Genomic DNA, 112,112 nt, shown 5'->3' with positions numbered 1-112,112 from the left:
GTAGACCGGGCCGATGCCCATCTCGTCGGCATTGCAACCGGCCACTGCCAGGCCGCGATAGATGCCCAGCGGCGCCAGGCCGCGCTGCTCGGCGAGCTTGGCGCTCATCAATACCGAGGCCGAAGCGCCGTCAGACAGCTGCGAGGCGTTACCGGCGGTGATGAAACGTCCGGCCTCGGTCCACTGCCCGCCCTGCCACACCGGCTCCAGTGCAGCGAGGCTGGCCAGGCTGGTGTCGGCGCGATTGCATTCGTCGTGCAGCAGGGTCACGGTCTCGTAACGGGTCTCGCCGCTGGCCTTGTCGATGATCGCCTTGCGCGTGCTCAGCGGCGCCAGCTCCAGGTCGAACAGGCCCGCGGCTTGCGCCTGGGCAGTGCGCAACTGGCTTTGCAGGGCATAGGCATCCTGCTCGTGGCGCGTCACGCCATAGCGCTGGGCGACGATCTCGCCGGTTTCGATCATCGGGATATAGGCCTGCGGGTCGCGCTCAAGCACGGCGCCGGACTGGTTGCGGTAGAGGTTCTTGTGCTTGTTCTGCACCAGCGAGATCGACTCCAGGCCGCCGGCGACGGCGATGTCGATTTCGTTGCAGATAATGCCCTTGGCCGCCAGGGCAATGCTCATCAGGCCCGAGGCGCATTGGCGCTCCACGGCCATCCCGGCTACCGACGGCGGCAGGCCGCCGGCAATCGCACACAAGCGCCCGAGGTTGTAGGCCTGGGTGCCCTGCTGGGCGGCGGCGCCGATGATCACATCGTCGACCTGCCCGGCCTCGATCCCCGCGCGCCGCACGGCCTCGCGCACCACATGGCCGCCGAGGGCCGGCGCTTCGGTGTCGTTGAAGGCACCGCGAAAAGCCTTGCCGATCGGCGTGCGCGCGGTTGAAACAATAACGGCTTCATTCATGTTCACATGCTCCGATGCCTGGACTCAGGCGGGGTAATAACGGCTGATGGTGTCGACCACACAACCCGGGCGCTGCTGGCCCTCGATCTCGACGCTGACGCGGATCAGCGCCTGCACACCGCCTTTGACCTGCTCGGCGCTGATCAGCTGGGCGTGGCCGCGCACCCGCGAACCCACCGGCACCACGCTGGGAAACCGCACGCGCTCGCAGCCGTAGTTGACGCCCATGGCGATGCCGCGCACCTCGACGATCTGCGGCAGGAACAGGTTGACCAGCGCCAGGCTCAGGTAACCGTGGGCGATGCAGGCCCCAAACGGGCCGCTGGCGGCGCGTTGCGGGTCGACATGAATCCACTGGTGATCGCCACTGGCCTCGGCGAACAGGTCGATGCGCGCCTGGTCGATGAGCAGCCAGTCGCTGACCCCCAGGACTTCACCGACGGCGTCTTGCAGCGCGTGCGGGGTGTCGAATAGGCGCGTCATGCTCAGGCCCTCTGGCTGGAAACCGACAGCACTTCGCCGGTCATGTACGAGCTGTAGTCGCTGGCCAGGAACATCATCACGTTGGCCACCTCCCAGACTTCGGCGGCGCGGCCGAAGGCTTCGTTGGCCGCCAGTTGCTCGAGCACTGCCTGGGGCGCCGAGCGGGCGAGAAAATCATGCAGGGCAATGCTCGGGCTGACCGCATTGATGCGGATGCCGTGACTGGCCGCCTCGACCGCCGCACAACGGGTCAGGGCCATGACCCCGGCCTTGGCTGCGGCGTAGTGCGACTGCTCCTTCTGGGCCCGCCAGCCAAGCACCGAGGCGTTGTTGACGATCACCCCGGCGCGCCGGGCCATCATCTTCGGCAGCATGGCACGAGTCATACGCATGGTGCCGGTGAGGGTAACGTCGAGGACCCGCTGCCATTCTTCGTCGGGCATTTCCACCAGCGCCCGCGAGCCACCGAGGCCGGCGTTGTTGATCAGCACGTCGACGCCGTGCAGGTCGCGCTCGGCGCAGCTCACCAGGTGCTGCACCTGGGCTTCGTCGGTGACGTTGCAGAGCACGCCGAAGACCTCGGCAAGCCCGGTGGCCTCGCGAATCTTTGCCACGGCTTCAAACAGCCGGCCTTGGTGGATATCACTGATCATCAGGGCCCGGCAGCCCTCTTCGGCGGCGCGCAAGGCGGCGGAAAAACCGATCCCGGAACCTGCCGCCGCAGTGATCAGCACGGACTTGCCGCGCAACAGGCCATGGCCCGCTACATAGTTGGGGGTGGACATCGACTAACTCCTTGGGTCAGGGACGCAGGCGCGGTTCTTTGGGCATGCCCAGGGCGCGCTCGGCGATGATGTTGCGCTGGATCTCGTTGCTGCCGCCGTACAGGGTGTCGGCGCGGCTGAACAGGTACAGCGATTGCAGTCGGGTCAGCTGATAGGGCGCGGCCTCGAGCAGTTCGGCGTCGGGGCCGAGCACGTCCATGGCCAGCTTGCCGAGGTTGGCGTGCCAGCTGGACCAGAACAGCTTGTAGATGGTCGCCTCCTTGCGCAGCGCGCCGTCCTGGGCGCCGGAGAGCATGCGCAGCGAGTTGAAGCGCATGATCCGCAAGCCGCACCAGGCTTCGGCCAGGCGCTGGCGCAGCAGCGGGTCGCGGGCTGCGCCGTTGGCCTTGGCGATGGCGATGATCTCGTTCAGTTCGTTGGCAAACTGCATCTGCTGGCCGAGGGTCGAAACCCCGCGCTCAAAACCGAGCAAGGCCATGGCGATCTTCCAGCCGTCGCCAGGCGACCCGATGAGGTTGGCGGCGTCGGTGCGGGCGTTGTCGAAGAACACTTCGTTGAATTCCGAAGTGCCGGTCATCTGCTCGATCGGCCGCACGCTGATGCCGGCCTGGGCCATCGGCACCAGCAGGAACGACAGGCCGCGATGGCCGACGCTGCCAGGCTCGGTACGGGCGATCACAAAGCACCAGTCCGACTCATGGGCCAGCGAAGTCCAGACCTTCTGGCCGTTGATCACCCAGCTGCCGCCCTCAAGGCTGGCGCGGGTCTTGACGTTGGCAAGGTCAGAGCCTGCGCCCGGTTCCGAGTAGCCCTGGCACCAGAACTGCGTGCCGCTGACGATACCGGGCAGCAGGCGGCGCTTTTGCTCGTCGTTGCCGAAGGCGGCGATGGTCGGCCCGGCCAGGCCTTCGCCGATATGGCCCATGCGCCCGGGGCCGCCAGCACGGGCGTATTCTTCGTGGAAGATCACCTGCTGGCTGATCGACAGGCCCCGGCCACCATGCTCCGGCGCCCAGCCGACGCAAGTCCAGCGGCCCTCGGCCAGCTTGCGCTCCCAGGCTTTGCGCTGCTGCGGGAACATGTGCTCATCACCCGGGCCGCCGCGAAAACGCAGGGGCTCGAACTCGCCGCAGAGGTTGGCGGCCAGCCAGCCGGCGACCTCCTGGCGAAACTGCTCGTCCTGTTCACTGAAACTGAGCTTCATGGTTGCTCTCCGATGATCAGCGTGGCGATCTGCTGCAGATGCCAGGCCGGCGCGCCGAGGTAGCTCTCGCTGGCGCGGGCACGCTTGAAATACAGGTGCGGGTCGTATTCCCAGGTAAAGCCGACGCCGCCATGCAGCTGGATCGACTCCGCCGCACAGTGAAAATAGCTGTGCGAGCACTGCGCCTTGGCCAGGGCGGCGGCCAGCGGCAGCTCGGCGGCCACCTGCGGGTCGCCGTCGGGGTCGAGCACTTCCTGGGCGACACAGGCGGCGTAGTAACTGGCCGAGCGCGCGCATTCGACCTGCAGCATCATGTCGGCGGCGCGGTGCTTTAGCGCCTGGAAGCTGGCGATCGGGCGGCCGAACTGCTGGCGCTCCTGCATGTAGGCAACGCTCAGGTCGAGCACCTGCTGGGCGCCGCCGACCTGCTCGGCGGCAAGCCCGATGCAGGCCAGTTGCAGCACCTTGTGCAAGGTCGGCCAGGCGTTGCCGACCTCGCCCAGCAGCGCCTCGGGGCCCAGGTACACGCGGTTGAACTCAAGACGCGCCAAGCGTCGGGTCTGGTCCATGGTCGGCAGCCACTGGCGCTCGATACCGTCACGGTCGGCCTCGACGGCGAACAGGCTGATGCCAGATTCACCGCTGCTGCCGGGCGTGCGCGCGGCGACGATCAACAGCCCGGCGCTGTCGCCATCGATCACCTGGCCGAACAGGCCATCGACGACAAAACCCTGGCCTTCGGCGCTGGCGCTGGCCTGGATATCCTCCGCGGCCCAGCCGCTGCCGCGGGTGAAGGCCAGGGTGGCGGTAAGACGGCCCTCGGCGATAGGCGCAAGCCAGGTGCTTTTCTGCGCCTGGTTGCCGGCCAGCAGCAAAGCGGGTGTGGCCAGGCAGGCGGTGGCGAAAAACGGCGAACAGAACAGCCGCCGGCCCATCTGTTCGAGCAGGATGTTCAGCTCGACAAAGCCCAGGCCCAGGCCGCCGTAGGCTTCGGGGATGTGGATCGCCGGCCAGTACATCTCGGTGCACAGGCGCTGCCAGAGTGCCGGGTCATAGCCTTTGTCGCTGACCATGGCTGCGCGCACGGCGGCGCAATGGGAGACATCGGCGAGAAAGCCCTCGGCCGAAGTACGGATCATTTCCTGCTCGTCGCTGAATGCAAATTCCATCGCGGCGCCTTTTACTCGTCTGGCGGAAGTACCGGCGAGTGTGGCCAGATGCGCGGGCGGCAGAATCGTTTGCCTCGCCTAGTCCGGATGGCCGATGCGCCTGGGGTGCGGCCGATCGCGGGTCAAGTCGGGTCGCCGTACCGCCGCTCCCACAGGATTGGCAGTGCCTTCAAGACGGGTAACGCAAAAAAGCCGCGCCACCCTCACGGATGGCGCGGCCCGCCTAAGCGGCGCACAACCTCAATCAACTGCCATAGACTTTCTGCGCCGGCAGCGCCTCGGCCAGCAGTTGCTGCACCGCCGCACCCACCTCAGCCAGCGCCCAGCGGCCCTGGTTGTCCACCTGGGGCCCGCGCCGCCAGCCATCGGCAATCGACAGCTTGCCACCCTCGACTTCGAACATCTGCCCGGTCACCGCCTGGGACGCCACCGACCCCAACCACACCACCAGCGGCGCGACGTTCTCCGGAGCAAAGTAGTCAAAGCCCTGCTCCGGGCGCTTCATCACCTCGGCAAACACCGCTTCGGTCATGCCGGTACGCGCCGCCGGGGCCAGGGCGTTGGCGGTAATGCCGTAGCGCCCAAGCTCCGCCGCCTGCACCAGGGTCAGCGAGGCGATCCCGCCCTTGGCCGCGGCATAGTTGGCCTGGCCAATCGAGCCCTGCAAACCGGCGCCGGAGCTGGTGTTGATGATCCGCGCAGTGAGCCTGGCGCCGCCCTTGGCCTGCTCGCGCCAATAGCGCACGGCATGGCTGGCCAGGCAGAAGTGGCCCTTGAGGTGCACGGCCATCACCGCATCCCAGTCGGCCTCGGTGAGGCTGGCGAACATGCGGTCGCGGCAGATGCCGGCGTTGTTGACCAGCACATCCAGGCCGCCAAAAGTCTCGATGGCCTGGCGCACGATCAGCCCGGCGTCGTCATAGCGGGTGATGTCGTCGCTGTTGGCCACGGCCACGCCGCCTGCCGCCTGGATCTGTTCGACCACGGCCTGGGCCGCATCGCGGTTGATGTCGTTGACCAGCACTTTCGCGCCTTCGCTGGCAAAAGCCTGGGCATAGGCGCGGCCGAGCCCGCCGCCGGCGCCGGTGATGATCACTACGCGGTTCTCGCAGCTGTGCATTGTCGCTCTCCCCTGTGTGGTTGCTGGCGCCTAAAGGCGCTCGATAATGGTCACGTTGGCCTGGCCGCCGCCTTCGCACATGGTCTGCAGGCCATAGCGCCCGCCACTGCGCTCCAGCTCATGGAGCAGGCTGCACATCAGCCGCGTGCCGGTGGCGCCCAGCGGGTGGCCAAGGGCAATGGCGCCGCCGTTGACGTTGGTCTGCGCATGGGGGTAGCCGGTCTCCTTGAGCCAGGCCATGGCCACCGAAGCAAAGGCTTCGTTGATTTCCACCCGGTCGATGTCAGCCAGGGTCATGCCGGCACGCTTGAGCGCATGGGCAGTGGCCGGGATCGGTGCGGTGAGCATCCATACCGGGTCGTCGCCGCGCACGCTGAGGTGATGGATGCGCGCCCGCGGCGTCAGGCCGTAGCGCTTCAAGGCCGCCTCCGAGACGATCAACAGCGCACTGGCGGCGTCGCAGGTCTGGCTCGACACCGCCGCCGTGACCCGCTCGCAGCCAAACAGGTATTCCAGCTCGGCCATTTTCGCCAGGCTGGTGTGGCGCGGGGTTTCGTCGTGCTCGACCCCTGCCAGCGGCACGATCTCGCGCTCGAAGTACCCCTGTTCGATGGCATGCAGGGCCCGCCGATGGGACTCCAGCGCATAGGCTTCCAGCTCGGCGCGGCTCAGCCGCCAGTGTTCGGCAATCATCTGCGCCGCGCGAAACTGGGTCGGTGGCTGCGCGCCGTAACGCCGCACCCAGCCTGTCGAGCCGCTGAACGGGTCGCTAAAGCCCAGGGGTTCGGCGGCGGTCATGGCCGAGGAAATCGGGATCTGGGTCATGGTTTGCACGCCACCGGCGATCACCACGTCCTGGGTGCCGCTCATCACCGCCTGCGCGGCAAAGTGCACGGCCTGCTGGGACGAGCCGCACTGGCGGTCGATGGTGGTGCCGGGCACCACTTGCGAAAGGCCCGCCGCCAGCCAGCTGGTACGGGCGATGTCGCCGGCCAGCGGGCCGATGGTGTCGACGCAGCCGAAGATCACGTCGTCGTAGTCGTCTTCGGGAATGCCGTTGCGCTCGACCAGCGCGCGCAGCACATGGGCGCCCAGGTCGGCGGCGTGGATCTGGCTCAGGCCGCCCTTGCGCCGCCCGGTGGGGGTGCGCAGGGCGTCGACGATATAGGCTTCAGGCATGCTCTACCTCAACAGGAAACAGGATCAGAAGGTGCTGCCGGCGCCAATCGCCAGGCCGCTTTCGAACAGCGCGGTACGCACCCGCGCCTTGTGCAGGCCGCGGTCGCCCCAGCATTTGTCCAGGGCCCAGGCACGCTTCATGAACAGCTGCAGGTCGACCTCCCAGGTGTAACCCATGGCGCCATGCACCTGAATGGCGTTCTTCGCCGCCAGCGCCGCTGCTTCGGCGCAGGCAAGCTTGGCGTGCGACACTTGCACGGCCTGGCCCGGCAGGTTGTGGGCGACGGCATGGGCGGCGCGGTACAGCGGGCCCTTGGCGAATTCGATGTGCACCGCGACGTTGGCCATCAGGTGCTTGACCGCCTGGAACGAGCCCACCGGCTTGCCGAACTGCTTGCGCTCGAAGCTGTAGTCCACCGCCAGATCCACCATGCGCTTGGCCAGCCCCAGCAGTTGCGCAGCATTGCCCAGGGCGCCGCGGTTGAAGGCATCAGCCCACAGCTGCCGCCCTTGCTCAGCGCTGGCAACACAAGTAGACGCACTCGGCGTCCACTGCACCTGGAACAACTGGCGGCTGGGGTCGACCGACACATTGCGGGTCAGGCTGACTGCGCTGCGCTCCACGGCATGCACCTCGTCGCCATGGGCCAGCAACAGCAGCCCGGCCACATGCGCATCGCTGACCAGCGGGTTGCCCGGCTCGGCCACCGCCAGGCGCGCCTGGCCCTCGGCAACCTGCGCCAGCCAATGCTGGCGGCGCGGCGCGTCGACACCCGCGAGCAGCGGCACGCCCACCAGCATGGTCTCGACCAGCGGTTCGGGCAGCCCGGCGTAACCGCACTCCTGGGCCAGGAGGATGAAATCCAGCGCGTTCATGCCCATGCCACCGCAGGTTTGCGGCACGGTGATGGCGCTCAGGCCCAGGTCTACCAGTTGCCCCCACAGCGCATCACAGCGCCCGCTGTCGCTTTGGCACAGTTCACGCAGGCGTTCCGGGGGCACTTCGTTGAGCAAAAAACTGCGCACGTTGTCCTGGAACAGCAATTGATCGCTGCTGAAACTAAAGTCCATGGTCTGCTCCTCAGGCGCGGGGCATGCCGAGCATGCGCTCGGCGATGATGTTGCGCTGGATCTCGTTGGTGCCGGCATAGATCGGCCCGGCCTGGGCAAACAGGAAGCCATCCAGCCACTGGCCGACATCGCCGGCGGCTGGTGCCTCGGGCAGCAGTTCGGCGCGCAGGCCAAGGATGCTCAGGGCGGTTTCGTGCATGCGCTGGTCGAGCTCCGACCAGAAGATCTTGTTGGTCGAGGATTCCGGGCCGATCTTGCCGCCCTTGCCCAGTTTCGAGGCGCTCATGTAGGTCGCCAGGGTGTAGGCCTCGGCGTCCAGCCAGGCGCGCATCACCGCCTCGGCAATCGCCGGGTCGCGGTCGGCAGCTTCACGGTTGTCCAGGTACAACTGCACCAGGCGCCGGGCGGTTTCCTGGAAGCGCGCCGGCGAGCGCAGCATCAATCCGCGCTCGAAACCTGCGGTGGACATCGCCACGTGCCAGCCCATGCCCTCGCCGCCCAGGGCGTTCTCTACCGGCACCTTGACGTCGTCGAAGAAGATCTCGGCAAAGCCCGGCAAGCCATTGAGCTGCGCAATCGGCCGCACGCTGATGCCGGGGCTGTCGAGCGGCAACAGGATGAAGGTCAGGCCGTGGTGGCGCTGGGATTCGGGGTCGGTACGAAAGATGCCGAACAGCCAGTCGGCCCAGACCGCGCGGGTCGACCAGGTTTTCTGGCCGTTGATCACATAGTGGTCGCCAACCCGCTCGGCGCGGGAGCGGATCGCCGCCATGTCGGAACCTGCGCCCGGCTCCGACCAGCCCTGGGCCCAGATGTCCTGGCCGGTGGCCATGCGCGGCAGAAAGCGCGCTTTCTGCGCTTCGCTGCCGTATTCCATCAGGGTCGGGCCGAGCAGAAAGATGCCGTTCTGGTTGACCCGTGCCGGCGCCCCGGCGCGGTAGTACTCTTCTTCGAAAATCAGCCATTCGATCAGGTCGCAACCGCGCCCGCCGAGTTCGGTCGGCCAGGTGACCATGCCCCAGCGGCCTTCATTGAGGCGGGCCTCCCAGGCCCGGTGCTGGGCAAAACCGAGCTCGGTGTCGAACGATTGCAACGCTTGCGCCGGTACGTTGGCCGCGAGCCAGGCCCGGGCCTCGGCACGCAAGGCCTGTTGCGCCGGTGTGTAAGTCAGGTCCATCGCAGTACCTTCAGCCGTTGAAGTGGGCATCGCGTTTCTCGACGAACGAGTCACGCGCTTCCTGGGAATCCTGGGTGCGGTAGGCTTCGAGGGTGAAGCCCTGCTCCCAGCGGTATTTGTCTTCGAGATTGCCGTCCTCGATGCCGTTAAGCGCCTCCTTGGCCAGGGCGATCATCGCCGGGCTCTTGGCGGCAATGCTGCGGGCGATCTGTAGCGCGGTGTCGCGCAACGCCTCACGCTTGACCACCCGCTCGACGGCGCCCAGGCGGTAGGCTTCGGCGGCGTCGATCATCTCGCCGGTGAAGTACATGTGACGGACCTTCTGCACCGGGAACAGGCGCTGCAGGTGGGCACCGCCACCCATGGCGCCACGGTCCACCTCGGGCACGCCAAAGCGTGCGCAGTCGGCGGCGACAACGATGTCGGCGGCGCCGCAGATACCGATGCCGCCACCAAGGACAAAGCCGTGCACGGCGACGATCACCGGTTTCGGGTTGCGGTGGATGGCCTTGAAGCTGTCGTAGTTGCCCTTGTTGACCGCGACGATCAGGTTGCCGTCGGCGGCCAGTTCCTTGATATCGACCCCGGCGCAAAAACCACGGCCTTCGGCGCGGATGACGATCACCCGCACCTGCGCATCGCTGCCCAGCGCTTCAATGGCGCTGGCGATTGCCGCCCAGCCCCGACAGTCGAAAGCATTTACCGGTGGCCGGTCGAAGACCAGCTCGGCAATGCCGTTGTCGATACTGACGCTAAATGTGCTCATGCCCTTCCCCTTCATGAAATACGGCGGCTCAGTTCGCCCAGGCGCGCTTGCGCGTCACCGACGATCTGCGCGATCAGTTCGGCGCAGCTGGGCAGGCTGTGAATGTTCGCTGCCACTTGCCCGGCCGGCAGTACGCCCTCGGCCGGCAGGCCGTCGACCATGGCCTTCTGGATCACCATCGGCGCGTTGGCGGCCATCAGTGCCTGCGCCGCGCTCAGCTCGCCGCTGCCGCGCATCTTCAGCGCGCTGGCGAGCAACTGCGCCAGGCTGGTGCCGCTATGGCGGCGGTAGGCCAGGCCACTTTTGAGCGCCAGTAACCAGCGCTTGAGGCCGCCGCTGGCTTCCAGCGCATCGAGCAGTTCGTTGCGGATCATCCGTTGCGGCATGCCGTCGATGGCGCGGCTGACGATCACTGCCGCCGGGTCGTTGACTGCCAGGTAGCGGGCCAGGGTCGCACTCGGCACCGGGCTTTCGGCGCTCATCAAAAAGCGTGTGCCCATGGCAATGCCGGCGGCGCCATAGGCCAGGGCGGCGACCAGGCCCTGACCGTCCTTGAAGCCGCCAGCGGCGACCACCGGCACCTTGAGCGCCTCGACCACCTGGCCGAGCAGCAGCGAAGTCGGCACCGCGCCGGTATGGCCGCCGCCCTCGCCGCCCTGGATGGTCACCGCGTCGGCGCCCATTTCCACCGCCTTTTGCGCATGCTTGAGGGCGCCAACGGTGGGGATGCAGACCACGCCGGCATCTTTCAGCCGGGCGATCATCTGCTTGCCCGGCGAACGGCTGTAGCTGACCGCCTTGACCTTGTGCCGAAGCACCAGCTCGACGATGTCGGCGGCATTGGCCTGGTACATGTGAAAATTGACCCCGAACGGCTGGTCGCTAAGGCGCCGGGTCTCGACGATCGCCGCTTCCATGCGTGCCGGCTCGATGGTCGCGCCGGCAAGAAAACCGAAGCCGCCGGCGTTACCGGTGGCCGCCACCAGGCGCGGTTCGGCGACCCAGCCCATGGCGGTCTGGATGATCGGGTAGCGACAGCCCAACAGTTCGGTGAGCGGCGTTTGCAAGCAGACCGTCATGCTTACACCCCCTCCGGCTTGCGCTGGGCACTGGCCATGGCGCGGGCGTCATAACCGCCCAGGCGGTCGCCGGACACCAGCTCGTTGTGGGCGTGAGCGAAGTGATGCAGGCCGAAGACCATGTCCATGGTCGCGCGCTTGCCCATCAAATCCTCGGCGTTGTTCACCGCCTGCTTGCTCAGCTGCAGGCCCAGGCGCGGCATTTGCGCGATGCGCTCGGCGATGGCCAGGGTTTCCGGCTCCAGGGCCTCGCGCGCCACCACGCGGTTGACCATGCCCATCTGGTAGGCCCGCGGCGCCGGCATCGGCGTGCCCATGAACAGGAATTCCTTGGCGATCCGCGGGTTGAGCTCATGCACGTGGGCAAAGTATTCGACCCCGGGGATGCCCATGCGCACCACCGGATCAGTGAAGTAGGCATCCTCGCTGGCGACGATCAGGTCACAGACCCAGGCCAGCATCAGGCCGCCGGCAATGCACGCGCCCTGGACCATGGCGATGGTCGGCTTGGGCATCTCGCGCCAGCGCCGGCACATGCCCAGGTACACCTCTTGCTCGCGGGCATAGAGAAACTCGCCGCCCGGTTTGTCGACGTGGTCGTACCACAGGCTGACGCGCTCGAAGCTCTGGTTGACGTCGCGCTCCGGGGTGCCGATGTCGTGACCGGCGGAAAAATGCCGGCCGGCCCCGCACAGCACGATGACCTTGACCGCGTCGTCGGCGCAGGCCCGGCGAAACGCCGCGTCCAGCGCGTAGGTCATGCGCGAGTTCTGCGCATTGTGGTACTGCGGGCGGTTCATGGTGACCATGGCCACCGCGCCACGGACCTCGTACAGCACCACCTCGGCCTGGTTGTTATTGTTCTGTTCGCTCATCGATTGCTACTCCGGCAAGGCGTACTGCCCGGGCCTGGCTCAACGCAGGTTGCGCTGGCCGGCGGGGTTGTCTTTCAACTGGCTGGCCCGCAGGTTGTGCGGGTCGAGGCGCCTGATCAGCTGCAACTGCGCCTCGCTGGGCGCGGCAGTAACCGGGCAATCGGCGTCCACCTGCAAGGCGAAGCCGGTGTTGTCCTGCACCTCATCGACACTCACCCCCGGGTGCAGCGAGCGGATCCGTACCTGGTGCTGCGGGCCGTGGAGATCGAGGACGCACAGGTCAGTGACGATCAGACGGATATCCACCTCATCCAGCGCCCAGCCTCGGGCCAGGCGCGCCGGGTTGTAGCCGATCGAGGAGACCATATCGACCTCGCCGTCGACGAACACCCGGCGATTGTGGCTGGGCACGAAGAACGAGTTGGCATGGCTGATCGAGTTGCCCGGCAGGCCGCGTACCCCGAGCATCTGCGCCTTGGGCCGGGCGTAGTCGCCGATGCACGAGAGGTTGGCCTGGCCGAAGCGGTCGATCTGGATCGGGCCGACCAGGGCATGGCGCTTGCCGCCCCAGACGTTGTCGAAAATCCGTGCAAAACCCATCCAGCTGTCGCGCTTGGGTTGATAGCCGTTGCGTGCGCCGAGAGGCACAGGTTCCGCGACCATGTAGGCTTCGGAATCGGTCATCAGCAACTGCGGGTTGCTGGTCAGCATGCTCAGGGAGGCGGCCAGGCGCGGGATCACCCCGATGCCGGTGGCCAGGACTTCACCGTCGTCGCGCCAGGCCTCGGAGGCGGCGCAGATCATCAGTTCGGCGAGGCTGTACGTCGTAGCTGGCGTGGTCATAGAAAACTCGCTTAGAAAACCGGCAGGGGAAGCTGGCGGATGGCGCCCAGGCCACCGACCTGTTCCAGGTACTGCTCGTGGGAGCAGGCGACAAATTGCTCGACATAGGCCTGCCAGCCCTCCTCGGCCTGGGCCGAGGCGGTGTAGGCCTTGAAATGCGGCACATCGAAACCGTACAGCGGCGCGCATGACGAGGGGTGCGCACCGCCCGGCACATGGGCCACGGCGGTGGTCAGGTTGCGCTCCCAGAACACCTGGTGCGCGCGCTCCGGCGCACTGTGGAAGTAGTCGCTGTCGACCAGCTGATCGCAGGTCACGTAGCTGTGGCGGGCGGCGCGCACGAACAGGTCGTCCATGTAGTGGTCGGGGCCGCTGATCTGGCAGACCCCGCGGGCATCGGCACGGTCGACGTGGATCAGCGCCGCGTCGAGGTCAAGCGCCGGCATCGCCACCCAGTCCTTGCCGTCGGCATAGGGCGAGGCCACCAGTTTGATTTGCGGGTTGTGGCGCAGCACATCGGTGCCCAGGCCGACCGCCGTGGGAATGAACGGCACGCCCATGGCCGCCGCGCGCAGGCCAAGCAGGAGCATGCCTTCGTCGATCTCCATGACCTCGATGGCGGCGTCCTGGCGGGCCTTGCGAAAGTACGGCTCGAGCGGAATGAAATCCAGCGAGACGAAGGCGAATACCAGCTTCTTCACCTTGCCCGCGGCGCAAAGCATGCCGACATCGGCACCGCCGTAGGCGACCACGGTCAGGTCCTTGAGGTCGGAACGCAGGATCTCGCGGATCAGCGCCATAGGCTTGCGCCGCGGGCCCCAGCCACCGATGCCGAGGGTCATGCCGTCGCGCAGCTGGCCGACCATCTGCGCCGTGGTCATTTGTTTGTCCATCATCGTTGTCCTCATGGGCGGCCGACACTGAAGTCGTGGCCCCAGTGGCTGACCACCGTGCTTTCGAAGGGGGTGTGCTGATTCCAGTCGACCACCAGGCCGTCACAGCCGTACTCCAGGTCAAAGCCTGAAGGGGTTTTCATGTAGAACGAGACCATCTGGTCGTTGGTGTGCTGGCCAAGGGTGGCCGAGAGCTTGACGCCGTGGGCGTGCATGCGGTCCAGGGCGCGGCCGACCTCGTCGAGGCCGTCGACCTCGACCATCATGTGCACACAGCCATGGGGCACCGGGCATTCGAAGATCGCCAGGGAGTGGTGACGGCCATTGTTGCAGTGCAAAAAATGAATGCGTTTTTCCGCCTCGGCCGGGTCAGGGGTGAAGCGCACTTTCATCAGGTCCGAAAGGCCAAAGCCCATGACCCGCTGATAAAAATCGCGGCAGCGCTCAAAGGTTGGCGCCGGCAGCACCACGTGGCCCATGCCCAGCTCATGGGTGACAAAGCCCTTGACTGCCACCGGCGAGACAAAGCGGGCGAAATCCTGGCGCGGGCCCCAGAACAGTTCGTGGCGGTTGCCGTCCGGGTCGCAGAACTGCGCCACGGCCTGGACCTTGCGCAGCTCGGCCTGGGCGGCATTGCCGCGCTCGACGGCGATATCGGCCTGCTGCAGCTCGGCGATTGCCTGCTCGAAGGCGGCCTCGCCGGCCAGCTCCCAGCCACAGGCGCCAAAGCTGTCCTGATCGCTGTGCAGCACCAGGAGGCGGTATGGGCGATCGTCCATTTTCAGGTACAGCCGGGCGCTGTCAGCGCCCTCACTGGCCACCATCATGCCCAGCACCTGGGTTGCGTAATGACGCCATTGCGCCAGGTCGGTGGACAGCAGGGTGACGTAACCCAGGCCGCGGATATCCATGCTTGTTGTCCTCGCGTTGATCGACGTGTTGAGCGCTATTCAAGCCCGCTGCACAAGGCCGGGCATCGTCTGTTGGGACTAGCGCTATCGGGTGAATTTCGCGGGTCTGTGGGAGCAGGCTTGACCCGCGATGCTTTCACCTCACTGCTTGCGAAAATGCGGAATCACCTTCTCGCCGATGTTGCGCAGGGTCTCCAGCTGCGCCCATTGCGGCACCGTGCCCATCTGGCAGATGAACAGGATCTCGTCGGCGCCGGCATCAATCAGGCGTTGCACGTAACCGATGCAGTCCTCGACCGTGCCGTAGGCATGGTTGGGGTTCATCATCGCCATGGTCGGGTCGGAGAAGTCGACGCTGACTTCCTCGGAGGCAAAGCGCGACTTGATCACTGCCTGGCCGTTGCCGTCGACGTAGGTGTCGTCTTTCCACTTTTGCGGGTCTGGCCGCTCGCCGCCGCCGTACCAGTAGCCCAGCGACTCCATGAAGTAGCGCTGGCCACGGATGCCGATGCGCCGCGCCAGTTCGTTGTCGTCGAGGACGATGGCCGGGCACAGCGCGGCGATGTGGCGGTTGGGGCGAAAGCCGACCTGCTGCTTGGCGTCACGGTTGTCCCAGGCCTGGTGGTACACCTCGACCTTCTTGGCGATTTCCTCCGGGCCGCCGAAACCCAGCACCAGCGCGCCCATGCCACGCCCGCCGGCGTTCTTCAGCGATTCGGTGTTGGTGCAGGCCAGGTACATCGGCGGGTGCGGGTCCTGGTACGGCTTGGGGTGGATCGGCCGCTTGGGGATCTGCACGAAGTCGCCATGGTGCTCGATCTCGTCCTGGACGAAGATTTTCGGGATCAGGTACATGGCTTCATCGATCTGCGGCTGCAGGGTCGCCAGGTCGTAGCCGAAGGTACCGGCCTCCTGCTGGGTACCGCCCTTGCCCACGCCGAAATGCACCCGGCCCTTGGACAGCAGGTCGAGGGTAGCGATGCGCTCGGCGACCTTGACCGGGTGGTTCATCGCCGGCGGCAGGCACACCACGCCATGGCCGATGCCGATGCGCTCGGTCTTGCCGGCGACAAAGGCGAGCATGGTTTCTGGCGCCGACATGTGCGAGTAGTTGCTCAGGGCGGTGTGTTCCACGCACCAGAAGGTGTCGAAACCGAGCTGGTCGGCCAGTACTGCCTGCTCGACGGTGTCATCGAAGATCTTGCGGTCGCCTTCGCGGCTGGAGTCCACCGTCTGTGCTTCGTAAATCAATGAGAATTTCATGCTTGATCCTTGTTCTTGTTAACGGCTCGGTCGGCGCCAGGGACCCGCGCCTTGCCACCATGCTCGGGGATCGCCGCGCCGCTCGAATCCCGCAAACGGACTAGCCGGTTTCTGTGATCTGGCGCTTCAGAGGAAGAAGTCGCTGCTGTCCTGGCCCATGCTCACGCCGCCCAGGTTCCAGGCGTACTTGGCCGGGTTGTTGGCAACGTGGGCGCGGCCGGTATGAATGTCGCGAAAGGCGCGGTTGATGGCGTGGCTGCGAAAGATCGTCGAGGCGCCGCTGTTGAACATCAGCTCGGCCACCGCCTTGGCGCACTTGTCGGCGACCAGCGCCGAGTCGTAGCGCATCTTCACCCGCGTCTGCATGGCCAGGGCGTCGCCGGCCTCGGCGGCCTTGAGCATGAAATCGAAGTTGCGCAGCAGCACCGTGCGGCACTCGTCGACGCAGACCATGGCATTGGCCAGGGCGGTTTGCGCCGCCGGGTCCTGGAGCATCTTGCGCCCGTCATTGACCCCGACCCGGCTGCGGTTGTGCTCGACGAACAAATCGATCGCGCCCTGCAGGGCGCCAATGGCCGACGACGACACCGCGCGCACGAAGATCTGCCCGAACGGCAGGCGGAACAACGGCGCACTGTTGACCGCGTTGCCCGGGCTGTACTGCATGAAACCGTCAGCAGCGCGGTGGGTGCGGTACTCCGGGACGAAGGCATCGCTCACCTGGATGTCGTGGGAGCCGGTCGCCTCCAGGCCCATGACATTCCAGTTGTCGATGATCTGGTAGTCGCTGCGCGGCACCAGGAAGGTCCGGTAGTCCGGCGCCCCGCCCGCCTCTTGCGGCGGCACCAGGGCGCCAAGGAAGGCCCACTGGCAATGCTTGCTGCCCGACGAAAAGCCCCAGCGGCCGCTGAGCTTGAAGCCGCCCTCGACCCGCTCGACCTTGCCCACCGGCATATAGGACGACGAAATCAGCACGCTGGAATCCTCGCCCCAGACATCCTCGGCGGCGCGGTCGTCGAACAGCGCCAGTTGCCAGTTGTGGATGGCCACCACCCCCAGCACCCAGGCCGAGGACATGCAGCCTTCGGCGAGGGTCATCTGCACCTCGAAAAAGTCCCGCGGCTGCAGCTCGTAGCCTTGCCAGCGCGCCGGCTGAAGGATGCGGAAAAACCCGGCGTCGTGGAAATCGCGCAGGGTTTCTTCCGGTAGCTGGCCACGTTGCGCGGCATGGGCGGCACGTTCACGCAGGATCGGCACCAGCTCGCGGGCGCGCTGGGCCAGACGCTGGCGTATCAGGTCGTGATTGAGCATGTTGTTGTTCTCCTCTGATCACCCCGTCCGCCGGGGCGCGCGTGCAGCAGAGGCGCAACCGGCCTCTGCCCCGGCATTCAAGCAAGGCGCCCGACGGCCAACATCCCTCAAACGGACCATGCCGCGACGGCGTGGCTCGACTAGTCCCCTCGGACGATGTTGGGCCTTGCACCGATTGCAAGAATTCATCGCACTCCAAGCCAACCAGAGGCCGTGCGATGAACAACAACACTCTCAAAGCCGACATGCTCCAGGCCATGCGCCGCCTGGCCAAGTCCGTGACCATCATCAGTACCAGCAACGGCACCCAGCGCTTCGCCATGGCCGCCACTGCGGTCGACTCGCTGAGCACCGAGCCGCCGTCGCTGCTGATCTGCGTCAACACCAGCGCCTCACCGCATGCCGCCCTGGCGGACGGCGCCGACTTCTGCGTGAACATCCTCGGCGTCGAGCAACAAGACCTGGCGCACCTGTGCAGCGGCGCGATCAAGGGCGAGGCACGCTTCGAGCGCGGAGACTGGCAGACCAGCGAAGAAGGCATTCCGTTTCTGGCCGACGCACAGTCATCGATTCTTTGCCGCCAGGACGGGCGCATGACCTATGGCACCCACACCATTTTCATTGGCCGCATCCTGCGCATCCGCACCAGCGCCAGCATCACCCCGCTGGTGTACCTGGACGGCAGCTACACCACCACCGCAGCGCCTGCGCGCATGATCGCGGCAGCGGGCTGAGGCCGGGCCATGAACAGCCTGAGCGCATTGGCGCCGCTGCGGGTGGAGCATGCGGGAGAGCTGCACTGGCACGCCGCGGCCGAGCTGCTGGTGGTCGGCTTTGGCGGCGCCGGGGTCTGCGCCGCCATCGAGGCCGCCAGCAGCGGGCTCAGTGTGCTGGCCCTGGACCGCTTCGCCGGTGGCGGCGCCACGGCGCTCAGCGGTGGCGTGGTCTATGCCGGTGGCGGCACGCCCTACCAGCAGCGCGCCGGCTACCCGGACAACAGCGAGGCGATGTTCAACTATTTGCGCCAGGAAGTCGGCGAGGCGGTATCGGCCGACACCCTGCGCGACTTCTGCGAGCGCAGTGTCGAGCAACTGGCCTGGCTGGAGCGCCACGGCGTGGCCTTCGAAGCCAGCGTGCCGCCACAGAAAACCTCCTACCCCAGCGACCGTTACTACCTCTACTACTCGGGCAACGAAGCGGTGCCAGCCTACGCCGCGCAAGCCACACCCGCCCCTCGCGGGCACCGCGCCAAAGGCCCGGGCATGTCCGGTGCCAGCCTGTTTGCGCCGCTGCGCGCCAGCGCCCTGAAGCTCGGCGTGCGCCTGCGCGGCCAGTGTGAAGTGCGCCAGCTGGTGGTCGACAACCACGACCGGGTGCTCGGTGTGGTGGCCTGGCAACTGCCTGCCGATAGCCGCGCCGCCCGCCGCCATGCACGCCTCGCGCGCTGGGTCAGCGTCCTGCAGATGTACGCCCCGGCGCTGGCCGAGGTGCTGCGCAAGCGCCTGCGACAGATCGAGCAGCGCCATGCCGTGCGCACCCTGATTCGCGCCGAAAAAGGCCTGCTGCTCAGCTGTGGCGGTTTTATTTTCAACCGCGAGCTGGTGGCCCGGCACGCGCCGCAGTACCTGGCCGGCCTGCCGCTGGGTAGCAGCGCCTGCGATGGCAGCGGCTTGCTCCTGGGCCAGAGCGCAGGCGCCAGCCTGGCGCGGATGGACAAGATCAGCGCCTGGCGCTTTATCAACCCGCCGCTGGCCTGGGCCCGCGGCATGATCGTCAACGGACTGGGCCTGCGCTACTGCAATGAAGAGGTGTACGGCGCCACCCTCGGCCACGCCATGGTTGAAGAACAGCGCGGCAAGGCCATCCTGATTCTCAACCGCGCCCTGGTGCGCCAGGCGCTCAAGCAGGTCGGCCCGGGCAAGGTGTGGAACTTCCAGCGTTTGCCGGTGCTGCTCAACCTGCTGTTCAACGCCAAACGCGGCAACAGCCTGGAACAGCTGGCCGAACGCTGCGCCTTGCCCGCCGGCAACCTGCGCCAGAGCGTGGCGCAGTACAGCAGCGCGGCCCGAGGCGACATCGCCGACCCGCTGGGCAAGTCGGCGGCGATGCTCTGCCCGCTGGACAGCGGCCCCTGGTATGCCCTCGACCTGTCCTATGACAGCCGCCTGTTCCCCTGCCCGGCCCTGACCCTGGGCGGCCTGCGCGTCGACGAGCGCAGCGGCGCGGTGCTCGACCGGCACGGCGCGCCGATCGCCGGGCTGTACAGCGCCGGGCGTAATGCCGTGGGCCTGGCCTCCAACCTGTATGTCTCCGGCCTGTCCCTGGCCGACTGCATTTACTCCGGGCGGCGCGCCGCAGCGCATATCGTCGCGCACGCCGCCCGCAACCCCGCACCATCAGGAGAACAACCATGCAACGTGTAGAAGGCAAAGTCTGCATCGTCACCGGCGCCGCCAGCGGTATCGGCCGCGAGGACGCCCTGCTGCTGGCCAGCCAGGGCGCCCGGGTGGTGCTTACCGACCTCAATGAACAGGCCGGTCGCGAAGTTGCCGCGCAGATTGGCAGCAAGGCGCTGTTCATCCGCCACGACATCGCCAGCGAAAGCGACTGGCAGCAGGTGGTCAAGACCACCCTGGAGCACTTCGGGCGCCTCGATGTGCTGGTCAACAACGCCGCCATCCTGGTGGCCGGCACCATCGAGGACACCTCGCTGGAAACCTGGCAGAAGGTGCAGAAGATCAACGGCGACGGTTACTTTCTCGGCTGCAAATATGCCATTGAAGCCATGAAGGACAGTGGCGGCGGCTCGATCGTCAACATGTCCTCGGTGGCCGCCCTGGGCGCCATGCCGATGTTCTGCGCCTATTCGGCCTCCAAGGGCGCGGTAGCGGCGATGACCCGCTCCATCGCCCTGCACTGCAAGCAGCAGGGGTATCGCATCCGCTGCAACAGCGTGCACCCGGACGGCGTCAACACGCCGATGACCCAGGCCCTGGCCGGTGGCCAGCCGATCGACCAGGCGCTGCTCGACCAGGACCCGATGAACCGCATGTGCGCGCCGCGCGATATCGCCAACGTGGTGCTGTTTCTGGCCAGCGACGAATCGAACTTCGTCAACGGCGCCGAACTGCGGGTGGACAACGCGCAATTGATCAGCGGCATTTGAGGCGAAGATGAACATGGGCATGCAAGCGCTTGGGCAGGACTCGCTGGTGTCGGCCAGCAGCAGCTATCGGCTGCAGGTTTGCGCGGTGATCGACGAAACCGCCGATGCGCGCTCGCTGGTCCTGGAGGTGCCGGCGCAGCTGCGCGAGCGCTTTCGCTACAAGCCGGGGCAGTTCCTGAGCTTTCGCGTGCCCTGTGCCGGCAAACTGCTGACCCGCTGCTACTCCATGGCCAGCTCGCCGCTGTGCGATGCCCGGCCCAAGGTGACCATCAAGCGGGTTGCCGACGGGCGGGTATCGAACTGGATGAACCAGCAGGTGCAGGTCGGCGACTGGCTCGAAGTGCTGCCACCGGCCGGGCACTTCTGCCTGGATGAACGCCTGGCCACTGATCCTTCACGGCCACTGGTGCTGTTTGCCGGTGGCTCGGGCATCACCCCGGTGATCTCGATCCTCAAGTCGGTGCTGCACAGCGGCGCTCGATCCATCAGGCTGGTGTATGCCAACCGCGACGAAGCCTCGGTGATCTTTCGCGACGAACTGCGCCAGCTGAGCCAGGAGCACCCGCAGCGCCTGCAGGTGATCCACCTGCTCGATTCACTGCAGGGCTTTTTGCGCGACGCCCAGGTCCAGCAACTGGTCGGCGAAATGCGCGGCGGCGACTACTTCATCTGTGGCCCGGGGCCGTTCATGGACACCGTCGAGCGCAGCCTGCTGGCCCTGGGCGAAGCTGCCGCGTGCATCCATGTCGAGCGCTTCGTCTCGCCGCCCGACCCGGATCAACTCGCCGCGCAAGAGGCCGTTGCCCGCGCCGTCAGCAGCGACTCGGCCTGTGAGCTGTTGCTGGTCGAGCTCGACGGCGAGCAACACGAAATCCGTTGCCAGCCCGGCGATACCCTGTTGCAAAGCTGCCGGGCGGCGGGCCTGGACGTGCCGTCTTCGTGCGAAGAAGGCTTTTGCGGGGCCTGCATGTGTACGGTGCTCGAGGGTGAAATGCATCTTTCGCGCAACGATGTGCTCAGCGCCCGCGAGCTGGAGGAAGGCTGGACCCTGGCCTGCCAGAGCCGGCCACTGGGCGCGCGGGTGCGCTTGCGCTTCCCCGGCTGAGGGCCGGTGCCCGCTAGTCTCATCGGACGATCACTGCGGCCCCGACTGCGGTTAGACTCGGCGCCAGCAGCCCCACAACAATAAGACAGAGGTTCAGTTATGGCTCGTTTGCACAACAAGGTCGCCGTGGTTACCGGCGGCGCATCGGGTATCGGCCTGGCGTGCGTGCGCCGCTTCATTGCCGAAGGCGCCGAGGTCGTCGGCCTGGACATTGGCGAGGCGCCGGCGGACTTCCCCGGCCTGTTCATGAGCCTGGATGTGCGCGATGAAACCCGCGTGCAGCAGGTGATGAGCGAAGTCATCAGCCGCTTCGGGCGTATCGATGTGCTGGTCAATGCCGCCGGCGTCGCCGACCAGGGCAGCGTGACCCAGACCAGCACCGCCAACTGGCAGCGGGTGCTGGACATCAACCTCACCGGCAGCATGCTCACCAGCAAGCACGTGCTGGCGCAGATGGAGGCCCAGCGCAGCGGCTCGATCATCAACATCGGTTCGATCTTCGGCCTGCAGGGCTGCGACGGCAACGTTGCCTATAACGTCTCCAAGGGCGGCATCAACCAGCTGACCCGCTCGATGGCCATCGACTATGGCTACGCCAACATCCGCGTCAACGGCCTGTGCCCGGGCCTGATCGAAACGCCAATGACCAGCATGGTCCGCGAACAGCAGGCATTCCACGCCTTCTTCGCTTCGCAGCACATGCTCAACCGTTCCGGGCAGCCGGACGAAGTGGCCAACGTCGCGCTGTTTCTTGCCTCTGACGAAGCGTCGTTCGTCAGCGGCCAGATGATTGCCGTGGACGGCGGTTTCTCCGCTGGCCGCCGCTTCGCCCCGCCTAGCGCCTGACCCGCGGTGCCGGGCAGCCTGCCCGGCGCTTTCCCTGCTCATTCATCCTCAGCCTGAGGAGGCATCATGCTGCCTGTCGAAAACGCTCAGACCATCGCCCAACTGTTCGCCCGCGCCGCCCGGGACTACGGCGACAGCCCGGCCATCGAAGACGGCGGGCAGCGCATCAGCTACCGCCAGCTCGAGCAGCTGCGCCAGCAGGCCGCCCGCGCCCTGCTCGCCCTGGACGTGCAAGTGGCCGACCGGGTGGCAGTGTGGGCGCCCAACCTGTGGGAATGGATCGTTGCCGCCGGCGCCCTGCAGAGCATCGGCGCCACCCTGGTGCCGTTGAACACACGGATGAAAGGCAGCGAGGCCGGGCACATCCTGCGCGAGAGCGGCACCTGCGTGCTGTTTTGCATCAGCCGCTTTCTGGATAACGACTACCCGGCCATGCTCGCCGACCAAACCCTGCCGGCCCTGCGCCAGGTGATCAGCCTGCGCCCGGCAGAGCCGCGCCACGGCGGCCTGGCCTGGGAGGCGTTCATGGCCCTCGCCGAGCAAGTGCCGCAGGCGCTGTTGCAGGCCCGTGAGCAGCAGGTCGGGCCGCAGACCCTGTCCGACCTGTTGTTTACCTCCGGCACCTCCGGCAAGCCCAAGGGCGTGATGACCGCCCACGGCCAGAATCTGCAGGTGGTGCGCGACTGGAGCGAGATCGTCGGCCTGCGCCGGGGCGATCGCTACCTGATCGTCAACCCGTTCTTCCATTCCTTTGGCTACAAGGCCGGCTGGCTGGCAGCGCTGATGCGCGGCTGTACCATCATCCCGCAGCAGGTGTTCGAGGTGCAGGCGCTGCTCGACTGCGTGCAGCGCCAGCGCATCAACATCCTGCCCGGGCCGCCGACCCTGTATCAGTCGCTGCTGGCCCACCCGCAACGCCAGAACTACGACCTGAGCTCCTTGCGCGTCGCCGTCACTGGCGCCGCCGCGATCCCGGTGGAGATGATCGGGCGCATGCGCGAGGAGCTGGGCTTTGCCACCATCGTCACCGCCTACGGCCTGACCGAAGCCTGCGGCTTTGCCAGCATCTGCCGCCCCGGCGACAGCGCCGAGCGGGTCGCCAGCACCAGCGGCCGGGCCATGCCAGGGGTTCAGATCCGCTGCGTCAACAGCAGCGGCGCCAGGGTGCCGGCCAACGTGCCTGGCGAGGTGTTGATCCGCGGCTACAACCTGATGCACGGCTACCTCAACGACCCGCAGGCAAGCCTCGAAGCGGTGGATGCCGACGGCTGGCTGCACACCGGCGACATTGGCGTGCTGGATGAACAGGGTTACCTGCGCATCACCGACCGGCTCAAGGACATGTTCATCACCGGTGGCTTCAACGTTTACCCGGCGGAGATCGAACAGACCTTGCTGCAGTACCCCGGGGTGGCCCAGGCCGCCGTGATTGGGATTGCCGATGAACGCCTGGGGGAAGTGGCCATGGCCTTCTTGCTGGCGGTGCCTGGACAGGTGATTGACGTAGCGCAGTTCAATACCTGGTGCCGCGAGCAGATGGCCAACTACAAAGTGCCGCGGCGGGTGCAAGTGGTCGAGGCCTTGCCGCTCAATGCCACGGGCAAGGTGGCCAAGCAGGTATTGCGCGGCTGGGTGTGAGGGCTGCTGTGCAGCCCATCGCCGGCAAGGCCGGCGATTGAGCCCGAAGGGGTTGTAATCCGCCGCTCAGATCACCCGCGCCGGATGTTGCTGGCGCGGGTCGCCGAGCAAGCCGCGATGGGAAGGCGGCTGGCGCCCGCCCGCTTCGCTGATGCCATACCCAGCGGCTATCTCGGCAGTGATCAGGGTTTGCCCGGAATAGCGCATCAACTGCGGGTCATTGAGCAGCGCATGAATCACCCGCCCATTGAACTGCGGGGTCTCGGCATCGGCAAGAAACGCCTTGTACTGCTCGCCATGCTGCTCGCCGGCAATCCGCGTGCGCTCGGTCAGTTGCGGGCCTAACCATAGCGACACGGCGGCGACGCCCTGGCCTTCGAAATCGATGGCCATGTCGGCGGCCAGCTTGTCGCAGCCGGCCTTCTGCGCGCCATAAGCCGGCCCATGCATGTAGCAGCCAGCGCCAAACGATGAGGTGAAACACACCAGCCCCTGGCGACTGCGCAGCAACAGCGGCGCGCCATGGTAGCTGGCGACATAGGCTGAACGCAGGCCGACGTCGAGGATGCCCGCCAGCGCCAGCGGTTTGCTCCAGAACGGCCCCGGCTCGATCAACTGGTCATGGATGAACGCCGCGTTGTTGACCAGCAGATCCAGGTGCCCGCATTCGCGCTCCACCCGGGCGAACAGCGCCTGCACCTGGGCATCGTCGGCGTGATCGCAGGTCACCGCGATACCTTGCCCGCCCACCGCGCTGATGGCCTCGGCGGTGGCCTGCAGGTCGCCGTCCAGGGCATGCCCGTACAAATGTGAACCGCCCTGCCCGCGGGCCCGGCCGGTAACGTAAACGGTCATGCCGGCCGCGCCGAGGGCCAGGGCGATACCCTGGCCGACACCGCGGCTGGCGCCGGTGACCACGGCAACCTGCCTGTGTTGTGTACTCATGGGGTGCATCCTCAAGAAACCAGCGCCGCCTGGGCCTGGTGATTACTGGCTAACGCGCCGATATGGTTGGCGGCCAGGTAGCCGAAGGTCATGGCCGGGCCGAGGGTCGACCCCGCCCCCGGATAGGTACGGCCCATCATCGATGCGGCGCTGTTGCCAATGGCATACAGGCCGAGGATCGGCTGGCCGTCCTCGTGCAGCACCCGCGCATGCACATCGGTGAGCAAGCCGCCCTTGGTGCCGATATCGCCGGCATCGACCCGCACCGCATAGAACGGTGCCTGCAGCAACGGCGCCAGGCACAGGTTGGGCTGCACACCGGGGTCGCCGTAATAGCGGTCGAACAACGACTCGCCCTTGGCAAAATCCTCGTCGCGACCCAGGCTGGCCATGGCATTGAAGCGTTGCACGGTACGCGCCAGCCCTGCGGCATCGACCCCGATGCTGGTCGCCAGGGCTTCAAGACTGTTGGCCTTGTGGAAGTAGTCGCGCAGGTGCCGGGGTAACTGCCAGTCGCGCTGGGCATAGCCCGGCAACAGCGCGCCACAGGGGTATTTACGCCGGAAGCTGGCGTCGAAGACCATCCAGCACGGCACGCTGCTGGCGCCTTCGCGGTTGTTGGCATACATGGCGTAGACGATGTCGGTGTACGGCGCCGCTTCGTTGACGAAGCGCTGGCCCGCGGCATTGACCAGCACGCAGCCGGGCAAGGTGCGTTCGACAAACAGCGCGCGCTGCTTCTCTTCGCCCTGCACATGGGTGGTCGGCGCCCACCAGCTGTGTTCCATCAGCGCGGTGCGCGCGCCGACGGCCTGGCCGGCGCGAATGCCGTCGCCGGTGTTGTGCGGCGGCGTTGCGCTCCAGCGCGCTTGCGAGGGCTGCGGGTGATACTGGTCGCGCATCGCCTGGTTACGCTCGAAGCCGCCGGCGGCGATGACCACCCCGTGACGCGCCTTGATCCGCAGCAGCTTGCCGTCACGGCGCACCTGGGCGCCGCCGATGCGCCCGTCGACGATCAGCAGTTGCTCCAGCGCGCAGTCGAGCCACAGCGGCACCTCACGGTCGAGCAACGAGCAGCGCAAGGCGCCGACCAGGGCGTTGCCCAGGGTCAGGAAGCGATCACGTTTCGACAGCTTGCGGCCCGTGCGGTCGCGCCAGTAGCGCCACATCACCCGCAAGGTCAGGCGCAGCCAGCCCTTGCCGCGACACAGCAGCACCTGGGCTTCTTTCATGGTCATGGCCATGCGCCCCATCATCAGCGTGCCCGGTGACGGCGCGCGCATCTTCAGGAACTCGTCGCCCAGTTGCGCCGCGTCGAACGGCAAGGGGTCCATGGAGCGGTAGCCAGGCTTGCCGCCCGGTACTTCGGGGTAGTAGTCGGCATAGTGCGGCTGCGCCTCGAAGCGCACCCGCGAGTGTTGTTCGAGGTATTCGAGCATGCGCCGGCCCTGCTCGACGTAGGTTTCGATGCGCCCGTCGTCGATCTCGCCCTGGGTGACGGCCTCGAGGTAAGCGATAGCTTCCTCGGCCGAGTCGTGCCCGCCCAGGGCCCTGATGCGCGGGTTGTTGGGGATCCACACACCACCGCCGGACACCGCCGAGGTACCGCCGTATTCGCTACTTTTTTCGATCACCAGGGCCTTGAGCCCCAGGTCATGGGCGCGCAGGGCGGCGGTCATGCCGCCGGCCCCCGAACCGATCACCAGCACGTCGCAACAGTGGTCCCAGTCGATCCCGGCTTCGTTCATGTGCTCACCTTGTAAAGGGCAATGGACAACAGGCCGCGCCGGCGGTCGGCCGGGGGCATTGGTCATTGATTGTTCGATGCCCGGCACGGGCCAACATCGTCCGATGGGACTAGCGCCAGCGTCCGGCGCACGTGGCGGCATCGCTTAGTCCGCTTGGACGATGTTGCGCCGCCAAGGGGATTCCATAGTCGCCTCCAGCTTCACCTCCCACCTTGAATACAGCGGTCGGGCAGGTCTGACCGCGGCATGAGGACGACATGATAAAAACAACAATCGCCCCACCTTCACTCAATACCTGCGTGCGCCTGGGGATGCTGATGCTGGCCGGCGGCCTGGGCACCCCGGCCAGCGCCCTGACCTTTCAGGCCAACGATGACCTGAGCATCGACTGGGACACCACCCTCACCTACAGCCTGGCCTGGCGTACCGAGGGCCGCGACCACAAGCTGGTGGCCAACGCCGACGGCAACGATGGCGACAACGCCTTCGACCGCGGCAGCCTGATCAACAACCGCGTTGGCTTTCTCACCGAGGCCAACCTCAAATGGCAGGACAACTACGGCCTGTTCGTGCGCGCTGCCGGCTTCTACGACAACGTCTACGACCAGGGCAATGACAACAGCAGCGGTGCCTCCAACTGCCTGGCCAGCGGCAACTGCCGGCGCGCCGACCGCTTCTCCCAGGACACCATCGACCAGCACCGCGACGACCTGCGCCTGCTCGACGCCTATGCCTACGGCAGCTGGGACGTTAGCGGCCACAACCTCAACCTGCGGGTCGGCGATCAGGTGGTGAGCTGGGGTGAAAGCCTGTTCTACCCGGGCATCTCTGCGGCCCAGAGCCCGGTCGATGCGACCAAGGCCACCACCCCCGGGGTCGAGGTCAAGGAAGTGCTGCTGCCGGTGGGCCAGGTGTTCGGCCAGTTCAGCCTGACCGAGGCCCTGGAGCTGCAGGCCTACTACCAGTACAAGTGGGAGAAGACCGACCTGTTCGGGGTCGGCAGCTATTTTTCCAGCACCGACCTGATCGACCGCGGCGGTTTCAGCGACGCCTCAGGCTTCGTTACCCGCCTCAAGGACGACGAGCCCAGTGACAGCGGCCAGTACGGCGTGGCCCTGCGCTACACCGCCGAGTCGCTGAACAACACCGAGTTCGGCCTCTACTACTCGCGCTACCACGACAAGAACCCGTCGCTGGACTTCCAGACCGACCTGGGCCACTACCGCGTGCGCTACTTCGACAACATCGACCAGTACGGCGCAAGCTTCGGCACCGTGCTCGGCGACACCAGCATCGCCGGTGAGGTCAGCTACCGCGACGGCGCGCCGGTGATGGTCGACAACGGTTTCTCAAGCCCGGTGCGGGCGCAGACCCTGCAGGCCCAGGTGTCGATGATCCACGTGGTCGGCCCGACCGCCTTTGCCGACAACACCACCCTGGTCGGCGAGCTGGTCTACAACACCGTGCTCGACAACGACGCCTCGACCCCGCTGACCCTGGCCCCCGGCCTGACCCTGCCGGGCACCGACAGCCTGGTGCTGGACCGCGACGCCTGGGGCTACACGGTGCAGGCGACCTTCGACTACAACGACGTGTTCAGCGGCTGGGACATGTCGGTACCGGTCACCTACAGCAGCGCCGCCCAGCACGACAGCGCCCTGACCGGCTCGATCAATGCCGGACAAGGCGATGAGCGCGCAAGCATCGGCACCACCTGGCGCTACCTCGGCAACTTCACCGTCGAAGCGCTCTACAACGCCTACCTGGGTAACGCCAACAACTCGCCCCTGGCCGACCGCGACAACGTCGCCCTCAACTTCAAGTACCGCTTCTGAAGCCCCTGATGGAGGAGCACCGCATGTCTACTCTCACGCATCCCTGGTTGCGCACCACCCTGGCGGCCGCCCTGCTCGGCGCAAGCCTGGCCCACGCCAATGTCAGCAATAACGATGCCGCGCGCCTGGGCCAGGACCTGACCCCGGTCGGCGCCGAGCGCGCCGGCAACGCCGATGGCAGTATTCCGGCCTGGACCGGCAAATGGCGCGGGCTGCCGCCGCATCTGAAATTCGCCGGCCCAGGCACGCCCTACCCCGACCCATACGCCGACGAAAAACCGCTGTTCACCATCACCGCGCAGAACGTCGAGCAATACGCCGCCAACCTCACCGACGGCCAGAAGGCGCTGTTCAAGCGCTACCCCAACTCGTTCAAGATCCCGGTCTACCCCAGCCATCGGGACTTCAGGGTCGACCAGGCCAGCGAAGATGCGCTCAAGCGCAACGCACTGAACGCCACCCTCAGCGCCGACGGCAACGATGCCCTCAATGCCTTCGGCGCCTCGCCGTTCCCGATCCCGAAGAACGGCAACGAGCTGATCCTCAACCACAACATGCAGGCACGGGCGGTCACCGAAGAGGCCAACTACCAGCAGGTGGTGGTGTATGCCGACAACAACAAGGCCCTGGAGAAGGTCAACTACAAGATCTACTCGCTGTGGTCCGACCCCAAGCAGAGCGCGCAAAGCGTCAACGGCGTGTTCACCGACTTTTTGCTCACCACCCTTGAGCCGGTGCGCAAGAAAGGCGAGATCATCGTCGGCCACGAATTCATCAACGCCGCCGCCCAGCCACGCCAGGCCTGGCAGTACACCCCGGGCCAGCGCCGGGTACGCCGGGCGCCGACCGTGGGCTACGATTCGCCCACCGGTGCCGGCGGCTTTCGCGTCTACGATGAAGACCGCCTGTTCAACGGCGCCACCGACCGCTACGACTGGAGCATCGTCGGCAAGAAAGAAATCTACATCCCCTACAACAACTACAAGATCGACAGCCCCGAGGTGAACACCGCGCAGATCCTCTCCACCAGCGGCCATATCAACCCGGAGCTGATGCGCTATGAAAAACACCGGGTGTGGGTGCTGCAGGCAACCCTCAAGCCATCCGCCCGGCACATCTATGCCAAGCGCCTGATCTACATCGATGAAGACAGCTGGGCGGCTACCCTGGCCGACAACTTCGACGCCCGTGGCCAGCTGTGGCGCACCAACATGCAGACCTCGGTGTATGCCTATGAGATCCAGCGCTTCCACGCGCGCCTGGGGATCTATCACGACCTGATCGCCGGCTCCTACCTGGTCGATCGCCTGCTCGACGAGCAAAAGCCGGCCAAGCTCAACGCCAGCAACTTTGCCGCCGACGAGTTCACCCCCGGCAACCTGCGCAAGCTCGGTACCCGCTGAGCCCCAGGCACGCCGCCCTGCTCCCGAGCGCTACGCTCGGGAGCAGGCGTTTTCGCTGCTGGCGAAGTACAATGGCCGCCGTACTGCCCGCGCATCCCCGCGCGCGGCCCCGCCTTTGAACGATCAATGGATGATCCTGGTGAAACCCCTCAAGAACCGTTTTCTCGCCATCGCCATGCAGGTGGAGCTCAACCTCAGCATCTGGACCGGCGGCCTCTACATGATCTGGGTGCTGTTCGACCGTGATGCGACGCGATACTTCGAGACCTACGCAGTGTTTGCCATCGTCAGCCTCTGCCTGTTCTTCTTCACCGCGCTGTTCGTGCGCTGCCCGGAATGCAACACCTCCATGCACCACCTGTACAAGCCGGGTGAAGGGCTGTTAATGCACCGCGGCTTCCTGCCCCACGAGGTCTTCACCCAGAAGCTGATCGAGTGCCCCAAGTGCAACCAGGTGGTGAAGTTTCGCGATTAGCGCAGGCTGATAACGATTTTGCGCGCAAGCATGCCCACCAACATACCGGCGAGGGTCAGCAGCACATCGGCGCTGAACTTTGCCGAGTAGTCAGGCGCATAAATACGGTCATGGCTGTAGAAGGTCGGGCCGGTGTTGAACAGCGCGTGGTAGCCATTGGGAAAGAACGCCACCGCGCACAGCACCACGATCAAGCCCAGGGTCCAGGCGCCGGTGCCGTCGTAGGACTGGCTACGAAACCAGAGCAGAATCCAGGTGAGCACAGCGGCGAGCAGCGGCGTCCAGAACTGCGAAGTGAGGGCGTTGTAGAATTCAATCGGGAAGTACATGGCGTTGCTGAGTCCTTTCAATGACACGGTGGGTAAAGCGCGGCGAATTCTATCACGGCAGTCTGGTTTACTCAGTGCACTCAACTAAACCAGAAAAATGAAACCACTCCCGCTATCAGGCACACCCACACTATCGACGTCACCCTGGACGCAGCTTCGCTGCGACGACTTAGTTGTTGATCCAGAACTGCCCGGTTCGATTTTCTCTCTCCTTTCTCCCCGAGCTGAAGGTAATCACTCAGCGCATAAATGATCCTGGAGAAATTTTTATGGTGCCGATGATTGCCAGGAAGGTTCGCCCCGACCTTCAAGGACGACTCGATTCTTACAACGCAAACGCCCGGCTCCAGATCATCAACTACGATGGTCACCCGTTCGCCCCAGGAAAACGCCGACATGCCCGCCGACACATCGATTCTGCCGATGAACATGTCGACGTGCGTGGCTTGCAGCCCCAGATTCGGCAGGACTTCGCCTAGCGCTTCGAGCACGACTTCTTTGGGAAACGGAAATTTTTGCTCGGTGGCCTGTGATCCACTGCCCATACGATTGCTCCCGTGCGCCATTCATTTGTGGCTCTGCGTGATACAGGAGGTTAGATCATCGAGCATCGACCTGCGGTGCAAAACTGACCTTTTGCAGTCGGTCCAGCCCTACCCCGTAGTAGAACGAAAACGGCCGCCCGGCCTGATACGCGTAGTCGCCACACATCTCGCGCAGGCCCTGGCGCCCGGCGTCGGCCATATCAAAGGGCTGGTAGGGATGCTCGCCGAGTGATCCGAACTCAATGGTCAGCCAGGTCGAGCGAAACTTGCCGTAGGACATCTGGCTTCCCATGCTGACCTTCAGCCCTCCCGCCTCGAGGCGCTCGCGCAAGTCACGGTCGTCAAAGTACAGGCTGGCAGGCACGCGCAGGGTCATCTTGTCGTGGGTGAGAATGTCCATGCCGCCTTCCAGTTGCGCGCTATCGGCCTTGAAGCCGGTAATGACGAACGGCAAGGCGCTCTGCACGAAACTGTCGAGCTGGCAGCTCACCTCGGCCTTGACCGTGCGGCTACCGGCAAAGGCATGGCGCCGCTCGCTGTCGCTGATGCGGGTATCGAGGCTCGTTTCGTAGGGCAAGTCGAACCACAGCGGTATGACCTTACGCCCCATCGCGACGACGTTGGCAGGCGCCGGGCCGATTTCCCTCCCCGCTGCATTCAGGCGCTTGGCCTGACTGTAGTCCAGCTGCAATTGCACGCTGGAGATCACCGCCTTGCGCGCCTGCAGGATGGTATCGAGCTGGCCGGCCAGGGCCTGGCGTTGCGCGGCGCTCAGGGCAGGCTCAGGGCCGCGCAGCACAAGGGTGTCACTGTGCTGGGGATCGAGCTCGATCTGCAGCCGTTGCGTATCGATGTGCTGGGTGGCCAACAGCTGCTCGACGGCCTGGCGGTAAACCTCGTGCACTTGCCCGGCGTCACCGCGAGGATGGGCACCGCCCTGGAACTGCAACTGTGCCAGCACCACCCTGGGCTCCTTGAACAAGGCCACAGCGAGCAGTGCACACAACCCGATACCCGCACCCATAATCAGCTTCCCTGCCGCACTTCGACTCATTACAAGCCTGCTCCTTGACCAAGACATCCGCAGTACACCTGCGGGCGCGGATGATAACCGCCATTAGCGCTTATTGCTTGTGCGGCAAACGCCATTGTTACTGTTTCACCAATAAAGCTTCTCAGCCCCGGGCGTTTATCCGCAAACACCCTCGGCCTAAACTGAAATCAGTTTCCAGGCCAAGCCCCTGCCCCGCTTCCCAGCTGACCAGCGCTGCCTATCAGGCGTTGATGCTGCCAACTTAATTCCCCCTGAGCCTTGCGCACTGCGTGCGTGCAATGCCTATGACTAACGGAACGTATAAACAATGACGGATGCCCCTCGAACGCAAACCCGGAAGTTTGCCACGACCGCGAGCGTGCTGTTTTCCCTGCTGGTTCTAGTGATATCGCTGGCGTTGCTATATGGCGGCCTCAAACTGGTGATACTGGGAGGATCAACTTATTACTTGATCGCCGGCCTTGCCTACTTACTGCTGGCGGCACTGTTTTTCTGGCGCAAACGCAGTGGCATTACCCTTTCCGTGGTTATCGCCCTTGCAACCTGTGCCTGGGCATTTTACGAAGTGGGCCAGTTTAGTTACTGGCAACTGCTGCCGCGCCTGGTGGTTCCGGCGATTATCCTGACCCTGAGCCTGTGGGTCGGTGCTGCGTTCCCAGGTACCTCTGCGAACACTAGGCGCCTGGCCAACGGCAGCGGTTTTGTCGTGTTTGCGGCGCTGATCGCAACCTTCGTTGCTGCGTTCTATCCGCACGGCGCGATCTCCAACCCGGTCGCTAGCAACGGTGCGCCCGCGCCCAAAGCGCCCGCCTCCGCACCCGAAAACTGGGAGTTCTTTGGCCGCAGTGCATCCGGCACGCGCTTTGCGCCGTTCAGCCAGATCACCGCAGACAACGTCAAGGACCTGCAAGTGGCGTGGATCTACCGCACCGGCCGCAGGACCACCGGCAATGGCGCCGGTGTCGACGAAAACACCCCGCTGCAGATCGGCAACGTGCTGTATTCGTGCACCCCGGAAAACCTGATCACCGCCCTCGACGGCGACAGCGGCAAGCCGATCTGGAAATTCGACCCGCACGCCAGCAGTGCAGAGCACGTCACCTGCCGCGGCGTGGGCTATTACGACATCGACAAGGACGACAGCCTGAGCACTGAGGTCAAAGCCTCCTACAACGATCAGCAACAATGCCGTCAGCGCATTCTGGTGTCGTCTGTCGATGCGCGCTTGTTTGCCCTCGATGCGCACACCGGCAGCCTGTGCCCGAACTTTGGCGACAACGGCTTCGTCGACCTGAAAAAAGGCATGGGCCCGACCGAGAACAGCAAGCGCTATCACCCGACCTCCCTGCCGGTGGTCATGGGCCACCTCACTGTGGTCGGTGGCTGGGTCCGCGACATCGTCGGCAAAGAACCTTCCGGCGCGGTGCGGGCCTTTGACGTACTCACCGGTGCGCTGGTGTGGGCCTGGGATATCGGCGCGCCTGAGGATGCGGATACCACCGCCGCCGATCACGCCTTCACGCTGGAAACCCCCAACGTCTGGACCGTCCCGACTTTCGACAAGGACCTGAACCTGGTCTACCTGCCAACCGGCAACGGCCCGCCCGACTATTGGGGTGGCGACCGCAACCAGGCCAAGGAAAAGTATGGCTCGGCCGTGGTTGCCGTCGATGCCTCGACCGGCAAAGCGAAATGGGTTTACCAGACCGTTCACCACGACGTGTGGGACTATGACCTGCCATCGCAGCCGGTGCTGTACGACATCAAGAATGCCCAGGGCGAAAAAACCCCGGTGCTGATCCAGACCAGTAAAACCGGCAACATCTTCGTACTGGACCGCCGCACCGGCCAGCCGGTTACCGAAGTGCAGGAGCGCCCGGTGCCGACTGCACCGGCTGCAGAAGGCGAACACCTGGCGCCCACCCAACCGCACTCGGTGGGCATGCCGGTGATTGGTGCAGAGCCACTGACTGAAAAGTCCATGTGGGGCGTGAGCACCTTCGACCAGCTGTACTGCCGCATCATGTTCAAGGACTCCGTCTACGTCGGCCCCTTTACCCCGCCAACCGAAAAACCCTACATCGAATGGCCGGGCCTGTTGGGCGGCATGAACTGGGGTGGTATTTCCATCGACGAAAACACCGGCATGATGTTCGTCAACGACATGCGCGTGCCACTGCGCATGGCCCTGGTCACCAAGGAAAACACCAAGAAGTTCAAAGTCTCGACCGATGAAGTGCCTGGCTTCATGGGCACCATTCGCCCGCAAGTTGCCGGCATCTATGGCGGGGTGAAAATCGATATTCTGCAATCCCCCCTGGGCGTACCGTGCAACAGCCCGCCGTTTGGCAGCATGAGCGCCATCGACCTGAATACCCAGAAACTGGTCTGGCAAGTGCCGCTGGGCACTGTCCAGGACACCGGACCACTGGGAATCAAAACCCACCTGCCGATCCCGCTGGGCATGCCGACCCTTGGCGGCCCGACCTCAACGGCGTCCGGCCTGGTGTTCTTTGCCGGCACCCAGGATTACTACCTGCGCGCGCTCGACTCGGCCACCGGTAAAGAAGTGTGGAAAGCCCGCCTGCCGGTCGGGGCTGTAGCGGCGCCGTTGATCTACCAGTCGCCGGCCACCGGCCGGCAATATGTGGTGATCTCGGCGGGCGGCATGAGCCATTCGCCGGATGTGGGCGACTACATCATTGCTTATGCGTTGCCGGAGGGAACGGGGAAGCAATAAGTTGCTTAGCGCCACGTAAAAATAATCCCCGGTATTCGGGGATTGTTTTTTTGAGGGGTTCATTTGAGCGGCTGTTTGAACCGCCCCGCTGCAGATCACGCAAACTCCCAATCCCGCTCCAGATACTCAACCTCGGCAGGTAACAGCTCACGCAACAGCGCCAGGCACTGTTCGAACATCGCTATGTCGGGCAGGCGCAGTTCGAAGCCGATGGACAGGTTACTGATATGCGGGACCAGGATCCGGCGCTTGCGGTCGATGGTCAGGTAGCGATATTGCTCCCACCCGGGGCCATGTTCATGTTTCGCACAGGCTTCGGGCGAAGGCGGCACCATCTCGCGAGTGAACAGGATATAAGCGATAAACAGCGGCGTCAGCAACAACCACCAGGTGCCGGTCGCCACGGCCAGCCAGAGCATCAGCAGCGCCTCGATTACCACAACCACGACGATGGTGATCCTGGCGGCGCGATCGGAGCGCACGTACTTGCTGATGGTTATGCCGTCGCGGGTGAGCTGGTATGAAAGGTGGGTTCTGACCGTTAATAACAGCAGCACCAGGACGTACATCACCGCGCATAGCCCGTAGACCCACTTGTCGGCCCCCAGCCAACCGAGCATACCGGCCACCCCGAGCACCGCGATGGTCATCGCCAGGATGCCATTGCGCAGGTCCCTGGGCGCAATCAGGCGCGCCTTGATCGACCAGTTCATCAATGTATCGGGCGGGTTTGCTGCAGGGCGTTCAGCGGGGTCGGTCGGTTGTGGGTTTTGCACGGATATCCTTATCTTCGAATGCTGTCGCGGCACACTCAAGCCCGTCGACGTCTCGAATAGAATTCGATCGCAACCAGTACGATGCCGGGTATTAACAAGCCCAGACCGGTGTAAGCAAATGCAGGTTGCCCGGATAACCCCACGGCAATGAAGCCCGAGCCCATGGCAATCAGTGGCGCGCCGGCCAGGATGAAAGGCTTTTTGCTTGGGTTGGTCATGTCAAACCTCCTTGTTTTATGGCTGCATGGCAGTCAGCCATGATGCACCATCTTAAACCAGATTGCCGTTATGCTGCGCAACAGGACAATCAACACTCACGTTGAAAAGACAGGTCGTCAATGAAGCACATCAAGCTGATTCGCCACGGCGAAAGCGCTGCCAACGCAGGCCAAGCCAGTCGCGATCATGCGAGCATTGCCCTTACTCAAAAGGGAATCGAACAAGCGCAGCGGGTGACCCATTCGTTCACCCAGGCGCCGCAATTAATTGTTGCCTCGCCATTCTTTCGAGCCCAGGCAACCGCCAGGGCGACGGCCACCGCCTTCCCTGCCGTGCCGTTCGAAACCTGGGCTGTGCAAGAGTTCACCTACCTAGAACCTGCGCGCTGTGCCGACACGACAGTGGCCCAACGTCGCAACTGGGTTGAAGCGTACTGGGCCAGATCAGACCCGGCATTCAGGGATGGTGCCGGAGCAGAGTCGTTTTTGGACTTCGTAGCTCGGGCGCAGGCATTTCTGGAACAACTTGCCGCGCATCCTGCCCAGGACATTGCAGTGTTTTCCCATGGGCAGTTCATCAATGCTGTTGCCTGGTTACTTGAGTACACGCCAGAGACACTGGATGGCCGGGCAATGACACAATGGCGGGCGTATGAAATTGCCAACCACGTGCCCAATTGTTATGGCTACGCGTTGTGCTGGAATTCGGACGATGCGAAGTTTCGGGCACAGGTCTGTGCATCGACTCAAGCCAAGTTGCGGTGTTTCTATACCTGAACATACCCCAGACTACCCAGAAAAGGATTTCGCAAATGCCCTTCTTACCGAACGAACGCGCTGCATTGCTCGCCCTCAAGGGCGTCGGCCCAACTGTCATTACCCGGCTCGAACAGATGGGGATTGAATCGCTGGCAGAACTGGGCAATGCGGATGTCAGTGACATACTGGCTCAGGCCTCGGCGGCACTGGGCTCGACCTGCTGGAAGAACAGCCCGCAAGCGCGAGCAGCGATTACTGCTGCGGTTGAGCTTGCGAAAGGGGCTGCTGGTTTCAAGCCAGCCGGCTAGATTGGTTGGCCTGCGCGAGTGCAAACCCGCGCATCAAACATTGCGGAAAAGGCAAAGCATGGACCTACAATTCAAGCGACTCTGTGAAATCAGCAGCGCCGACATCATCGAGCTCAACAACAACTCGCGGGTCTTGCGCCACATGCCATTGGGCCGCCCCGACTTTGACGAAGCCAAATGCGCAGCGTGGGTCGCCGAGAAAGAGTCGCAGTGGCTGCTCAATGGCTATGGCCCGTGGGCTTTCTTGGTGAATCAGAAGTTTGCCGGCTGGGGTGGTCTGCAGTTAACCGAGGGTGATGCGGACCTGGCGCTGGTTTTACATCCAGATTACTGGGGCCATGGCAGAGCGATTTTTGCTGAAATCCTTCGGCGAGCCTTTGAGGAGATTGGGCTGGAATCGGTTACCGTTTTGCTTGCGCCTAGCAGAACGCGGGTCAAGGGGATGCTTCGGTTAGGGTTTCAGCCGGATGGGGAAGTTTGTTTGGATGGCGTGCGCTTTGTTCGCTATCGGCTTCGGGCATCTGCTGGTGATTGAGGCTGGTGGCAGAAACGGCGGAGATTCTGATGGTATATTGTTATTGGCTCTGCGTACCGCCGCGCAGGGCTGCCAATTGCTACTGGATTTCATGCGCGACACTCAAATACGAGCGGAGCAACGATCATGGAATACGACGACAAACTGATTGAAGATGCCGTGCTTGCCCTGTTGGTAGCCTTTAGTTCCGACGATGGCAATGCCTGGAAAGGGTTCGATTTCGAGATCATGAATCGACTGCATGAGCAGGGCTTCATTAATGATCCGATAAACAAGAGTAAATCTATCTGGTTGACGGCGGAGGGGCTGGAGCGAGGTCGGCGGATAGCTGAACGGTTATTTGGGGTGAAAGCTCAAGCAGTGCATGCAACCAACGCTGATATCTGAGTGGATGCACGCGCGGATGAGTCGACACGCCCCCTGGCACAACGCTTGGTGCTCTGCGATCGAGCAAAAGGCTTCGCCCTCCACTACAGTTCGCTGTCGGCTTCTCGCAAACGCGAGCGCTTGAATACAACTGCGGTAACTACGGAGGGAATAGAGCCTCGCCGCTAATTCAACAGATCGCGCAGGTACTCCTGAAAACTGGCGGCAACTACATGAGCCTGCCCATCGAGCGGATCAATCTCAACTACCTGCCAGGCGTTGTCGGTATCGAAGCCTGCGCAGTAGCCCTGCATGTCATCACCGAACAACAGAATTCCCTCCAGCGCGGTGGCACTGTCAGCATCGTAAATTTCATTCGGCGCTAGCAGACCGTCATACAGAATGAACAGCGGCTGATCCGCACCTACTGCTCCGCTTCCGAATTCCTTCAGGAAGGCGCTGTAATCCTCGGGAAGAGACGGATAGCATTCGTTCAGGTGTGCAAGCAACGCCGAGGTTACAGGCTGGAGTTTGCTTAGCATGCTGCTGTGCGGGGCACTGTCTTTTAAGTCCTGGAACATTCAATAATCGCCTGGCAAAAATACAAATTCAGCCCATCCTAACGAGTCCGGGCTGGTGGTACGAGGCGAATCATCCCCTTCTAGCGATGAAGGACAGGTCGATGATGTTCGGTGTTGATCGCATTGACGACGTCATCGAAGAAGATGAGCGGGAAATTGCATTTCTCAGCCATTGCCAGAAGGATAGACAATCGCATCAATGCGGGGCCCAGTCGAACGCCATCAGCACTAAACATCAAAAAGTGCTGAGCTTCTAACGCATTTCCAAGGCTATGCAACGACATGCGCAGCAGTTCACAAGCCTTGGAAATCTGCGAGCAAGTCAGTACCGCAGTTTGGATTTCAAGCGCATTCAGCACCCAAACGGCGCGCAGGTAGTGCGAGCGGTAATCTCTGCCGGCCACCGCTTTGCCTTGAGCTGACAAATCAGTCCGCAATGAACCCACGGTTGCGCCATTTGGCCCGTACGAAATCCTTGAAGTTGTAATCGAGGCCCAGTTCGAGTCCATCGGCGTGATCGCAGACGATGATCTGTGGCATCACGCCCGTCTCACGCGCCGTGTCATCGCAAAATTTCGCCAACTGCGTGAACATGTTCGACACAGCATCGATGTCATCATGCAGCTCAACACCCCGGGTGTCCTCGGCGCGCAAATTCTCGGCCTCGAACTCTTCCCCCTCATCCTTGGACGGGAAGTACACCTGGGTAGGTTGATCCAGGAAGAGGATAGGTGGGATTGCGCATTTATCAGCCCGGGCAGCGAACTGGTAATGCAGCGCCATGAACAAGGTGAGGTGAGAGTACACCCAGTTGGCACCACTGCCCATCGAGCGCAGGAAGACTTTCTTGTGCGCCTCTTTCTCGTGCCACAGGTCGAACGTGTTCACATCGAAGCGTAGAGATCCCTTCTTGTAGGTCTCTTCGAAATGGAACCGCTGGCCAATCTCCTTCATTTTTTTGTTGATGTCCCGAGCCAGGCGATCCATCTCGATCTCAACGTCATACTCATCCACGAGCGCCTGGTACTTTTTGACCTGCTCCTCCCAGTATTCCTTCATTTTCTTGAGGTCGGATGGCGGATTCTCAATGAATTTATCGATCGCGATTTCAAGCAGCAGCTTGGCCTTTTTCGGCGCATCTTCGAGCGAGCTTGCCTCGACGATCCGCTTCTCATACTCCTCGAAAGGTTTTAGGGTGGCTTGGACGTCCTTTAGCTTCAGCCGAATGTCCTTGATCTCTTTCCTCAGATCACGGCTTTCTTGCCCCAGGCTCTCTCGGGCGTAGGAGGAAAGCTTGAGCTCGGTGTTGAGCCACTCGATCGCCTGCGTGAGCTTGTTCGCCTGATCTTCGGGAATGTCGGAGTGCGACTCGCAGACAGGGCAGAAAGTGTGTTCAAGGTTCGTGGAGCGGGGAACAGTCAGTGAAGCGTACGAGGTACCGATCCCCTTCGCCTGCTCGACAGATCGATCCAGCAGGTTCAGCCGGCCAATGGCTGAACGTAGCTCGGCAACAAGTTTGGCTTTCTGGTCACGCAAGGAGTTGAAGGTTTTCTCGTAGTCGTCGGCCAGGCCATCTACGGAAACCGGGGTAGTGAGCATTCGCCTGAGCGCCTCCTTGGGCTTGATGAAGATCTCATCTGCCGTCATGTCGAACAGGGGTTTTCCTGCCAGGGCCTGATACTGTTCCAGCAGCCTGTTGAACTTGGCGATGACCTCTTCTCGCGCCTTGTCGTCTTTCGGTATTTTCAGTTCCACACGCCGAAGCTCGTAGGACGCGTCGGTCAGGTCTTTGCGCACATCGAAGTACGCTTCCTCCACGATCCCCATGAGGATCTTGAAGTGGTCGATCGCCTGGTCTCGTTTAACCTTTTCGTCGAAACGGTAGAAAATCGCATGCTTGTTCGCGACTAGGTTCTGATGCTGCAGCATGAAGGACGGGAAGCTGCGTACGGACGGCGTGGCGCCCTTGGCTCCGGTGATCTCCTTGTACATCGGGTCTGTGTCGATGTTCTCCAGCGTGACGCCGAAGAACTTGCCCAGACTCTTTAAGAACTGGTCTTTGTGGATGTAGTGCCGATCGTCGAAGAAATATTCGACATGGCCCATGAGCTCCAGGACGTTATCCGCCTCTGGCCCTGTGACCTCGCGCAAGAAGCACCGTTTGGAAGCAGCCGCACGCCCTGTTACCAAGGTCAGTGTGGGGAATTGCAAAACCGTGAAAAATGTCTTGCCGCGGTCGGTCAGCTTGCCATCCGGAATAGTGTCTTCGCTGCTGCCCAGGCAATAATCGAAGATCTCCAGGACAGCACTCTTACCTGTCGATGACTTGCCGGTGATGATGTTCAGACCTTGGGTAAGCTCCACAGCATGCAACTGGTCGTCCTTGTCAACGACGCCGATATACCTAACGTAGCAATTCATAGCGATTTGAGTCCCAACGACCTGTAAACAGAAACGACGTTTTCACCGGTTAATACAACGGCAAGCTTTCGCGCGTACTTGATGAGCTGGGCATCCGCATTTTCTTCCCTGATATTGCCGTGAGGCGCAACCGACATGTCGTCGTTGATCTGGACGCTTTTCTCGGAGGTGAGGATCAGTAGGGAGGCATTGGTAATCGGCTTAAATTCCTCGATCCTGGCCTCCAGGCCAAGTACGCGCTTCGGGTCCTGCATCAGCGTGCGCAGAGAGCTGGTCTTGCCGGCATAGTGCAAGAACCTGTGCATCGGCTTGTAAGTAACCAGAGGCAGCACCAGGTAGCTGAGAAGGATGTCCTTCTCTGTCGGATCCCAGTGGTCGTAAAACGAGTGGATTACGGGCGCGAGCGCAAAGGGTGTCCGGCGCAGGGTATAGATGTGGTCGGCGGCGTTCATGCTCACGGCCAGAGTCTCCAGTAAAACGCCTTCTCCTCGTCATCGGTCTTCACATCAGCCAGCATGTGGTAGATGCCGTTTCGAAAATCCGCCGTCGTATCTTCGAAGGTATTCAACTGCACCACGGTTTCGGCGTGCTGTTTGTAGAAGAATTTAAGTGAATGGCGCTGCAGCTGGATGGGACACGCCTCATCCAGACAGTCAATCATCGCGCTAAGACGTCCATCCTGGTGACGGTCAAGGTGGTTTTTCTGGTAGCGTTTGACGTCGAATTCGGAGGCCAGATTGTCACTGTACAGCTCATCAATGACCTCACCTGCGATCAGCAATTGCAGCGCGGCCTGCTTCACCCGGGCGTCACCACCGATCTCTCGAATCTTCTGGACAAAAGGCCGGTCAGCGATCTCATCAAGATCAATCTTCTGCTTCAGCGCATCGGTATCGACCTCAGGGAAGATGCTCGAATGCTTCATGTAGCGCTTAGTGAGATCAACGAACTTGGCGGTGAACTCCTCACAGGTGATCTCCCACCCCGTGTTGATGTATCGCGTGCTGCCAATGAAGCCCAGGATGTCATCCATGAAAGTTTGCAGCTTCGACTCCCGTATGACCCTGAGCTTATCCACCTGATAGGCGTGGAGCCGCTCGTTGAGCGACGGTGAACCGGTGATGAATACCGCCCGCTCCAGCACCTCCAGCAGATCGTCCCGGATTGCCAGATCCATGACCGATCGTTGCAATTGGAGGGGCTCCGATGGCTCCGTCGCCTTGGAGCCGGCAAAGCGTTGCTCGGCGCCGTCGTGGATCGCGCTGAGTAACGCGAGCTTTTCGGCTGCAGTGGCACTGTTCCAATTGGTCAGGGTCGACTTGGGCGAATACTCCTGGTTCGTCACGAGTATCAGGCTCTCGTAAGCCTGATGGTCAAATGCGCTGTTCAACCAGTTGTGCAAGGTATTCCAGATGTTCTGGTGGCCATCTCTCAAGGTATCGGCATATAGCTTGACCTCCACCTGAGCCACGTCCTCCAGGGTCACATCGCCGTACACCTCGACCCATAGACGCTTTCCCTTCTCCAGCTTATGGCAGTACTCAAGCGCGACCACCAACTGATACGTGAGAGCTTCGAAAAGCTTCGAAGCGTCAAACGGCAACTTCTCTGACAATTTATCCATAAACATTCCACGACCGACTTCAGAGGCAGTGCGAGCTTTACACCGAGTGCACTCATCAGCGGGATGATCCACGTTTCCGACAAGCCCGACTGAGAAATTGTCCTCAACTTAGCCAGGCTCAAGTACTGTACATAATCACAGTAATAGCGATATTTTTATCAACCAAATATAACTGTATAAAAAACCAGCTAGATCAATCGATACTACTGGATAGTAGCATTGCAAACCGAATGATCGCAAAGGGCTATCATGAGGCAGTTAGCAAGTAATTTCTACGGACGATCCAAGGGATACCCAATAAGCATCAGAGGGATATCTCCCAAGTATCCGAACGGGTAATTTGCTGAATATCCTGGTTCCTCTAAGTAGCGCTAATACACTCAATCCAGGTCCAATTGGGATGTCAGGAAGGCAGATGCGAACTTACGCGATTGCCCGCCCAAAGTAAGAATGCTAGTCTCCGCCCGACGGTGCTCGGTAGGTGCCGGCAGTCCACACAAGCGAAGCTCCAGCACTATCGTGACAGCAGAAATACCCGACCTGGCATTTATCAGGTTGCCTCGTAGTGGACGCCAGGCCAGCCCTTCCTAGAGCTGAAAAAATGCAAGTGACCTATAGCCACATCAAGCAAGTTAAACGACTCGCCAAAGAACTCAAAAAAGCACACCCCGCGCTAAAGCTTGGCCAACGACAGGACATTGCGGCAGTCCAGGTACTGGGCGTCAGGAATTACCACGAAGCGAATCGCCGGTATGAGCAATGGATCATGCTTCACGTACACATCTCACCTGACCCCCATGGCGTAAGCAAATGCACCCTCTGCGACTTCAACTTTGCAGCTGACCTCAAAGAGGATCGCGAGGCTCACCAGAAAATACATGAGCACTTCACTGAAGCAACTGAGGCCTTGGCGTACTCCCCCGGCACATTCATGCAACGCGAGAAGATGAAATCTGAGGGGAGCGGTCAAGCTCTCTCCAACGAAGACCTGGAAGCACAGATCCAGGGTGCCCTGATGGTACTGCGCGGATGGTTTGATCGTTCTCTCTCCAATGCGATATTTGGAGGGTACTGGCGCATGCACCCGTCATTCGAGCTGTACGTCTCCATGATCCAAGACACACTGAGCAATCTGTACACAGAGCTCAAACCTGTGTTGAAGGCCCGTTATGGATATCGCCCAGGCGAGATTCACCCGGGTAAAACCGACTGGTATCCGAACGCCCGTTAACATCCTGAACAGGCCTCACCGTTTTGGTGGGGCCTTTACCGCCACCTGACTTCGCTTAGGGATCATCAGCGACTGAACAATCTTCCATCGGGCATCCTGCCAAGCCCCAATAAGCTCAGAGTGAAGTGGGCCGAGCTAGAGGCAAAGGAAAAACCACAGGACTTGCGCCTGATGAAGGCGAACTTCGATAGGTATGGGCGGGACATCATCCCGAAGAAAGGATTGCGTACGCAGAAGGACAACCTCTCCGAGCTTCGCCAGCTTCGACCTGTCTTTGATAGCGCACCAATCGATGCACTCACGCCATCGGAGATCAAGGATATTGAGGACGCCAGCCTGTTGTTGCGGCACACCAAAGGCGACATTACAGAGCGCGTCTATCGACGAGTTGGGGCCATCGCCAAGCCTTCAAAATAGCGAAAGTTTTGGAAGTGATTCCAAAACGAATTGGAAGCCATATACCCAAGCGTGTTCCCAAGGCCCTATTTTTCGACCCCCGAAAACGCAAAAAGCCCTGAATAATCAGGGCTTTGAAGATGGCGGAAGCGTAGAGATTCGAACTCTAGGATAGTTGCCCATCGACGGTTTTCAAGACCGATACGAAGACTCAAGCCCGCTGCACCTTTGCCCCGGATTTCAGTTCCAAAACTTTCGCCTTACCGCCCCGGCTACAGGCCGCATTCTACCACGGTATGCGTCATCAGTTTTGGAACTGATTTTCGCCTCTCCTCCGGCGTCCTGCCGACCGAACGCAATCCCCTCTCACCTGCAGCTCGTCACCCTGAGCTGGCCAGAATTACCCCACCGCGATTTCTGTATATACAAACAGTATTGGTAGGCCGCACCGCGATCATCGAAGACGACAGCTTCGCGCTGGGCATGCCCACGCATGTTCAAATGTTGCGCCAGCATGCTCGCCTGGTCGAAGCCGAATGCGACTAACCGCGACACGAACTCGACCGGGCCCGGGAGAACATCGAGAAGCTGGTGGCGATTCACCCGGTCCAGGCAGCCGAGATCACCAAGCTGAATGCCAGGATCGAGCACATGACCTGGGAGCATTCTGACGCCATCGTGGAAAACACCCAGCTGAAGAACCGGCAGATCGTTGGTTTCCCAACCACCTACGGCTGTATGCCGCCAGCGCCAGGCGGCCGGAAGTGAAGCGAACTCAATGCAATGAGCGTGCAGGCCCGCCAAGTGATCGCAGTTGGTACTCGGTGACAGCCTGATACAGCGATTCTGCCTCCAGGCGCAGGCGTTCGACGTCCTTTTCCCGCTGACCGGCGTCCTGGGCTGCGTAGTAGCGCCGCTGGGCATCGATGGCACACCGAATCAGTGGCTCACCGGCCTCAATAACTCCCGCCAGGGTCTTCTTCAAGCTCTCCCGCTCCAGTCATTTAGTCATGGCAGTAAAGGATTAAATAGCCTCCACCGATGTTGTAACTGAGGCATGGGGACGGATTTCGAATCCGTTTTTGCCATCAAATCTTTCTATGAAAATTTGAAAAACCCCGAAAATTCAATGCGTTAAACGGACATTAACGCAACACCATTCCAGACGTATTGGGAATCTATTCCCTCAGGCGCTATGACGGGAAATCCTAGTGACAATTGTCCGGTAAAAAAGCTGCAAGAGCCCGCTCCAATTCAATTATGGCGACTTCCACCTCATTAACGGCCTGATCGAGCTGCTCAGACGATGCTTCTGGGTCAGCGCATGCAGCCTCCATGCGCCTGCAGGACTCTACCAACTGCTCTCCCTTCACCACGCGGGCAGCTCCTTTAATTCTGTGAGCCAGCGCCCCTAACTTATCCGTCTCACCGTTATGGAACAGGGCTCTCAGCGACTGACTATCTCTACGATTGTTCTTGATCAACTCCTTGAGTATTTCGCGAAACTTTACCCTGTCATTATCGATGAGCAGCTCCAGAGGGGCCAGATCGACCAGTCGCAGCGATTCTGGAGCCATCAATGGCAGTGCTGGCGAAGGACACGCGCTCTCTATTTCCCGATCCTGGTGCAACGCCAACAATCTCGCATCCAGCTCGTCGAGAGCGATTGGCTTGATCAGACAATCATTCATACCCGCTTGGATGCACTGCTCAATTTCTTCCGGCTGTGCATCTGCTGTGAGGCCAATAATCACCGTTGACTCAAGTCCTTGCTCCTGTTCCGCCTTGCGAATTTCACGGGTGAAGTCAGCACCATTCATGATCGGCATGTGGCAGTCGGTGATAATGATATCGAATGGCTGTTCGCTCCAGCGCTTGTAGGCCTCCTGGCCATTTTCCGCCTCGGTGGCGTCGTGGCCGAGATAATTCAGTTGCTCGTGTAGTACCTGGCGATTGATCCGGTGATCATCCACTACCAGCACTTGCAAGCGCTGCCTGTGCCTTATCTGAATCAGCGCAGGCACCGGGCTCACGGCAATGCGTTCTAGGACCTGCAGGCGCATTTCGACATCAACCCGGGTACCACGCCCCAGGGTGCTAGCCAGCTCCACCCTGCCCCCCATCATTTCGCATAGCGAACGACAGATCACTAGGCCCAGGCCCGTACCTTCGGTCTGTTGCACATTGCGCTGCGCCTGGACGAAAGGTCTGAACAAGCGCTGCTGGTCATTAGGGCTTATGCCAACGCCGGTGTCTTCCACGCTGAGGTGAACGTTGAGCAGGCTAGCATCGACCAAAAACCCGGAAATACTAATCTTAATCGAGCCTTCTTCAGTGAACTTGATGGCATTGCTGATCAAGTTGGAGAGAATTTGCTTGAAGCGCAGGGCATCGACCAGCACATCACAGTTAATGCTCGAATCGATGTCGAGGATTAGTGGCAGGCGCTTTTGCCTGGCCAGTCCCTCGAACACCCTGGCCACCGACTCGATCAATTCGCGCAAGTTGGCACGCTTGGGCGACAGACTAAGTCGTCCGGATTCGATGCGTGCAATGTCGAGAATATCGCCGATCAACTCCAGCAAGCTTTTTGCCGAAGTATGGGCGATTTCAATGCTGGCGCGGTCGATCGGCTGGGTTTCAGCGCGCTTAAGCGCCAGTTCAAGGATGCCGATTACGGCGTTCATCGGCGTGCGAATTTCGTGGCTCATGGTCGCCAGAAAGCTGGTCTTGGCGCGGCTGGCGTCATCCGCGTGAGCCTTCGCTTCTCGCAATTGCTCCACCAACTGACGGTGCTCGGTGATGTCCAGCCAGCCACATATAACCCCCTTTATCTCACCTTTGGAGTCCTGAAACGGTTGCACCCAGTGGTTGATCCACGTCTCCCTGCCCTGGAGCTGAATGGCATGTACCGACTCGATAGTTTGACCGTCGCGCATCGCCTTAACGTAGTTGCGATGAAAGTCAGGGAGACTCTCGAAGTTTTCCTTGGGTAGCTGGCGCACCGTTTTGTTTAATACCTGCTCAGCCCTTAAGCCGACACTTTTCAGGTAACTGCGATTACACGAGAGCATGCGCCCCTTGAGATCACGCACGTACAGCGGTGGTGGCATGCAATCTGTCAGCGTTTCAACAAACTGTAGTTGATCGTTGAGCATTCGCTCGGCCTTGAGCCGAGCCCTGATCTGACGAAGTAGGTAAAACACCCAGACCAGTGATAACAACAGCAATAGCGAAGCACCTACAACTATCTCGGTAATCCGCCGCTCGTAATCCACCCAGGTCTGACCACTCATGCCCGGTGGCGAGCGCCAGCGGTTGGCTATAGCATTAATCTCATCAGGAGCCACGCTCTGAAAGACTTGGTCAATGATAGATTGCAGCTCAAAATCACTGCGGCGCATTGCAAAATTAACTGTCGCCGGGCCAAGATCGAGTACCAGGTTGATGGCCAGCTTGTCGCGAAACAACCGCTCAATGTAATAGCGCGCCGCAGGCATCGCCACTACGGCGGCATCCGCCTTGCCTTCATAAAGCCAATTCATCGTGTCGAGTGAGCCGCCTGCCTCGACCACTACCGCTTCAGGGTAACGCTTTCGCAACTGCTGTATAGCCACGTGCCCTGTCGGTATCGCCACCCGTTTGTCCACCAGGTTCCCTAGTTTGCCTTGCTCGTCAACAGTGCTGAGCAGCACAAATGGACTAGCAAGAAACGGCCTGGAAAAGCGCAGGGTCTCTTCACGCTCGGGGCTTGCAGTCATAAGGGCAAGATCGGCCTCCCCCTTGTGCAACGCCTCGATAATCTGCGGGAAGCCTCCACTGCGTGAAATCACCTGAAAGTGTAGGCCTGTACTCAGGGTGATGACTTCGAGTATGTCGGCGACCCCGCCGGAAAATACCCCGCTGGAATCGAAATAGGCACCCGGGGCCAAGTCATCATTGATTACCAGTCTTACTACAGGGTGACGCTGTATCCAGCGTGATTGCTCTGTAGTCAGTGCGAGGGGGGCTTCGCTGGGGATGAAGCCGTTGCCGATCCAGCGCTTGGCCGTATTGCGCAGCTGATCTTCACCAATGGCCTTGATGGCGACGTTGATTAACCGCTGCAGACGTGTGTTGTCCAACTGCAAGGCATATGTGTAACCGCCGACGTCCAAGTCGGTGAAGCGCTCAAAATGCAAATAACCATAAAACGCGCGATTGAGAAGGTAATAGGCACTGTACAGATCATCCAGATAGACATCGGCTTGACCAAAAGCAGCAGCAGCAACTGCTTTGTCATGGTCTGCGTAGACTCGAAAGTCGGCCCGGGGAAAACGCTGTATCAACTCGCGGCTGTGTTCTTCACTAATAGCCACGCGCAAGCCGGCTAGGTCAATTGGCGAATGCCTAGGTTCGACATTGCGCTTAAACAAGGCCAATCGGTCCTGGGCGTAGGGCGCACTGAACAGCAGATCCTTACGCGGCCTCAAACTGCCGTGAATACTAATCACATCGACACTACCGGCCTGTAATGCCTGAATTGCATCCTTCTCATTGGCAAAAGCCACGATCTTCACCTGCAAGCCCAATAGCTGCGCGACCATGGCGGTTACATCGGCGCTGATACCCTCGTACAAGTTGTCTTCGGCATTGATCGAGAACGGCGCAGATTCGGTTGCCGACACACCGACCTTGAGTTCAGCCTTGTGCCGCAGCCAGCTCCAGTCTTCGGTCGAAATCATCATATCGTGATGATCGACCCGCAACTGGCTGGACAGCACCTGAGAAGCCAGAGGTCCGGCAGCAGACACCAGCGGCGCGCTGTTCAGCAGCAGACAGATGGACAACCATAAGAAACGTAGACGCATGTGAAGTAAACAACCGAAAGAGCTTGATGATTGCCGCCAAGAGTGGCGCAATAGTAGTTGAAAGTGTTTACCGCCGCCCGTTCTTCAGACGCCGCTTAGCAAATTGCGCTGCTTGCAGAGGTCGATAAAATGACTTTCCGGCATCGGCCGGGCAAACAGAAAGCCCTGGGCAAGGGTGCCGCCTAATTCAATCAGGCGCTCCTGTTGCTCAATAGTCTCTACTCCTTCGATAACCAACGAAATGCCTAACGCCTGGGCTAGCGTCACAGAACAACTGATGATCGCAGCGCTTTTGGGCTGACTTTGCATCTTGCGCACAAACGCACGATCAAGCTTGATCTGGCTGAATGGCAGCTCACTGAGTCGATCCAGAGAAGAATAGCCGGCGCCAAAATCATCCATCGCCAAGCCGCAGCCGAGCATACGCAACCGCACCAGATTCTCAAGGCTGCTTGCCGGTGCACTGATAAGCCCAGACTCGGTAATTTCGAACATCACGCTTGCCGCCGACACATGCGATCGTTTGATCAGCATCGTGATGCGCTCGGTCAGCGCGGCGCAGGCCAGCTGTGCCGGATGCAGGTTGAACGCCAAGTTGATTATTTGCCCCTGTGCAGCTAGCTTTTGCTGCAGGGCCAGGCCCTGCTCGAACATCTGCCAGAACAGTCGGTTGACTAGGTTGTGCTCTTCCATCACCGGTAAAAAATGCGCGGGGGACAGCACACCCCATTGGGGGTGGGCCCATCGCGCAAGCACTTCGGCGCCGGCCAGTAACTGTTCCTTCAGGGTGACCTTGGGTTGGTAAAAGGCCTCGAACTCACCATTGTCCAAGCCCTGCTGCACCTCGCTGAGGGTCGGTAGCTCGGCAGGCGACAACACCCTGGGGACGGCACTGCAGTGTTCCCGGTAACGTTTGACTACCTGTCTGAACCCCTCCAGTCTGAACGGCTTGCCCATATCGCCCAAAAAGTTCAGGCCCAGGCACTGGATCATCGCCACCGTGGCCTGACGCAAAACCGGGTCCAGCTCGCTGCAAAGCACCACAGCGCCGATTTTGCCGCTGCTACTGGCATGCCGAAGAAACGCCAAGCCATCCATGCCGGCCATTTTCAGGTCACAGAGGGCAATGTCCACAGCCTCGCAGGCGGACAGCACAGCAACCGCCTCAAGGCCGTCTGCCGCTTGTAGAATAGGTCCCGGCAGCACTTTTTCTAGCGCAGTCACAGTGACCAGACGCTGGAAGGGGTCATCCTCCAGCACCAGAACAGTCATGTCTTGCATCGAAGGTTTACACGCACGCAATTGAAGGAGACACATTGTGCAAGGCGCAAATCCTCCATCTCTATGGGAGATTTCCTCTACTCTCTAGGAAATTTCCGAAGCTGAGCTGACAGCAAGTACAGCACTGTCCTGCACCGCTAATGGTGTTAACCTTCTGCTGACTAGGCTGTACCGCTCCATAACAAGTGCGTTCTCAAGGTAAATTCACACTATGCATAGCGTTCTGATAGTTGACGATCATCCGGTCATTCGACTCGCCGTCCGGGTCCTACTGGAAAAGCACGGCATGCGCGTGGTAGGTGAAGCAGACAATGGCGTCGATGCGGTTCAGCTGGTACGCGATCTCACCCCACAAGTGGTCATTCTCGATATCGGCATCCCCAAGCTTGACGGTTTTACCGTTATTTCCCGGATTAAAGCTCTGAAAGTGCGTAGCGAGATTCTCATTCTGACCTCGCAACCTGCCGATTCGGTGTGCCGACGCTGCATCCAGCTAGGAGCTCGTGGTTTCGTCAACAAAGAAGAAGACCTTGGCAGCCTGATTACCGCAATCAAGGCAGTGGATGCTGGCTATAGTTTCTTCCCCACGCTGACGTTTGACAGTGTAAATACTGCGGAGCAGCTATCAGAGCTTGAGCTGATTCGATCATTGACCGATCGGGAAGTGACGGTTTTGCAATATCTGGCCCAAGGCTACTCCAACAAACAGATTGGCGACATGCTATTTCTCAGTAATAAAACTGTGAGCACCTACAAAACCCGTCTATTGCAAAAACTGGGTGCCGCGTCACTGGTTGACCTCGCTGAGTTCGCCAAACGCAATGCACTGACCGGCACTTAACTGACCTGTAGGAAATTTCCTAGGCCGGCATCAGCAACGTCCTACTCACTTCTTCCCTCTCCACTCCTAGACTTGCTCCAGCTCAACGGTACACAGATACCCGAGCAGAAAGAGTGTTCCATCGAGTCCCCTTCAAGGGCTTAAATATCAATACTAGGAGTATCAGATGAAAGTTAGTTCGTTGGCTGGCGCAATCATTGCCGCTACCCTTGCTGTAACCTCTGCAGCAAGTTTCGCAGCCGATAAAGGTCACGGAAGAATCACCTTCGAAGGTTCGATTATCGATGCGCCTTGCTCTATTTCTCAAAAGTCGGCCTATCAGACAGTCGAGATGGACCAGATCTCCAACGTTGCCCTGAAGAACGGCGGTAAATCCCATCTGACTCCATTTAAAATCGACTTGATCGGCTGTGAGCTTGGCACTCTGAAATCCGCCACCGCCAAGTTCACCGGTTCGCCAGCAGGCAACGCTGACCTATTGGCCATCCGCGGCTCCGCCCGAGGCGCAAGCCTTGCGATTGCCGACCATACTGGCACGCTGATCAAGCTCGGTACCGATTCGCCTGCACAGCCGCTGTCCGATGGCAACACCTTCCTACAGTTCAACGCTTATCTGCAGGGAGACATGGAGACTCCAGCAGGTGGTGGCGCAGCAGTACCGGCAGCTATCGTTCCCGGCACCTATGAAACCTTCGCCAACTTCACCCTCGACTATCAGTAACACGCGTCGTCATTGAGGTGACCAGGAGCACACAGCCAGTGTGTGCTCCTGGGTGCTTGCGGAGGTTTACATGATTCGCTCAACCGCCGTGCTACTAATACCGCTGGCGCTGTTCAGGCTTGGTGATCCCGCTCGTGCCGCTGAGCCATTGCCTGGAGATGCGCTCAAGGGGCGAGTACAACTGCTAGGAAGCATTGTCGACAGCGCATGCAGCATCCGTGTGGGCAATGCCAATCAGGCCATCGCTTTTAAACCGACTGCACTGAATGGACTGGTGCGTGGCGCTGCCTCTAATCAACAAACCTTGAACATTTACATCAGCGATTGCATTTCTTCGAATTCAAGCGCCGATGGCGATCCCTCACAACGCTTCCGACTGACATTTGAAAGCGAACGCGAAGGAAAACACTTCAGAGTTCAGGGCGCTGCCCGAGGCATTGCATTACAGATAAAAGATCAACAAGGGAAGTTGATTTCACCTGGAATGTTACTCGAGCACAGCACAACGTCTACGGACACGCTGATGCTTAATTACTCGATGAATCTCGTCGGTAGCGGACATGCTCTAGAACCAGGCGATTATCACGCCACGATCAAGCTGAGTATTCAGCACTTCTGAAATGCCAATACTTATTGTGCAGTAGCGCTCAAGGATTTAGTCACGTGGATCATCGTAAGGTACTAGCTGCCACTGCAATGTACTTTGTGGCGGCGTGGGCAAATGCGGCCGAAGAATTCCAATTCAACACCGATGTACTCGACGTCAAGGATCGTCAGAATCTTGATCTAGGGGTGTTTGCCTCGGCCAACTTCATCATGCCTGGTCAATATACCCTGCTGGTACAAGTGAACCGCGATACGTTGAGCGAGTTCCCCATTGCATATTTTCCTGCCCAAGACGATCCGAAGAGCAGTGTTGCCTGTCTTTCGCCGGCGCTGGTCAGCGAATTGGGTTTAAAGGAGCAGGTTGTCAAAACCTTGACCTGGTGGCACGACGGCGCCTGCCTTGATCTCAGTAGTGTTCCAGGCATGCAAGCACGCGGCGACCTGGGCACTTCGGGGTTGTACCTGAGCATTCCCCAGGATCAGTTGGAATACACGGCGGCTAATTGGGATCCACCCTCGCGCTGGGACGAAGGGATTTCCGGAGTGCTGCTCGATTACAATTTCAACGCCCAGACCACTGATCGAAAGAGCGGAAAAGGTCGAAGCGACAGCCTCAGTGGCAACGGTACCGCCGGCGTCAACTTAGGCGCCTGGCGTTTGCGTGGTGACTGGCAAAGCCAGATGCAACGCAGTACTGGCCAGCCATCTCAAGAGCAATTTTCCTGGAGCCGCTTTTATGCGCTGCGTGCCGTGCCGTCACTGCGCTCGAGCCTGATTCTTGGCGAAGACTACCTGGACTCGAGCATGTTCGGCAGTTTCCGCTACACCGGCGGCAACCTGAGCAGCGACGATAATATGCTGCCCCCCAACCTCAGGGGCTACGCCCCCGAAGTCAGCGGCGTAGCGCGCACCAACGCACGCGTGGTAATTCGCCAGCAAGGCCGAGTGCTCTACGACACCCAGGTTCCACCGGGTGCTTTTCGAATACAGGATCTCAACGATGCGGTTTCTGGCCAGCTTGATGTGCGCGTCGAAGAACAAGACGGTAGCGTCCAGGAGTTCCAGGTGGACACTGCCAGCATCCCCTACCTCACCCGTCCGGGCACAGTGCGCTACAAGCTAGCAGCCGGCAAACCCTCCGACTGGGAGCATAATATTGATGGCCCGGCCTTCGCCACCGGGGAGTTTTCCTGGGGCGTGAGCAATGGCTGGTCGCTGTATGGTGGCGGCCTCGGCGCCAAGGACTATAGCTCACTGGCCGTGGGCGTGGGCCGCGACCTGATGGCCTTCGGTGCGCTGTCATTCGATATCACCCAGTCGCGGGCGACGCTGCCGGAGCACAATACGCTCAGCGGCAAGTCCTACCGTGCCAGCTATTCCAAGCGCTTTGACGAGTACGACAGCCAGGTCACATTCGCCGGTTACCGGTTCTCCGAGGAGAACTACATGAGCATGAACGAATTCATCGAAACTCGCCGGGGCGGCCAGCCGCTGAACCAGAGCAAGGAGCTTTACACCACAACGTTAAGCAAGCAGTTCCGCGACTACTCGCTCGGCGTGTACCTCAACTACAACCACCAGACCTACTGGAACAGCCAGGCGAGCGATCGTTACAGCCTGTCACTGTCGCGCTATTTCGATGTGGGGGGCTTGAAGAACCTTAGCCTGTCGCTGACCGCGTACCAGAACAAGTCAAACGGAATCTCCGATGACGGCGCCTACCTGTCGGTCAGTATTCCCTGGGACAGCACCGGTTCATTCAGTTACAGCTCATCGGTCAATCGCGGAGAAAGCGCCCACAGCCTAAGTTACTACGACAGTCTCGATGAGCGTAGCCGTTACATGCTCAGCACCGGCAAGGCCTCAAGCGGAGCAACCGCCAGTGGCTACCTGTCTCATGATGGTGACCAAGCCCAGGTAGTGGCAAGTGCCAGCTACCAAGCCGGTGAGTACACCTCGGCCGGCCTATCCCTGCAAGGCGGCGCCACGCTGACCGGCCAGGGTGCGGCACTGCACCGTAGCAGTGTGCTAGGTGGCACCCGGCTGCTAGTTGACACCCAGGGGGTGGCAGGCGTCCCGGTGCGCGGTAACGGCGGGGTTAGCCGCACCAACCGCTTCGGCAAGGCGGTGCTTACAGACGTCAACAGTTATTACCGCAACCAGGCCAACATCGCCCTAGACGACCTGGCCGACGATGTCGAAGCTACTCGGTCAATTATCCAGGCCACGTTGACAGAGGGCGCGATTGGCTACCGCCGCTTCGATGTGATCGCCGGCCACAAGGCCATGGTCATCATTCGCATGACCAATAGCAGCGCCCCGCCCTTTGGGGCGACCGCAAAGAACAGTCGCGGCCAAGAAACCGGCATTGTCGGCGAAGAAGGATCGACTTACCTGAGCGGCATGAAGCCGGGCGAAACCATGTCGGTGCATTGGGACGGCGCCGCGCGTTGCCAGATCACCCTGCCCGACCGAGTTACATCGCTTGAGCGACAACTGGAGCTGCTTTGTCAGCCCGTCAGCGAAGCGGATAGCTCCGCCGCTTAATCTTTTCAACAGGTACCTTTATGAATTTCAGCTCCATGCGTAACACCCTGCCCCTGCTCGCCTTAATCGGTGCGTGTACCGCACAAACCAGCCTGGCTGCCGTTTCACTGGACCGCACCCGGGTGATTTTTACCGGCAGCGAAAAATCTGTCAGCCTCAGCATCAGTAATCAGAACGGCCAATTGCCTTACCTAGCCCAAGCCTGGATCGAGAACGAACAAGCCGAGAAAATCACCAGTCCGCTGGTAGTAGTACCGCCGATCCAGCGTCTGGAAGCAGATGCCAACAGTCAGGTGAAGATTCAAGGCCTACCTGAACTGAGCCAGCTCCCCCAGGATCGCGAATCGCTGTTCTATTTCAACCTGCGCGAAATTCCGCCACGCAGCGATAAACCTAACACCTTGCAAATTGCCCTGCAGACGCGGGTCAAACTGTTCTATCGGCCGGCGGCAATTGCTCCAAAGCGCGGGATGAATGAAGCACCCTGGCAGGAAAAACTCACCTTGACCCGCCAGAACGACCGCTATCTGCTCAGTAATCCGACACCCTATTACATCACTGTCATTGACGCGACGCGCGCCCCCAAGAGCGACACTGTAACCGGTTTCAAACCCTTAATGATCGCCCCCAAAGCCCAGCAGGACCTGGGTTTGAGCAGCAAGGCGCTGGGCGAAAAACCGGTACTGACATACGTCAATGACTACGGCGGTCGCCCGCAATTGCAGTTCAGCTGTTCGGCTAGCACCTGTACTGCCAGTCCCGTTGACAATAAACACTGACTCCCGAGCCCTGTTGTATCAAGTGAGTGCACACCATGATGCCTGGAACCCGTAGCTGCCTAGCAGCCTTGCTCTACAGCGCAAGTGTTTCAACCATGTCTCACGCCGCTGGCACCCTTGCGCAAACGGCCGAGGTTCAAGTGACCGGGACTTTGCTTGAAAGCGCCTGCTATTTGGACCCGCGCTCCACCTATCAGACCCTGTCGCTGGGCGACCTGAGCACCGCCAGACTGTTGCGCGTGGGCGACCAAGGTACTCCTGTGGCCCTGCACCTCAAGCTGCAGGGCTGTGTGCGCAGTGACGGCGGTAGGCGGGATAATCAGCATGGAACCCTTGTCTGGAGTGCCATCGAGCCGGTCCTAGCGCTTACGTTTAACGCCGTGGCCGATGTCGACAGCCCCGAACTCATCAAAGTGGTCGGGGCCGAGGGTTTCGGATTGCGCCTGTTGGATATCCAGGGCCGCGACGTGCGCCTGGGCCGAACCGCCCCGGCCTGGTTCGTCTCGCCAGGCGATAACCAGCTGACCTATTACATCCGCCCTGAGCGTACAGCGGCTCCCTTAAGCCCAGGCGACTTCCGCGCCAGCCTGAATGTGAGCCTGGCGTATGACTGAGGCACCTTCAATGACTATCGTACGATCCACACTGCTGGCCATCTTGCTCGGTTGTGCATTCACAACGCACGCTGACGAGCAGCAGGTGGTGACGATCGAAGGTTTCGTATATGCAGCGATTCCTTGCGTGATCAATAGAGACAAGCCCATCACTGGCCCCTTTGGCGATGTGCAGACCGCAGGCATCGATGGCAAATACAAGACCATTAGCCTGAATTACGATCTCGACTGCAGCCGCTCGGCGACCAATGAGCTGCGCATGCAGGTACGCGGTGACCCTGCTTTCGATCCCGCGCTGCTGGTGGTACGGGGCTATGACAATCTCGGCATTGCGCTAAAAAAAGATGGTGCGCCGCTTGCACTTAATACTTGGGCTGAATTCGACTCCCGCAAAAAACCGAAGCTACAAGCCGTCCTAGTTAAGCGAGGAAACAGTGTGGTCCAAGCCGGCAGCTTTAATGCTGGTGCAACCCTAGTGGTGGATTATCGATGAATATCCTACGGTTTTTTTTTCTCATCATGACAGTCGTGACTATGCCCCTGCAGTGCGTTCGCGCGGAAAACATGAAATTTACCGGCAACCTGCAGGCACCACCCGCGTGCACCGTCAGCGATAAGGGCGGGCGTATCGACGTGCGCTTCGAGCGCAATATCGCGGTCAATCGCATCGATGGCGAACGCTATCGCCAGGTGATTCCTTATCAAATCGAGTGCCCGGGGGCGGCCGGTGCCGGTATCACCTGGCACATGCGCTTGACTCTCCATGCGGATGACGCCGTCCACTTCGATCCTACCGCGCTCAAAACCTCGGTGAACAACCTAGGTATCAGGGTGTTACTGAATGGTACCGCACTGATTCCCAACCAACCGCGGGAAATCGATATTTACGCATCGAAACCACCTCTGCTGGAAGCTGTACCGGTCAAACTTACCGGCGCGGCGTTGCCCAGTATCGGCTTCACCGCTTCGGCGCTATTGATGGCCGAGCTCTATTAGGAGGATTTATGGGCAAGTGGGCTATGACCCTGAGCGCCTGGTTTGCCGCCAGCCTTTGGTTGCCTACGGCGCAGGCAGAAGACAATCTGTACTTCTCCGGCACCCTGGTAAATGAACCTTGTGTACTTGTAGCGGAAGACGAACTGTTCAAACTGAACTTCAAGTCCGTGGTCAACAAGGACCTCTATCTCAACGGCAGAACATTGGGGTACCCCATCGACCTGCGCCTAACAAACTGCGACCTGGACGTAGGCAAGCGCATGGTCAGCATCACCCTCAGCGCAAATGGCAACGAAAGCACCGAACCCCCTGGGCTACTCATGCTCGAGAGCGCCACTGTCCACGGCCTGATGGTGGGGCTTGAGACCACCAGTGGCACGTCCATGCCTTTGAACAAAACCCACCGCATGGGAGAACTATCCAGCGGCGACAACGTAGTCAGCTTCAAGGCTTACCTTCAAGGTGATCCCGAGGTGCTGGCCAATCGAACCCTTGGGTTAGGCGACTTTACAGGGTCCCTGACTTTTGCCTTGAGTTACGAGTAATTACCTTGAAAATATCTTACGCAACTGCGCTCCTCAGCGCCCTGTCATTTCTGCTGCTATGCGGTGCTCCGATGCAAGCACAAGCTGCTATTGTCATTAATACTACTGAAACTCAATACGAGCCGGGTGGAGTGCGTTATTCCTTTACAGTGCAATCCTGGTCCCAGGATTATGGAGAGACTAACCCTTGCATGCAGTACGCGCCGGGTGAAACGATCTGTAGAGTTTCGATTGCCGTAAACAAACGCCCTGGAATCTATGACCCAGTAGGGTGGTACTATAGGACTTGGGAGCTGCCAGTTAAAACTGGTGGCAGCGCGTCTTTGTACCTTCTGTACTTAGATTTACTTGGCCTGGGTCAAGCATTCTGGATACCACTGAGTTCTTCGATTTTAGTTCCATATCAAAACGCTGGCAATGAACTCTGCGTCACTTTTACCTACTCGAAAGTCGGGAACGGCGCTGGAGGGGACAAAGGTCTTTTCGGTCCATGCACCCGTGTTGCTACGCCGCCGCTGAAGTGCGAGATCAAGGGCAACCCCACGATCAACCATAAAAATCTGCCTGACAATGCCCTGGACGGTGTAAAGGCCTCGACTCAACTCTCCTTAAAGTGTCTAGGTCCGGCCAGCGTTACAGTCTCGGCATCCAGAACAAACAGTTTCGGCGTACAACTTAGAAGCGACAACAGCCTGTATTCGAAAATCACGGTAAACGGCAAGGATGCGACGGAAGGTATCAATATCCCAGTGGACGGTGGACTGGCCAGTCCACTGAACATCACCTCGACTCTGGTTACCCGCGGGACCGTCCTACCGGGTGCATTTTCCGGTTCCACGGTGATTACCGTTTCTCCGCCTTGATATAGGTGAGAGAGCAACCAGGTGTAAAAGCGCTCTATTACCGTCGTCACTATCCTGTAAGTCGGTCGCGGGCGCTTTACCCCGCACTCAGAAACTTCTCCCTCCGCAACTAGTTGCCTCCTAATAATATTTAGAACTGCTTATCCATCGCCCCTGAGCGCTCTCGCAAAGTTTTGGTTGAAATAAAAGCCGACGCATTTAATAGCTGGCGAACACTGACCTAATGCAACGAGCGTGCAGGCCCGCCAAGCGACCGCAACTGGTACTCAGTAACAGTTTGGTACAGCGACTCGGACTTCAGCCTCAGGCGTTCGATTTCTGCCGCTGACTCACCGGCGTCTAGGGCAGCTTGGTAGCGCCGCTGTGCATCGATGGCCTGCTGAATCAGCGGCTCGCCAGCCTCAACAACTCCCGCCAAGGTCTTCTTCACGCTACCGCTCCGCCTGTTTGATCAGCGCAGTATAGGACGCCTCGCACGCGAGCCCAGCTATTCTCGATCTGTCATACGCTTTCGCCAGCTCTCCCGCTCGGGCATCAGCCCGTGCGAGCAGGTCGGAGAGCACCATGGCGGCGCGGGTGGCTGCCTGGCTTCGGGCGGCAGCGGTGGAATCTGCGGTGCGCTTACCCGCGGCGGCGGCATATCGGGCTGCATCGTCGTGCAGGCGCTTGCCAGCAGCATCGGCACCATCAGCGCCAGCAGCTGCAGTGTGTTCTTGTTCTCGGGCATTTGCTCTCGCCTCTTCCTGTGCCGCTGCGCGGCGTTGCTCTTCACTGCGGGCCCTGGCCTCTTCCTGCGCCCAGGCCTGCTGATCACCTGCATCGCGGACGGCCCAGCGGGCCTGCCATTCGGCATCCATGGTCGAGCGGCCGTGTTCGTAGGTGCCCCAGAACGCCCAGAGCACCAGCGCCAGCGATGCCGCTGTGCGCCAGGTGATCACGCCAGCACCTTCAGCGCGCGGTCATACAGGGCCTTTCGCTCAGCGGCGCCGTGCGGTACCCGGCCAGGCTTGCCGGTGTTGATCACGCTGCCGATGTCCCGGAAGCGGCCGGCGTCGGCCAGCTCGTTGAGGCTGTGGGTCGACCACCACCAGGCGGCGGACAGGGCGGCGTGCTCCGGCTGCTCGAGCAATTCGGGCTGTTCTTCCAGTGGCAGGGCTAGGCCGGCGCCGGCGGCGGCATAGTTCCCCCGACCGGTGAGCTGGATCAGGCCGCGTCCACGGTACCGCCAGCCGTCCCCCGGGCGAGAGTTGCCCATGCGCCCGCTGTACACGATGTTGGCGATCTTCTCCGGCTGCCGCGCGCAGGCGGCTGCCGACTCCGCGGTGAACCGGCTGGGCCAGATACGCACCAGCGCCTCGGCGCTGTAGTTCAGGCTCTCCACCAGGTTGCGCAGCTGGCCCGACTCATGGCCGACCTGAGCCAGGAAAGCCGCCACGCGCACCGGGCTGTCAATCTTGTAGCGCGCCATGGCCCGGTTCAGTGCAGGCAAAAAAATGCCCGCGACTGGGCGGGCGTTCGGGAGGATCTGCAGAAGTTGCTGCATTGTGATTGGCATGACTTTCAAACCTCGTACTACAGAAAAGAAAAAGCCCCGACGATGCGGGGCTCTATTGGGTGTGTTCCGTCTCTTGTGGCGGCGGCGCGGTAGCATCGTCGGGGCTTGGCGGCCAGTCGATTGACAAGGGGTAATCGGGCTGCTGGTCCAGGCGATTCAGGGCGATGCGATAGCGCTTCCAGGCCAGCAGCGCTTCCTGCTCATGCGCTGAGGCCTCGCCGAGGTCTACCGCATCCTGCAGGGGCGCGATGCGCTTCGAGGCATAAGCCAACTTCTCTTCGCGCAAGGCCAGCCCTTCGGCGCGGATACTCTCGTTCTGCGCCACGGTATCCAGTACCCAGGCGTCGCCGTCCCAGTAATAGAATTCGCCTGGGTATTCCTGGCGGGTCAGTTCGGGAGGCAGCTCGCCAAGGGCGCTGTGCTCCGTTGCATTGCCGGTAGCCACCTCGTAAACGGTGCCCCGGTTGTCCTCAACCAGGGCCCAGACGTTGCGGGCCAGATCACGAACCACGGCATGGCCGGGCACGGACCCAGGCGGCATATCAAGGTAGGCATACGCCGGAATCAACCAGTGCTCGGCGTCGAGCGGGTCCGGGTCTGCGAAACCCTGGCCGATGTACTGCAGGGTTTCAGGGTGTGCGTTGTAAATGATTGGAGCGTCCATTAGAGGCCTCTTCAGTATTTGATACAGGCAAGCAGCGCGATGTTGCGCGGGCGCGCTTCGTTGCCGCCATCTGCGTGAATCGTTACGCCGTGAACGTGGTCACCCACAGCAGCCGCAGTGCCAACCACGGGGTGCGCGTGGTTACCACCAGAAGAAGTGAAATTCCTCCATGCAGTAACCCCGGCGGTGTTGCCCGCCAGCGATGCAGCGGTTTCTCCCGGGGCGATGCTACCGAAGCCCCCCACCCCTACCAGGTCAGCGGCGTTTGCGACGGCGGTGGCGGTTCCGCTCACAGAGTGGGCATGCCCACCGGCAGCGGAAACCGTACCGCCGTGCACGTGATTCGCGTTCTGGCTGGCTTGAATTGAGGCAATTAGGCGCCCCGGGTCAACACCACGCCCATCGTCGAAGCCGCGGATAAACTCCCCGCGTAGGTCCGGTACGTTGAAGGTGCTGTGGCCATCGCCGGCACCGCCAAACACCCTGATTGCCGCGAACAACGCCGCATAGGTGGTTCGACTGATCACCGCACCGTTCGCCTTGAGATAGCCGGGCGGCGGAGTGTTCGAGGCGAAATAAACAATGGTGCCAGGTGGCGTGTTGTTGTCGAGCCGCGTCCAGGTATTCCACTGCTCCCCGTAGCAGCTACGGGCATAGACGGCATTACCCTGGTCGTACTGGATGGCCAACTGAGAGCGGTTCGCTCCCGGGGCCAGGTACCCGTAAAACGTCGTAGTGATATGCCAGTAGTGCTTGTCATCCGGCGTGTTGGCGTGATTGGTCAGAATCACCTGATTCACGGCCAGGTTGGGGTCTTGATCGACCGGCCCCTGATTCATGCCACTGGCTGCCGTGAGTGCTGCAGCCAGGCCTGAGATGTCCGCCATGGCATGGGTGTGCGACGCCGCTGCAGCGCCCAGGGTGCCCCGCGCTGTTGCACTATCAGCGGCGCCGAGAAGCCCGCGCATCAGTGCCGACAGCGGCGCCATAGCGAACTGATCAACGCCGGTGCTGAAAATGATCTGATTTGCTGCAGTGCTCAGCGCTGCCAGAGCCGACAGGGTGTTATCCATCGGCTGCTTACTTGCCAGCGCGTTGGTCATCGTCGTGGCAAAGTTTGGGTCGTTGCCCAGTGCGTTTGCCAGCTCGACCAGCGTGTCGAGCGCACCAGGGGCGGCGCCGATCACGCCATTGATCACGCTTTTAACCCAGGCGGTGTTCGCAATCTGGGTGTCATTCGCCGCCGCTGCAGCGGTCGGCACTTTCGGTGCGCCGGTAAAGCTCGGGCTGTCGAGCGGTGCCTTGCTGGCCAGCGCGGTATTGATTGCCTCCAGGTCAGCGATAGTCAGTGCCCGCGACCACTTCATTGACTCGGGGCCTCCCGGGGGCTTGGCGAACTCGCCAAACCAGACCCGGTGCCCGTATTCAAAAACGATAAAGTTCGTCATGTCGGCACGCGGCGTGCTGGCAATAACCCCCAGCAGCACCGAGCCCGTTCCAGCCGGAGCGTTGGGCGTCGGCGCCGACGTCCCCGCACCGTTTGCCTGGTAGAAGCCACCCGGCACAATTGCCTTGAAGTCAGGCAGTGCCGGCGCTTTCGTGGCGTCCAAGCCCACTTGGCCAATTTTCAACGCATCGGTAATGCCCATGCCGGCGAGCGTGTCCGGGTTCGATGCACTCAGTACGCGGCCGTCAGCGGCTACCTTGACCTTGGTGTACTCACCTGCAGCCACTCCAGTACGCCCCAAGGCCGGGGCGAAGTTCAGCGGGGTGCTGCCCAGCGTCGGCGGCACCAGGTTGGTCAGCTGCCAGGTAGTGCCGCCGTTGGCCGTGCCGCTCTGCACAGGCACCAGGTGGCCCGGGATACATTCAACGCTTTCGTTGGCGTCCTGAGCCCGCACCCAGGCCCCGGCAGCGGCGGTGTAGATCCAGTTCTGTGCCGCGTTGGCTTGGTTCTTCACCAACACCCGGTCCCCGGCCAGCACGCTCACGCCATCAATGTTCTGCAGGCCGCTCAGGGCGATAGGCCCCGTGGTCGCGCAGCGTACCGAACGCTTGGCATCGGTCGCGGTGATGGTCTGAATCGCCTTGAGCAGCTGGCTCAAGTCGCCTTCGGTCGGCGTCATGCCGGCCGAGAGGATCACGTTCAGGATCTCTTCCGTGACAGCGTTGCCCCAATGCGCCGGGATCAGCGAACCGATCTGGCCGAGGGTTGGGTTTTCGTCCACAAACTTGCCGTCCACCAGGCCAACGCCGGGCGTACTCTTGGGGTAGTCCATCAGGGTTTATCCGTATTGAATGAATTCGAGGGTGTGCGCCGGCGCCGAACGCCTGATCACACATTCCAGGGCGCCGCTTGGGTTCATCCCGAAGCGTTGCCCCCAGTAGCTAGCGCCAAAGCGGCGCCCGAGGCGCAGGCGCGGCCCGGTTTCTAGGGTCCACATAAACTGGGCGGTCCACGTCCCGAAGTGCGCGGCGCCAAAGCGTGACCGGCCAAAGCGTGGCGCGCGGTGCTCGACCACCCGGGCTTGCGTGTAACCCAGGCTGAAAGCCAGCTCGACAAAGTACGCCGGCGTCTGCCCGCCGACCTCGACCAGCCGGCGACGCACTGCCAGTTGCCGGTCATCGAAGGTCGGCGACTCGCCCAGGCACGGGTCAGGCAGTTTCATGACCCGTTCCCAGTCCGGTACCAGCTCGCGCACGGTGTCCGGCTCGCTCTCGGTCAGCAGGTCCGCCACCCGCAAATCCTCGCGGGCCAGCTCCTGGGCGGCGGCAGCCAACAACGCGTCAACCTGCGGGTTAAGCTCACGGTCCCAGGCCGGGCCCGGGGGCAGTAGCGCGCGCAATTGCCCGTGGTAGTCCTCTGCCGTCCTTACAGCCACAGCACACCCCCATAGGTCAGCAGCTCATGGGCGGCGGCCGATACGTTGCCCACCGGCGCGGTCAGGGTGTGGTCCCGCTCGCCGGCGGCGCCGCTGATTGCCTCGCTGATATGCGTGGCCAGCAGCTCGGCGCCCAACTCCGACTCGCGGTTGTGCAGATCGATCAACGCCGCCTCGACCGCCCGCCGCACCGCGCTGCTGTCGGGGGTAACCTTGAGCTGGTACTGCACCGGCTTTTCTGCCGGCGGCAGCACGTACACCTCAGCCGTTACCGGCCGTTCTTTCTCGATGTAGGCCGCCACCTTCGCGCAGGCCTCGGCGTTGGGGATGATGTCGATATCGCCGTCACGCACAAAGAACACCCCCACCGTGCCGGGGCCCATCCAGCGGCGCACCACCCAGGCCCGCGTCACCCCGGCCACCTCAAGCGCCCAGGTGACGTAATCGTCCTTGCTGCCGCCGTGCGGGATCACCTGATAAGAGCGGATCACCCGGCCGCGCAGCGTCTCGATACTCTCCTGTTCGGTACCGCCCTGCAGGCCGGGTTCCTCAACGGTAAAAACCTCATTGAGCCCGAGCACCGGGCTGATAAGCCGCAGCGTGGTACCGGCCGGGGTGTTGCCCAGCAGGCCGGCTTCCAGGGCTTCCAGCTTGGCCACGCCCTTGGCGGCGCTCAGCTTGACCGTGGCCACCACCCGAAAGCGTGCCCCGTCATCACGCTGCAGCAGGGTGCCGGCATCGAGCAGCGCCGAGACGGCCCCGGTAAAGGTCGCGGTACCGCTGGCCGCTACTGCCGCCAGGCGGTCACGCTTAAGCCGCGCGCGAGCCATGCGGCGCAGTGTGTCTTCATCGGCCGTGTCGGGCAGGATCTGCGCGGCGATGTACTCTTGATGCCCATAACGGGCAAAGGAGGCGCCGCCCAGCACCCTGGCCAGCACCTCCGCGTCAGACCGTAGCAGCGCGCTGGAGCCCGCCAAGTCGGCCTGCGCCCGAGCGATCAGCCCGGGTAACGTCGGGGTTTCAAACGGCATTGATCACCTGCCAGAGATTGTCGAGTTTCAGGTCTATGGCGGTGCCGTCCTTCATCGACAGCACCACCAACATGTTCAGCCGGTCCACCCCGCGCACGGTCGTTACGCTAACGCTGGTCACCCGCCCGTCCTCCAGCATCCAGGCCAGCGCCTCCCGGGCGAAGGCCACCGCGTCGCGCTCGGTGTCGGCGGTCAGCGTGCGCCGGCGCAGTTGCCACAGGCGCGACCCAATGCGGTCATTGGCCAGGGTGGGGAAGCTGTCGCCCCACCAGCCATACCGCTCGCTGTCGTCCAAGCGGTCGTCAGCCTCGGCGCGGCGCCAGGTCAAAAGGCTGATCACCGCCGCCCGGCGCCAGGCGCGTTCGCACGCGTCGTCATTGAGCAATGCCATATCAGCCCTCCGGTACCGGCTTTTTGTCCGAGCCTTCGTGAACGTGCAGGGAGGTACTCACGCCGGCTGCGATCTGGTCGCCGGCCGATTCGATGCGTCCCGTGGTGCGAATGACCGGCGTGTCGAACTCAACCGCCGTTTCCGCCTTGACCTTGAGGGTCAGCGTGCTGACCTCGATCACGCGGTCACGCTTGAAGTGCAGGTAGTCGCCTTCGTCGGTGTACAACGCCACCTCGCCGCTTTTGAGCCCCTGCAGGCGAAAGCGCCGGTCGGACACACAAATCACTACCCCATGCGAGCGGTCGCCGTTCAGAAAGGCCGCCAGGGCCTCCGCGCCGGGTTGAGGATTTGAAGTCAGACCGTAGGATTCGAAGTGCTCCATGCCGTCTTTCACTTCATCAGCAGTCAGCCGCATTTGCAGGCCCTGCATCTTGCTGCCGGCGTTTACCAGCGACAGCACGCCCCGGGCCAGGAAGTTTTTAAATCCACTCATGTGCCAGGCTTCCAGTCAGCGGGGATCAGGTATTCGAAGTTGTCCGCCTTGCCGCCCTTCTTCAACTTGCGGGCTTTGTGCGGGTCTTTCGGTTCGGGGTCGAACGCATCCGGCGGGCCTACGGTGATGTTGGCTACCGTGCCGTTCTCGTCCAGGCTGTATTCGATTTCGCTGATCAGCATGTCGCGGTCGATGCCGATCAGGCCATCGACCAGCCGCGCCGATAATGCCCTTGATCAACCACGGGTTGGCAGCGGCAAGCTCGGTCACCTTGCCAATGATCGGCCCCACGGTGGCCATGAACTCGTTAAACGGCGGCAGCAGCACACTGCCAACCGTGATGCCCAACCGGGTAACCCGGTTCTGCAGGAGCTGCATGGCGTTTTGCGTGGTCGCCGCGCGAGCCGTGTATTCCGCCTGCATCGATCCGGCGTATTCGCTTTCGTCGCCGACAGACTTAAAGTTCTTCTGCAGCGTGTTCAAGCTGGTCAGCAGCGGCGCAATGGCCCCTACCGATTCCTTGCCGAACAGGTTGGTAAGCACGGCCGCTTGCTTGCTTTTCTCGACCTTGGCCAGCGTCTGCAGCACGCGGTTAATCGTGCCCTCGCTGTCGGTCTGCATGCCCTTGGAGATTTCCTTCGCATCTAGGCGCAACGACTTGTAGGCCTGGGCCTGCGATTTAGTCGCGGCAGTGCCTGCAGTGAGCGTTAGCATGAAGTTCTTGATGCCGGTGGCGGCCACGTCCTGGGCGATACCCACACCGGCCAGGGTCGAGCCCATCGCCGCCAACTGCGCAGCGCTGACCCCGGCCACCTCACCCAGCGGACCAATGGCCGTCAGGATCGCCGAGATTTGCCCCGTGCTGGCCGCGCCGGTGTTGCCCAGGTAGTTAATCTGGTCGGCCAGGGTGACCACCTCGGCCTGATTCATTTTGAAGGCCGTTCGCCACTTGGCCATCATGCTGCCCGACTGTTCGGCCGTCTGGTCGAACGCGACGCCCATTTTCACCGCGTCTTCAGCAAACTGATTCAGCTCTTCCCGGGCAATGCCCGACTGACCGCCGGCGGCGACAATCTGCGCGATGCCCTCGGCCGCCATCGGCAGGCGCTCGGACAGGCCCACCGGCGGCGAAGTGTCCGCTGCTGCAGCTGGCCACGCGCTGACGAAGGCCGGCGATCTGATCATCAAGCACCGAACCTAACCCTTCCCACCTCTGCCGCCATGCGCGGCGTGGAGCCTATCCCATGGAAACCGAAATTCTCTCGGAGAAAGAACTGGCCGAGCTGACCGGCTACAAGGCCAGGGGCTACCAGCGCCGCTGGCTTGAAGAGCACCAATGGCACTTCGTCGAAAGCCGCGGCGGTCGACCACTGGTTGGCCGGCAGTACGCCCGAATGAAACTGGGCATGCCCCTTCAAGTAGTGCCCTTAACGCCCCCGCCTCTGCCAGCACCGGCATGGACGCCTGATATTTCGAAAGTGAGGTGATATGCGCCCGCGCAAGACAGAGAACCGTCACCTTCCACCGCATATGTACCAACGCACTCGCAAGCGCAAAAGCGGCAAGGTCTGGGTCAGCTACTACTACCTGGACAAATCGGGCAAAGAAATCACGCTAGGCAGTGATATCAATCTCGCCCGCCTGAAATGGGCGGAGCTGGAATCAAAGGACAAGCCTCACGACCTACGCATCATGAAGGCCATCTTCGACCGGTATGAGCGGGACGTTATCCCGAAGAAGGCTGAGAGAACTCAAAAGGACAATCTGGCCGAACTGCGACAGCTTCGCCCCTTCTTCGATGATGCGCCGATCGATGCGATCACCCCCGCCCTCGTTGCTCAATACCGCGATGCCAGGACCGCCAAAGTTCGAGCCAACCGCGAGCTGGCCACCTTGTCGCACGTGTTTAACCTGGCGAGGGAATGGGGGCTCACAACTCGGGAGAATCCCTGCCAGGGTGTGCGCAAGAATAAAGAGGCCCCGCGAGACTTCTACGCGAATGATGCAATCTGGAACGCGGTCTACGAGAAGGCTGTGGGCGAGATGAAGGTCGCCATGGATCTGGCGTATTTGACAGGCCAGCGTCCTGCGGACGTGCTGGTGATGAGGAGGGATGATATCGAGGGCGTTGCCCTGGGCGTCAAGCAGCAGAAGACACACAAAAAACTGAGGATTCTGCTTGAGATTGACGGAGTGGAAACAGGTTTAGGGGCCCTGATCAGCAGCATCCTGGCTCAGAATGAGCGGCACAGCTCGCCTTATTTGATCCTGACCGACACAGGCAAACGGGTGACCGCCGCAATGCTGAGGCACAGGTGGGACGACGCGAGAGTGAAAGCAGTTAAGGCCGCCGAGGAAGCGGGTGACACCTTGCTGGCCGGGCGCATCAGCCAATTCCAGTTCAGAGACATCCGCCCTAAAGCCGCATCCGAAATCAAAGACATCGAGGACGCAAGCCTGTTGCTTGGCCATACCAAGGGGGACATTACTGAGCGTGTTTACCGGCGGGTCGGAGCGGTCGCCAAGCCGACCAAATAGCAATAGTTTTAGGACGCGTCCAAAAACTTATCGTCTTAAGTTGTTCCCAAGCGTGTTCCCAAGGCCCGATTTTCCGCCCTCCAGAAACGCAAAAAGCCCTGAATAATCAGGGCTTTGGATATGGCGGAAGCGTAGAGATTCGAACTCTAGGATAGTTGCCCATCGACGGTTTTCAAGACCGTTGCCTTAAACCACTCGGCCACGCTTCCTCGTATTGCGGGCGCCATAATACCGAAATGAAACAAGCTGTCAAACTCTCTATGTGGCTGCTTTGCGCGGCTCTGTTATGATCTTTGCATCTGAACGTTTCAAACCCACAGGAGTGTCGCCATGCGCGAACAGGATTACGCCGTCAATCACGGCCAGCAGGTCGAGCAGCAGGAGGTCAGCCGCGTCCTGCGTAACACATACGGGTTGCTGGCTATCACCCTCGCCTTCAGTGGCGTCATGGCCTATGTGGCGCAGCAGATGCGCGTCGGCTACCCGAACATTTTCGTGGTGCTGATCGGCTTCTATGGCCTGTTCTTCCTCACCAACAAGCTGCGTGATTCGGTCTGGGGCCTGGTGTCTACCTTCGCCCTCACCGGTTTCATGGGCTTTTTGCTCGGCCCTATCCTCAACCGTTACCTGGGTATGGCCGGTGGCGCCGAGGTGGTCAGCTCGGCATTTGCCATGACCGCACTGGTGTTCGGTGGTCTGTCGGCCTATGTGCTGATCTCCCGCAAGGACATGAGCTTCCTCAGCGGTTTCATCACTGCAGGCTTCTTCGTCCTGCTGGGCGCCGTGGTTGCCAGCTTCTTCTTCCAGATCAGCGGCCTGCAATTGGCGATCAGCGCCGGTTTCGTGCTGTTCTCGTCGGTATGCATCCTGTTCCAGACCAGCGCGATCATCCACGGTGGCGAGCGTAACTACATCATGGCGACCATCAGCCTGTATGTATCGATCTACAACCTGTTCGTCAGCCTGCTGCAGCTGTTCGGCCTGATGGGTCGCGATGACTGATTGGTTGTTGGTGTGATGTTTTAAGAGAAAGCCCGCTTCGGCGGGCTTTTTTGTGGCCGGGGTTTGCCAAGGCTTTGCCTTGCATCGCTGGCAAAGCCAGCTCCCGCACTACCGTAAACGAGTGCGGCCCCGTAGAATGCGCTCCTTTTTTCTTCCGGGGCAGCACTCCCATGAGTTCAATCGAGCAAGGACCCGGCGCACCCGCGCAGGCCAATGAACTGGTCCTCGGCCTTGAAGACCGGCCGCGGCCGCTGATTGCGATGCTGGCGGCGTTGCAGCACCTGCTGGCGATCATTGTGCCGATCGTCACCCCTGGCCTGCTGATCTGCCAGGCGCTGGGGGTTTCGGCCCGTGATACCAACCTGATTGTGTCGATGTCGCTGGTGATCTCGGGGATCGCTACCTTCGTGCAGTGCCGCCGCTTCGGGCCGTTTGGCGCCGGGCTGTTGATTGTGCAGGGCACCAGTTTCAACTTTGTCGGGCCGTTGATCGCCGGTGGCGCGTTGATGGTCAAGCAAGGCACGCCGGTCGAAGGCGTGATGGCAGCGATTTTTGGTGTGGTGATCGCCGGTTCGTTCGTGGAGATGGGCATTTCGCGCATTCTGCCGTTCGTCAAACGCCTGATCACCCCGCTGGTGACCGGGATCGTCGTGCTGATGATCGGCCTGACCCTGATCAAGGTCGGCCTGATCAGCATGGGTGGCGGCTTTGCGGCGATGAGCAACGGTACCTTTGCCAATGGCGAGAACCTGCTGCTGTCGGGTGTGGTGCTGGCGATCATCGTCATTCTCAACCGTATTCCGGTGGTGTGGATGCGCAGCTGCGCCATCGTTATCGCCCTGGCCGTGGGCTATGCCCTGGCCGGCTACCTGGGCCGCCTGAATTTCACCGGCATGCACGAAGCGGCGCTGTTCCAGGTGCCGGTACCCCTGCATTTCGGCCTGGGCTTCTCCTGGGCGCTGTTTATTCCGATGCTGGTGATTTACCTGGTTACTTCGCTGGAAGCCATTGGTGATGTGACCGCAACCAGCAAAGTTTCGCGCCAGCCAGTGGAAGGCCCGCTGTGGATGCAGCGGATCAAGGGCGGCGTGCTGGTCAACGGCGCCAACTCGCTGCTGGCCGGGGTGTTCAATACTTTCCCGAGCTCGATCTTTGCCCAGAATAATGGCGTGATTCAGCTGACCGGCATTGCCAGCCGTCATATTGGTGTGTGGATTGCGGCGATGCTGGTGATTCTTGGCCTGTTCCCGAGCGTGGCCGGGGTGATCCAGGCGGTGCCGGAGCCGGTGCTCGGGGGGGCGGCGATGGTGATGTTCGGCGCGGTGGCGGCTTCGGGGATCAATATCCTTGCCAGCATCAGCCTGGATCGTCGCGCGTTGCTGATCATTGCCGTGTCGCTGGCGCTGGGCCTGGGCGTGGCGCAGGTGCCGGAGTTCCTCGCGCACATGCCGTCGGCGCTGCGTAATGTGCTGGAGTCGGGGGTGGCCACCGGGGGGATTTGCGCCCTGGTGCTGAACTGGTTCTTGCCGGAGCATAAAGACAAGGCCTGAAGTTGAGGTTGCCCCCATCGCGGGTCAAGCCCGCTCCAACAGGAGCGGGCTTTTTGCTTTATCATTCCCGCAGATTTGCTGAAAGAGCCTTCCATGAAGTTCGCCATTGCGGTTTTTTCTCCGGCCCATGCGCCCTCCTCGCGCCGCGCCCTGCGTTTTGCCCAGGCGGCGGTTGCCGGCGGGCATGAGATTGTCCGGCTGTTTTTCTATCAGGACGGTGTGCACAGCGCCTCGGGTAATGTCGTTGCGCCCCAGGATGAACTGGACCTTGCCGCCGAATGGCGCGCGTTCGTCAGCGCGCAGCAGCTCGATGCCGTGGTGTGTATCGCCGCCGCCCTGCGCCGTGGCGTGCTCAACGCCGAGGAAGCCCAGCGCTACCAGCGCCCGGCGGTCAACCTGCCGGCGCCGTGGGAGTTGTCGGGGCTGGGCCAGTTGCATGAAGCGGCGCAAGGCGCCGATCGGCTGATGTGCTTTGGAGGCGATTGAAATGGCCAAGTCCTTGCTGATTATCAGCCGTCAGGCACCCTGGGCCGGGCCGTCCGCCCGCGAGGCGCTGGATATCGCCCTGGCCGGCGGTGCCTTCGATTTGCCGCTGGGCATGCTGTTTCTCGATGATGGCGTGTTCCAGCTCGCCCCCGGCCAGCAACCGGCCCAGCTGCAGCAGAAGAACCTGGCGGCCAACCTGCAGGCCCTGCCGATGTTTGGCGTCGAGGAACTGTTTGCCGCCGCTAGCTGCCTGCAAGAGCGCGGCCTTGCTGCCGATGCCCTGAGCCTGCCAGTGCAGGTGCTGGATGACGCCGCGCTTGCGGCGTTGATCGACCGTTTCGACCAGGTGGTGACCCTCTGATGAGCACCTTGCACGTGATTTCCCACTCGCCATTTGGCGATAACCGCCTGAGCAGCTGCCTGCGCCTGCTCGGCAGCGCCGACGGCCTGTTGCTGTGCGGTGATGCGGTGTATGCCCTGCAACCCGGCAGCGCGCCGCTGCGCAGCCTGCAGGCGAGCCAGCTGGACGGGCGCCTGTTCGCCCTGGACGAAGACCTGCAAGCCCGTGCCATCGCCGTCAGCGAGCTGGCCAAGGCCATCGACTACCCGGCCTTCGTCGAGCTGTCGCTGCACTATGACAAGGTCAACAGCTGGCTATGAGTACCCTGACTGTCGGCGAGCGCAGCATCGCCCTGGATAAAGACGGCTACCTGCTCGAGCTGGGTGATTGGTCCGAAGAGGTCGCCAGCGCCCTCGCCGCCCATGAAGAGCTTGAGCTGACCGCCGAACACTGGGAGGTGCTGAACCTGTTGCGCGACTTCTACCGGGAGTTCGAGCTGTCGCCGGCCACCCGCCCGCTGATCAAGTACACCGCGCTCAAGCTGGGCGCGGACAAAGGCAACAGCCTGCACCTGAACCGCCTGTTCAAGGGCACCCCCGCCAAACTCGCCGCGAAACTTGCGGGCCTGCCGAAGCCGACCAATTGCATATGACCGAACACAGCCCGTTGACTACCGAAACCCCGGCCGAGCACCCGTTTGCCCAGTTCGTGCGCATTCTTGGCAAGGGCAAGCGCGGCGCCCGTGGCCTGAGCCGCGAGGAAGCCCGCGAAGCCATGGGCATGCTGCTCGATGGCAAGGTCGAGGAAACCCAGCTCGGCGCCTTCCTGATGCTGCTGCGCCACAAGGAAGAAAGCCCTGAGGAACTGGCCGGCTTCACCGAGGCCCTGCGCCAGCGTTTGCAGGCACCGCCGATTGAGGTTGATCTCGACTGGCCAAGTTACGCCGGCAAAAAACGCCACCTGCCCTGGTACCTGCTGGCTGCCAAGTGCCTGGCGGCCAATGGCGTGCGCATCCTCCTGCACGGCGGCGGCGCGCACACCGCCGGGCGGCTGTACACCGAGCAAGTGCTGGCGCTGCTGCAGATTCCGCTGTGCCGGGACTGGAATGCAGTGTCTGAAGCGCTGGAAAGCCACATGCTGGCGTTCATCCCGCTGCAAGACTGGGCCCCGCGCCTGCAACGGATGATCGACCTGCGCAACACCCTGGGCCTGCGTTCGCCGATTCACTCCCTGGCCCGGGTGCTCAACCCGTTGAACGCCCGCTGCGGCCTGCAGAGCATCTTCCACCCCGGCTACCAGGCGGTTCACCGCGAAGCCAGCCGCCTGCTCGGCGATACGGCAATCGTGGTCAAGGGCGATGGCGGTGAGATCGAGATCAACCCGGACACCAGCAGCCACCTGTATGGCACCGCCAATGGCATCGACTGGGATGAAGAATGGCCGGCCCTGGCCGCCCAGCGTCATGTCAAACCGGCGAGCCTGGAGCCCGAGCAGTTGCTGGCCGTGTGGCGCGGTGATGAGCAGAACAGCTACGGCGAACTGGCCGTGGTGGCGACCATGGCCCTGGCCTTGCGCGGCCTGGGTCAGAGCCGCGAGGAAGCCTTCGCCCAGGCCCAACGCTATTGGGATCAGCGCAACTGATCGACTGAGCCGATCAAACAGGCCCGGACTTTGCGCTATTCGTTCGAACCCAGCTCCGTACACTGGGTTCTATATCAGAACGAATCGCCAAGGAGCTCAGCATGGGCCTGTTGATCGACGGACGCTGGCACGACCAGTGGTATGAAAGCAGCAAAGACGGCGCCTTCCAGCGCGAAAGCGCGCAGCGGCGCAACGCCCTGCCCGGCGCCGAAGCCGGCCGTTATCACCTGTACGTGTCGCTGGCTTGCCCCTGGGCCCACCGCACCCTGATCTTTCGCAAGCTCAAGGGCCTTGAGAGCCTGATCGATGTGTCGGTGGTCAGTTGGCTGATGGCCGAGCATGGCTGGACCTTCGACCAGAACAAGGGCTCGACCGGTGACAAGCTTGAGCACCTGGACTTCCTGCACCAGCGCTACACCCGCGACGACCCTCATTACAGCGGCCGGGTCACGGTGCCGGTGCTGTGGGACAAACACGAGCAGCGCATCGTCAACAACGAATCGGCAGAGATCATTCGCATCTTCAACTCGGCCTTCGACGAACTGACCGGCAATCGCCTGGACCTGTATCCCGAACCCTTGCGCGAGCAGATCGACGCACTCAACGAACGGATCTACCCAGCGGTCAACAACGGCGTGTACCGGGCGGGCTTTGCCACGTCGCAGGCGGCCTACGAGCAGGCCTTTGACGAGGTGTTTGCCGAGCTGGATCATCTGGAGCGGTTGCTGGGCACCCAGCGCTATCTGGCCGGGGAATACCTGACCGAGGCCGACTGGCGGCTGTTCACCACGCTGATCCGCTTTGACGCGGTGTACCACGGACACTTCAAGTGCAACCTGCGGCGCATTGCCGATTACCCGAACCTGTCGAACTGGCTACGAGAGCTGTACCAGTGGCCGGGGATCGCCGAGACGGTGAATTTCGAGCATATCCAGAAGCATTACTACATGAGCCACAAGACCATCAATCCGAACGGGATTGTGCCCAAGGGGCCGTTGCAGGATTTTGAGCTGGGGCATGACCGGGAGCGGCTGGTGGGGCGAGGGATTTGGCGCAAGGCTGGGGAATAGGGGTGGATTCATCGCGGGTCAAGCCCGCTCCCACAGGTTTTGTGGGAGCGGGCTTGACCCGCGATGATTTCAAGGCTGGGCGCCTTCGAACCAGGCCAGTTTCTCGCGCAGCTGTACGACTTCGCCGACGATCACCAGGGTCGGTGCATGCACTTCATGCTCGGCCACAAGCTTGGGCAAGTCGGCCAGGGTGCCGGTGAACACCCGCTGGTTCGGCGTGGTGCCCTGCTGCACCAGGGCCGCCGGAGTATCCGCCGCCCGCCCGTGACGAATCAGCTCGGCACAGATGGTCGGCAGGCCCACCAGGCCCATGTAGAACACCAGGGTCTGCGCCGGTGCCACCAGGTCGTGCCAGGGCAGGTCGCTGGTACCGTCCTTGAGGTGACCGGTGACGAAACGCACCGACTGGGCATAGTCGCGGTGGGTCAGCGGGATGCCGGCATAGGCCGAGCAACCGCTGGCCGCGGTAATCCCCGGCACCACCTGGAACGGAATACCCTGGGCCGCCAGCTCCTCGATCTCTTCGCCGCCACGGCCGAAGATGAACGGATCGCCGCCCTTCAGACGCAGCACCCGCTTGCCCTGACGCGCCAGGTCGACCAGTTGCTGGTTGATCTGCGCTTGCGGCACGGCGTGGTCGGCGCGGCGCTTGCCGACGTAGATACGCTCGGCATCACGGCGGCACAGCTCGATGATCGCCGGGGCGACCAGGCGATCGTAGAGCACCACGTCGGCTTGCTGCATCAGGCGCAAGGCGCGGAAGGTCAGCAGGTCCGGGTCACCGGGGCCAGCGCCGACCAGGTACACCTCGCCCGGCGCCTGGTAAGTGGCACCGTCGATCTTGGCTTGCAGCAGGCGCTCGGCTTCAGCGCCCTGCCCGGCCAGTTGCCGCTCGGCGATCGGGCCCTGGAAGACATCTTCCCAGAAACCGCGACGCTGATTGACGTCCGGGTACAGCGCCTTGACCTTGTGCCGAAAGCGCGCGCCAAGGCCGGCCAGCTCGCCATAGGCGGCGGGAATCCAGGTTTCCAGCTTGGCCCGGATCAGCCGCGCCAGCACCGGCGCATCGCCGCCGCTGGACACCGCCACTACCAATGGCGAACGGTCGACAATAGCCGGGAAGATCACCGAACACAGCGCCGGTGCATCGACCACGTTGACCGGTACGCAGCGCTGCTGGGCATCGGCCGAGACCTGGGCGTTGAGCGCCTGGTCGTCGGTGGCGGCAATGATCAGCTGGCAACCGTCGAGGTCGCCAGGCTGGTAACCACGGCTGAGGATTTCACCACCGCTGTGCCGGGCAAGCTCGGCCAGTTGCGCTTCGATCTCGGGCGCCACGACCCGCAGCACAGCCCCGGCGTCGGCCAGCAGACGCGATTTGCGCAGGGCAATCTCGCCTGCGCCGACGATCAGCACACGGCTGCCGCGCAGTTTGTGGAACAGCGGCAGGAATTCCATTTAACCGATGACCTCCAGGCCACCCATGTACGGCTTGAGCACTTCTGGCACGCGGATCGAACCGTCGGCCTGCTGGTAGTTCTCGAGCACCGCCACCAGGGTCCGGCCAACTGCCAGGCCCGAACCGTTGAGGGTGTGCACCAGTTCCGGCTTGCCGGTTTCCGGGTTGCGCCAGCGCGCCTGCATGCGCCGGGCCTGGAAATCGCCACAGTTGGAGCACGAGGAGATTTCGCGGTACTTGTCCTGGCTTGGCACCCAGACTTCCAGGTCGTAGGTTTTCACCGCGCTGAAGCCCATGTCGCCAGTGCACAGCGCCAGTACCCGGTATGGCAGCTCCAGGGCCTGCAGGACGCGTTCGGCGTTGGCGGTCAGGCCTTCGAGGGCTTCCATGGATTTGCCCGGCTCGACGATCTGTACCATTTCGACCTTGTCGAACTGGTGCTGGCGGATCATGCCGCGGGTGTCGCGGCCCGAAGCACCGGCTTCGCTACGGAAGCACGGGGTATGGGCGACGAACTTGATCGGCAGTTGCTTGGCGTCGAGGATCTCGCCGGCCACGATGTTGGTCAGCGACACCTCGGCAGTCGGGATCAGGTAGAAGTCGGCTTCGCCATCACGGCTGATCTTGAACAGGTCTTCCTCGAACTTGGGCAACTGGCCGGTGCCTTGCAGTGCCGGAGCCTGGACCAGGTACGGAGTGTAGGCTTCTTCGTAGCCGTGCTCGCTGGTGTGCAGGTTGATCATGAACTGCGCCAGGGCGCGGTGCAGGCGCGCGATCGGGCCGCGCAGCAGGGCAAAACGGGCGCCCGACAGCTTGGCCGCGGTTTCGAAGTCCAGGCCGCCGGTCAGCTCGCCGAGCGCCACGTGGTCCTTGATCTCGAAGTCGAAGGCGCGCGGGGTGCCCCAACGACGCACTTCGACGTTGTGGTCTTCATCGGCGCCGACCGGCACGCTGTCATCCGGCAGGTTGGGAATACCCAGCAGGATGCCATCCAGTTCGGCCTGGATGCCGTCCAGCTCGACCTTGCCGCTGGCAAGTTCACCCGCCATGCGCTCGACGTCCGCCATCAGCGGGGCGATGTCTTCGCCCTTGGCCTTGGCCTGGCCGATGGATTTGGAACGGGCGTTACGCTCGGCTTGCAGTTGTTCGGTACGGGTCTGCACCACCTTGCGGCGTTCTTCCAGGGCCTCGATGCGCGCGACATCCAGGCTGAAGCCACGGGAGGCCAGGCGGTCCGCCACTTCCTGAAGTTGGCCGCGTAACAGTTTGGAATCGAGCATATCGTTCTCTCGTTGGTTCAGAATTTGGTCAAAGACAGGCCGGCCCAGGTAGCGAGCAGCCCGCCCAATACGCTGGCTCCGGCATACCCGAAGGCCAGCGGCGCCTGCCCGCTTTCGAGCAGGCGCACGGTGTCCAGTGAAAAGGATGAAAAGGTTGTCAGACCGCCGAGAAAGCCGACGATCAGGCCCGCGCGCAGCTCGACCGGCACCAGCGGGCGATGCAAAAACAGCCCGTAGAGCAAGCCGATCAGCAGGCAGCCGAGCAGATTGACCGCCAGCGTACCGAGATAGAAGTGGCGTGGCCAGTGCGCGTTGACCCAATTGGCCGTGGCAAAGCGCAGCAAGGTACCGGCGATGCCGCCGGCGCTGACCGCGGCGATCAGCGCAATCATGGTTTTCTCCGCTGCCGCGGGCTGTTGCGGTCGAGTTCGGCCAGGTGCCTGAGCTTCTCGCCGATCTTCAGTTCCAGGCCGCGCGGCACCGGTTGGTAATAGTGGCGCGGCGCGAGGTTGTCGGGGAAGTAGTCCTCACCGGCAGCGTAGGCATCCGGCTCGTCGTGGGCGTAGCGGTATTCATCGCCATAGCCCAGTTGCTTCATCAGTTTTGTGGGCGCGTTGCGCAGGTGCAGCGGCACTTCCAGCGAGCCGTGCTCGCCGGCTTCGCGCAGGGCGGTCTTGAAGCCCATGTACACCGCGTTGCTCTTCGGTGCGCAGGCAAGGTAGGTAATGGCTTGGGCCACCGCCAGCTCGCCTTCGGGGCTGCCCAGGCGCTCCTGCACGTCCCAGGCCGCCAGGCACAGGCTCAGGGCGCGGGGGTCGGCGTTGCCGATGTCTTCGCTGGCCATGCGCACCACGCGGCGGGCGATGTACAGCGGGTCGCAGCCGCCATCGAGCATGCGCGCGAACCAGTACAGGGCGCCGTCGGGGTTGGAGCCGCGCACTGATTTGTGCAGCGCCGAGATCTGGTCATAGAAGGCTTCGCCGCCCTTGTCGAAACGCCGGCGGCTGTCGCCGAGCAGGCTCTGCAGCAGCTCGACGCCGATTTCGCCGCCGTCTTCGGCCAGGTCCGAGGCGTTTTCAAGAAAGTTGAGCATGCGCCGGCCATCGCCATCGGCGGCGGCCATGAGCATCTGGAAGGCTTCGTCGCCGACCCGCAACTGGCGCTTGCCCAGGCCGCGCTCTTCAGTCAGGGCGCGGTTGACCAACTTGCGCAGCGCCGCTTCATCGAGGCTTTTGAGCACATACACCCGCGCCCGCGACAGCAGCGCGTTGTTGAGCTCGAACGAGGGGTTCTCGGTGGTGGCGCCGATGAAGATCAGCGTGCCGTCTTCCACATAGGGCAGAAAGGCATCTTGCTGGGACTTGTTGAAGCGGTGTACTTCATCGACGAACAGAATCGTCCGGCGCCCGTACTGCCCCGCCTGCTGCTTGGCGATGTCCACCGCGTGGCGGATTTCCTTGACCCCGGCCAACACCGCCGAAACGGTCTCGAAGTGGGCGTCGCAGAACTGCGCCAGCAGCCGCGCCAGGGTGGTCTTGCCGACCCCGGGCGGGCCCCAGAAGATCATCGAGTGCAGCGCGCCCGCTTCCAGTGCCTCGCGCAGCGGCTTGCCGCGGGCCAGCAGGTGCTCCTGGCCAACGTACTCGTCCAGGTTGGCCGGGCGCAGGCGCGCGGCCAGGGGCTGGGCTACGGGGTCGCTACGAAACAGGTCCATGAACGGCGGCTTGACCTCTTACTCTTTGATCACATCAGCGCCCTTGGGCACGTCGAACTTGAACTTGCTGGCCGGGATCTGCTCGTTGGCCTTCACCCCGGTGAACAGGATGTTGGTGCGCTGGCCGACGCTGTCGATCAGTTGCATGTCATTGACCAGGCCACGACGGAACGACAGGCGCAGCGAGTCGAACAGGGTGTCCTTGGTTTTCGGCTTGAGTACGAAATCCATGACCTCGCCCTGCTCCTTGGAGGTGATGTCGAAGCTCTGACTGATCTTCGAGACGTCACCGGACAGCAGCAGTGCCGGGGTTTCGGTCAAACGCTGGTCAAGTTTCTTGATGGTAGCCTGTTCCAGGTCAGGGTCCCACAATGTGACGTTCTTGCCGTCCGAGACTACCACCTGCTCCTGTGGCGCGTCGGTGTGCCAGTAGAACAGGCCCGGGCGCTGCACGGCCATCTGCCCGGTGGTTTCCTGCAACTGGGTGCCGGTGCCATCGAGGGTCAGCTGGGAGAAATTGGCGCTAATGGTTTTGGACTTGTCCAGCAACTGGGTCAGGCGCGCCGCATCGGCCTCGGCGGCAATTGCCGAAGCGCTGGACAGGGCCATAGCGGAAACCAACAGCATGCGAATCAGGCGCATGGAAATCCTCGTTGCAGTATGAAGGGGCCGACGGCCGTCACTGGCCGCCAGCAGGTTGGATCATCAGTCGCGGGACGGCCCGGGGGCAATCACTTCGCGCGAACCGTTGGTGTTCATGGCGGTGACCACACCGGCCATCTCCATCGCCTCGATCATCCGCGCGGCGCGGTTGTAGCCGATCTTCAGCTTGCGCTGTACGGCGGAGATGGAGGCCCGGCGGCTTTCCAGCACGAACTGCACGGCTTCATCGTACAGCGCGTCGGTTTCGGCATCGTCGCCGTCACCACCGCCACTGCCGCCGTCGAAGCCGCTGCCGGCCTCTTCGACGCCGCTGAGGATGTCGTCGTTGTAGTCCGGGGCGCCTCGCAGCTTCCAGGCCTCGACCACGCGATGCACCTCGTCATCGGAGACGAAGGCGCCATGCACACGAATCGGCAGGCTGGTGCCCGGCGGCATGTAGAGCATGTCACCGTGGCCCAGCAACTGCTCGGCGCCGCCCTGGTCGATGATGGTCCGCGAGTCGATCTTGCTCGATACCTGGAAGGCCATCCGCGTCGGGATGTTGGCCTTGATCAGGCCGGTAATCACGTCCACCGATGGCCGCTGGGTGGCGAGAATCAGGTGGATACCGGCGGCACGGGCCTTCTGGGCGATACGCGCGATCAGCTCTTCAACCTTCTTGCCGACGATCATCATCATGTCGGCAAACTCGTCGACCACTACAACGATGGTCGGCAGGGTTTTCAGCAGCGGCGGCACGTCGTCCATGCTTTCGCGCTTGAACATCGGGTCGTAGATCGGCTCGCCGGCCTCTTCGGCATCCTTGACCTTGCGGTTGAAGCCGGCCAGGTTACGCACGCCCATGGCCGCCATCAGCTTGTAGCGCCGTTCCATCTCGGCGACGCTCCAGCGCAGGGCGTTGGCGGCGTCCTTCATGTCGGTGACCACCGGGCAGAGCAGGTGCGGAATGCCTTCGTAGATCGACAGCTCGAGCATTTTCGGGTCGATCATGATCAGTTTGGCGTCTTCCGGGCCCGACTTGAACAGGATCGACAGGATCATGGCGTTGACGCCCACCGACTTACCGGAACCGGTGGTACCGGCCACCAGCAGGTGCGGCATCTTCGCAAGGTCGGTGATCACCGGCTTGCCGCCGATGTCGTGGCCCAGGGCCATGGTCACCGGCGACTTGGCTTCGTCGTATTGCGGCGACGACAGCACTTCGGAGAAGCGTACGATCTGCCGGTCTTCGTTGGGAATCTCGATACCGACGGTGGTCTTGCCAGGGATCACTTCAACCACGCGCACACTGGTCACGGCCAGGGAACGGGCCAGGTCCTTGGCCAGGTTGGCGATGCGGCTGACCTTGACGCCAGCGGCCGGCTGGATTTCGTACCGGGTAATCACCGGGCCTGGGTGGATCGAGTCTACCGAGACTTCGACGCCGAATTCCTTGAGCTTGATTTCCAGCAGGTGGCCAACCCCGGCCAGGGACTCTGGCGAGTAGTTGACCTGCTTCTTCTCGGCAGGATCGAGGATCGAGATCGGCGGCAAGGTGCCTTCGATGGCGCTGTCGACGAACAGCGGCGCCTGCTTTTCTTTCTGCACACGCTTGCTCGGCTCCGGCGCCTTGGCCGGGGCCGGCATGATCACCGGCGCCGGTTGCTGCACGCGCTCGGCAACATGCTTGCTCAGGGCCTGGTCGCGCTCGATGATGCGCTCCTTGGCCTTGGCCTGCTCGCGGCGGTCAGGGGCTACCGGGGCGACCACATCATGAACCTGGTCGTCGACCTCACGCAGCTGCGCCACCAGGCGCTTGCGCTCGTTGCGCGCCTCCCACCAGCGGTTGGCGGCGCCCTGGAACAGCTCGAACAGGTCGAGGGTGATCTTGCCGGTGATGTCCATGACCTTGAACCACGACAGGTCGGTGAACACGGTCAGGCCGAACAGGAACAAGGCGATGAACATCAGCGTGCTGCCCTGCACGTTCAGGGCGTTCTTGGCCAGGTCGCCAAGGCTTTCGCCCAGCGCGCCACCGGCCGATGCCGGCAGGCTGGCGGCGGAATGGAAATGGATATGCGCCAGCGCCGCACCCGAAAGCACCAGGAACACCAGGCCGATCAGGCGCCAGGAGAACAGCCAGCCGCTCCACTGCCATGGCTGGTGGCGTTCGCGGAAGATCTGCCAGGTCTTGATCGCCAGCAGCAAGGGGAAGATGTAGGCGAAATAGCCCAGGACCATGAACAGGATGTCGGCGAAGTAGGCACCGGCACGGCCGGCGGCGTTCTGCACCTGCTCGACGTTGCTGGTGTGGCTGAAGCCCGGGTCGGCCTGGTCGTAGGTCAGCAAGGCCATCCACAGGTACAGGCACAGCGCGCCCACGGCGATCAGCGCACCTTCCTTGAGCCGATAGTGCAGCTGCTGGCGCCAGAGCGGCACGGGCAAGGGACTGGGTGTTGCGGTGGATTTCTTCAAAACGCGTCTATTCCTGCGCTCATTGCGCGTCCAACAGTGATTGACCCAACAGAACAGTCAACAAACCACTACTTTTAACATTACTGCCCGCCTACCGCCATGGCGGCACGCCAGAACACGCGTAAACGGGGGCCAATTTCCTATACAGCAATTTGAGCACGCATTTTCTTTTGTGACAAAGGCTTATGCGGTGTTTTTGTGCAAGTGTGACAACAAACGTCCAAGCAAGTTGCCAGACGGCATCACCGCTGCAGGAGCAGGCTTGTCCCGGGAGGCTTTTTCAGGCCATGCTGGGCGCCCTCCCCTCCTCCATCATTGGACCACGATGCTGACCTGGCTGAGCCGCGACACCCTGACCTTCCCGCCGCTGGACAAAGCCCTGCGCGACCCTAACGGCCTGCTCGCCGCCGGCGGCGACCTCAGCGCCGAGCGCCTGGTGCAGGCCTATCGCCATGGTTGCTTCCCCTGGTACCAGGACGGCCAGCCGATCCTCTGGTGGTCGCCCGACCCGCGTACCGTGCTGTTCCCCGACGAATTGCACGTGTCGCGCTCGCTGCGCAAGTTCATCCGCCAGGGCCACTACCAGGTCAGCTTCGACCAGGACTTTGCCGCGGTAATCGACGCCTGCGCCGCACCGCGCGCCTACGCCGACGGCACCTGGATCACCGACAGCATGCAGGCGGCCTACCTGCAGTTGCACCGGCAGGGCTTTGCCCATTCGGTCGAGGTGCGCCGCGATGGCGAGCTGGTGGGCGGCCTGTACGGCCTGGCCATGGGCCGGCTGTTTTTCGGCGAATCGATGTTCAGCCGCGCCGACAACGCCTCCAAAGTCGGCTTCGTGGCGCTGGTCGAGCACCTGCAACAGGCAGGATTCGTCCTGATTGACTGTCAGATGCCTACCGACCACCTGCACAGCCTCGGCGCCCGCGCCATCGCCCGGGCCACGTTTGCCGACTACCTGCAGCGCTATCTCGACCAGCCCAACAGCGCCAGCTGGGTTTGCTAGGCGAGTTTTTCCAGCTGGCTTACACTTAAAACAAAAGCACCTCCCGAGGGGTTGATCATGACAGAGCTGGCGCGGTTGAAGTTTTATGCCACTCAACCCCATTCCTGCAGCTACCTGCCAGACGAGCAAGCCACCACGCTGTTCCTCGACCCGAGCCAGCCGATGGATGTCAACGTCTACGCAGACCTGTCGGAAATGGGCTTCCGGCGCAGCGGCGACCACCTGTATCGCCCGCACTGCCAGAACTGCAACGCCTGCGTGCCGGCGCGGATCCCGGCTGCGCGCTTTTTGCCCAACCGCCAGCAAAAACGCATCCTCAAGCGCAACGCCGACATCACCGTGACGCCCGCCCGTCCGGCGTTCAAGGAGGAATACTTCGAGCTGTACCGGCGCTACATCGAGCAGCGCCACGCCGATGGCGACATGTACCCGCCAAGCCGCGACCAGTTTTCCACCTTCCTGGTCCGCGATCTGCCGTTTTCACGCTTTTACGAGTTTCGCCTGGACGGCCGCCTGCTGGCCGTGGCGGTCACCGACCTGCTGCCCAACGGCCTGTCGGCGGTGTACACCTTCTACGAGCCGGACGAAGAGCGGCGCAGCCTGGGGCGCTTTGCCATCCTCTGGCAGATCACCGAAGCCCTGCGCCTGGGCCTGGACGCGGTCTACCTCGGTTACTGGATCAAGAACTGCAAAAAGATGAACTACAAGACCCAGTACCGCCCCATCGAGCTGCTGATCAATCAACGTTGGGTGACGTTGAACTGAAATCATTGGCTTGAAGGCCATTTTTCGGGCACAATGCACGCCACTTTTTTTGCCTGGCGCAGCTGTGCACCGGGCCATTAACTGGACACCGAGGGCTTTACTGCATGTCGAAAGAAGACAGCTTCGAAATGGAAGGCACTGTCGTCGACACCCTGCCCAACACCATGTTCCGTGTGGAGTTGGAAAATGGGCACGTCGTTACCGCGCACATCTCCGGAAAGATGCGCAAGAACTACATTCGTATTCTGACCGGTGACAAGGTCCGCGTCGAACTGACGCCTTACGACCTGAGCAAGGGGCGCATCACCTACCGCGCCCGCTAAGCGACACCAACAAAAACGCCCGGCTAAATGCCGGGCGTTTTTGTTGGCCTTTGAAAAGCATCGCGGGTCAAGTCGGGTCGCCGCACCGCCGCCCCTACATGTGGGAGCGGCGGTGCGGCGACCCGACTTGCCCCGCAATCGGCCGCTACGCCATCTCAGCCGTGGTCTCGAAGTCGAACACCAGTTCGCCATCGCGGATGTCGATGTGCACCACACCGCCATGCTCGGCCAGTTCGCCAAACAGGATCTCTTCGGCCAGCGGCCGTTTGATCTTGTCCTGGATCAGCCGCGCCATTGGCCGCGCGCCCATCTGCGCATCGTAGCCACCGGCCGCCAGCCAGCCGCGCGCCGCGTCGCTCACCTCGAGCAACACGCGCTTGTCTTCCAGTTGCGCCTGCAGCTCGATGAGGAACTTGTCCACCACGCTCTTGATCGTCTCATGGCTGAGGCGGCCAAACTGGATGATGGTGTCCAGGCGGTTGCGGAACTCCGGCGTGAAGCTCTTCTTGATCACTTCCATGGCGTCGGATGAGTGATCTTGATGAGTGAAGCCGATCGAAGCTCGCGCAGCGGTTTCAGCACCGGCGTTGGTGGTCATGATGACGATGACGTTACGGAAGTCCGCCTTGCGCCCGTTATTGTCGGTCAGGGTACCGTGGTCCATCACCTGCAGCAGCAGGTTGAAGACTTCCGGGTGGGCCTTCTCGATCTCATCGAGCAGCAGCACGCAGTGCGGCTGCTTGGTGATGGCTTCGGTGAGCAGCCCGCCCTGGTCGAAACCGACGTAGCCCGGAGGCGCACCGATCAGACGCGAGACGGTATGACGCTCCATGTACTCAGACATGTCAAAGCGTACCAGCTCGACACCCAGGGCCTTGGCCAACTGGCGCGCCGCTTCGGTTTTACCGACACCGGTAGGGCCGGCAAACAGGAACGAACCGACCGGCTTGTCTGGCGCCTTGAGACCGGCGCGTGACAGCTTGATGGCGGTGGCCAGCGAATCGATCGCCGCATCCTGGCCAAACACGGTCAGCTTGAGGTCGCGCTCCAGGTTACGCAGCAGCTCCTTGTCGGAACTGGTGACGTGCTTTGGCGGAATCCGCGCAATCTTGGCGACGATGTCTTCGACTTGCGGCACGTCGATACGCTTGACGCGCATCTCCACCGGCTGCAGGCGCTGGTAGGCGCCAGCCTCGTCGATCACATCGATGGCCTTGTCGGGCATGTGCCGGTCGTTGATGTAGCGCGCTGCAAGCTCGGCAGCGGCGCGCAGGGCCTCATCGCTGTACTCGATGTTGTGGTGGCTCTCGAACCGCCCCTTGAGCCCACGCAGGATGCCCACGGTGTCTTCCACCGATGGCTCGCTCACATCAACCTTCTGGAAGCGCCGCGCCAGGGCCCGGTCTTTTTCGAAGATGCCGCGAAATTCCTGGAAGGTGGTCGAGCCGATGCAACGGATATCACCCGAAGACAGCAGCGGCTTGAGCAGGTTGGAGGCGTCCATTACCCCACCGGAGGCCGCACCGGCACCGATGATGGTGTGGATCTCGTCGATGAACAGGATCGCCTGCGGGCGTTTGCGCAGCTCATTGAGCAGCGCCTTGAAGCGCTTCTCGAAGTCGCCACGATACTTGGTCCCGGCCAGCAACGCGCCCAGGTCCAGCGAGTAGACCACGCTTTGTGCCAGCAGGTCCGGCACCTGGCCGTCGACGATGCGCTTGGCCAGGCCTTCGGCGATGGCGGTTTTACCGACACCGGCCTCGCCAACCAGCAGCGGGTTGTTCTTGCGCCGACGGGCGAGGATCTGCGCGACGCGCTCGACTTCGAGCTCACGGCCGACCAGCGGGTCGATGCGCCCTTGGCGAGCCTGTTCGTTGAGGTTGCTGGCATAGGCATCCAGGGGATTGCCCGACGATGAAGTTTCGCCGCCGTCCTCGTCCTGCATTTCCTGTTCGCCCTCGGAGTGTTCACCATGGCCCGGCACCTTGGAGATGCCGTGGGCGATGTAGTTGACCACGTCGATACGGGCCACGCTCTGCTGTTTAAGCAGGAACACGGCCTGGCTTTCCTGTTCGCTGAAAATTGCCACCAGCACGTTGGCACCGGTGACTTCACGCTTGCCCGAGCTCTGGACATGGAAGACTGCGCGCTGCAATACACGCTGGAAGCCCAGGGTTGGCTGGGTCTCGCGGTCCTCGTCGTGCACGGGGATCAACGGCGTGGTGGAGTCGATGAACTCCTGCAGGTCGTGTTTGAGTTTGTCGAGGTTTGCGCCGCAGGCGCGCAGAACGGTCGCGGCGGCCTCATTATCCAATAGTGCCAGCAGCAGGTGCTCGACGGTCATGAACTCATGACGTTTCGAGCGTGCCTCCTTGAAGGCCAGATTGAGGGTGACTTCGAGCTCGCGGTTTAACATAGCTTCACCTCATACCCAAGTGGCCGGCGATTAACCGTCCTTCTCGATTTCACAGAGTAGCGGATGCTGGCTTTCCCTTGCGTATTGGTTGACCTGCATGGCCTTGGTCTCGGCGATGTCACGGGTAAACAATCCGCACACTGCCCGTCCTTCTGTGTGGACGGCCAGCATGACCTTGGTCGCCAGCTCGCGATTCAGGTTAAAAAACACCTCGAGCACTTCGACGACGAAATCCATCGGTGTGTAGTCATCGTTAAACAAAACCACCTTGTACATGGGTGGCGCCTGCAGGGCCGGTTTGGCCTCCTGTACCGCCAGGCCAGAACCATCGTCCTCATGCGATTGCGGGCGATCCTGATTGAATGTTAGTCGAATCTGGCTATGTGCATGCATGGAAAGAATTTCATCATTTCGACAGGTTGGTTTATGGGTTGACCGCACAGGCGACGCGGGACAGCCGTCACCTCACCTTGACTATCGGCAAAACGGTGTTACAACCAATAAGAACCCACCGTGGTCGATAAAGATCCGCGCAGTCAACCAGAATTTTCGCAGGTTCATATGCGGATGGAGTGGATGATACTCCAGTGATGGAGTCCTTTGCAGAGGGATATGAGGATGGCAAGCGGTAAAGTCAAGTGGTTCAACAACGCCAAGGGCTATGGCTTCATCAATGAAGACGGGAAAACAGAGGATCTGTTTGCACACTACTCGGCTATCCAGATGGAAGGTTATAAAACCCTGAAAGCCGGACAATCCGTCAGCTTCGAGATCACCCAGGGCCCCAAAGGCTTGCATGCGGTCAAAATCGAGAGTGCGACCGCACCAACCACTGCCTCCCCCACCCCCAGCCCGCAAACGACTGAAGCCTGAGCCGGCGATCAGACAAAAGAAAACCGGCCAGCCCGCAAGGACTGGCCGGTTTTCTTGTGCCGCTTACATGTGCTTGATCAAGGCATCGCCGAAACCGGAGCTGCTGACCAGGGTTGCGCCGTCCATCAGGCGCTCGAAGTCATAGGTCACGGTCTTGGCGGCGATGGCGCCGTTGGTACCCTTGATGATCAGGTCGGCCGCCTCGGTCCAGCCCAGGTGGCGCAGCATCATCTCGGCCGAGAGAATCACCGAACCAGGGTTGACCTGGTCCTTGCCGGCGTATTTCGGCGCAGTGCCGTGGGTAGCCTCGAACATTGCCACAGTGTCGGACAGGTTGGCGCCCGGAGCGATACCGATGCCGCCGACTTCCGCCGCCAGGGCGTCGGACAGGTAGTCACCGTTGAGGTTGAGGGTGGCGATCACGTCGTATTCGGCCGGGCGCAGCAGGATCTGCTGGAGCATGGCGTCGGCGATGGCGTCCTTGACGATGACTTCACGGCCGGTTTTCGGGTTTTTGAACTTCATCCACGGGCCGCCATCGAGCAGCTCGGCGCCGAATTCGTTCTTGGCCACTTCGTAGCCCCAGTCCTTGAAGGCACCTTCAGTGAACTTCATGATGTTGCCCTTGTGCACAATGGTCAGCGACTTGCGGTCGTTGTCCACCACGTATTGCAGGGCCTTGCGCACCAGGCGCTGGGTGCCTTCTTTAGAGACCGGCTTGATGCCGATGCCGCAATCCTGGTCGAAACGGATCTTGGTGACGCCCATTTCTTCTTTGAGGAACTTGATGACCTTGGTCGCCTCGGGCGAACCGGCCTTCCATTCGATACCGGCATAGATGTCTTCGGAGTTTTCGCGAAAGATCACCATGTCGACGTCGCCCGGCTTTTTCACCGGGCTGGGCACGCCCTGGAACCAAACCACCGGGCGCAGGCAGACATACAGGTCCAGTTGCTGGCGCAGGGCCACGTTGAGGGAGCGGATACCGCCACCGACCGGGGTGGTCAGCGGGCCCTTGATGGAGACGACGTAGTCCTTGACCGCATCGAGGGTTTCCTGGGGCAGCCAGGTGTCCTGGTCGTATACCTGGGTGGCTTTTTCACCGGCGTAGACTTCCATCCAGGAAATCTTGCGCTTGCCCCCATAGGCTTTCTCTACAGCAGCATCAACCACTTTGATCATGACGGGGCTTACATCTACGCCAATGCCGTCGCCTTCGATGAACGGGATGATCGGATTATCAGGAACATTGAGAGAATGGTCCGCATTGACGGTGATTTTGTCGCCGACTGCCGGAACCTTGATTTTCTGGTATCCCATGCTGCACTCCGTTTTTTTTGGTGTGGTTCGTCATCTGGATCCCCTGAGCGTACCCCAGTTGAACGGCAACGGGAACCTCGTGCGCAAATGCCCTGCGATGGGGCAGCAACGCCTACATCTTTGGTCTAAAAAAGCCCCTGCGACGGGTTGATCTTGATCAATACGACCAAGGCTTTGGTATACTCGCCCGGTGACCAAAGGGTCACTGGGGGCGAACCGTCTGAAACGAGACCCGCGGCCCCGACAAGACTGGGCTGTTACCGCAGTTCAGCCGTTTGACACTCGACTGATGCAATCCACCATCACCGCCCAGAATCTTCGACCTTCTGCTCATGGATGTGTCTGAGCGAAGCGCCTACCCTGCGCACCTCGAGATTCTGCGCACGCTCAGCAAAACAGAGAGTTAACCCGAATATGCCCACCCGATCCAAGATCATCTACACCTTCACCGACGAAGCCCCCGCCCTCGCCACCTATTCACTGCTCCCCGTCATCGAAGCCTTCACCGCTTCCGCCGACATCGCCGTAGAAACCCGGGACATCTCTCTGGCCGGCCGCATCCTTTCTGCCTTCCCTGAACAGCTCGGCGCCGACAAGCAAGTGGCCGACCACCTGGCAGAACTGGGCCAACTGGCAACCACGCCAGAAGCCAACATCATCAAGCTGCCGAACATCAGCGCCTCGGTTCCGCAACTGAAGGCCGCGATCAAGGAACTGCAAGCCAAGGGCTTCAACATTCCTGATTACCCTGAAGCCGCCGCCAGCGATGCCGAGAAAGAAGCCAAGGCTCGCTACGACCGCATCAAAGGCAGTGCCGTCAACCCGGTCCTGCGTGAAGGCAACTCCGACCGCCGCGCACCGCTGTCGGTCAAGAACTACGCACGCAAGCACCCACACAAGATGGGCGCCTGGGCAGCCGACTCCAAGTCCCACGTGGCGCACATGAGCCAGGGCGACTTCTACGGCAGCGAGAAAGCCGCGCTGATCGAAGCCGATGACAGCCTGCGCATCGAACTGCTGGACAAGAATGGCAACACCACCGTTCTGAAAGAAAAAACCGCGGTCAAGGCCGGCGAAATCGTCGACTGCGCGGTCATGAGCACCAAGGCGCTGCGTAAATTCATCGCCGCCGAGATCGACGACGCCAAAGCCAAGGGCGTCCTGCTGTCGGTCCACTTGAAAGCGACCATGATGAAGGTCTCCGACCCGATCATGTTCGGCCAGATCGTTGCCGAGTACTACCAGGACGCGCTGAACAAGCACGCCGACGTACTGGCGCAGATCGGCTTCAACCTGAACAACGGTATCGGCGACCTGTACGCCCGTATCAAGGCCCTGCCAGCCGAGCAGCAGGCGCAGATCGAAGCTGACGTCAAAGCCGTCTACGACGTTCGCCCGGCCCTGGCCATGGTCAACTCCGACAAGGGCATCACCAACCTGCACGTGCCGAGCGACGTTATCGTCGACGCCTCGATGCCGGCGATGATCCGTGACTCGGGCAAGATGTGGAACACCGAAGGCCAGCTGCAAGACACCAAGGCGGTGATTCCGGACCGTTGCTACGCCACCATCTACCAGGCCGTTATCGAAGACTGCAAGCAACACGGCGCATTCGATCCGACCACCATGGGCAGCGTGCCGAACGTTGGCCTGATGGCGCAGAAAGCCGAAGAGTACGGCTCCCACGACAAGACCTTCCAGGCCAAGGCCGACGGCGTGATCCGCGTGGTTGACGGCAAGGGCAACCTGCTGCTGTCCCAGGACGTCGAAGCCGGCGACATCTTCCGCATGTGCCAGACCAAAGACGCACCGATCCAGGACTGGGTCAAACTGGCCGTCAACCGTGCCCGCGCCAGCAATACCCCGGCGCTGTTCTGGCTCGACCCGCAGCGTGCCCACGACGGCGTGCTGATCGAGAAGGTCCAGCAGTACCTGAAAGACCACGACACCGCTGGCCTGGACATCCGCGTCCTGTCGCCTGTCGAGGCCATGAAGGTTTCCCTGCAGCGCATCCGTGCTGGCCAGGACACTATCTCGGTCACCGGCAACGTGCTGCGCGACTACCTGACCGACCTGTTCCCGATCATGGAGCTGGGCACCAGCGCCAAGATGCTGTCGATCGTACCGCTGATGAACAACGGCGGCCTGTTCGAAACCGGCGCCGGCGGTTCGGCTCCCAAGCACGTACAGCAACTGGTTGAAGAAAACTTCCTGCGCTGGGATTCGCTGGGTGAGTTCCTGGCCCTGGCCGCCTCCCTGGAGCACCTGGGCAACGCCTACGCCAACCCGAAAGCCAAGGTACTGGCGGCGACCCTGGACCAGGCCACCGGCCAGTTCCTGGACACCAACAAGTCCCCGGCGCGCAAGGTTGGTGGTATCGACAACCGCGGCAGCCACTTCTACCTGACCCTGTACTGGGCCCAGGCCCTGGCCGCCCAGAGCGACGACGCCGCCCTGCAAGCGCGCTTCGCCCCACTGGCAAAAGCCCTGGCCGAGAACGAAGCGACCATCGTCGCCGAGCTCAACGCCGTTCAGGGCAAGCCGGCTGACATCGGTGGTTACTACTACCCGGATGCCGAGCTGACCAGCAAGGTGATGCGCCCGAGCCAGACCTTCAACAGCGCGATTGCCGCACTGTAAGCTTGAAGGAATGAAAAAACCCCGGCCACGCACCGGGGTTTTTTAGCTTTAAGTATCAAGCTACAAGCTACAAGAAAGAGCCTTGCGCACTCGGCTTTTACTTGTAGCTTGCAGCTTGAAACTTCCAACTTAGGGAGAGAATCGACCGTGCGCCCCCACATCACCGTCGCCACCATTATCGAAGACCAGGGCCGCTTCCTCATGGTCGAGGAATTCAAGGCCGGCAAGCACGTCTTCAACCAACCCGCCGGCCACCTGGAGGCCAACGAGAGCCTGCTCGACGCCGCCCGCCGCGAAACCCTCGAAGAAACCGCGTGGGAGGTCGAGCTGACCGGCGTGGTCGGCATCTACCTGTACACCGCCCCCAGCAACGGCGTGACCTATCAGCGCATCTGCTTCGCCGCCCGGGCGCTCAAGCACCACCCCGAGCTGGCCCTGGACAGCGACATCGTGCGCGCCGTGTGGCTGAGCCGCGAGGAGCTGCTGGCCGACCCCGAGCGCTGGCGCAGCGAACTGGTGCCCCGTTGCATCGACGATTACCTGGCCGGCCCGCTGCACAGCCTGGCGTTGATTCGCGACTGACAGCAACGATGCCTTGAAGGCCGCAGCCTGATAGAATCGTTGTCTTTTTCCAGATACACAGCCGGTACCTATGACCAGTCCAGCACTTTACGAACCCGAAAAGACACGCGTTATCGTCGGCATGTCCGGCGGCGTGGACTCTTCCGTCTCCGCCCTCCTGCTGATGGAGCAGGGCTACCAGGTGGAAGGCCTGTTCATGAAGAACTGGGAAGAGGACGACGGCACCGAATACTGCACCGCCCGCGAAGACCTGGCCGATGCCCAGGCCGTGTGCGACCGCATCGGCATCAAGCTGCATACCGCCAACTTCGCCGCCGAATACTGGGATAACGTCTTCGAGCACTTCCTGGCCGAATACAAGGCCGGACGCACGCCAAACCCGGACATCCTCTGCAACCGCGAAATCAAGTTCAAGGCCTTCCTCGACTACGCGCTGATGCTCGGTGCCGACCTGATCGCCACCGGTCACTACGTGCGCCGCCGCGACACCGATGGCCGTACCGAACTGCTCAAGGGCCTGGACCCGAACAAGGACCAGAGCTACTTCCTGCACGCCGTCGGCGGCAAGGAAATCGCCCGCACGCTGTTCCCGGTCGGCGAGCTGGAAAAACCCGAAGTGCGTGCCATCGCCGAGAAACACGGCCTGGCCACTGCCAAGAAGAAAGACTCCACCGGCATCTGCTTTATTGGTGAGCGGCGCTTCAGCGACTTCCTCAAGCAGTACCTGCCCGCGCAGCCGGGCGAGATCCAGACCACCGACGGCGAAGTCATCGGTCGTCACCATGGCCTGATGTACCACACCATTGGCCAGCGCCAGGGCCTGGGCATCGGCGGCCTGAAAGACGCCGGCGACGAGCCGTGGTACGTACTGGAAAAAGACCTGACCCGCAACGTGCTGGTGGTCGGCCAGGGCAACGAACACCCATGGCTGTTCTCCCGCGCCCTGCTCGCTTCAGAAATTTTCTGGGTCAACCCGATTGACCTTTCCAGCCCACGGCGCCTGACCGCCAAGGTGCGCTACCGCCAGAGCGACCAGCACTGCACCCTGGAGCAAACCCCGGGCGGCTACCGCGCGGTGTTCGACGAGCCGCAGCGGGCCGTGACCCCAGGCCAGTCGGTGGTGTTCTATGACGGCGAAATCTGCCTCGGCGGCGGCGTGATCGAAACCGCCGAGCCGTGGAGCGCGCGCGCATGAATGCCATGCAAGAGCAGTTGATCGCCCTGGGCGGCGTGTTCCAGGCTGCGGTGCTGGTCGACCGTATCGCCCGCACCGGCCAGGCCAGCGAGGCCAACCTTGGCTGCATGCTCGGCAGCCTGCTGGTACGCGACCCCAAGGACACCCTGGAGGTATTCGGCGGTGACGACCTGAACCTGCGCGACGGCTACCGCGCTCTGGCCAGCGCCCTGGAGCGCGACCCCGGCAGCCTGCAGCGCGAGCCGCTGCGCTATGCCCTGTCGATGCTGGGCCTTGAGCGCCAGCTGGCCAAGCGCGGCGACATGCTTGACGTGATTGGCAACCGCCTGCCGCAAATCCAGTCCCAGGCCGAGCATTTCGGCCTGGTGCATGAAAATGTCATCGCTTCCAGCGGCGCCCTGTACCAGGACACCCTGAGCACCCTGCGCCAGCGCATCCAGGTGCACGGCGACATGCGCCACCTGCAGCAGCCCAGCAACGCCTCGAAGATTCGCGCCCTGCTGCTTGCCGGCATCCGCGCCGCGCGCCTGTGGCGGCAGCTCGGCGGGCATCGCTGGCAGCTGGTGATCAGCCGGCGCAAACTGCTCAAAGAGCTGTATCCGATGTTGCGTGGCTGATAAAGCCATCGCGGGTCAAGCCCGCTCCCACAGTTGAACGAAGGTTGCTGTGGGAGCGGGCTTGACCCGCGAAAAAGCCAAAGAATTACCGGCAGACCATTTGTCAGCCACCCGACCCGGGCGCGTTTTTCATGTATGATATGCGCCCTTTTCAAAGCCTGACTGTCCGAGAACACCCCATGCAGCTTTCCTCGCTCACTGCGGTTTCCCCTGTTGACGGCCGCTACGCCGGCAAAACCCAGGCCCTGCGCCCTATTTTCAGCGAATACGGCCTGATCCGTTTCCGCGCCCTGGTCGAGGTTCGCTGGCTCCAGCGCCTGGCCGCCCACCCGCAAATCGCCGAGGTTCCGGCTTTTTCCGCCGAAGCCAACGCCCTGCTCAACGGCCTGGCCGATGAGTTCGCCCTCGAGCACGCCGAGCGCGTCAAAGAGATCGAGCGCACCACCAACCACGACGTCAAGGCCATCGAGTACCTGCTCAAGGAGCAGGCTGCCAAGCTGCCGGAGCTGGCCAAGGTCAGTGAATTCATCCACTTCGCCTGCACCAGCGAGGACATCAACAACCTGTCCCACGCCCTGATGCTGCGCGAAGGCCGCGACAGCGTGCTGCTGCCGCTGATGCGCCAGATCGCCCAGGCCATCCGCGAGCTGGCCCACCGCTTCGCCGACGTGCCGATGCTGTCGCGCACCCACGGCCAACCGGCTTCGCCGACCACCCTGGGTAAAGAGCTGGCCAACGTCGTCTACCGTCTGGAGCGCCAGATCGCTCAGGTTGCCGCCGTGCCGCTGCTGGGAAAAATCAACGGCGCCGTGGGCAACTACAACGCCCACCTGTCGGCCTACCCGCAAATCGACTGGGAAGCCAACGCCCGCGCTTTCATCGAAGACGAGCTGGGCCTGGTGTTCAACCCCTACACCACGCAGATCGAGCCGCACGACTACATCGCCGAGCTGTTCGACGCGATCGCCCGCTTCAACACCATCCTGATCGACTTCGACCGCGACGTCTGGGGCTACATCTCCCTGGGCTACTTCAAGCAGCGCACCATCGCTGGCGAAATCGGCTCCTCGACCATGCCGCACAAGGTCAACCCGATCGACTTCGAGAACTCCGAAGGCAACCTGGGTATCGCCAACGCCCTGTTCCAGCACCTGGCCAGCAAGCTGCCGGTGTCGCGCTGGCAGCGTGACCTGACCGACTCCACCGTGCTGCGCAACCTGGGCGTCGGTTTCGCCCACAGCGTGATCGCCTACGAGGCCAGCCTCAAAGGCATCAGCAAGCTGGAAATCAACCAAGCGCGTATCGCCGAAGACCTCGACGCCTGCTGGGAAGTGCTCGCCGAGCCGATCCAGACCGTCATGCGCCGCTACAACATCGAGAACCCCTACGAGAAGCTCAAGGAGCTGACCCGTGGCAAAGGCATCAGCCCCGAAGTGCTGCTGACCTTCATCGATGGCCTGGACATGCCTGCAGAGGCTCGCAGCGAGCTGAAGAAGCTGACGCCAGCCTCCTACATCGGTAATGCCGCGGCTCAAGCCAAACGCGTCTGATCTGCGCCCTGCGCGTAAACGCCCGGCTCAGCCGGGCGTTTTTATTACCGAAAGAAAATTACTTTTTTTCAATAGGTTACACATGAATCCTGATACTCCTCTGCAGCTTCTGGGCGGCCTCACTGCCCGCGAATTCATGCGCGACTACTGGCAGAAGAAACCCCTGCTGGTGCGCCAGGCCTTCCCGGACTTCGAAAGCCCGATCGATGCCGACGAACTGGCCGGCCTGGCCCTGGAAGAAGAAGTCGAATCGCGCCTGGTCATCGAACATGGCGAGCGCCCTTGGGAGCTGCGCCGCGGCCCGTTCGAAGAAGACGCCTTCAGCACCCTGCCCGAGCGCGACTGGACCCTGCTGGTGCAAGCGGTCGATCAGTTCGTGCCGGAAGTCGGCGAGCTGCTCGAGCACTTTCGCTTCCTGCCAAGCTGGCGCATCGACGATGTGATGATCAGCTACGCCGCGCCCGGCGGCAGCGTCGGCCCGCACTTCGACAACTACGACGTGTTCCTGCTGCAAGGCCAGGGCAAGCGCAACTGGAAGATCGGCCAGATGTGCGACAGCGACAGCCCGCTGCTGGAGCACGCCGACCTGCGCATCCTGGCTGAATTCGAGCAGAGCGAGGAGTGGTCCCTGGAGCCCGGCGACATGCTCTACCTGCCGCCGCGCCTGGCCCACTACGGCATTGCCGAAGATGACTGCCTGACTTACTCGGTAGGCTTCCGCGCCCCGGGCGCCGCTGAAGTGCTGACCCACTTCACCGACTTCCTCAGCCAGTTCCTGCCTGACGAAGAGCGCTACACCGACGCCGATGCCGAGCCGGTCAGCGACCCGCACCAGATCCAGCACGATGCCCTCGACCGCCTGAAGAAGCTGCTCACCGAACACATGGGCGACGAGCGCCTGCTGCTGACCTGGTTCGGCCAGTTCATGACCGAGCCGCGTTATCCGGAGCTGGTCAGCGGCGAGCCGCTGGACGAAGCCGACCTGATCGAGAGCCTGGCCGAAGGCGCGATCCTGATCCGTAACCCGAGCGCGCGCCTGGCCTGGTCGGAAGTCGATGACAACCTGCTGCTGTTCGCCAGCGGCCAGAGCCGCCTGCTGCCGGGCGAGCTGCGCGAGCTGCTGAAGCTGATCTGCGCCGCCGACGCGTTGCACATTGAAAACCTTGAACAGTGGCTTGAAAACGATCAAGGCATTACCTTGATCTGCGAACTGGTCAAACAAGGAAGCCTGGGGTTCGCCAATGAATAAGATTCGCGTCCGTCTCGCCGACTGGCAAAAAGACAACGCTGACATCCGCCGTATTCGTGAAGCCGTGTTCATCGCCGAACAGAACGTGCCGCCGGAGCTGGAGTGGGATGCCGACGACAACACCGCCGTGCATTTCCTCGCCATGGAAGGTGACTACGCCATCGGCACCGCGCGCCTGCTGCCTGACGGCCAGATCGGCCGGGTTTCGGTGCTCAAGGACTGGCGCGGGCTGAAGGTCGGTGACGCGCTGATGCAGGCGGTCATCGTCGAAGCACAGAACCGCGACCTCAAACAGCAGATGCTCAGCGCCCAGGTGCATGCCACGCCGTTCTACGAGCGCCTTGGCTTCAAGGTGGTCAGCGAAGAGTTCCTCGAGGCGGGCATTCCGCACGTGGACATGGTGCGCGAGTCGCGCGAGCTGGCCTAAAAGCATCGCGGGTCAAGCCCGCTCCCACAGTGGGAGCGGGCTTGACCCGCGATGAGGGCGGCAAAACCCCTACAAATTTGCCATCATGTCCGTTCCACCCGCGGAGATCATGGACATGCCGCTACGCCCCCTTCTCGCCTCCCTGCTTCTGTCGTTCAGCCTGAGTGCGCTGGCCGCCACCGAAGTCCTGCCGCTGAGTCACCGCACCAGCGCTGAAATCCTCCCCACCGCGCAAGCCTTCATCGGCAAGGACGGCAGCGTCAGCGCCTTTGAAAACAAACTGATCGTCAACGCCGAACCCGAACGCATCGACGACCTGCGCACCCTGCTGCAGCAACTGGACACCGCGCCGCGCAGGCTTCTGATCAGCGTCGACAACAACGACAGCAACTTCCAGGACAACCGCGGCAATGCCCGGGTCATCCGCTACGGCACCGCCAACCGCGAAGGCGGCCTGCAACAGGTGCAAGCCAGCGAAGGCAGCCCGGCGCTGATCCAGGTCGGCCAGAGCATCCCGATCACCAGCACCAGTACCGATGGCTACGGCCGGGTGCAGAGCGACACCGAATACCGCAACGTCACCCAGGGCTTCTACGTCACCGCCAGCGTTACTGGCGACACCGTGCACCTGAACATCAGTACCAACAATGACCGGATGAGCCAGGAACGTCCTGATGTAGTGAAGGTGCAAAGTACCGACACAAAAGTCAGCGGCAAGCTCGGTGAGTGGATCACCTTGGCCGGGGTCAACCAGCAGAGTCAGTCCGAACGCAGTGCTTCAACGCTCAGTTACAGCACCCAGCGCGGTGAAAACATGACATTGCGGGTAAAAGTCGACGCTTTGGACTGAACCCAGACAAATCAAGGCCTCGACCAAAGGCCTCGAAACTGACTGAGGAGTCGCATTAGACGAAAGATGTAGTGGTGATAAAAAACCACTACAAAACATTTGACGACCCCGAACCGCCGAGGCATGATGGCCCCGCTCCCGCTAATCAGAGGCCCTGGCAAGGGCTTTCGAGCCGCGCTCTAACCTACCCACCTGAGCCGACTCGTGTCTGTACCGCCCACAAGGCAGTTTGACGAGATTGCGACTGGAACGAAGTTGTCCCGAGGGACGGAAGCGCATCAAAAGGTACCCGGCAGCACTGTTCACTGCAGTTCGGCAACCACGAGCCACCCTGCAGCGAAAACCTCGCCCACCTGCTCACTTCCCCCTTCGAGCCCCATCGTTCGATCGTCGCATATTTCGCCCATACTGACCTTTGCCAGGCTTCTGATCTGCGCAGTAGAGAGCGAGAATTTTTACCCAAGACCGATGCGACGAGGTTTATTTCCATGGCACTGACACGCGAACAGCAAATTGCAGCCCTCGAAAAAGACTGGGCCGAGAACCCGCGCTGGAAAGGCGTGACCCGTACCTACACCGCCGCTGATGTCGTTCGTCTGCGTGGCTCGATCCAGCCTGAGCACACCCTGGCCCGTCTGGGTGCCGAGAAGCTGTGGAAGCTGGTCACCCAGGGCGCACACCCGTCCTTCCGTCCAGAAAAAGATTTCGTCAACTGCATGGGCGCCCTGACCGGCGGCCAGGCTGTACAACAGGTCAAAGCCGGTATCCAGGCCATCTACCTGTCCGGCTGGCAAGTGGCTGCCGACAACAACTCGGCCGAATCCATGTACCCGGACCAGTCGCTGTACCCGGTGGACTCGGTGCCAACCGTGGTCAAGCGCATCAACAACTCGTTCCGTCGCGCTGACCAGATCCAGTGGAAAGCCGGCAAGAACCCGGGCGACGAAGGCTACATCGACTACTTCGCGCCGATCGTGGCTGACGCCGAAGCCGGTTTCGGTGGCGTACTGAACGCCTACGAGCTGATGAAGAACATGATCGAAGCAGGCGCCGCCGGCGTGCACTTCGAAGACCAGCTGGCCTCGGTGAAAAAATGCGGCCACATGGGCGGCAAGGTACTGGTTCCTACCCAGGAAGCCGTACAGAAGCTGAGCGCTGCCCGTCTGGCGGCCGACGTTGCCGGCGTACCGACCATCATCCTGGCCCGTACCGACGCCAACGCCGCTGACCTCTTGACCAGCGACTGCGACCCGTACGACCAGCCGTTCGTGGTTGGCGAGCGTACCCAGGAAGGCTTCTACAAGGTTCGTGCCGGCCTCGACCAAGCCATCGCCCGCGGCCTGGCCTACGCGCCATACGCCGACCTGATCTGGTGTGAAACCGCCAAGCCGGACCTGGACGAAGCCCGCCGCTTCGCCGAAGCGATCAAGAAGGAATACCCGGACCAGATCCTGTCGTACAACTGCTCGCCTTCCTTCAACTGGAAGAAGAACCTGGACGACGCCACCATCGCCAAGTTCCAGCGCGAACTGTCGGCCATGGGCTACAAGCACCAGTTCATCACCCTGGCCGGTATCCACAACATGTGGCACGGCATGTTCAACCTGGCGCACGACTACGCCCGCAACGACATGACCGCCTACGTCAAGCTGCAAGAGCAGGAATTCGCTGACGCCTCGAAAGGCTACACCTTCGTCGCCCACCAGCAGGAAGTCGGCACCGGCTACTTCGACGACATGACCACCGTGATCCAGGGTGGCAAGTCTTCGGTAACCGCACTGACCGGTTCGACTGAAGAAGAGCAGTTCCACTGATCGCTGATCGGTTGCTGACATTCGGGTAACACGCAAGACCCGGGGCCTGTGATGGGGCCCCGGGTTTTGTTTTTTGTGGGAGCGGGCTTGCCCCGCGATAGCGATGTTGCTGATTGACCGCTATCGCGGGTCAAGCCCGCTCCTACAGGCTATGCTAGGTGCACAACAACACCAAGGATCGGCCATGTCCCGCCCTGTCACCCTGCTCTGCCTGGCCCTGCTGGGCGCAGCCTTCTATATATATGCACTGGCCAGCGCCAATGCACTGCTGGGGCTGGCGGTCAAGCCGATCCCGGTGCTGGCGCTGATCTACTGGCTTAGCACCGCAGAGCCAACCCCCTACCGGCGCTGGATCATCATTGGCCTGGGCTTTTCCTTGCTCGGCGACATCCTCCTGGCCGTACCGGGCGACCTGTTCGTGTTTGGCCTGGCGGCCTTTCTCTGCGCGCACCTGGCCTACCTGCGCGGCTACCTGGGTGAGAACCGCCAGCTGGCGCCCGCGGCCCTGCTCGGTTCGGCGATTGTCGGCGCGTTACTGCTGGGGCTGCTGATCAGCTCCGGCCTGGGTGAACTGCTGATACCGGTCACCGTGTACGCCCTGGCCATCAGCGCCATGCTCTGGCGCGCCCTGGCCTGTGGCGGCCTGGCAGCGCTGGGCGCGGTGTCTTTCGTGTTTTCCGACAGCCTGATCGGCATCGACCGCTTCGTCAGCCCGTTCGGCGCCGCCCAGTACCTGATCATCATTGCCTACTGGCTGGGGCAATGGGCGATTGCCGCCTCGGCCTACACCAGGCAACCGGCAAAAGCCTTGATCCAGAGCGCGGCGGGGCAAGAAAAAACAGGTTAAAACACAGGGTGTGGAAACTTGCGGGTGACGACCATGTTGCACAACTTTGTAGTTGACTCGAACAGTAGGACTAATCGCACCGCTTCAAATGATATTAATTATCATTACGAAGTTGCTGGTTCATTACGTTTTACAAGAAACATAATTAACAGAACCCGGGGCAATGCCCGGCCTGCGTGGCCTGCAGCCTGTTACGAAAGATTTTTGTTCTTAATCTTACGAATAAATTTGCTGCAGAAATTTTACTTGCACCGGGTTTACCCATAAAATCAGCGCGATAGATTCCGCTGCGACATATCGTCACTGCTCTACTTCTTTTCAAGCCGCAGAGACTGGTCTCTGTATAAGGATTTTCAGCATGCCCGATTCGACAGGACTCATCGCCCACAACTGGGGCTTTGCCATTTTCCTTTTGGGTGTCGTAGGCCTGTGTGCCTTCATGCTCGGTCTGTCCGCCCTGCTCGGCAGCAAGGCCTGGGGCCGCAGCAAGAACGAACCCTTCGAGTCCGGCATGCTGCCCACTGGCGGCGCCCGCTTGCGCCTGTCAGCCAAATTCTATCTGGTCGCGATGCTGTTCGTGATCTTCGATATCGAAGCCCTCTTTCTCTTTGCATGGTCTGTGTCCGTCCGCGAAAGCGGCTGGACCGGATTCGTCGAAGCACTCGTTTTCATAGCAATTCTGTTGGCAGGTCTTGTCTACCTATGGCGCGTCGGGGCACTTGATTGGGCTCCCGAAGGTCGTCGCAAGCGGCAAGCGAAGCTGAAACAATGAGGCTTTGGCAATGCAATACAATCTCACCAGAATCGACCCGGATGCTCCCAACGAGCAATATCCAATCGGAGAGCGGGAAACCGTCTCCGATTCGCTGCTAGAGGACCAGGTCCACAAGAACATCTTCATGGGCAAACTTGAAGATGTGCTCAGTGGCGCGGTCAACTGGGGGCGTAAGAACTCCCTGTGGCCGTACAACTTCGGCCTCTCCTGCTGCTACGTGGAAATGACCACGGCCTTCACGGCACCCCACGACATCGCCCGCTTCGGCGCCGAAGTCATCCGGGCATCGCCGCGTCAGGCCGACTTCATGGTCATCGCCGGCACCTGCTTCATAAAGATGGCGCCGATCATTCAGCGCCTGTACGAGCAGATGCTCGAACCCAAGTGGGTCATCTCCATGGGTTCGTGCGCCAACTCCGGTGGCATGTACGACATTTACTCGGTCGTTCAGGGGGTCGACAAGTTCCTCCCCGTGGATGTCTACGTGCCTGGCTGCCCGCCTCGCCCTGAAGCCTTCCTGCAAGGCCTGATGCTGTTGCAGGAGTCGATTGGCCAGGAGCGTCGTCCTCTTTCCTGGGTTGTCGGTGATCAAGGCATTTACCGTGCCGAGATGCCGTCGCAGAAAGAGCAACGCCGTGAACAGCGCATCCAGGTCACCAACCTGCGCAGCCCCGACGAAGTCTGATCCAGCGACCTGTTGCCTGCGCATGCGCGACAGGCAGCCTGGCTTCATTCTCTACGTTGACCGAAAGCGACCGAGACCATGACAGCGGACACCGCTATTTATATCCCGCCTTACAAGGCTGACGACCAGGATGTGGTCGTCGAACTGAACAACAAATTCGGCCCCGAAGCGTTCGTCGCCCAGGAAACCCGCACCGGCATGCCGGTGCTTTGGGTTACCCGCGAAAAACTCAAGGGCGTGCTGAGTTTCCTGCGCCACGTCGCCAAGCCGTACAGCATGCTCTACGACCTGCACGGCGTCGACGAGCGCCTGCGCACCCAGCGCCGCGGCCTGCCGGGCGCCGACTTCAGTGTGTTCTACCACCTGCTGTCGGTGGAGCGGAACAGCGACGTGATGATCAAGGTGGCCTTGAGCGAAGGCGACCTCAACCTGCCCACCGTCACCGGTATCTGGCCCAACGCCAACTGGTACGAGCGTGAAGTCTGGGACATGTTCGGCATCGACTTTGCCGGCCACCCGCACCTGACCCGGATCATGATGCCGCCGACCTGGGAAGGTCACCCGCTACGCAAGGACTACCCTGCGCGCGCCACCGAGTTCGATCCGTACAGCCTGACCCTGGCCAAGCAGCAGCTTGAGGAAGAAGCCGCGCGCTTCAACCCTGAGGCCTGGGGCATGAAGCGTTCCGGCGCCAACGAGGATTACATGTTCCTCAACCTCGGCCCGAACCACCCTTCGGCCCACGGTGCCTTCCGTATCGTCCTGCAGCTGGACGGCGAAGAGATCGTCGACTGCGTCCCGGACATCGGCTACCACCACCGTGGTGCCGAGAAGATGGCCGAGCGCCAGTCCTGGCACAGCTTCATCCCCTACACCGACCGTATCGACTACCTCGGCGGGGTGATGAACAACCTGCCGTACGTGCTGGCGGTAGAGAAGCTGGCCGGTATCCAGGTGCCGCAGAAGGTCGACGTGATCCGCATCATGCTCGCCGAGTTCTTCCGCATCACCAGCCACCTGCTGTTCCTGGGTACCTACATCCAGGACGTCGGCGCCATGACCCCGGTGTTCTTCACCTTCACCGACCGTCAGCGCGCCTACACCGTGATCGAAGCCATCACCGGCTTCCGTCTGCACCCGGCCTGGTACCGCATCGGCGGCGTTGCCCACGACCTGCCGCGCGGCTGGGAAAAACTGGTGAAAGACTTCGTCGACTGGCTGCCCAAGCGCCTCGACGAATACACCAAGGCCGCCCTGCAGAACAGCATCCTCAAGGGCCGGACCATCGGCGTTGCCCAGTACAACACCAAAGAGGCCCTGGAATGGGGCGTCACCGGTGCCGGCCTGCGTTCCACCGGTCTTGACTTCGACCTGCGCAAGGCCCGCCCTTACTCCGGCTACGAGAACTTCGAGTTCGAAGTGCCGCTGGCCCACAACGGCGATGCCTACGATCGCTGCATGGTCCGTGTCGAGGAGATGCGCCAGAGTATCCGCATCATCGACCAGTGCCTGCGCAACATGCCGGAAGGCCCGTACAAGGCGGATCACCCGCTGACCACGCCGCCGCCGAAAGAGCGCACCCTGCAGCACATCGAAACCCTGATCACTCACTTCCTGCAGGTTTCGTGGGGCCCGGTGATGCCGGCCAACGAGTCCTTCCAGATGATCGAGGCGACCAAGGGCATCAACAGTTACTACCTGACGAGCGACGGCGGCACCATGAGCTACCGCACCCGGATCCGTACCCCGAGCTACCCGCACCTGCAGCAGATCCCTTCGGTGATCCGCGGCAGCATGGTCGCGGACCTCATTGCGTACCTGGGCAGTATCGACTTCGTTATGGCTGACGTGGACCGCTAAGCATGAACAGCACGCTTATCCAAACCGACCGTTTCGCCCTGAGCGAAACCGAGCGCTCGGCCATCGAGCACGAGATGCATCACTACGAGGACCCGCGCGCGGCGTCCATCGAAGCCCTGAAGATCGTCCAGAAGGAACGCGGCTGGGTGCCGGACGGCGCCATCTACGCCATCGGCGAAGTGCTCGGCATTCCTGCCAGCGACGTCGAAGGCGTGGCCACTTTCTATAGCCAGATCTTCCGTCAACCGGTTGGCCGGCACATCATCCGCGTCTGCGACAGCATGGTCTGCTACATCGGCGGTCACGAGTCGGTGGTCAGCCAGATCCAGAGCGAGCTGGGCATTGGCCTCGGCCAGACCACCGCAGACGGGCGCTTCACCCTGCTGCCGGTATGCTGCCTGGGTAACTGCGACAAGGCCCCGGCGCTGATGATCGACGACGACACCTTTGGCGACGTGCAGCCTGCTGGCGTCTCCAAACTGCTGGAGGGTTACGTATGACCATCACTTCCTTCGGCCCGGCCAACCGCATTGCGCGTTCGGCTGAAACCCATCCGCTGACCTGGCGCCTGCGTGACGACGGCGAGCCGCTGTGGCTCGACGAGTACCAGGCCAAGGACGGCTACGCCGCCGCCCGCAAGGCCCTGGCGCAAATGTCCCAGGACGATATCGTCCAGACCGTAAAAGATTCCGGCCTCAAGGGCCGTGGCGGTGCGGGCTTCCCCACCGGCGTCAAATGGGGCCTGATGCCCAAAGACGAATCCATGAACATCCGCTACCTGCTGTGCAACGCGGACGAAATGGAGCCAAACACCTGGAAAGACCGCATGCTGATGGAGCAACAGCCCCATCTGCTGATCGAAGGCATGCTGATCAGCGCCCGCGCGCTGAAGGCCTACCGCGGCTACATCTTCCTGCGTGGCGAATACACCACCGCAGCGCGCAACCTCACCCGTGCGGTCGAGGAAGCCAAGGCTGCCGGCCTGTTGGGCAAGAACATCCTCGGCAGCGGCTTCGACTTCGAGCTGTTCGTCCACACCGGTGCCGGGCGCTACATCTGCGGTGAAGAAACCGCTCTGATCAACTCCCTCGAAGGCCGCCGCGCCAACCCGCGCTCCAAGCCGCCCTTCCCTGCCGCCGTTGGCGTGTGGGGCAAGCCGACCTGCGTGAACAACGTCGAGACCCTGTGCAACGTGCCGGCCATCGTCGGCAACGGCATCGACTGGTACAAGTCGCTGGCCCGCGAAGGCAGCGAAGACCACGGCACCAAGCTGATGGGCTTCTCCGGCAAGGTCAAGAACCCGGGCCTGTGGGAGCTGCCGTTCGGCGTCCCGGCCCGCGAGCTGTTCGAAGACTACGCCGGCGGCATGCGCGATGGCTTCAAGCTCAAGTGCTGGCAGCCAGGCGGCGCCGGTACCGGTTTCCTGCTGCCCGAGCACCTGGACGCGCAAATGTACGCCGGTGGCATCGCCAAGGTCGGCACCCGCATGGGTACCGGCCTGGCCATGGCCGTGGACGACAGCGTCAACATGGTCTCGCTGCTGCGCAACATGGAAGAGTTCTTCGCCCGTGAATCCTGTGGCTTCTGCACCCCGTGCCGCGACGGCCTGCCATGGAGCGTCAAGCTCCTGCGCGCCCTCGAGAAAGGCCAGGGCCAGCAGGGCGACATCGAGACCCTGCTGGGTCTGGTCGGTTTCCTCGGCCCAGGCAAGACCTTCTGTGCCCACGCACCGGGCGCCGTTGAGCCGCTGGGTAGCGCGATCAAGTACTTCCGCCCTGAGTTCGAGGCTGGCATTGCCGCCCAGGCACCGGCTGCTGCCGCTGCCGGCCTGCGCCCGGACCTGGCGAAGCCGATCGTCGTCGGCGCATAACGAATAACAACGCGGGCGGTCCGTGCCGCCCGCTGCCTGCCCAGCTCGCCCGGGGACACCTGTCGCGGGCTGCAGGCACACAGATTTCCATTAGCCACGCCCGCAGACGCGGGCCAACGAAGAACTTTGAACCATGGCCACTATCCACGTAGACGGCAAAGAGCTCGAAGTCAACGGCGCAGACAACCTGTTACAGGCGTGTCTGTCGCTCGGCCTCGACATCCCCTATTTCTGCTGGCACCCGGCGCTCGGTAGCGTCGGTGCCTGCCGCCAGTGCGCGGTCAAGCAGTACACCGACGAGAACGACACCCGTGGTCGCATCGTCATGTCCTGCATGACCCCTGCCACCGATGGCAGCTGGATTTCCATCGAAGACGAAGAAGCCAAGGTATTCCGTGCCAGCGTCGTCGAATGGCTGATGACCAACCACCCGCACGACTGCCCGGTCTGTGAGGAAGGCGGTCACTGCCACCTGCAAGACATGACGGTAATGACCGGCCACAACGAGCGCCGCTACCGTTTCACCAAGCGTACCCACCAGAACCAGGAGCTCGGCCCGTTCATCGCCCACGAGATGAACCGCTGCATCGCCTGCTACCGTTGCGTGCGTTACTACAAGGACTACGCCGGCGGTACCGACCTGGGCGTATTCGGTGCCCACGACAACGTCTACTTCGGTCGCGTTGAAGATGGCACCCTCGAGAGCGAGTTCTCCGGCAACCTCACCGAGGTCTGCCCGACCGGTGTGTTCACCGACAAGACCCACTCCGAGCGCTACAACCGCAAATGGGACATGCAGTTCGCCCCGAGCATCTGCCATGGCTGCTCCAGCGGTTGCAACATCAGCCCGGGTGAGCGCTACGGCGAACTGCGCCGGATCGAAAACCGCTTCAACGGTTCGGTCAACCAGTACTTCCTCTGCGACCGTGGCCGTTTCGGCTATGGCTACGTCAACCGTGAAGACCGTCCACGTCAGCCACTGCTGGCCGACGGCACCAAGCTGAGCCTGGATGCCGCTCTGGACAAGGCCGCGGACATGCTGCGCGGGCGCAATATCGTCGGTATCGGTTCGCCGCGTGCCAGCCTTGAAAGCAACTACGGCCTGCGTGAGCTGGTCGGCGCCGAGCACTTCTACTCGGGTATGGAAGCCGCTGAGCTGGCCCGCGTACGCCTGGCCCTGCAAGTGCTCAACGACAGCCCGCTGCCAGTGCCGACCCTGCGCGACATGGAAGACCATGACGCGGTGTTCGTCCTCGGCGAAGACCTGACCCAGACCGCTGCCCGCGTGGCCCTGGCCCTGCGCCAGTCGGTCAAGGGCAAGGCCGAAGCCATGGCCGATGCCATGCGCGTTCAGCCGTGGCTCGATGCCGCGGTGAAGAACATCGGCCAGCACGCCATGTACCCGCTGTTTATCGCAAGCCTGGCCGAAACCAAGCTCGATGACGTCGCCGAAGAGTGCGTACACGCCGCGCCGGACGACCTCGCCCGCATCGGTTTCGCCGTGGCTCACGCCATCGACCCGAGCGCGCCAGCCGTTGACGGCCTGGACGCCGAAGCCCTGGCCCTGGCCAAGCGCATCGCCGACGCCCTGGTGGCCGCCAACCGTCCGCTGGTGGTTGCCGGTACCTCGCTGGCCTCCAACGCCCTGATCGAAGCCGCGGCCAACATCGCCAAGGCCCTGAAGCTGCGCGAGAAGAACGGTTCGCTGAGCCTGGTGGTGCCCGAGGCCAACAGCCTCGGCCTGGCCATGCTCGGTGGCGAGTCGATCGATGCCGCGCTGAATGCGGTGATCGAAGGCAAGGCCGACGCCATTGTCGTGCTCGAAAACGACCTGTACAGCCGCGTTGCCGCGGCCAAGGTCGACGCTGCCCTGGCCGCCGCCAAGGTGGTCATCGTTGCCGATCACCAGAAGACCGCCACCACCGACCGCGCCCACCTGGTGCTGCCGGCGGCGACCTTCGCCGAAGGCGACGGCACCCTGGTCAGCCTGGAAGGCCGCGCCCAGCGCTTCTTCCAGGTGTTCGACCCAACCTACCTGGACAGCAGCATCCTGGTTCACGAAGGCTGGCGCTGGATGCACGCCCTGCGTGCCACCCTGCTCAACAAGCCGGTCGACTGGACCCAGCTGGACCACGTCACCAGCGCCTGCGCCGCGGTCGCGCCGCAACTGTCCGGCATCGTCAACGCCGCACCGTCCGCGTCGTTCCGCATCAAGGGCATGAAGCTTGCGCGTGAGCCGCTGCGCTACTCCGGCCGTACCGCCATGCGCGCCAACATCAGCGTGCACGAGCCGCGTACCCCGCAAGACAAGGACACCGCGTTCGCCTTCTCCATGGAAGGTTACTCGGGTTCGGCCGAACCGCGCTCGCAAGTGCCGTTCGCCTGGTCGCCGGGCTGGAACTCGCCGCAAGCCTGGAACAAGTTTCAGGACGAGGTCGGTGGTCACCTGCGCGCAGGCGACCCGGGCACCCGCCTGATCGAAACCCAGGGCGACAAGCTCAACTGGTTCGCCAGCGTTCCGGCAGCTTTCGCTCCGGCCCGTGGCACCTGGCAAGCGGTGCCGTTCTACCACCTGTTCGGCAGCGAAGAGAACTCCTCGCGCGCAGCCCCGGTGCAAGAGCGCATCCCAGAAGCCTACGTGGCCCTGGCCAAGTCCGAAGCCGACCGCCTGGGTGTCAACGACGGCGCCCTGCTCAGCCTCAACGTCGCCGGCGTTACCCTGCGTCTGCCGCTGCGCATCAATGAAGAACTGGGCGCAGGCCTGGTTGCCCTGCCGAAAGGCCTGGCCGGCATTCCGCCAGCCATCTTCGGTGCATCCGTCGAAGGCCTGCAGGAGGCAGCACAATGACCTGGTTCACCCCTGAAGTGATCGATGTGATCATCACCGTCATCAAGGCCATCGTGGTCTTGCTGGCCGTGGTGGTCTGCGGTGCGCTGCTCAGCTTCGTCGAGCGGCGCCTGCTGGGCTGGTGGCAGGACCGCTACGGTCCGAACCGCGTCGGCCCGTTCGGCATGTTCCAGATCGCTGCCGACATGCTCAAGATGTTCTTCAAGGAAGACTGGAACCCGCCCTTCGTCGACAAGGTGATCTTCACCCTGGCGCCGGTGGTGGCCATGAGCGCCTTGCTGATCGCCTTCGCGATCATCCCGATCACCCCGACCTGGGGTGTTGCGGACCTGAACATCGGCCTGCTGTTCTTCTTCGCCATGGCCGGCCTTTCGGTATACGCGGTACTGTTCGCCGGCTGGTCGTCGAACAACAAGTACGCCCTGCTTGGCAGCCTGCGGGCCTCGGCCCAGACCGTGTCGTACGAAGTGTTCATGGGCCTGGCGCTGATGGGCATCGTTGCCCAGGTCGGCTCGTTCAACATGCGCGATATCGTTGACTACCAGGCCCAGAACCTGTGGTTCATCATTCCGCAGTTCTTCGGCTTCTGCACCTTCTTCATCGCTGGCGTCGCCGTGACTCACCGTCACCCGTTCGACCAGCCGGAAGCGGAACAGGAACTGGCCGACGGTTACCACATTGAATATGCCGGCATGAAATGGGGCATGTTCTTCGTCGGTGAGTACATCGGCATCATCCTGATCTCGGCGCTGCTGGTAACCCTGTTCTTCGGTGGCTGGCACGGCCCGTTCGGCATCCTGCCGCAACTGTCGTTCGTCTGGTTCGCCCTGAAGACCGCGTTCTTCATCATGCTGTTCATCCTGCTGCGCGCCTCTATTCCGCGCCCGCGCTATGACCAGGTGATGGACTTCAGCTGGAAGTTCTGCCTGCCGCTGACCCTGATCAATTTGCTGGTGACCGCTGCGCTCGTGTTGCTCAACACGCCAGCTGTTGCGGCCCAGTGAGGATTTGACCCATGTTCAAATATATTGGCGACATCGTTAAGGGCACTGGCACCCAGCTGCGCAGCCTGGTGATGGTGTTCTCTCACGGTTTTCGCAAACGTGACACCCTGCAGTACCCCGAAGAGCCGGTCTACCTGCCGCCACGCTACCGTGGCCGCATCGTCCTGACCCGCGACCCGGATGGCGAAGAGCGCTGTGTAGCGTGCAACCTGTGTGCCGTGGCTTGCCCGGTCGGTTGCATCTCGCTGCAGAAAGCTGAAACAGAAGACGGTCGTTGGTACCCGGAGTTCTTCCGCATCAACTTCTCCCGTTGCATTTTCTGCGGCCTCTGCGAGGAAGCCTGCCCGACCACCGCGATCCAGCTCACCCCGGATTTCGAGATGGCCGAGTTCAAACGTCAGGACCTGGTGTACGAGAAAGAAGATCTGCTGATCTCCGGCCCCGGCAAGAACCCTGACTACAACTTCTACCGTGTTGCAGGTATGGCTGTTGCCGGCAAGCCGAAAGGCGCCGCGCAGAACGAAGCCGAGCCGATCAACGTGAAGAGCTTGCTCCCTTAAGGAAGAAAGATGGAATTCGCTTTCTATTTCGCATCCGGTGTCGCTGTGGTGTCCACCCTTCGGGTGATCACCAACACCAACCCCGTGCACGCCCTGCTCTACCTGATCATTTCGCTGATCTCCGTGGCGATGACCTTCTTCGCCCTCGGCGCTCCGTTCGCCGGTGTCCTGGAAGTGATCGCCTACGCTGGCGCCATCATGGTGCTGTTCGTCTTCGTGGTGATGATGCTCAACCTCGGGCCGGCTTCGGTCGCCCAGGAACGCGGCTGGCTCAAGCCGGGCATCTGGCTCGGCCCGGTGGTGCTTGGCGCACTGCTGCTGGTCGAACTGCTGTACGTGCTGTTCGCCAGCGAAAGCGGCGCCGGCATCGGCCACACCACGGTTGACGCCAAGGCCGTCGGCATCAGCCTGTTCGGCCCTTACCTGCTGGTGGTGGAACTGGCCTCGATGCTGCTGCTCGCCGCAGCGGTGACGGCTTTCCACCTCGGCCGCAACGAGGCGAAGGAGTAATCACATGCCAGCAATTCCTCTCGAACATGGCCTGGCCGTCGCCGGCATCCTGTTCTGCCTCGGCCTTGTCGGGCTGATGGTGCGCCGCAATATTCTTTTCGTGTTGATGAGCCTGGAAATCATGATGAACGCCTCGGCACTGGCTTTCATCGTCGCCGGCAGCCGCTGGGCGCAACCGGATGGACAGATCATGTTCATCCTGGTGATCAGCCTGGCAGCGGCCGAGGCCAGTATCGGCCTGGCGATCCTGTTGCAGCTGTATCGCCGCTTCCACACTCTCGATATCGATGCTGCCAGTGAGATGCGCGGATGAACCTTCTCTTTCTGACGTTCGTATTCCCCCTGATCGGCTTCCTGCTGCTGTCGTTCTCGCGCGGCCGCTGGTCCGAGAACCTGTCGGCGCTGGTTGGCGTCGGTTCGGTGGGCCTCTCGGCCATCGTCGCCGCCTACGTGATCTGGCAGTTCAATGTCGCCCCGCCTGCAGGCGGCGCGTACAGCCAGCTGCTGTGGCAGTGGATGTCGGTGGACGGCTTTGCGCCGAACTTCACCCTGTACCTGGACGGCCTGTCGGTGACCATGCTTGGCGTGGTGGTCGGCGTCGGCTTCCTGATCCACCTGTTCGCCTCCTGGTACATGCGCGGTGAAGCCGGTTACTCGCGCTTCTTCGCCTACACCAACCTGTTCATTGCCAGCATGCTGTTCCTGATCCTGGGCGACAACCTGCTGTTCATCTACTTCGGTTGGGAAGGCGTGGGCCTGTGTTCGTACCTGTTGATCGGTTTCTACTACAGCAACCGCAACAACGGTAACGCCGCACTCAAAGCGTTCATCGTCACCCGAATCGGCGACGTGTTCATGGCCATCGGCCTGTTCATCCTGTTCCAGCAACTGGGCACCCTGAACGTTCAGGAACTGCTGGTGCTGGCCCCGCAGAAATTCCAGGCGGGTGATTTCTGGATGGTCCTGGCAACCCTGATGCTGCTCGGTGGCGCGGTCGGTAAATCGGCCCAGCTGCCGCTGCAGACCTGGCTTGCCGACGCGATGGCCGGCCCTACCCCGGTTTCGGCACTGATCCACGCGGCAACCATGGTGACCGCGGGCGTTTACCTGATTGCCCGTACCCACGGCCTGTTCGCCCTGGCCCCTGACGTGCTGCACCTGGTCGGTGTGGTCGGCGGCGTGACCCTGGTGCTGGCCGGCTTTGCCGCCCTGGTGCAGACCGACATCAAGCGCATCCTCGCCTACTCGACCATGAGCCAGATCGGCTACATGTTCCTGGCCCTGGGCGTTGGTGCCTGGGAAGGCGCGATCTTCCACCTGATGACCCACGCCTTCTTCAAGGCCCTGCTGTTCCTTGCTTCCGGTGCGGTGATCGTTGCCTGCCACCACGAGCAGAACATCTTCAAGATGGGCGGCCTGTGGAAGAAACTGCCACTGGCCTACGCCAGCTTCATCGTCGGTGGTGCCGCCCTGGCTGCCCTGCCGCTGCTGACCGCCGGCTTCTACTCGAAAGACGAGATCCTCTGGGAAGCCTTCGCCAGCGGCAACAACGGTCTGCTGTACGCCGGCCTGGTCGGTGCCTTCATGACCT

113 protein-coding genes, 1 tRNA gene and 1 pseudogene (2 of these 115 cut by a window edge) are annotated in these 112,112 nt (G+C 62.0%); 62 read left to right on the top strand and 53 right to left on the bottom strand.

Annotation, left to right across the window (positions count from 1 at the left end; genetic code table 11):
• From ACZ9A3_RS06975 to ACZ9A3_RS06895, 17 genes are all read right to left on the bottom strand, one after another.
• Nucleotides 1–906 carry the 5' portion of an acetyl-CoA C-acyltransferase gene (locus ACZ9A3_RS06975; RefSeq protein WP_476252283.1) on the bottom strand. It extends 297 nt beyond the left edge of the window, so only the first 906 of its 1,203 coding nucleotides appear in the window; the start codon lies at nt 904–906; its stop codon lies beyond the left edge, outside the window.
• Between the two features lie 24 nt (nt 907–930).
• Nucleotides 931–1,389, bottom strand: coding sequence for a MaoC family dehydratase (locus tag ACZ9A3_RS06970; RefSeq protein WP_093384752.1), 459 nt, complete (start codon nt 1,387–1,389; stop codon nt 931–933).
• A gap of 2 nt (nt 1,390–1,391) precedes the next feature.
• Nucleotides 1,392–2,174 (bottom strand): SDR family oxidoreductase, encoded by a 783-nt coding sequence (locus ACZ9A3_RS06965; protein ID WP_093384756.1) that lies wholly within the window; start codon nt 2,172–2,174, stop codon nt 1,392–1,394.
• 16 nt (nt 2,175–2,190) lie between these two features.
• On the bottom strand, nt 2,191–3,378 hold the full coding sequence (locus ACZ9A3_RS06960) for an acyl-CoA dehydrogenase family protein (RefSeq protein WP_476252282.1): 1,188 nt from the start codon (nt 3,376–3,378) through the stop codon (nt 2,191–2,193).
• Nucleotides 3,375–4,547, bottom strand: a complete 1,173-nt coding sequence (locus tag ACZ9A3_RS06955) for an acyl-CoA dehydrogenase family protein (RefSeq protein WP_045201602.1) — start codon at nt 4,545–4,547, stop codon at nt 3,375–3,377. The genes ACZ9A3_RS06960 and ACZ9A3_RS06955 overlap by 4 nt, the downstream gene beginning before the upstream one ends.
• A gap of 244 nt (nt 4,548–4,791) precedes the next feature.
• Nucleotides 4,792–5,667 carry an SDR family oxidoreductase gene (locus ACZ9A3_RS06950; protein WP_476252281.1) on the bottom strand — a complete coding sequence of 292 codons (876 nt, stop codon included), beginning with the start codon at nt 5,665–5,667 and terminating at the stop codon, nt 4,792–4,794.
• Between the two features lie 30 nt (nt 5,668–5,697).
• Entirely contained in the window at nt 5,698–6,846 is a 1,149-nt protein-coding gene (locus ACZ9A3_RS06945) for an acetyl-CoA C-acetyltransferase (protein WP_258597277.1), read from the bottom strand.
• A 24-nt stretch (nt 6,847–6,870) separates the two neighbouring features.
• Nucleotides 6,871–7,917, bottom strand: a complete 1,047-nt coding sequence (locus tag ACZ9A3_RS06940; protein ID WP_093384776.1) for an acyl-CoA dehydrogenase family protein — start codon at nt 7,915–7,917, stop codon at nt 6,871–6,873.
• A gap of 10 nt (nt 7,918–7,927) precedes the next feature.
• On the bottom strand, nt 7,928–9,094 hold the full coding sequence (locus ACZ9A3_RS06935; protein ID WP_476252280.1) for an acyl-CoA dehydrogenase family protein: 1,167 nt from the start codon (nt 9,092–9,094) through the stop codon (nt 7,928–7,930).
• 10 nt (nt 9,095–9,104) lie between these two features.
• On the bottom strand, nt 9,105–9,860 hold the full coding sequence (locus ACZ9A3_RS06930) for an enoyl-CoA hydratase family protein (protein ID WP_258716768.1): 756 nt from the start codon (nt 9,858–9,860) through the stop codon (nt 9,105–9,107).
• Between the two features lie 11 nt (nt 9,861–9,871).
• Nucleotides 9,872–10,939, bottom strand: a complete 1,068-nt coding sequence (locus tag ACZ9A3_RS06925) for an NAD(P)H-dependent flavin oxidoreductase (RefSeq protein ID WP_045201614.1) — start codon at nt 10,937–10,939, stop codon at nt 9,872–9,874.
• Between the two features lie 2 nt (nt 10,940–10,941).
• On the bottom strand, nt 10,942–11,814 hold the full coding sequence (locus ACZ9A3_RS06920) for an enoyl-CoA hydratase (RefSeq protein ID WP_045201616.1): 873 nt from the start codon (nt 11,812–11,814) through the stop codon (nt 10,942–10,944).
• Between the two features lie 39 nt (nt 11,815–11,853).
• On the bottom strand, nt 11,854–12,657 hold the full coding sequence (locus tag ACZ9A3_RS06915; RefSeq protein WP_476252279.1) for a CoA-transferase subunit beta: 804 nt from the start codon (nt 12,655–12,657) through the stop codon (nt 11,854–11,856).
• An 11-nt stretch (nt 12,658–12,668) separates the two neighbouring features.
• A complete protein-coding gene (locus ACZ9A3_RS06910) occupies nt 12,669–13,550 on the bottom strand; it encodes a CoA transferase subunit A (RefSeq protein WP_213604447.1) in 882 nt (293 codons plus the stop codon).
• Nucleotides 13,551–13,561: 11 nt separating this feature from the next.
• The gene (locus tag ACZ9A3_RS06905; RefSeq protein ID WP_476252278.1) at nt 13,562–14,461 is read right to left on the bottom strand and encodes a VOC family protein; all 900 of its coding nucleotides are present in this window, start codon (nt 14,459–14,461) and stop codon (nt 13,562–13,564) included.
• Nucleotides 14,462–14,602: 141 nt separating this feature from the next.
• The gene (locus ACZ9A3_RS06900) at nt 14,603–15,724 is read right to left on the bottom strand and encodes an LLM class flavin-dependent oxidoreductase (protein WP_045201622.1); all 1,122 of its coding nucleotides are present in this window, start codon (nt 15,722–15,724) and stop codon (nt 14,603–14,605) included.
• A 126-nt stretch (nt 15,725–15,850) separates the two neighbouring features.
• Nucleotides 15,851–17,035 carry an acyl-CoA dehydrogenase family protein gene (locus ACZ9A3_RS06895; RefSeq protein ID WP_195883616.1) on the bottom strand — a complete coding sequence of 395 codons (1,185 nt, stop codon included), beginning with the start codon at nt 17,033–17,035 and terminating at the stop codon, nt 15,851–15,853.
• Nucleotides 17,036–17,253: 218 nt separating this feature from the next.
• Here ACZ9A3_RS06895 and ACZ9A3_RS06890 point away from each other — a divergent pair, with 218 nt between their 5' ends.
• The 6 genes from ACZ9A3_RS06890 (at nt 17,254) to ACZ9A3_RS06865 (ending at nt 23,790) form a co-directional block, all read left to right on the top strand.
• Complete coding sequence (locus ACZ9A3_RS06890; protein ID WP_093384802.1) at nt 17,254–17,769, top strand: flavin reductase family protein; 516 nt, start codon at nt 17,254–17,256, stop codon at nt 17,767–17,769.
• Nucleotides 17,770–17,778: 9 nt separating this feature from the next.
• Nucleotides 17,779–19,458 carry an FAD-binding protein gene (locus ACZ9A3_RS06885; protein WP_476252277.1) on the top strand — a complete coding sequence of 560 codons (1,680 nt, stop codon included), beginning with the start codon at nt 17,779–17,781 and terminating at the stop codon, nt 19,456–19,458.
• Complete coding sequence (locus ACZ9A3_RS06880) at nt 19,446–20,201, top strand: glucose 1-dehydrogenase (protein WP_045201630.1); 756 nt, start codon at nt 19,446–19,448, stop codon at nt 20,199–20,201. Before ACZ9A3_RS06885 ends, ACZ9A3_RS06880 begins: the two co-directional genes overlap by 13 nt.
• 19 nt (nt 20,202–20,220) lie before the next feature.
• Nucleotides 20,221–21,306 carry a 2Fe-2S iron-sulfur cluster-binding protein gene (locus tag ACZ9A3_RS06875; RefSeq protein ID WP_476252276.1) on the top strand — a complete coding sequence of 362 codons (1,086 nt, stop codon included), beginning with the start codon at nt 20,221–20,223 and terminating at the stop codon, nt 21,304–21,306.
• 99 nt (nt 21,307–21,405) lie between these two features.
• Nucleotides 21,406–22,152 (top strand): SDR family NAD(P)-dependent oxidoreductase, encoded by a 747-nt coding sequence (locus tag ACZ9A3_RS06870; protein ID WP_093384815.1) that lies wholly within the window; start codon nt 21,406–21,408, stop codon nt 22,150–22,152.
• Between the two features lie 66 nt (nt 22,153–22,218).
• Complete coding sequence (locus tag ACZ9A3_RS06865) at nt 22,219–23,790, top strand: FadD3 family acyl-CoA ligase (protein ID WP_476252275.1); 1,572 nt, start codon at nt 22,219–22,221, stop codon at nt 23,788–23,790.
• A gap of 66 nt (nt 23,791–23,856) precedes the next feature.
• Here ACZ9A3_RS06865 and ACZ9A3_RS06860 read toward each other — a convergent pair whose 3' ends face one another.
• Complete coding sequence (locus tag ACZ9A3_RS06860) at nt 23,857–24,735, bottom strand: SDR family NAD(P)-dependent oxidoreductase (RefSeq protein ID WP_195883611.1); 879 nt, start codon at nt 24,733–24,735, stop codon at nt 23,857–23,859.
• A gap of 11 nt (nt 24,736–24,746) precedes the next feature.
• Complete coding sequence (locus ACZ9A3_RS06855; RefSeq protein ID WP_476252274.1) at nt 24,747–26,483, bottom strand: FAD-dependent oxidoreductase; 1,737 nt, start codon at nt 26,481–26,483, stop codon at nt 24,747–24,749.
• Between the two features lie 257 nt (nt 26,484–26,740).
• Here ACZ9A3_RS06855 and ACZ9A3_RS06850 point away from each other — a divergent pair, with 257 nt between their 5' ends.
• The 3 genes from ACZ9A3_RS06850 to ACZ9A3_RS06840 all read left to right on the top strand — a co-directional run bounded on the left by ACZ9A3_RS06850 (nt 26,741) and on the right by ACZ9A3_RS06840 (nt 30,196).
• Nucleotides 26,741–28,318 (top strand): DUF1302 domain-containing protein, encoded by a 1,578-nt coding sequence (locus tag ACZ9A3_RS06850; protein WP_045201644.1) that lies wholly within the window; start codon nt 26,741–26,743, stop codon nt 28,316–28,318.
• 23 nt (nt 28,319–28,341) lie between these two features.
• The gene (locus ACZ9A3_RS06845; RefSeq protein ID WP_093384833.1) at nt 28,342–29,721 is read left to right on the top strand and encodes a DUF1329 domain-containing protein; all 1,380 of its coding nucleotides are present in this window, start codon (nt 28,342–28,344) and stop codon (nt 29,719–29,721) included.
• A gap of 139 nt (nt 29,722–29,860) precedes the next feature.
• The gene (locus ACZ9A3_RS06840; protein WP_143013296.1) at nt 29,861–30,196 is read left to right on the top strand and encodes a hypothetical protein; all 336 of its coding nucleotides are present in this window, start codon (nt 29,861–29,863) and stop codon (nt 30,194–30,196) included.
• On the opposite strand, the gene ACZ9A3_RS06835 is transcribed toward ACZ9A3_RS06840, so the two are convergent.
• From ACZ9A3_RS06835 to ACZ9A3_RS06825, 3 genes are all read right to left on the bottom strand, one after another.
• Nucleotides 30,193–30,525 carry a hypothetical protein gene (locus ACZ9A3_RS06835; RefSeq protein ID WP_045201648.1) on the bottom strand — a complete coding sequence of 111 codons (333 nt, stop codon included), beginning with the start codon at nt 30,523–30,525 and terminating at the stop codon, nt 30,193–30,195. The two genes, ACZ9A3_RS06840 and ACZ9A3_RS06835, sit on opposite strands and share 4 nt — an antisense overlap.
• An 80-nt stretch (nt 30,526–30,605) precedes the next feature.
• Nucleotides 30,606–31,070, bottom strand: coding sequence for a hypothetical protein (locus ACZ9A3_RS06830; protein ID WP_052676574.1), 465 nt, complete (start codon nt 31,068–31,070; stop codon nt 30,606–30,608).
• Between the two features lie 55 nt (nt 31,071–31,125).
• Nucleotides 31,126–32,094, bottom strand: a complete 969-nt coding sequence (locus tag ACZ9A3_RS06825; RefSeq protein ID WP_476252273.1) for a hypothetical protein — start codon at nt 32,092–32,094, stop codon at nt 31,126–31,128.
• A 337-nt stretch (nt 32,095–32,431) separates the two neighbouring features.
• Here ACZ9A3_RS06825 and ACZ9A3_RS06820 point away from each other — a divergent pair, with 337 nt between their 5' ends.
• On the top strand, nt 32,432–34,864 hold the full coding sequence (locus ACZ9A3_RS06820; protein WP_476252272.1) for a membrane-bound PQQ-dependent dehydrogenase, glucose/quinate/shikimate family: 2,433 nt from the start codon (nt 32,432–32,434) through the stop codon (nt 34,862–34,864).
• Nucleotides 34,865–34,959: 95 nt separating this feature from the next.
• Here ACZ9A3_RS06820 and ACZ9A3_RS06815 read toward each other — a convergent pair whose 3' ends face one another.
• On the bottom strand, nt 34,960–35,640 hold the full coding sequence (locus ACZ9A3_RS06815) for a hypothetical protein (protein ID WP_476252271.1): 681 nt from the start codon (nt 35,638–35,640) through the stop codon (nt 34,960–34,962).
• Between the two features lie 35 nt (nt 35,641–35,675).
• A complete protein-coding gene (locus tag ACZ9A3_RS06810) occupies nt 35,676–35,858 on the bottom strand; it encodes a hypothetical protein (RefSeq protein ID WP_213601849.1) in 183 nt (60 codons plus the stop codon).
• Nucleotides 35,859–35,978: 120 nt separating this feature from the next.
• Here ACZ9A3_RS06810 and ACZ9A3_RS06805 point away from each other — a divergent pair, with 120 nt between their 5' ends.
• From ACZ9A3_RS06805 to ACZ9A3_RS06790, 4 genes are all read left to right on the top strand, one after another.
• Nucleotides 35,979–36,635: a histidine phosphatase family protein gene (locus ACZ9A3_RS06805; protein WP_476252270.1), complete on the top strand. Its 657-nt coding sequence runs from the start codon at nt 35,979–35,981 to the stop codon at nt 36,633–36,635.
• Nucleotides 36,636–36,670: 35 nt separating this feature from the next.
• Complete coding sequence (locus ACZ9A3_RS06800) at nt 36,671–36,925, top strand: Pathogenicity locus (protein ID WP_093384853.1); 255 nt, start codon at nt 36,671–36,673, stop codon at nt 36,923–36,925.
• Nucleotides 36,926–36,983: 58 nt separating this feature from the next.
• Nucleotides 36,984–37,460 (top strand): GNAT family N-acetyltransferase, encoded by a 477-nt coding sequence (locus tag ACZ9A3_RS06795; RefSeq protein WP_476252269.1) that lies wholly within the window; start codon nt 36,984–36,986, stop codon nt 37,458–37,460.
• 126 nt (nt 37,461–37,586) lie between these two features.
• Entirely contained in the window at nt 37,587–37,847 is a 261-nt protein-coding gene (locus ACZ9A3_RS06790; protein ID WP_476252268.1) for a DUF6429 family protein, read from the top strand.
• Between the two features lie 164 nt (nt 37,848–38,011).
• Here ACZ9A3_RS06790 and ACZ9A3_RS06785 read toward each other — a convergent pair whose 3' ends face one another.
• The 5 genes from ACZ9A3_RS06785 to ACZ9A3_RS06765 form a co-directional block, all read right to left on the bottom strand.
• Nucleotides 38,012–38,407: an SMI1/KNR4 family protein gene (locus tag ACZ9A3_RS06785; protein WP_476252267.1), complete on the bottom strand. Its 396-nt coding sequence runs from the start codon at nt 38,405–38,407 to the stop codon at nt 38,012–38,014.
• An 80-nt stretch (nt 38,408–38,487) separates the two neighbouring features.
• Nucleotides 38,488–38,853: a hypothetical protein gene (locus tag ACZ9A3_RS06780; RefSeq protein WP_476252266.1), complete on the bottom strand. Its 366-nt coding sequence runs from the start codon at nt 38,851–38,853 to the stop codon at nt 38,488–38,490.
• A complete protein-coding gene (locus ACZ9A3_RS06775; RefSeq protein WP_476252265.1) occupies nt 38,834–40,828 on the bottom strand; it encodes a DUF3732 domain-containing protein in 1,995 nt (664 codons plus the stop codon). Before ACZ9A3_RS06775 ends, ACZ9A3_RS06780 begins: the two co-directional genes overlap by 20 nt.
• Entirely contained in the window at nt 40,825–41,280 is a 456-nt protein-coding gene (locus tag ACZ9A3_RS06770; RefSeq protein WP_476253320.1) for a three component ABC system middle component, read from the bottom strand. The genes ACZ9A3_RS06775 and ACZ9A3_RS06770 overlap by 4 nt, the downstream gene beginning before the upstream one ends.
• Before the next feature lie 2 nt (nt 41,281–41,282).
• Nucleotides 41,283–42,452, bottom strand: a complete 1,170-nt coding sequence (locus tag ACZ9A3_RS06765) for a hypothetical protein (protein WP_476252264.1) — start codon at nt 42,450–42,452, stop codon at nt 41,283–41,285.
• A gap of 601 nt (nt 42,453–43,053) precedes the next feature.
• Here ACZ9A3_RS06765 and ACZ9A3_RS06760 point away from each other — a divergent pair.
• The 3 genes from ACZ9A3_RS06760 to ACZ9A3_RS06750 all read left to right on the top strand — a co-directional run bounded on the left by ACZ9A3_RS06760 (nt 43,054) and on the right by ACZ9A3_RS06750 (nt 44,847).
• The gene (locus ACZ9A3_RS06760) at nt 43,054–43,683 is read left to right on the top strand and encodes a hypothetical protein (protein WP_476252263.1); all 630 of its coding nucleotides are present in this window, start codon (nt 43,054–43,056) and stop codon (nt 43,681–43,683) included.
• A gap of 171 nt (nt 43,684–43,854) precedes the next feature.
• Nucleotides 43,855–44,100 (top strand): hypothetical protein, encoded by a 246-nt coding sequence (locus ACZ9A3_RS06755; RefSeq protein ID WP_476252262.1) that lies wholly within the window; start codon nt 43,855–43,857, stop codon nt 44,098–44,100.
• Nucleotides 44,101–44,670: 570 nt separating this feature from the next.
• Nucleotides 44,671–44,847, top strand: coding sequence for a hypothetical protein (locus ACZ9A3_RS06750; RefSeq protein WP_156160241.1), 177 nt, complete (start codon nt 44,671–44,673; stop codon nt 44,845–44,847).
• A gap of 7 nt (nt 44,848–44,854) precedes the next feature.
• On the opposite strand, the gene ACZ9A3_RS06745 is transcribed toward ACZ9A3_RS06750, so the two are convergent.
• The 3 genes from ACZ9A3_RS06745 to ACZ9A3_RS06735 form a co-directional block, all read right to left on the bottom strand.
• On the bottom strand, nt 44,855–45,064 hold the full coding sequence (locus tag ACZ9A3_RS06745; RefSeq protein ID WP_045201477.1) for a hypothetical protein: 210 nt from the start codon (nt 45,062–45,064) through the stop codon (nt 44,855–44,857).
• A 223-nt stretch (nt 45,065–45,287) separates the two neighbouring features.
• Nucleotides 45,288–48,929: a transporter substrate-binding domain-containing protein gene (locus ACZ9A3_RS06740; protein WP_476252261.1), complete on the bottom strand. Its 3,642-nt coding sequence runs from the start codon at nt 48,927–48,929 to the stop codon at nt 45,288–45,290.
• Nucleotides 48,930–49,013: 84 nt separating this feature from the next.
• Nucleotides 49,014–50,210, bottom strand: coding sequence for an EAL domain-containing response regulator (locus ACZ9A3_RS06735; RefSeq protein WP_045201473.1), 1,197 nt, complete (start codon nt 50,208–50,210; stop codon nt 49,014–49,016).
• A gap of 211 nt (nt 50,211–50,421) precedes the next feature.
• Between ACZ9A3_RS06735 and ACZ9A3_RS06730 the strand changes: the two genes are divergently transcribed.
• The 10 genes from ACZ9A3_RS06730 to ACZ9A3_RS06685 all read left to right on the top strand — a co-directional run bounded on the left by ACZ9A3_RS06730 (nt 50,422) and on the right by ACZ9A3_RS06685 (nt 58,722).
• On the top strand, nt 50,422–51,051 hold the full coding sequence (locus tag ACZ9A3_RS06730; RefSeq protein ID WP_045201471.1) for a response regulator transcription factor: 630 nt from the start codon (nt 50,422–50,424) through the stop codon (nt 51,049–51,051).
• 166 nt (nt 51,052–51,217) lie between these two features.
• The gene (locus ACZ9A3_RS06725; protein WP_476252260.1) at nt 51,218–51,772 is read left to right on the top strand and encodes a fimbrial protein; all 555 of its coding nucleotides are present in this window, start codon (nt 51,218–51,220) and stop codon (nt 51,770–51,772) included.
• Nucleotides 51,773–51,842: 70 nt separating this feature from the next.
• Nucleotides 51,843–52,391 carry a fimbrial protein gene (locus ACZ9A3_RS06720; protein ID WP_156160240.1) on the top strand — a complete coding sequence of 183 codons (549 nt, stop codon included), beginning with the start codon at nt 51,843–51,845 and terminating at the stop codon, nt 52,389–52,391.
• A gap of 44 nt (nt 52,392–52,435) precedes the next feature.
• Nucleotides 52,436–54,925: an outer membrane usher protein gene (locus ACZ9A3_RS06715; protein WP_275560737.1), complete on the top strand. Its 2,490-nt coding sequence runs from the start codon at nt 52,436–52,438 to the stop codon at nt 54,923–54,925.
• A 35-nt stretch (nt 54,926–54,960) separates the two neighbouring features.
• Nucleotides 54,961–55,704, top strand: a complete 744-nt coding sequence (locus tag ACZ9A3_RS06710; protein ID WP_045201519.1) for a fimbria/pilus periplasmic chaperone — start codon at nt 54,961–54,963, stop codon at nt 55,702–55,704.
• A gap of 95 nt (nt 55,705–55,799) precedes the next feature.
• Nucleotides 55,800–56,318, top strand: coding sequence for a fimbrial protein (locus ACZ9A3_RS06705; protein ID WP_045201468.1), 519 nt, complete (start codon nt 55,800–55,802; stop codon nt 56,316–56,318).
• Nucleotides 56,319–56,328: 10 nt separating this feature from the next.
• Complete coding sequence (locus tag ACZ9A3_RS06700) at nt 56,329–56,811, top strand: fimbrial protein (RefSeq protein WP_052676570.1); 483 nt, start codon at nt 56,329–56,331, stop codon at nt 56,809–56,811.
• Nucleotides 56,808–57,314, top strand: a complete 507-nt coding sequence (locus tag ACZ9A3_RS06695; RefSeq protein ID WP_476252259.1) for a fimbrial protein — start codon at nt 56,808–56,810, stop codon at nt 57,312–57,314. The genes ACZ9A3_RS06700 and ACZ9A3_RS06695 overlap by 4 nt, the downstream gene beginning before the upstream one ends.
• An 8-nt stretch (nt 57,315–57,322) precedes the next feature.
• A complete protein-coding gene (locus ACZ9A3_RS06690; protein ID WP_476252258.1) occupies nt 57,323–57,859 on the top strand; it encodes a fimbrial protein in 537 nt (178 codons plus the stop codon).
• Between the two features lie 71 nt (nt 57,860–57,930).
• A complete protein-coding gene (locus tag ACZ9A3_RS06685) occupies nt 57,931–58,722 on the top strand; it encodes an MrpH family fimbial adhesin (protein WP_476252257.1) in 792 nt (263 codons plus the stop codon).
• A 220-nt stretch (nt 58,723–58,942) separates the two neighbouring features.
• On the opposite strand, the gene ACZ9A3_RS06680 is transcribed toward ACZ9A3_RS06685, so the two are convergent.
• From ACZ9A3_RS06680 to ACZ9A3_RS06630, 11 genes and pseudogenes are all read right to left on the bottom strand, one after another.
• A complete protein-coding gene (locus tag ACZ9A3_RS06680) occupies nt 58,943–59,152 on the bottom strand; it encodes a hypothetical protein (RefSeq protein ID WP_045201465.1) in 210 nt (69 codons plus the stop codon).
• Between the two features lies 1 nt (nt 59,153).
• On the bottom strand, nt 59,154–59,660 hold the full coding sequence (locus tag ACZ9A3_RS06675) for a DUF2514 family protein (protein ID WP_045201464.1): 507 nt from the start codon (nt 59,658–59,660) through the stop codon (nt 59,154–59,156).
• Complete coding sequence (locus ACZ9A3_RS06670) at nt 59,657–60,277, bottom strand: glycoside hydrolase family 19 protein (protein ID WP_476252256.1); 621 nt, start codon at nt 60,275–60,277, stop codon at nt 59,657–59,659. Before ACZ9A3_RS06670 ends, ACZ9A3_RS06675 begins: the two co-directional genes overlap by 4 nt.
• Nucleotides 60,278–60,329: 52 nt before the next feature.
• Nucleotides 60,330–60,941: a tail fiber assembly protein gene (locus ACZ9A3_RS06665; protein WP_476252255.1), complete on the bottom strand. Its 612-nt coding sequence runs from the start codon at nt 60,939–60,941 to the stop codon at nt 60,330–60,332.
• Nucleotides 60,942–60,952: 11 nt separating this feature from the next.
• Nucleotides 60,953–63,220 carry a tail fiber protein gene (locus ACZ9A3_RS06660; protein WP_476252254.1) on the bottom strand — a complete coding sequence of 756 codons (2,268 nt, stop codon included), beginning with the start codon at nt 63,218–63,220 and terminating at the stop codon, nt 60,953–60,955.
• Between the two features lie 6 nt (nt 63,221–63,226).
• Nucleotides 63,227–63,823, bottom strand: coding sequence for a YmfQ family protein (locus tag ACZ9A3_RS06655; RefSeq protein ID WP_038995186.1), 597 nt, complete (start codon nt 63,821–63,823; stop codon nt 63,227–63,229).
• Entirely contained in the window at nt 63,814–64,854 is a 1,041-nt protein-coding gene (locus ACZ9A3_RS06650; protein ID WP_476252253.1) for a baseplate J/gp47 family protein, read from the bottom strand. The genes ACZ9A3_RS06655 and ACZ9A3_RS06650 overlap by 10 nt, the downstream gene beginning before the upstream one ends.
• Nucleotides 64,844–65,239, bottom strand: coding sequence for a phage GP46 family protein (locus tag ACZ9A3_RS06645; protein WP_476253319.1), 396 nt, complete (start codon nt 65,237–65,239; stop codon nt 64,844–64,846). The genes ACZ9A3_RS06650 and ACZ9A3_RS06645 overlap by 11 nt, the downstream gene beginning before the upstream one ends.
• Nucleotides 65,240–65,246: 7 nt before the next feature.
• Complete coding sequence (locus ACZ9A3_RS06640) at nt 65,247–65,738, bottom strand: phage baseplate assembly protein V (RefSeq protein WP_476252252.1); 492 nt, start codon at nt 65,736–65,738, stop codon at nt 65,247–65,249.
• Entirely contained in the window at nt 65,735–65,920 is a 186-nt protein-coding gene (locus ACZ9A3_RS06635; protein WP_476252251.1) for a phage baseplate assembly protein, read from the bottom strand. Before ACZ9A3_RS06635 ends, ACZ9A3_RS06640 begins: the two co-directional genes overlap by 4 nt.
• Before the next feature lie 94 nt (nt 65,921–66,014).
• Nucleotides 66,015–66,923, bottom strand: a pseudogene (locus ACZ9A3_RS06630) (phage tail tape measure protein); the annotation flags it as partial.
• A gap of 59 nt (nt 66,924–66,982) precedes the next feature.
• On the opposite strand from ACZ9A3_RS06630, the gene ACZ9A3_RS06625 reads away from it, so the two are divergent.
• Nucleotides 66,983–67,225, top strand: coding sequence for a DUF4224 domain-containing protein (locus ACZ9A3_RS06625; RefSeq protein WP_045201418.1), 243 nt, complete (start codon nt 66,983–66,985; stop codon nt 67,223–67,225).
• Nucleotide 67,226: 1 nt separating this feature from the next.
• Nucleotides 67,227–68,276 carry a tyrosine-type recombinase/integrase gene (locus tag ACZ9A3_RS06620; protein ID WP_045201417.1) on the top strand — a complete coding sequence of 350 codons (1,050 nt, stop codon included), beginning with the start codon at nt 67,227–67,229 and terminating at the stop codon, nt 68,274–68,276.
• A gap of 121 nt (nt 68,277–68,397) precedes the next feature.
• On the opposite strand, the gene ACZ9A3_RS06615 is transcribed toward ACZ9A3_RS06620, so the two are convergent.
• A tRNA-Ser gene (locus tag ACZ9A3_RS06615) sits at nt 68,398–68,485 on the bottom strand.
• A gap of 121 nt (nt 68,486–68,606) precedes the next feature.
• Here ACZ9A3_RS06615 and ACZ9A3_RS06610 point away from each other — a divergent pair.
• The 8 genes from ACZ9A3_RS06610 (at nt 68,607) to ACZ9A3_RS06575 (ending at nt 74,365) form a co-directional block, all read left to right on the top strand.
• On the top strand, nt 68,607–69,278 hold the full coding sequence (locus ACZ9A3_RS06610; RefSeq protein ID WP_045201416.1) for a Bax inhibitor-1/YccA family protein: 672 nt from the start codon (nt 68,607–68,609) through the stop codon (nt 69,276–69,278).
• Between the two features lie 170 nt (nt 69,279–69,448).
• Nucleotides 69,449–70,828: a nucleobase:cation symporter-2 family protein gene (locus ACZ9A3_RS06605; protein ID WP_045201415.1), complete on the top strand. Its 1,380-nt coding sequence runs from the start codon at nt 69,449–69,451 to the stop codon at nt 70,826–70,828.
• Nucleotides 70,829–70,921: 93 nt separating this feature from the next.
• On the top strand, nt 70,922–71,314 hold the full coding sequence (tusD, locus tag ACZ9A3_RS06600) for a sulfurtransferase complex subunit TusD (protein ID WP_045201414.1): 393 nt from the start codon (nt 70,922–70,924) through the stop codon (nt 71,312–71,314).
• Nucleotide 71,315: 1 nt separating this feature from the next.
• Nucleotides 71,316–71,675 carry a sulfurtransferase complex subunit TusC gene (gene tusC / locus ACZ9A3_RS06595; RefSeq protein WP_045201413.1) on the top strand — a complete coding sequence of 120 codons (360 nt, stop codon included), beginning with the start codon at nt 71,316–71,318 and terminating at the stop codon, nt 71,673–71,675.
• A complete protein-coding gene (tusB, locus tag ACZ9A3_RS06590; protein WP_258597237.1) occupies nt 71,675–71,974 on the top strand; it encodes a sulfurtransferase complex subunit TusB in 300 nt (99 codons plus the stop codon). Before tusC ends, tusB begins: the two co-directional genes overlap by 1 nt.
• Nucleotides 71,971–72,306 (top strand): TusE/DsrC/DsvC family sulfur relay protein, encoded by a 336-nt coding sequence (locus tag ACZ9A3_RS06585; protein WP_093384880.1) that lies wholly within the window; start codon nt 71,971–71,973, stop codon nt 72,304–72,306. The genes tusB and ACZ9A3_RS06585 overlap by 4 nt, the downstream gene beginning before the upstream one ends.
• A gap of 14 nt (nt 72,307–72,320) precedes the next feature.
• Nucleotides 72,321–73,295: a glycosyl transferase family protein gene (locus ACZ9A3_RS06580; RefSeq protein WP_476253318.1), complete on the top strand. Its 975-nt coding sequence runs from the start codon at nt 72,321–72,323 to the stop codon at nt 73,293–73,295.
• A 101-nt stretch (nt 73,296–73,396) separates the two neighbouring features.
• On the top strand, nt 73,397–74,365 hold the full coding sequence (locus ACZ9A3_RS06575; RefSeq protein WP_093384887.1) for a glutathione S-transferase family protein: 969 nt from the start codon (nt 73,397–73,399) through the stop codon (nt 74,363–74,365).
• 69 nt (nt 74,366–74,434) lie between these two features.
• On the opposite strand, the gene cysG is transcribed toward ACZ9A3_RS06575, so the two are convergent.
• The 6 genes from cysG to ftsK form a co-directional block, all read right to left on the bottom strand.
• Entirely contained in the window at nt 74,435–75,823 is a 1,389-nt protein-coding gene (gene cysG / locus ACZ9A3_RS06570) for a siroheme synthase CysG (RefSeq protein WP_093384891.1), read from the bottom strand.
• Nucleotides 75,824–77,104, bottom strand: a complete 1,281-nt coding sequence (gene serS, locus ACZ9A3_RS06565) for a serine--tRNA ligase (RefSeq protein WP_045201407.1) — start codon at nt 77,102–77,104, stop codon at nt 75,824–75,826. It abuts the gene before it with no gap.
• A 17-nt stretch (nt 77,105–77,121) separates the two neighbouring features.
• Nucleotides 77,122–77,496, bottom strand: coding sequence for a fluoride efflux transporter CrcB (gene crcB / locus ACZ9A3_RS06560; RefSeq protein WP_045201406.1), 375 nt, complete (start codon nt 77,494–77,496; stop codon nt 77,122–77,124).
• On the bottom strand, nt 77,493–78,818 hold the full coding sequence (locus ACZ9A3_RS06555; protein ID WP_045201405.1) for a replication-associated recombination protein A: 1,326 nt from the start codon (nt 78,816–78,818) through the stop codon (nt 77,493–77,495). Before ACZ9A3_RS06555 ends, crcB begins: the two co-directional genes overlap by 4 nt.
• Nucleotides 78,819–78,836: 18 nt before the next feature.
• Entirely contained in the window at nt 78,837–79,460 is a 624-nt protein-coding gene (lolA, locus tag ACZ9A3_RS06550) for an outer membrane lipoprotein periplasmic chaperone LolA (RefSeq protein ID WP_045201404.1), read from the bottom strand.
• A 63-nt stretch (nt 79,461–79,523) separates the two neighbouring features.
• Entirely contained in the window at nt 79,524–81,935 is a 2,412-nt protein-coding gene (gene ftsK, locus ACZ9A3_RS06545; protein ID WP_045201403.1) for a DNA translocase FtsK, read from the bottom strand.
• 325 nt (nt 81,936–82,260) lie between these two features.
• Between ftsK and aat the strand changes: the two genes are divergently transcribed.
• From aat to infA, 3 genes are all read left to right on the top strand, one after another.
• Complete coding sequence (aat, locus tag ACZ9A3_RS06540) at nt 82,261–82,941, top strand: leucyl/phenylalanyl-tRNA--protein transferase (RefSeq protein ID WP_093384897.1); 681 nt, start codon at nt 82,261–82,263, stop codon at nt 82,939–82,941.
• 57 nt (nt 82,942–82,998) lie between these two features.
• The gene (locus tag ACZ9A3_RS06535; RefSeq protein ID WP_045201401.1) at nt 82,999–83,706 is read left to right on the top strand and encodes an arginyltransferase; all 708 of its coding nucleotides are present in this window, start codon (nt 82,999–83,001) and stop codon (nt 83,704–83,706) included.
• Nucleotides 83,707–83,810: 104 nt separating this feature from the next.
• The gene (gene infA, locus ACZ9A3_RS06530) at nt 83,811–84,029 is read left to right on the top strand and encodes a translation initiation factor IF-1 (protein ID WP_002553999.1); all 219 of its coding nucleotides are present in this window, start codon (nt 83,811–83,813) and stop codon (nt 84,027–84,029) included.
• 145 nt (nt 84,030–84,174) lie between these two features.
• Here the strand turns inward: infA and clpA are convergent, their stop codons facing one another.
• Both clpA and clpS read right to left on the bottom strand, forming a co-directional pair.
• Entirely contained in the window at nt 84,175–86,445 is a 2,271-nt protein-coding gene (gene clpA, locus ACZ9A3_RS06525; RefSeq protein WP_045201400.1) for an ATP-dependent Clp protease ATP-binding subunit ClpA, read from the bottom strand.
• A gap of 30 nt (nt 86,446–86,475) precedes the next feature.
• The gene (gene clpS / locus ACZ9A3_RS06520) at nt 86,476–86,838 is read right to left on the bottom strand and encodes an ATP-dependent Clp protease adapter ClpS (protein ID WP_009400967.1); all 363 of its coding nucleotides are present in this window, start codon (nt 86,836–86,838) and stop codon (nt 86,476–86,478) included.
• 225 nt (nt 86,839–87,063) lie between these two features.
• On the opposite strand from clpS, the gene cspD reads away from it, so the two are divergent.
• Complete coding sequence (cspD, locus tag ACZ9A3_RS06515; protein ID WP_093384904.1) at nt 87,064–87,318, top strand: cold shock domain-containing protein CspD; 255 nt, start codon at nt 87,064–87,066, stop codon at nt 87,316–87,318.
• 63 nt (nt 87,319–87,381) lie between these two features.
• On the opposite strand, the gene icd is transcribed toward cspD, so the two are convergent.
• Nucleotides 87,382–88,638: an NADP-dependent isocitrate dehydrogenase gene (gene icd / locus ACZ9A3_RS06510; protein ID WP_123567421.1), complete on the bottom strand. Its 1,257-nt coding sequence runs from the start codon at nt 88,636–88,638 to the stop codon at nt 87,382–87,384.
• 414 nt (nt 88,639–89,052) lie between these two features.
• On the opposite strand from icd, the gene ACZ9A3_RS06505 reads away from it, so the two are divergent.
• The 21 genes from ACZ9A3_RS06505 to nuoL form a co-directional block, all read left to right on the top strand.
• A complete protein-coding gene (locus tag ACZ9A3_RS06505) occupies nt 89,053–91,278 on the top strand; it encodes an NADP-dependent isocitrate dehydrogenase (RefSeq protein WP_476252250.1) in 2,226 nt (741 codons plus the stop codon).
• Nucleotides 91,279–91,425: 147 nt separating this feature from the next.
• The gene (locus ACZ9A3_RS06500; protein WP_476252249.1) at nt 91,426–91,860 is read left to right on the top strand and encodes an NUDIX hydrolase; all 435 of its coding nucleotides are present in this window, start codon (nt 91,426–91,428) and stop codon (nt 91,858–91,860) included.
• A gap of 70 nt (nt 91,861–91,930) precedes the next feature.
• Entirely contained in the window at nt 91,931–93,055 is a 1,125-nt protein-coding gene (gene mnmA / locus ACZ9A3_RS06495) for a tRNA 2-thiouridine(34) synthase MnmA (protein ID WP_045201396.1), read from the top strand.
• Nucleotides 93,052–93,672 (top strand): high frequency lysogenization protein HflD, encoded by a 621-nt coding sequence (hflD, locus tag ACZ9A3_RS06490; RefSeq protein WP_045201395.1) that lies wholly within the window; start codon nt 93,052–93,054, stop codon nt 93,670–93,672. Before mnmA ends, hflD begins: the two co-directional genes overlap by 4 nt.
• 179 nt (nt 93,673–93,851) lie before the next feature.
• A complete protein-coding gene (purB, locus tag ACZ9A3_RS06485) occupies nt 93,852–95,222 on the top strand; it encodes an adenylosuccinate lyase (protein ID WP_476252248.1) in 1,371 nt (456 codons plus the stop codon).
• Between the two features lie 82 nt (nt 95,223–95,304).
• The gene (locus tag ACZ9A3_RS06480; RefSeq protein WP_045201394.1) at nt 95,305–96,471 is read left to right on the top strand and encodes a ribosomal protein uL16 3-hydroxylase; all 1,167 of its coding nucleotides are present in this window, start codon (nt 95,305–95,307) and stop codon (nt 96,469–96,471) included.
• Nucleotides 96,464–96,898, top strand: a complete 435-nt coding sequence (locus tag ACZ9A3_RS06475) for a GNAT family N-acetyltransferase (protein ID WP_038996039.1) — start codon at nt 96,464–96,466, stop codon at nt 96,896–96,898. Before ACZ9A3_RS06480 ends, ACZ9A3_RS06475 begins: the two co-directional genes overlap by 8 nt.
• 115 nt (nt 96,899–97,013) lie before the next feature.
• A complete protein-coding gene (locus tag ACZ9A3_RS06470) occupies nt 97,014–97,748 on the top strand; it encodes a secretin N-terminal domain-containing protein (protein ID WP_256326748.1) in 735 nt (244 codons plus the stop codon).
• 488 nt (nt 97,749–98,236) lie between these two features.
• Nucleotides 98,237–99,562, top strand: a complete 1,326-nt coding sequence (gene aceA, locus ACZ9A3_RS06465; protein ID WP_038996041.1) for an isocitrate lyase — start codon at nt 98,237–98,239, stop codon at nt 99,560–99,562.
• Nucleotides 99,563–99,746: 184 nt separating this feature from the next.
• Complete coding sequence (locus ACZ9A3_RS06460) at nt 99,747–100,409, top strand: lysoplasmalogenase (RefSeq protein ID WP_045201393.1); 663 nt, start codon at nt 99,747–99,749, stop codon at nt 100,407–100,409.
• A 358-nt stretch (nt 100,410–100,767) separates the two neighbouring features.
• Complete coding sequence (locus ACZ9A3_RS06455) at nt 100,768–101,181, top strand: NADH-quinone oxidoreductase subunit A (RefSeq protein ID WP_010220397.1); 414 nt, start codon at nt 100,768–100,770, stop codon at nt 101,179–101,181.
• Between the two features lie 10 nt (nt 101,182–101,191).
• Complete coding sequence (locus tag ACZ9A3_RS06450; protein ID WP_010220398.1) at nt 101,192–101,869, top strand: NADH-quinone oxidoreductase subunit B; 678 nt, start codon at nt 101,192–101,194, stop codon at nt 101,867–101,869.
• 78 nt (nt 101,870–101,947) lie between these two features.
• Nucleotides 101,948–103,729, top strand: coding sequence for an NADH-quinone oxidoreductase subunit C/D (nuoC, locus tag ACZ9A3_RS06445; protein ID WP_476252247.1), 1,782 nt, complete (start codon nt 101,948–101,950; stop codon nt 103,727–103,729).
• A 2-nt stretch (nt 103,730–103,731) separates the two neighbouring features.
• On the top strand, nt 103,732–104,229 hold the full coding sequence (gene nuoE, locus ACZ9A3_RS06440; protein WP_012313767.1) for an NADH-quinone oxidoreductase subunit NuoE: 498 nt from the start codon (nt 103,732–103,734) through the stop codon (nt 104,227–104,229).
• Complete coding sequence (gene nuoF / locus ACZ9A3_RS06435; protein WP_045201391.1) at nt 104,226–105,599, top strand: NADH-quinone oxidoreductase subunit NuoF; 1,374 nt, start codon at nt 104,226–104,228, stop codon at nt 105,597–105,599. Before nuoE ends, nuoF begins: the two co-directional genes overlap by 4 nt.
• A 133-nt stretch (nt 105,600–105,732) precedes the next feature.
• Nucleotides 105,733–108,447, top strand: coding sequence for an NADH-quinone oxidoreductase subunit NuoG (nuoG, locus tag ACZ9A3_RS06430; RefSeq protein WP_258597214.1), 2,715 nt, complete (start codon nt 105,733–105,735; stop codon nt 108,445–108,447).
• Nucleotides 108,444–109,451: an NADH-quinone oxidoreductase subunit NuoH gene (nuoH, locus tag ACZ9A3_RS06425; protein ID WP_038996049.1), complete on the top strand. Its 1,008-nt coding sequence runs from the start codon at nt 108,444–108,446 to the stop codon at nt 109,449–109,451. Before nuoG ends, nuoH begins: the two co-directional genes overlap by 4 nt.
• Before the next feature lie 11 nt (nt 109,452–109,462).
• Entirely contained in the window at nt 109,463–110,011 is a 549-nt protein-coding gene (gene nuoI / locus ACZ9A3_RS06420) for an NADH-quinone oxidoreductase subunit NuoI (protein ID WP_009400993.1), read from the top strand.
• 9 nt (nt 110,012–110,020) lie between these two features.
• Complete coding sequence (gene nuoJ, locus ACZ9A3_RS06415) at nt 110,021–110,521, top strand: NADH-quinone oxidoreductase subunit J (RefSeq protein WP_038996050.1); 501 nt, start codon at nt 110,021–110,023, stop codon at nt 110,519–110,521.
• 4 nt (nt 110,522–110,525) lie between these two features.
• A complete protein-coding gene (nuoK, locus tag ACZ9A3_RS06410) occupies nt 110,526–110,834 on the top strand; it encodes an NADH-quinone oxidoreductase subunit NuoK (protein WP_028944232.1) in 309 nt (102 codons plus the stop codon).
• Nucleotides 110,831–112,112: the 5' portion of an NADH-quinone oxidoreductase subunit L gene (gene nuoL, locus ACZ9A3_RS06405; RefSeq protein WP_038996051.1), read on the top strand. The gene runs 572 nt beyond the window's last position; 1,282 of the gene's 1,854 nt are visible here — the first part of the coding sequence; it begins with the start codon at nt 110,831–110,833; the stop codon falls past the right edge of the window. Before nuoK ends, nuoL begins: the two co-directional genes overlap by 4 nt.

Source organism: Pseudomonas sp. TE4620, from assembly GCF_056279045.1.
This window is presented reverse-complemented; position numbering and strand designations above follow the sequence as displayed.

Coding starts and splice junctions, on each gene's coding strand:
- ACZ9A3_RS06775 (WP_476252265.1), bottom strand. CDS start 40,828: ATGAATTGCTACGTTAGGTATATCGGCGTCGTTGACAAGGACGACCAG.
- ACZ9A3_RS06660 (WP_476252254.1), bottom strand. CDS start 63,220: ATGGACTACCCCAAGAGTACGCCCGGCGTTGGCCTGGTGGACGGCAAG.
- ACZ9A3_RS06450 (WP_010220398.1), top strand. CDS start 101,192: ATGCAATACAATCTCACCAGAATCGACCCGGATGCTCCCAACGAGCAA.
- ACZ9A3_RS06730 (WP_045201471.1), top strand. CDS start 50,422: ATGCATAGCGTTCTGATAGTTGACGATCATCCGGTCATTCGACTCGCC.
- ACZ9A3_RS06765 (WP_476252264.1), bottom strand. CDS start 42,452: ATGGATAAATTGTCAGAGAAGTTGCCGTTTGACGCTTCGAAGCTTTTC.
- ACZ9A3_RS06735 (WP_045201473.1), bottom strand. CDS start 50,210: ATGCAAGACATGACTGTTCTGGTGCTGGAGGATGACCCCTTCCAGCGT.
- nuoH (WP_038996049.1), top strand. CDS start 108,444: ATGACCTGGTTCACCCCTGAAGTGATCGATGTGATCATCACCGTCATC.
- nuoI (WP_009400993.1), top strand. CDS start 109,463: ATGTTCAAATATATTGGCGACATCGTTAAGGGCACTGGCACCCAGCTG.
- nuoC (WP_476252247.1), top strand. CDS start 101,948: ATGACAGCGGACACCGCTATTTATATCCCGCCTTACAAGGCTGACGAC.
- ACZ9A3_RS06880 (WP_045201630.1), top strand. CDS start 19,446: ATGCAACGTGTAGAAGGCAAAGTCTGCATCGTCACCGGCGCCGCCAGC.
- ACZ9A3_RS06905 (WP_476252278.1), bottom strand. CDS start 14,461: ATGGATATCCGCGGCCTGGGTTACGTCACCCTGCTGTCCACCGACCTG.
- ACZ9A3_RS06640 (WP_476252252.1), bottom strand. CDS start 65,738: ATGAGTGGATTTAAAAACTTCCTGGCCCGGGGCGTGCTGTCGCTGGTA.
- infA (WP_002553999.1), top strand. CDS start 83,811: ATGTCGAAAGAAGACAGCTTCGAAATGGAAGGCACTGTCGTCGACACC.
- ACZ9A3_RS06790 (WP_476252268.1), top strand. CDS start 37,587: ATGGAATACGACGACAAACTGATTGAAGATGCCGTGCTTGCCCTGTTG.
- ACZ9A3_RS06870 (WP_093384815.1), top strand. CDS start 21,406: ATGGCTCGTTTGCACAACAAGGTCGCCGTGGTTACCGGCGGCGCATCG.
- ACZ9A3_RS06695 (WP_476252259.1), top strand. CDS start 56,808: ATGAATATCCTACGGTTTTTTTTTCTCATCATGACAGTCGTGACTATG.
- ACZ9A3_RS06620 (WP_045201417.1), top strand. CDS start 67,227: ATGCGCCCGCGCAAGACAGAGAACCGTCACCTTCCACCGCATATGTAC.
- ACZ9A3_RS06690 (WP_476252258.1), top strand. CDS start 57,323: ATGGGCAAGTGGGCTATGACCCTGAGCGCCTGGTTTGCCGCCAGCCTT.
- ACZ9A3_RS06945 (WP_258597277.1), bottom strand. CDS start 6,846: ATGCCTGAAGCCTATATCGTCGACGCCCTGCGCACCCCCACCGGGCGG.
- icd (WP_123567421.1), bottom strand. CDS start 88,638: ATGGGATACCAGAAAATCAAGGTTCCGGCAGTCGGCGACAAAATCACC.
- ACZ9A3_RS06925 (WP_045201614.1), bottom strand. CDS start 10,939: ATGACGGTCTGCTTGCAAACGCCGCTCACCGAACTGTTGGGCTGTCGC.
- ACZ9A3_RS06860 (WP_195883611.1), bottom strand. CDS start 24,735: ATGAGTACACAACACAGGCAGGTTGCCGTGGTCACCGGCGCCAGCCGC.
- nuoJ (WP_038996050.1), top strand. CDS start 110,021: ATGGAATTCGCTTTCTATTTCGCATCCGGTGTCGCTGTGGTGTCCACC.
- ACZ9A3_RS06635 (WP_476252251.1), bottom strand. CDS start 65,920: ATGCTGATCAGCGAAATCGAATACAGCCTGGACGAGAACGGCACGGTA.
- ACZ9A3_RS06455 (WP_010220397.1), top strand. CDS start 100,768: ATGCCCGATTCGACAGGACTCATCGCCCACAACTGGGGCTTTGCCATT.
- ACZ9A3_RS06930 (WP_258716768.1), bottom strand. CDS start 9,860: ATGAGCACATTTAGCGTCAGTATCGACAACGGCATTGCCGAGCTGGTC.
- ACZ9A3_RS06760 (WP_476252263.1), top strand. CDS start 43,054: ATGCAAGTGACCTATAGCCACATCAAGCAAGTTAAACGACTCGCCAAA.
- ACZ9A3_RS06950 (WP_476252281.1), bottom strand. CDS start 5,667: ATGCACAGCTGCGAGAACCGCGTAGTGATCATCACCGGCGCCGGCGGC.
- ACZ9A3_RS06480 (WP_045201394.1), top strand. CDS start 95,305: ATGAATCCTGATACTCCTCTGCAGCTTCTGGGCGGCCTCACTGCCCGC.
- ACZ9A3_RS06470 (WP_256326748.1), top strand. CDS start 97,014: ATGCCGCTACGCCCCCTTCTCGCCTCCCTGCTTCTGTCGTTCAGCCTG.
- ACZ9A3_RS06605 (WP_045201415.1), top strand. CDS start 69,449: ATGAGTTCAATCGAGCAAGGACCCGGCGCACCCGCGCAGGCCAATGAA.
- ACZ9A3_RS06555 (WP_045201405.1), bottom strand. CDS start 78,818: ATGGACCTGTTTCGTAGCGACCCCGTAGCCCAGCCCCTGGCCGCGCGC.
- ACZ9A3_RS06785 (WP_476252267.1), bottom strand. CDS start 38,407: ATGTTCCAGGACTTAAAAGACAGTGCCCCGCACAGCAGCATGCTAAGC.
- nuoE (WP_012313767.1), top strand. CDS start 103,732: ATGAACAGCACGCTTATCCAAACCGACCGTTTCGCCCTGAGCGAAACC.
- ACZ9A3_RS06805 (WP_476252270.1), top strand. CDS start 35,979: ATGAAGCACATCAAGCTGATTCGCCACGGCGAAAGCGCTGCCAACGCA.
- ACZ9A3_RS06900 (WP_045201622.1), bottom strand. CDS start 15,724: ATGAAATTCTCATTGATTTACGAAGCACAGACGGTGGACTCCAGCCGC.
- ACZ9A3_RS06935 (WP_476252280.1), bottom strand. CDS start 9,094: ATGGACCTGACTTACACACCGGCGCAACAGGCCTTGCGTGCCGAGGCC.
- ACZ9A3_RS06505 (WP_476252250.1), top strand. CDS start 89,053: ATGCCCACCCGATCCAAGATCATCTACACCTTCACCGACGAAGCCCCC.
- tusD (WP_045201414.1), top strand. CDS start 70,922: ATGAAGTTCGCCATTGCGGTTTTTTCTCCGGCCCATGCGCCCTCCTCG.
- ACZ9A3_RS06625 (WP_045201418.1), top strand. CDS start 66,983: ATGGAAACCGAAATTCTCTCGGAGAAAGAACTGGCCGAGCTGACCGGC.
- tusB (WP_258597237.1), top strand. CDS start 71,675: ATGAGCACCTTGCACGTGATTTCCCACTCGCCATTTGGCGATAACCGC.
- ACZ9A3_RS06810 (WP_213601849.1), bottom strand. CDS start 35,858: ATGACCAACCCAAGCAAAAAGCCTTTCATCCTGGCCGGCGCGCCACTG.
- ACZ9A3_RS06970 (WP_093384752.1), bottom strand. CDS start 1,389: ATGACGCGCCTATTCGACACCCCGCACGCGCTGCAAGACGCCGTCGGT.
- hflD (WP_045201395.1), top strand. CDS start 93,052: ATGAATGCCATGCAAGAGCAGTTGATCGCCCTGGGCGGCGTGTTCCAG.
- ACZ9A3_RS06795 (WP_476252269.1), top strand. CDS start 36,984: ATGGACCTACAATTCAAGCGACTCTGTGAAATCAGCAGCGCCGACATC.
- ACZ9A3_RS06965 (WP_093384756.1), bottom strand. CDS start 2,174: ATGTCCACCCCCAACTATGTAGCGGGCCATGGCCTGTTGCGCGGCAAG.
- ACZ9A3_RS06585 (WP_093384880.1), top strand. CDS start 71,971: ATGAGTACCCTGACTGTCGGCGAGCGCAGCATCGCCCTGGATAAAGAC.
- ACZ9A3_RS06650 (WP_476252253.1), bottom strand. CDS start 64,854: ATGCCGTTTGAAACCCCGACGTTACCCGGGCTGATCGCTCGGGCGCAG.
- clpA (WP_045201400.1), bottom strand. CDS start 86,445: ATGTTAAACCGCGAGCTCGAAGTCACCCTCAATCTGGCCTTCAAGGAG.
- ACZ9A3_RS06960 (WP_476252282.1), bottom strand. CDS start 3,378: ATGAAGCTCAGTTTCAGTGAACAGGACGAGCAGTTTCGCCAGGAGGTC.
- cysG (WP_093384891.1), bottom strand. CDS start 75,823: ATGGAATTCCTGCCGCTGTTCCACAAACTGCGCGGCAGCCGTGTGCTG.
- ACZ9A3_RS06685 (WP_476252257.1), top strand. CDS start 57,931: ATGCAAGCACAAGCTGCTATTGTCATTAATACTACTGAAACTCAATAC.
- ACZ9A3_RS06915 (WP_476252279.1), bottom strand. CDS start 12,657: ATGACCACGCCAGCTACGACGTACAGCCTCGCCGAACTGATGATCTGC.
- ACZ9A3_RS06890 (WP_093384802.1), top strand. CDS start 17,254: ATGAACAACAACACTCTCAAAGCCGACATGCTCCAGGCCATGCGCCGC.
- ACZ9A3_RS06885 (WP_476252277.1), top strand. CDS start 17,779: ATGAACAGCCTGAGCGCATTGGCGCCGCTGCGGGTGGAGCATGCGGGA.
- ACZ9A3_RS06910 (WP_213604447.1), bottom strand. CDS start 13,550: ATGGACAAACAAATGACCACGGCGCAGATGGTCGGCCAGCTGCGCGAC.
- aat (WP_093384897.1), top strand. CDS start 82,261: ATGCTGACCTGGCTGAGCCGCGACACCCTGACCTTCCCGCCGCTGGAC.
- ACZ9A3_RS06700 (WP_052676570.1), top strand. CDS start 56,329: ATGACTATCGTACGATCCACACTGCTGGCCATCTTGCTCGGTTGTGCA.
- clpS (WP_009400967.1), bottom strand. CDS start 86,838: ATGCATGCACATAGCCAGATTCGACTAACATTCAATCAGGATCGCCCG.
- ACZ9A3_RS06665 (WP_476252255.1), bottom strand. CDS start 60,941: ATGGACGCTCCAATCATTTACAACGCACACCCTGAAACCCTGCAGTAC.
- ACZ9A3_RS06725 (WP_476252260.1), top strand. CDS start 51,218: ATGAAAGTTAGTTCGTTGGCTGGCGCAATCATTGCCGCTACCCTTGCT.
- ACZ9A3_RS06720 (WP_156160240.1), top strand. CDS start 51,843: ATGATTCGCTCAACCGCCGTGCTACTAATACCGCTGGCGCTGTTCAGG.
- ACZ9A3_RS06820 (WP_476252272.1), top strand. CDS start 32,432: ATGACGGATGCCCCTCGAACGCAAACCCGGAAGTTTGCCACGACCGCG.
- nuoF (WP_045201391.1), top strand. CDS start 104,226: ATGACCATCACTTCCTTCGGCCCGGCCAACCGCATTGCGCGTTCGGCT.
- ACZ9A3_RS06800 (WP_093384853.1), top strand. CDS start 36,671: ATGCCCTTCTTACCGAACGAACGCGCTGCATTGCTCGCCCTCAAGGGC.
- ACZ9A3_RS06460 (WP_045201393.1), top strand. CDS start 99,747: ATGTCCCGCCCTGTCACCCTGCTCTGCCTGGCCCTGCTGGGCGCAGCC.
- ACZ9A3_RS06955 (WP_045201602.1), bottom strand. CDS start 4,547: ATGGAATTTGCATTCAGCGACGAGCAGGAAATGATCCGTACTTCGGCC.
- tusC (WP_045201413.1), top strand. CDS start 71,316: ATGGCCAAGTCCTTGCTGATTATCAGCCGTCAGGCACCCTGGGCCGGG.
- ACZ9A3_RS06475 (WP_038996039.1), top strand. CDS start 96,464: ATGAATAAGATTCGCGTCCGTCTCGCCGACTGGCAAAAAGACAACGCT.
- ACZ9A3_RS06940 (WP_093384776.1), bottom strand. CDS start 7,917: ATGGACTTTAGTTTCAGCAGCGATCAATTGCTGTTCCAGGACAACGTG.
- ACZ9A3_RS06920 (WP_045201616.1), bottom strand. CDS start 11,814: ATGAGCGAACAGAACAATAACAACCAGGCCGAGGTGGTGCTGTACGAG.
- mnmA (WP_045201396.1), top strand. CDS start 91,931: ATGACCAGTCCAGCACTTTACGAACCCGAAAAGACACGCGTTATCGTC.
- ACZ9A3_RS06855 (WP_476252274.1), bottom strand. CDS start 26,483: ATGAACGAAGCCGGGATCGACTGGGACCACTGTTGCGACGTGCTGGTG.
- ACZ9A3_RS06835 (WP_045201648.1), bottom strand. CDS start 30,525: ATGTACTTCCCGATTGAATTCTACAACGCCCTCACTTCGCAGTTCTGG.
- ACZ9A3_RS06770 (WP_476253320.1), bottom strand. CDS start 41,280: ATGAACGCCGCCGACCACATCTATACCCTGCGCCGGACACCCTTTGCG.
- ACZ9A3_RS06535 (WP_045201401.1), top strand. CDS start 82,999: ATGACAGAGCTGGCGCGGTTGAAGTTTTATGCCACTCAACCCCATTCC.
- ACZ9A3_RS06895 (WP_195883616.1), bottom strand. CDS start 17,035: ATGCTCAATCACGACCTGATACGCCAGCGTCTGGCCCAGCGCGCCCGC.
- aceA (WP_038996041.1), top strand. CDS start 98,237: ATGGCACTGACACGCGAACAGCAAATTGCAGCCCTCGAAAAAGACTGG.
- ACZ9A3_RS06850 (WP_045201644.1), top strand. CDS start 26,741: ATGATAAAAACAACAATCGCCCCACCTTCACTCAATACCTGCGTGCGC.
- ACZ9A3_RS06825 (WP_476252273.1), bottom strand. CDS start 32,094: ATGGGTGCGGGTATCGGGTTGTGTGCACTGCTCGCTGTGGCCTTGTTC.
- ACZ9A3_RS06705 (WP_045201468.1), top strand. CDS start 55,800: ATGTCTCACGCCGCTGGCACCCTTGCGCAAACGGCCGAGGTTCAAGTG.
- ACZ9A3_RS06610 (WP_045201416.1), top strand. CDS start 68,607: ATGCGCGAACAGGATTACGCCGTCAATCACGGCCAGCAGGTCGAGCAG.
- cspD (WP_093384904.1), top strand. CDS start 87,064: ATGGCAAGCGGTAAAGTCAAGTGGTTCAACAACGCCAAGGGCTATGGC.
- ACZ9A3_RS06740 (WP_476252261.1), bottom strand. CDS start 48,929: ATGCGTCTACGTTTCTTATGGTTGTCCATCTGTCTGCTGCTGAACAGC.
- ACZ9A3_RS06670 (WP_476252256.1), bottom strand. CDS start 60,277: ATGCCAATCACAATGCAGCAACTTCTGCAGATCCTCCCGAACGCCCGC.
- crcB (WP_045201406.1), bottom strand. CDS start 77,496: ATGATTGCGCTGATCGCCGCGGTCAGCGCCGGCGGCATCGCCGGTACC.
- serS (WP_045201407.1), bottom strand. CDS start 77,104: ATGCTCGATTCCAAACTGTTACGCGGCCAACTTCAGGAAGTGGCGGAC.
- nuoK (WP_028944232.1), top strand. CDS start 110,526: ATGCCAGCAATTCCTCTCGAACATGGCCTGGCCGTCGCCGGCATCCTG.
- nuoG (WP_258597214.1), top strand. CDS start 105,733: ATGGCCACTATCCACGTAGACGGCAAAGAGCTCGAAGTCAACGGCGCA.
- ACZ9A3_RS06830 (WP_052676574.1), bottom strand. CDS start 31,070: ATGGGCAGTGGATCACAGGCCACCGAGCAAAAATTTCCGTTTCCCAAA.
- ACZ9A3_RS06710 (WP_045201519.1), top strand. CDS start 54,961: ATGCGTAACACCCTGCCCCTGCTCGCCTTAATCGGTGCGTGTACCGCA.
- ACZ9A3_RS06875 (WP_476252276.1), top strand. CDS start 20,221: ATGCAAGCGCTTGGGCAGGACTCGCTGGTGTCGGCCAGCAGCAGCTAT.
- purB (WP_476252248.1), top strand. CDS start 93,852: ATGCAGCTTTCCTCGCTCACTGCGGTTTCCCCTGTTGACGGCCGCTAC.
- ACZ9A3_RS06845 (WP_093384833.1), top strand. CDS start 28,342: ATGTCTACTCTCACGCATCCCTGGTTGCGCACCACCCTGGCGGCCGCC.
- ACZ9A3_RS06575 (WP_093384887.1), top strand. CDS start 73,397: ATGGGCCTGTTGATCGACGGACGCTGGCACGACCAGTGGTATGAAAGC.
- lolA (WP_045201404.1), bottom strand. CDS start 79,460: ATGCGCCTGATTCGCATGCTGTTGGTTTCCGCTATGGCCCTGTCCAGC.
- ACZ9A3_RS06755 (WP_476252262.1), top strand. CDS start 43,855: ATGAAGGCGAACTTCGATAGGTATGGGCGGGACATCATCCCGAAGAAA.
- ACZ9A3_RS06865 (WP_476252275.1), top strand. CDS start 22,219: ATGCTGCCTGTCGAAAACGCTCAGACCATCGCCCAACTGTTCGCCCGC.